Origin of the sequence: Sphingobacterium sp. SYP-B4668, from assembly GCF_027627455.1 — a bacterium.
Classification (GTDB): Bacteria; Bacteroidota; Bacteroidia; order Sphingobacteriales; family Sphingobacteriaceae; genus Sphingobacterium.
The window spans coordinates 173,015-288,357 of the sequence record NZ_CP115483.1; the positions used below are offsets into that span (position 1 = coordinate 173,015).

General features: G+C 42.0%; 102 protein-coding genes and 1 tRNA gene (2 of these 103 running past the window's edge). 76 read left to right on the top strand and 27 right to left on the bottom strand.

What is annotated here, in order from left to right:
• A protein-coding gene (locus tag OQ289_RS00770; protein ID WP_270088975.1) for a hypothetical protein crosses the window boundary here: on the bottom strand, nucleotides 1-20 show its 5' portion. Its footprint begins 613 nt before the window's first position; 20 of the gene's 633 nt are visible here — the first part of the coding sequence; it begins with the start codon at nucleotides 18-20; its stop codon lies off the left edge, out of view.
• Between the two features lie 340 nt (nucleotides 21-360).
• On the opposite strand from OQ289_RS00770, the gene OQ289_RS00775 reads away from it, so the two are divergent.
• The 6 genes from OQ289_RS00775 (at nucleotide 361) to OQ289_RS00800 (ending at nucleotide 4,717) form a co-directional block, all read left to right on the top strand.
• On the top strand, nucleotides 361-1,461 hold the full coding sequence (locus tag OQ289_RS00775; RefSeq protein WP_270088976.1) for a sensor histidine kinase: 1,101 nt from the start codon (nucleotides 361-363) through the stop codon (nucleotides 1,459-1,461).
• A 2-nt stretch (nucleotides 1,462-1,463) separates the two neighbouring features.
• On the top strand, nucleotides 1,464-2,123 hold the full coding sequence (locus OQ289_RS00780) for a response regulator transcription factor (RefSeq protein WP_033563705.1): 660 nt from the start codon (nucleotides 1,464-1,466) through the stop codon (nucleotides 2,121-2,123).
• A 126-nt stretch (nucleotides 2,124-2,249) separates the two neighbouring features.
• On the top strand, nucleotides 2,250-2,474 hold the full coding sequence (locus tag OQ289_RS00785; RefSeq protein WP_270088977.1) for a hypothetical protein: 225 nt from the start codon (nucleotides 2,250-2,252) through the stop codon (nucleotides 2,472-2,474).
• A gap of 187 nt (nucleotides 2,475-2,661) precedes the next feature.
• A complete protein-coding gene (locus OQ289_RS00790) occupies nucleotides 2,662-3,552 on the top strand; it encodes an SDR family oxidoreductase (RefSeq protein WP_270088978.1) in 891 nt (296 codons plus the stop codon).
• Between the two features lie 18 nt (nucleotides 3,553-3,570).
• Nucleotides 3,571-4,083, top strand: coding sequence for a CinA family protein (locus OQ289_RS00795; protein ID WP_270088979.1), 513 nt, complete (start codon nucleotides 3,571-3,573; stop codon nucleotides 4,081-4,083).
• Nucleotides 4,084-4,240: 157 nt separating this feature from the next.
• Nucleotides 4,241-4,717 (top strand): hypothetical protein, encoded by a 477-nt coding sequence (locus OQ289_RS00800; protein ID WP_270088980.1) that lies wholly within the window; start codon nucleotides 4,241-4,243, stop codon nucleotides 4,715-4,717.
• 24 nt (nucleotides 4,718-4,741) lie between these two features.
• On the opposite strand, the gene OQ289_RS00805 is transcribed toward OQ289_RS00800, so the two are convergent.
• Entirely contained in the window at nucleotides 4,742-5,281 is a 540-nt protein-coding gene (locus tag OQ289_RS00805) for a hypothetical protein (protein WP_033563701.1), read from the bottom strand.
• A 212-nt stretch (nucleotides 5,282-5,493) separates the two neighbouring features.
• Here OQ289_RS00805 and ung point away from each other — a divergent pair, with 212 nt between their 5' ends.
• A complete protein-coding gene (ung, locus tag OQ289_RS00810; RefSeq protein ID WP_270088981.1) occupies nucleotides 5,494-6,165 on the top strand; it encodes a uracil-DNA glycosylase in 672 nt (223 codons plus the stop codon).
• 3 nt (nucleotides 6,166-6,168) lie between these two features.
• Here ung and OQ289_RS00815 read toward each other — a convergent pair whose 3' ends face one another.
• Nucleotides 6,169-7,254, bottom strand: coding sequence for a DUF6695 family protein (locus OQ289_RS00815; RefSeq protein ID WP_270088982.1), 1,086 nt, complete (start codon nucleotides 7,252-7,254; stop codon nucleotides 6,169-6,171).
• 4 nt (nucleotides 7,255-7,258) lie between these two features.
• Nucleotides 7,259-7,729 (bottom strand): Lrp/AsnC family transcriptional regulator, encoded by a 471-nt coding sequence (locus OQ289_RS00820; RefSeq protein WP_033563698.1) that lies wholly within the window; start codon nucleotides 7,727-7,729, stop codon nucleotides 7,259-7,261.
• A gap of 331 nt (nucleotides 7,730-8,060) precedes the next feature.
• On the opposite strand from OQ289_RS00820, the gene sufB reads away from it, so the two are divergent.
• The 3 genes from sufB to sufD all read left to right on the top strand — a co-directional run bounded on the left by sufB (nucleotide 8,061) and on the right by sufD (nucleotide 11,720).
• The gene (sufB, locus tag OQ289_RS00825) at nucleotides 8,061-9,512 is read left to right on the top strand and encodes a Fe-S cluster assembly protein SufB (protein ID WP_033563697.1); all 1,452 of its coding nucleotides are present in this window, start codon (nucleotides 8,061-8,063) and stop codon (nucleotides 9,510-9,512) included.
• Nucleotides 9,513-9,608: 96 nt separating this feature from the next.
• Nucleotides 9,609-10,367, top strand: coding sequence for a Fe-S cluster assembly ATPase SufC (gene sufC / locus OQ289_RS00830; protein ID WP_033563696.1), 759 nt, complete (start codon nucleotides 9,609-9,611; stop codon nucleotides 10,365-10,367).
• A 48-nt stretch (nucleotides 10,368-10,415) separates the two neighbouring features.
• Nucleotides 10,416-11,720: a Fe-S cluster assembly protein SufD gene (sufD, locus tag OQ289_RS00835; RefSeq protein ID WP_270088983.1), complete on the top strand. Its 1,305-nt coding sequence runs from the start codon at nucleotides 10,416-10,418 to the stop codon at nucleotides 11,718-11,720.
• A gap of 28 nt (nucleotides 11,721-11,748) precedes the next feature.
• Here sufD and OQ289_RS00840 read toward each other — a convergent pair whose 3' ends face one another.
• The 3 genes from OQ289_RS00840 to OQ289_RS00850 form a co-directional block, all read right to left on the bottom strand.
• Nucleotides 11,749-12,201, bottom strand: coding sequence for a PH domain-containing protein (locus OQ289_RS00840; RefSeq protein WP_270088984.1), 453 nt, complete (start codon nucleotides 12,199-12,201; stop codon nucleotides 11,749-11,751).
• Nucleotides 12,202-12,376: 175 nt separating this feature from the next.
• Nucleotides 12,377-12,452: transfer RNA gene (locus OQ289_RS00845), tRNA-Gly, on the bottom strand.
• Nucleotides 12,453-12,508: 56 nt separating this feature from the next.
• Nucleotides 12,509-14,053 (bottom strand): NAD(P)/FAD-dependent oxidoreductase, encoded by a 1,545-nt coding sequence (locus OQ289_RS00850; RefSeq protein ID WP_270088985.1) that lies wholly within the window; start codon nucleotides 14,051-14,053, stop codon nucleotides 12,509-12,511.
• 343 nt (nucleotides 14,054-14,396) lie between these two features.
• Between OQ289_RS00850 and OQ289_RS00855 the strand changes: the two genes are divergently transcribed.
• From OQ289_RS00855 to OQ289_RS00875, 5 genes are all read left to right on the top strand, one after another.
• Complete coding sequence (locus tag OQ289_RS00855; protein WP_033563692.1) at nucleotides 14,397-14,975, top strand: LemA family protein; 579 nt, start codon at nucleotides 14,397-14,399, stop codon at nucleotides 14,973-14,975.
• Nucleotides 14,976-15,048: 73 nt separating this feature from the next.
• Nucleotides 15,049-15,486: a TPM domain-containing protein gene (locus tag OQ289_RS00860; RefSeq protein WP_270088986.1), complete on the top strand. Its 438-nt coding sequence runs from the start codon at nucleotides 15,049-15,051 to the stop codon at nucleotides 15,484-15,486.
• A gap of 21 nt (nucleotides 15,487-15,507) precedes the next feature.
• Entirely contained in the window at nucleotides 15,508-16,329 is an 822-nt protein-coding gene (locus OQ289_RS00865; RefSeq protein ID WP_270088987.1) for a TPM domain-containing protein, read from the top strand.
• Between the two features lie 78 nt (nucleotides 16,330-16,407).
• A complete protein-coding gene (locus OQ289_RS00870) occupies nucleotides 16,408-17,538 on the top strand; it encodes a TlpA disulfide reductase family protein (RefSeq protein WP_270088988.1) in 1,131 nt (376 codons plus the stop codon).
• 70 nt (nucleotides 17,539-17,608) lie between these two features.
• Nucleotides 17,609-18,052, top strand: a complete 444-nt coding sequence (locus OQ289_RS00875) for a hypothetical protein (RefSeq protein ID WP_270088989.1) — start codon at nucleotides 17,609-17,611, stop codon at nucleotides 18,050-18,052.
• A 66-nt stretch (nucleotides 18,053-18,118) separates the two neighbouring features.
• Here the strand turns inward: OQ289_RS00875 and pfkA are convergent, their stop codons facing one another.
• From pfkA to OQ289_RS00895, 4 genes are all read right to left on the bottom strand, one after another.
• Entirely contained in the window at nucleotides 18,119-19,093 is a 975-nt protein-coding gene (gene pfkA / locus OQ289_RS00880; protein ID WP_270088990.1) for a 6-phosphofructokinase, read from the bottom strand.
• Between the two features lie 128 nt (nucleotides 19,094-19,221).
• Nucleotides 19,222-20,898, bottom strand: coding sequence for a protein-disulfide reductase DsbD family protein (locus tag OQ289_RS00885; RefSeq protein ID WP_270090887.1), 1,677 nt, complete (start codon nucleotides 20,896-20,898; stop codon nucleotides 19,222-19,224).
• 369 nt (nucleotides 20,899-21,267) lie between these two features.
• On the bottom strand, nucleotides 21,268-21,717 hold the full coding sequence (locus tag OQ289_RS00890) for a protein-disulfide reductase DsbD domain-containing protein (RefSeq protein ID WP_270088991.1): 450 nt from the start codon (nucleotides 21,715-21,717) through the stop codon (nucleotides 21,268-21,270).
• A gap of 124 nt (nucleotides 21,718-21,841) precedes the next feature.
• On the bottom strand, nucleotides 21,842-22,618 hold the full coding sequence (locus OQ289_RS00895; protein WP_270088992.1) for a biotin--[acetyl-CoA-carboxylase] ligase: 777 nt from the start codon (nucleotides 22,616-22,618) through the stop codon (nucleotides 21,842-21,844).
• Between the two features lie 49 nt (nucleotides 22,619-22,667).
• On the opposite strand from OQ289_RS00895, the gene rsfS reads away from it, so the two are divergent.
• The 5 genes from rsfS to OQ289_RS00920 all read left to right on the top strand — a co-directional run bounded on the left by rsfS (nucleotide 22,668) and on the right by OQ289_RS00920 (nucleotide 26,969).
• Nucleotides 22,668-23,042 (top strand): ribosome silencing factor, encoded by a 375-nt coding sequence (gene rsfS / locus OQ289_RS00900; RefSeq protein ID WP_033563685.1) that lies wholly within the window; start codon nucleotides 22,668-22,670, stop codon nucleotides 23,040-23,042.
• A gap of 48 nt (nucleotides 23,043-23,090) precedes the next feature.
• Nucleotides 23,091-25,157 carry an ATP-dependent zinc metalloprotease FtsH gene (ftsH, locus tag OQ289_RS00905; RefSeq protein WP_270088993.1) on the top strand — a complete coding sequence of 689 codons (2,067 nt, stop codon included), beginning with the start codon at nucleotides 23,091-23,093 and terminating at the stop codon, nucleotides 25,155-25,157.
• A gap of 77 nt (nucleotides 25,158-25,234) precedes the next feature.
• Complete coding sequence (locus OQ289_RS00910; protein ID WP_270088994.1) at nucleotides 25,235-25,882, top strand: LutC/YkgG family protein; 648 nt, start codon at nucleotides 25,235-25,237, stop codon at nucleotides 25,880-25,882.
• A 2-nt stretch (nucleotides 25,883-25,884) separates the two neighbouring features.
• Nucleotides 25,885-26,511: a rhomboid family intramembrane serine protease gene (locus OQ289_RS00915; RefSeq protein WP_270088995.1), complete on the top strand. Its 627-nt coding sequence runs from the start codon at nucleotides 25,885-25,887 to the stop codon at nucleotides 26,509-26,511.
• A gap of 14 nt (nucleotides 26,512-26,525) precedes the next feature.
• Nucleotides 26,526-26,969: a hypothetical protein gene (locus tag OQ289_RS00920; RefSeq protein ID WP_270088996.1), complete on the top strand. Its 444-nt coding sequence runs from the start codon at nucleotides 26,526-26,528 to the stop codon at nucleotides 26,967-26,969.
• Here the strand turns inward: OQ289_RS00920 and OQ289_RS00925 are convergent.
• Nucleotides 26,966-28,507, bottom strand: a complete 1,542-nt coding sequence (locus OQ289_RS00925) for a YifB family Mg chelatase-like AAA ATPase (RefSeq protein ID WP_270088997.1) — start codon at nucleotides 28,505-28,507, stop codon at nucleotides 26,966-26,968. The two genes, OQ289_RS00920 and OQ289_RS00925, sit on opposite strands and share 4 nt — an antisense overlap.
• 227 nt (nucleotides 28,508-28,734) lie before the next feature.
• Here OQ289_RS00925 and OQ289_RS00930 point away from each other — a divergent pair, with 227 nt between their 5' ends.
• The 4 genes from OQ289_RS00930 to trmB all read left to right on the top strand — a co-directional run bounded on the left by OQ289_RS00930 (nucleotide 28,735) and on the right by trmB (nucleotide 30,817).
• Nucleotides 28,735-29,004, top strand: a complete 270-nt coding sequence (locus tag OQ289_RS00930; RefSeq protein WP_033563680.1) for a YtxH domain-containing protein — start codon at nucleotides 28,735-28,737, stop codon at nucleotides 29,002-29,004.
• A gap of 187 nt (nucleotides 29,005-29,191) precedes the next feature.
• On the top strand, nucleotides 29,192-29,605 hold the full coding sequence (locus OQ289_RS00935; RefSeq protein WP_033563969.1) for a phage holin family protein: 414 nt from the start codon (nucleotides 29,192-29,194) through the stop codon (nucleotides 29,603-29,605).
• Nucleotides 29,580-30,089: a hypothetical protein gene (locus OQ289_RS00940; protein ID WP_270088998.1), complete on the top strand. Its 510-nt coding sequence runs from the start codon at nucleotides 29,580-29,582 to the stop codon at nucleotides 30,087-30,089. The genes OQ289_RS00935 and OQ289_RS00940 overlap by 26 nt, the downstream gene beginning before the upstream one ends.
• A 74-nt stretch (nucleotides 30,090-30,163) precedes the next feature.
• Entirely contained in the window at nucleotides 30,164-30,817 is a 654-nt protein-coding gene (gene trmB / locus OQ289_RS00945) for a tRNA (guanosine(46)-N7)-methyltransferase TrmB (protein WP_270088999.1), read from the top strand.
• 36 nt (nucleotides 30,818-30,853) lie between these two features.
• On the opposite strand, the gene OQ289_RS00950 is transcribed toward trmB, so the two are convergent.
• A complete protein-coding gene (locus tag OQ289_RS00950) occupies nucleotides 30,854-32,968 on the bottom strand; it encodes a carboxy terminal-processing peptidase (protein ID WP_270089000.1) in 2,115 nt (704 codons plus the stop codon).
• 320 nt (nucleotides 32,969-33,288) lie between these two features.
• Here OQ289_RS00950 and OQ289_RS00955 point away from each other — a divergent pair, with 320 nt between their 5' ends.
• The gene (locus OQ289_RS00955; protein WP_270089001.1) at nucleotides 33,289-34,032 is read left to right on the top strand and encodes a dienelactone hydrolase family protein; all 744 of its coding nucleotides are present in this window, start codon (nucleotides 33,289-33,291) and stop codon (nucleotides 34,030-34,032) included.
• Nucleotides 34,033-34,037: 5 nt separating this feature from the next.
• Here OQ289_RS00955 and OQ289_RS00960 read toward each other — a convergent pair whose 3' ends face one another.
• Entirely contained in the window at nucleotides 34,038-35,147 is a 1,110-nt protein-coding gene (locus tag OQ289_RS00960) for a tetratricopeptide repeat protein (RefSeq protein WP_270089002.1), read from the bottom strand.
• 90 nt (nucleotides 35,148-35,237) lie between these two features.
• Here OQ289_RS00960 and OQ289_RS00965 point away from each other — a divergent pair, with 90 nt between their 5' ends.
• The 12 genes from OQ289_RS00965 (at nucleotide 35,238) to OQ289_RS01020 (ending at nucleotide 47,466) form a co-directional block, all read left to right on the top strand.
• Nucleotides 35,238-36,518: a replication-associated recombination protein A gene (locus tag OQ289_RS00965; RefSeq protein WP_270089003.1), complete on the top strand. Its 1,281-nt coding sequence runs from the start codon at nucleotides 35,238-35,240 to the stop codon at nucleotides 36,516-36,518.
• Nucleotides 36,519-36,609: 91 nt separating this feature from the next.
• A complete protein-coding gene (locus OQ289_RS00970) occupies nucleotides 36,610-37,263 on the top strand; it encodes a 3'-5' exonuclease (protein WP_270089004.1) in 654 nt (217 codons plus the stop codon).
• Between the two features lie 97 nt (nucleotides 37,264-37,360).
• Nucleotides 37,361-38,305 carry a GDP-L-fucose synthase family protein gene (locus OQ289_RS00975; RefSeq protein WP_270089005.1) on the top strand — a complete coding sequence of 315 codons (945 nt, stop codon included), beginning with the start codon at nucleotides 37,361-37,363 and terminating at the stop codon, nucleotides 38,303-38,305.
• Nucleotides 38,306-38,538: 233 nt separating this feature from the next.
• Nucleotides 38,539-39,678 carry a GDP-mannose 4,6-dehydratase gene (gene gmd, locus OQ289_RS00980; protein WP_033563672.1) on the top strand — a complete coding sequence of 380 codons (1,140 nt, stop codon included), beginning with the start codon at nucleotides 38,539-38,541 and terminating at the stop codon, nucleotides 39,676-39,678.
• Nucleotides 39,679-39,922: 244 nt separating this feature from the next.
• The gene (locus OQ289_RS00985) at nucleotides 39,923-40,417 is read left to right on the top strand and encodes a hypothetical protein (RefSeq protein ID WP_270089006.1); all 495 of its coding nucleotides are present in this window, start codon (nucleotides 39,923-39,925) and stop codon (nucleotides 40,415-40,417) included.
• A 223-nt stretch (nucleotides 40,418-40,640) separates the two neighbouring features.
• Nucleotides 40,641-41,093, top strand: coding sequence for an adenylyltransferase/cytidyltransferase family protein (locus tag OQ289_RS00990; protein ID WP_270089007.1), 453 nt, complete (start codon nucleotides 40,641-40,643; stop codon nucleotides 41,091-41,093).
• Nucleotides 41,094-41,175: 82 nt separating this feature from the next.
• Nucleotides 41,176-41,595 carry an adenylyltransferase/cytidyltransferase family protein gene (locus OQ289_RS00995; RefSeq protein WP_033563670.1) on the top strand — a complete coding sequence of 140 codons (420 nt, stop codon included), beginning with the start codon at nucleotides 41,176-41,178 and terminating at the stop codon, nucleotides 41,593-41,595.
• A 410-nt stretch (nucleotides 41,596-42,005) separates the two neighbouring features.
• Nucleotides 42,006-42,512, top strand: a complete 507-nt coding sequence (locus OQ289_RS01000) for a hypothetical protein (protein ID WP_270089008.1) — start codon at nucleotides 42,006-42,008, stop codon at nucleotides 42,510-42,512.
• A gap of 26 nt (nucleotides 42,513-42,538) precedes the next feature.
• Entirely contained in the window at nucleotides 42,539-43,537 is a 999-nt protein-coding gene (locus tag OQ289_RS01005) for a mannose-1-phosphate guanylyltransferase (RefSeq protein ID WP_270089009.1), read from the top strand.
• A gap of 119 nt (nucleotides 43,538-43,656) precedes the next feature.
• The gene (gene rfbB, locus OQ289_RS01010; protein ID WP_270089010.1) at nucleotides 43,657-44,709 is read left to right on the top strand and encodes a dTDP-glucose 4,6-dehydratase; all 1,053 of its coding nucleotides are present in this window, start codon (nucleotides 43,657-43,659) and stop codon (nucleotides 44,707-44,709) included.
• Nucleotides 44,710-44,755: 46 nt separating this feature from the next.
• Nucleotides 44,756-45,301, top strand: coding sequence for a dTDP-4-dehydrorhamnose 3,5-epimerase (gene rfbC / locus OQ289_RS01015; protein WP_270089011.1), 546 nt, complete (start codon nucleotides 44,756-44,758; stop codon nucleotides 45,299-45,301).
• A gap of 626 nt (nucleotides 45,302-45,927) precedes the next feature.
• Nucleotides 45,928-47,466, top strand: a complete 1,539-nt coding sequence (locus OQ289_RS01020) for a beta-N-acetylhexosaminidase (protein ID WP_270089012.1) — start codon at nucleotides 45,928-45,930, stop codon at nucleotides 47,464-47,466.
• A gap of 133 nt (nucleotides 47,467-47,599) precedes the next feature.
• Here OQ289_RS01020 and OQ289_RS01025 read toward each other — a convergent pair whose 3' ends face one another.
• Nucleotides 47,600-48,640, bottom strand: a complete 1,041-nt coding sequence (locus OQ289_RS01025; protein ID WP_270089013.1) for a LacI family DNA-binding transcriptional regulator — start codon at nucleotides 48,638-48,640, stop codon at nucleotides 47,600-47,602.
• A 259-nt stretch (nucleotides 48,641-48,899) separates the two neighbouring features.
• Between OQ289_RS01025 and OQ289_RS01030 the strand changes: the two genes are divergently transcribed.
• Genes OQ289_RS01030 through OQ289_RS01045 form a run of 4 tightly spaced genes read left to right on the top strand, consistent with a single transcriptional unit; the run spans nucleotide 48,900 to nucleotide 55,547 of the window.
• On the top strand, nucleotides 48,900-51,968 hold the full coding sequence (locus OQ289_RS01030) for a SusC/RagA family TonB-linked outer membrane protein (protein ID WP_270089014.1): 3,069 nt from the start codon (nucleotides 48,900-48,902) through the stop codon (nucleotides 51,966-51,968).
• A gap of 10 nt (nucleotides 51,969-51,978) precedes the next feature.
• Nucleotides 51,979-53,352, top strand: coding sequence for a RagB/SusD family nutrient uptake outer membrane protein (locus tag OQ289_RS01035; RefSeq protein ID WP_270089015.1), 1,374 nt, complete (start codon nucleotides 51,979-51,981; stop codon nucleotides 53,350-53,352).
• Nucleotides 53,353-53,356: 4 nt separating this feature from the next.
• Entirely contained in the window at nucleotides 53,357-54,799 is a 1,443-nt protein-coding gene (locus OQ289_RS01040) for a CBM96 family carbohydrate-binding protein (protein ID WP_270089016.1), read from the top strand.
• Nucleotides 54,789-55,547 (top strand): glycoside hydrolase family 16 protein, encoded by a 759-nt coding sequence (locus OQ289_RS01045; RefSeq protein WP_270089017.1) that lies wholly within the window; start codon nucleotides 54,789-54,791, stop codon nucleotides 55,545-55,547. The genes OQ289_RS01040 and OQ289_RS01045 overlap by 11 nt, the downstream gene beginning before the upstream one ends.
• 92 nt (nucleotides 55,548-55,639) lie before the next feature.
• On the opposite strand, the gene OQ289_RS01050 is transcribed toward OQ289_RS01045, so the two are convergent.
• Together OQ289_RS01050 and OQ289_RS01055 are read right to left on the bottom strand one after the other, a co-directional pair.
• The gene (locus OQ289_RS01050; RefSeq protein ID WP_270089018.1) at nucleotides 55,640-56,899 is read right to left on the bottom strand and encodes a hypothetical protein; all 1,260 of its coding nucleotides are present in this window, start codon (nucleotides 56,897-56,899) and stop codon (nucleotides 55,640-55,642) included.
• A 28-nt stretch (nucleotides 56,900-56,927) separates the two neighbouring features.
• Entirely contained in the window at nucleotides 56,928-59,324 is a 2,397-nt protein-coding gene (locus tag OQ289_RS01055) for a TonB-dependent receptor (protein WP_270089019.1), read from the bottom strand.
• A 135-nt stretch (nucleotides 59,325-59,459) separates the two neighbouring features.
• On the opposite strand from OQ289_RS01055, the gene OQ289_RS01060 reads away from it, so the two are divergent.
• The 7 genes from OQ289_RS01060 (at nucleotide 59,460) to OQ289_RS01090 (ending at nucleotide 66,318) form a co-directional block, all read left to right on the top strand.
• A complete protein-coding gene (locus OQ289_RS01060) occupies nucleotides 59,460-60,611 on the top strand; it encodes an alpha/beta hydrolase (RefSeq protein ID WP_270089020.1) in 1,152 nt (383 codons plus the stop codon).
• A gap of 3 nt (nucleotides 60,612-60,614) precedes the next feature.
• Nucleotides 60,615-61,661: a YncE family protein gene (locus OQ289_RS01065; RefSeq protein WP_270089021.1), complete on the top strand. Its 1,047-nt coding sequence runs from the start codon at nucleotides 60,615-60,617 to the stop codon at nucleotides 61,659-61,661.
• 174 nt (nucleotides 61,662-61,835) lie between these two features.
• Nucleotides 61,836-62,753, top strand: coding sequence for an ABC transporter permease (locus OQ289_RS01070; RefSeq protein WP_270089022.1), 918 nt, complete (start codon nucleotides 61,836-61,838; stop codon nucleotides 62,751-62,753).
• Nucleotides 62,753-63,706, top strand: a complete 954-nt coding sequence (locus OQ289_RS01075; RefSeq protein ID WP_270089023.1) for an iron chelate uptake ABC transporter family permease subunit — start codon at nucleotides 62,753-62,755, stop codon at nucleotides 63,704-63,706. Before OQ289_RS01070 ends, OQ289_RS01075 begins: the two co-directional genes overlap by 1 nt.
• Entirely contained in the window at nucleotides 63,679-64,461 is a 783-nt protein-coding gene (locus tag OQ289_RS01080; RefSeq protein ID WP_270089024.1) for an iron ABC transporter ATP-binding protein, read from the top strand. Before OQ289_RS01075 ends, OQ289_RS01080 begins: the two co-directional genes overlap by 28 nt.
• A 13-nt stretch (nucleotides 64,462-64,474) precedes the next feature.
• The gene (locus tag OQ289_RS01085) at nucleotides 64,475-65,419 is read left to right on the top strand and encodes a siderophore ABC transporter substrate-binding protein (protein WP_270089025.1); all 945 of its coding nucleotides are present in this window, start codon (nucleotides 64,475-64,477) and stop codon (nucleotides 65,417-65,419) included.
• A gap of 89 nt (nucleotides 65,420-65,508) precedes the next feature.
• Nucleotides 65,509-66,318 (top strand): siderophore-interacting protein, encoded by an 810-nt coding sequence (locus OQ289_RS01090; RefSeq protein WP_270089026.1) that lies wholly within the window; start codon nucleotides 65,509-65,511, stop codon nucleotides 66,316-66,318.
• Nucleotides 66,319-66,625: 307 nt separating this feature from the next.
• Here the strand turns inward: OQ289_RS01090 and OQ289_RS01095 are convergent, their stop codons facing one another.
• Both OQ289_RS01095 and OQ289_RS01100 read right to left on the bottom strand, forming a co-directional pair.
• Entirely contained in the window at nucleotides 66,626-67,819 is a 1,194-nt protein-coding gene (locus OQ289_RS01095) for a BamA/TamA family outer membrane protein (RefSeq protein ID WP_270089027.1), read from the bottom strand.
• A gap of 149 nt (nucleotides 67,820-67,968) precedes the next feature.
• Nucleotides 67,969-69,693 carry an FAD-dependent oxidoreductase gene (locus OQ289_RS01100; RefSeq protein ID WP_270089028.1) on the bottom strand — a complete coding sequence of 575 codons (1,725 nt, stop codon included), beginning with the start codon at nucleotides 69,691-69,693 and terminating at the stop codon, nucleotides 67,969-67,971.
• Between the two features lie 394 nt (nucleotides 69,694-70,087).
• On the opposite strand from OQ289_RS01100, the gene OQ289_RS01105 reads away from it, so the two are divergent.
• Nucleotides 70,088-71,977, top strand: a complete 1,890-nt coding sequence (locus tag OQ289_RS01105; RefSeq protein ID WP_270089029.1) for a PAS domain-containing sensor histidine kinase — start codon at nucleotides 70,088-70,090, stop codon at nucleotides 71,975-71,977.
• A 274-nt stretch (nucleotides 71,978-72,251) separates the two neighbouring features.
• Complete coding sequence (locus OQ289_RS01110) at nucleotides 72,252-72,995, top strand: DUF2490 domain-containing protein (protein WP_270089030.1); 744 nt, start codon at nucleotides 72,252-72,254, stop codon at nucleotides 72,993-72,995.
• Nucleotides 72,996-73,273: 278 nt separating this feature from the next.
• On the opposite strand, the gene OQ289_RS01115 is transcribed toward OQ289_RS01110, so the two are convergent.
• Nucleotides 73,274-74,494, bottom strand: coding sequence for a glycoside hydrolase family 88 protein (locus tag OQ289_RS01115; RefSeq protein WP_270089031.1), 1,221 nt, complete (start codon nucleotides 74,492-74,494; stop codon nucleotides 73,274-73,276).
• 274 nt (nucleotides 74,495-74,768) lie between these two features.
• On the opposite strand from OQ289_RS01115, the gene OQ289_RS01120 reads away from it, so the two are divergent.
• Nucleotides 74,769-75,338, top strand: coding sequence for a dihydrofolate reductase family protein (locus OQ289_RS01120; RefSeq protein ID WP_270089032.1), 570 nt, complete (start codon nucleotides 74,769-74,771; stop codon nucleotides 75,336-75,338).
• Nucleotides 75,339-75,499: 161 nt separating this feature from the next.
• On the opposite strand, the gene OQ289_RS01125 is transcribed toward OQ289_RS01120, so the two are convergent.
• Nucleotides 75,500-75,715, bottom strand: a complete 216-nt coding sequence (locus OQ289_RS01125; protein ID WP_270089033.1) for a DUF1456 family protein — start codon at nucleotides 75,713-75,715, stop codon at nucleotides 75,500-75,502.
• Between the two features lie 249 nt (nucleotides 75,716-75,964).
• Between OQ289_RS01125 and OQ289_RS01130 the strand changes: the two genes are divergently transcribed.
• The 25 genes from OQ289_RS01130 to OQ289_RS01250 all read left to right on the top strand — a co-directional run bounded on the left by OQ289_RS01130 (nucleotide 75,965) and on the right by OQ289_RS01250 (nucleotide 108,953).
• Nucleotides 75,965-76,351, top strand: a complete 387-nt coding sequence (locus OQ289_RS01130) for a RidA family protein (protein WP_270089034.1) — start codon at nucleotides 75,965-75,967, stop codon at nucleotides 76,349-76,351.
• Nucleotides 76,352-76,357: 6 nt separating this feature from the next.
• Complete coding sequence (locus OQ289_RS01135) at nucleotides 76,358-77,326, top strand: 3-hydroxyacyl-CoA dehydrogenase family protein (RefSeq protein ID WP_270089035.1); 969 nt, start codon at nucleotides 76,358-76,360, stop codon at nucleotides 77,324-77,326.
• Nucleotides 77,327-77,331: 5 nt separating this feature from the next.
• Nucleotides 77,332-78,645, top strand: a complete 1,314-nt coding sequence (locus tag OQ289_RS01140) for an aspartate aminotransferase family protein (RefSeq protein ID WP_270089036.1) — start codon at nucleotides 77,332-77,334, stop codon at nucleotides 78,643-78,645.
• Nucleotides 78,646-78,656: 11 nt separating this feature from the next.
• On the top strand, nucleotides 78,657-79,523 hold the full coding sequence (locus tag OQ289_RS01145; RefSeq protein WP_270089037.1) for a 3-hydroxyacyl-CoA dehydrogenase family protein: 867 nt from the start codon (nucleotides 78,657-78,659) through the stop codon (nucleotides 79,521-79,523).
• On the top strand, nucleotides 79,489-80,580 hold the full coding sequence (locus OQ289_RS01150; protein ID WP_270089038.1) for a dipeptidase: 1,092 nt from the start codon (nucleotides 79,489-79,491) through the stop codon (nucleotides 80,578-80,580). Before OQ289_RS01145 ends, OQ289_RS01150 begins: the two co-directional genes overlap by 35 nt.
• Nucleotides 80,581-80,583: 3 nt before the next feature.
• Nucleotides 80,584-81,948 (top strand): hypothetical protein, encoded by a 1,365-nt coding sequence (locus tag OQ289_RS01155; RefSeq protein WP_270089039.1) that lies wholly within the window; start codon nucleotides 80,584-80,586, stop codon nucleotides 81,946-81,948.
• The gene (locus tag OQ289_RS01160; RefSeq protein ID WP_270089040.1) at nucleotides 81,938-83,047 is read left to right on the top strand and encodes an alanine racemase; all 1,110 of its coding nucleotides are present in this window, start codon (nucleotides 81,938-81,940) and stop codon (nucleotides 83,045-83,047) included. Before OQ289_RS01155 ends, OQ289_RS01160 begins: the two co-directional genes overlap by 11 nt.
• 123 nt (nucleotides 83,048-83,170) lie before the next feature.
• Nucleotides 83,171-86,431 carry a SusC/RagA family TonB-linked outer membrane protein gene (locus OQ289_RS01165; protein ID WP_270089041.1) on the top strand — a complete coding sequence of 1,087 codons (3,261 nt, stop codon included), beginning with the start codon at nucleotides 83,171-83,173 and terminating at the stop codon, nucleotides 86,429-86,431.
• 26 nt (nucleotides 86,432-86,457) lie between these two features.
• Nucleotides 86,458-87,915 carry a RagB/SusD family nutrient uptake outer membrane protein gene (locus OQ289_RS01170; protein WP_270089042.1) on the top strand — a complete coding sequence of 486 codons (1,458 nt, stop codon included), beginning with the start codon at nucleotides 86,458-86,460 and terminating at the stop codon, nucleotides 87,913-87,915.
• Between the two features lie 29 nt (nucleotides 87,916-87,944).
• Complete coding sequence (locus OQ289_RS01175; RefSeq protein ID WP_270089043.1) at nucleotides 87,945-89,132, top strand: sialidase family protein; 1,188 nt, start codon at nucleotides 87,945-87,947, stop codon at nucleotides 89,130-89,132.
• Between the two features lie 269 nt (nucleotides 89,133-89,401).
• Nucleotides 89,402-92,527 (top strand): SusC/RagA family TonB-linked outer membrane protein, encoded by a 3,126-nt coding sequence (locus OQ289_RS01180; protein WP_270089044.1) that lies wholly within the window; start codon nucleotides 89,402-89,404, stop codon nucleotides 92,525-92,527.
• A gap of 10 nt (nucleotides 92,528-92,537) precedes the next feature.
• On the top strand, nucleotides 92,538-94,439 hold the full coding sequence (locus OQ289_RS01185; RefSeq protein ID WP_270089045.1) for a RagB/SusD family nutrient uptake outer membrane protein: 1,902 nt from the start codon (nucleotides 92,538-92,540) through the stop codon (nucleotides 94,437-94,439).
• Between the two features lie 115 nt (nucleotides 94,440-94,554).
• Nucleotides 94,555-95,745, top strand: a complete 1,191-nt coding sequence (locus OQ289_RS01190; protein WP_270089046.1) for a DUF5000 domain-containing lipoprotein — start codon at nucleotides 94,555-94,557, stop codon at nucleotides 95,743-95,745.
• Nucleotides 95,746-95,752: 7 nt separating this feature from the next.
• Nucleotides 95,753-97,144, top strand: a complete 1,392-nt coding sequence (locus tag OQ289_RS01195) for a DUF4998 domain-containing protein (protein WP_270089047.1) — start codon at nucleotides 95,753-95,755, stop codon at nucleotides 97,142-97,144.
• A gap of 19 nt (nucleotides 97,145-97,163) precedes the next feature.
• On the top strand, nucleotides 97,164-98,837 hold the full coding sequence (locus OQ289_RS01200) for an IPT/TIG domain-containing protein (protein ID WP_270089048.1): 1,674 nt from the start codon (nucleotides 97,164-97,166) through the stop codon (nucleotides 98,835-98,837).
• A 25-nt stretch (nucleotides 98,838-98,862) separates the two neighbouring features.
• Nucleotides 98,863-100,461, top strand: coding sequence for a sialidase family protein (locus OQ289_RS01205; RefSeq protein ID WP_270089049.1), 1,599 nt, complete (start codon nucleotides 98,863-98,865; stop codon nucleotides 100,459-100,461).
• A 70-nt stretch (nucleotides 100,462-100,531) separates the two neighbouring features.
• Nucleotides 100,532-101,209: a GDSL-type esterase/lipase family protein gene (locus OQ289_RS01210; RefSeq protein WP_270089050.1), complete on the top strand. Its 678-nt coding sequence runs from the start codon at nucleotides 100,532-100,534 to the stop codon at nucleotides 101,207-101,209.
• Between the two features lies 1 nt (nucleotide 101,210).
• On the top strand, nucleotides 101,211-102,218 hold the full coding sequence (locus OQ289_RS01215; RefSeq protein WP_270089051.1) for a glycoside hydrolase family 43 protein: 1,008 nt from the start codon (nucleotides 101,211-101,213) through the stop codon (nucleotides 102,216-102,218).
• Nucleotides 102,219-102,285: 67 nt separating this feature from the next.
• Nucleotides 102,286-103,152 (top strand): hypothetical protein, encoded by an 867-nt coding sequence (locus OQ289_RS01220; protein ID WP_270089052.1) that lies wholly within the window; start codon nucleotides 102,286-102,288, stop codon nucleotides 103,150-103,152.
• 254 nt (nucleotides 103,153-103,406) lie between these two features.
• On the top strand, nucleotides 103,407-104,645 hold the full coding sequence (locus tag OQ289_RS01225) for an MFS transporter (RefSeq protein ID WP_270089053.1): 1,239 nt from the start codon (nucleotides 103,407-103,409) through the stop codon (nucleotides 104,643-104,645).
• Nucleotides 104,642-105,448 (top strand): HpcH/HpaI aldolase family protein, encoded by an 807-nt coding sequence (locus tag OQ289_RS01230; protein ID WP_270089054.1) that lies wholly within the window; start codon nucleotides 104,642-104,644, stop codon nucleotides 105,446-105,448. The genes OQ289_RS01225 and OQ289_RS01230 overlap by 4 nt, the downstream gene beginning before the upstream one ends.
• Before the next feature lie 73 nt (nucleotides 105,449-105,521).
• Entirely contained in the window at nucleotides 105,522-106,475 is a 954-nt protein-coding gene (locus tag OQ289_RS01235; RefSeq protein ID WP_270089055.1) for an aldo/keto reductase, read from the top strand.
• Nucleotides 106,472-107,401 carry a Gfo/Idh/MocA family oxidoreductase gene (locus OQ289_RS01240; protein WP_270089056.1) on the top strand — a complete coding sequence of 310 codons (930 nt, stop codon included), beginning with the start codon at nucleotides 106,472-106,474 and terminating at the stop codon, nucleotides 107,399-107,401. Before OQ289_RS01235 ends, OQ289_RS01240 begins: the two co-directional genes overlap by 4 nt.
• Nucleotides 107,391-108,167, top strand: coding sequence for an SDR family oxidoreductase (locus OQ289_RS01245; protein WP_270089057.1), 777 nt, complete (start codon nucleotides 107,391-107,393; stop codon nucleotides 108,165-108,167). Before OQ289_RS01240 ends, OQ289_RS01245 begins: the two co-directional genes overlap by 11 nt.
• A 12-nt stretch (nucleotides 108,168-108,179) precedes the next feature.
• Nucleotides 108,180-108,953 carry a 3-hydroxybutyrate dehydrogenase gene (locus OQ289_RS01250; RefSeq protein WP_270089058.1) on the top strand — a complete coding sequence of 258 codons (774 nt, stop codon included), beginning with the start codon at nucleotides 108,180-108,182 and terminating at the stop codon, nucleotides 108,951-108,953.
• Between the two features lie 46 nt (nucleotides 108,954-108,999).
• Here the strand turns inward: OQ289_RS01250 and OQ289_RS01255 are convergent, their stop codons facing one another.
• From OQ289_RS01255 to OQ289_RS01280, 6 genes are all read right to left on the bottom strand, one after another.
• Nucleotides 109,000-109,866 carry an AraC family transcriptional regulator gene (locus OQ289_RS01255; RefSeq protein WP_033563633.1) on the bottom strand — a complete coding sequence of 289 codons (867 nt, stop codon included), beginning with the start codon at nucleotides 109,864-109,866 and terminating at the stop codon, nucleotides 109,000-109,002.
• A 201-nt stretch (nucleotides 109,867-110,067) separates the two neighbouring features.
• Nucleotides 110,068-110,658 carry an RNA polymerase sigma factor gene (locus tag OQ289_RS01260; protein WP_270089059.1) on the bottom strand — a complete coding sequence of 197 codons (591 nt, stop codon included), beginning with the start codon at nucleotides 110,656-110,658 and terminating at the stop codon, nucleotides 110,068-110,070.
• 106 nt (nucleotides 110,659-110,764) lie between these two features.
• Nucleotides 110,765-112,267, bottom strand: a complete 1,503-nt coding sequence (locus tag OQ289_RS01265; protein WP_270089060.1) for a sialate O-acetylesterase — start codon at nucleotides 112,265-112,267, stop codon at nucleotides 110,765-110,767.
• 5 nt (nucleotides 112,268-112,272) lie between these two features.
• On the bottom strand, nucleotides 112,273-113,772 hold the full coding sequence (locus OQ289_RS01270) for a hypothetical protein (protein WP_270089061.1): 1,500 nt from the start codon (nucleotides 113,770-113,772) through the stop codon (nucleotides 112,273-112,275).
• 27 nt (nucleotides 113,773-113,799) lie between these two features.
• Complete coding sequence (locus tag OQ289_RS01275) at nucleotides 113,800-114,753, bottom strand: hypothetical protein (protein WP_270089062.1); 954 nt, start codon at nucleotides 114,751-114,753, stop codon at nucleotides 113,800-113,802.
• Nucleotides 114,754-114,757: 4 nt separating this feature from the next.
• Nucleotides 114,758-115,343, bottom strand: the final stretch of a protein-coding gene (locus tag OQ289_RS01280; RefSeq protein WP_270089063.1) for a RagB/SusD family nutrient uptake outer membrane protein. It continues 911 nt past the right edge of the window; 586 of the gene's 1,497 nt are visible here — the last part of the coding sequence; the start codon falls outside the window, past its right edge; it ends in the stop codon at nucleotides 114,758-114,760.

Here is a 115,343-nt window from a genome sequence, read left to right on the forward strand (position 1 = left end):
GTGGGGATTTCGTGTTTCATAGCACTGATTTTTGTATTACACTATAATATAACAGCGCGTTTGGAGCTAAGTTTAGATAAAATGGCGAACGGGTATTTGTAGCAGCGAGCATGCGTGTTATTACGGAGGTAAGATGATAAATCACAATAAAAGCCCGTAATACACGTAATATATGGTACATCTATTATGTTAATACGAGGCTATCAAACGTAGACGGTCATTAAGGTTTTACCGGATATTGCAAAAATGAAAGGATTCTATTGGAAGAAGCGCAGAACATTTAATGCGATTAGTTGTTCTATATAGTCGAAAGGAGCTTATGACCCAATGTGAGCCTCAGATTTTTTTAGATACATGAATATGAACACGAAAAAGACTGATGGGGAAGCTGTCATCTCAGCGTCACCGTATATTCCATCGGCTAGGCCGGAACAATATTCTCTTTTTGAACAAGAGGCTGAACGAGATCAGCTATGTTTTGATATCTTCTTCAAAGAAGGACCATTTGGACTTATTTTGTTAGATCGGTATTTTCAGCTGTTTAAAGTCAATTCGAGATTGGAGCATATGTTGGGGCGGGATGCTTCGGAAATGATGGGCAGGCTCATATTTGAGTATCTTACCGAAGAGGACGCGCTAAGTTTTAAATCTATTTTGCAGAATAGTAAAACGTTAGTAAGTCCGCTTTTGGTCAGTCTCGGATTGATTAGGAAAGGTAATAATATTGTGATGACAGATGCCTATGTCCGTAAATACAAGACGAAACTTGGCGAAGATCAGTACTGCATCCTGCTATTCGAAAAAGAATTTTGCCCAAATAGACAGTTACTGGAGCTGAAGCAGGAGGTATATGATGCTATTATCATCACGCAAGAACAGGAAAGACAAGACATAGGAAATTTTTTGCATGATAGTGTGGCACAACTGCTCTATGCTGCACGGCTAAACCTCCAACATTTTGTACTAGAATATGACTATCGAGAGCGTATCGTACCTGTCAAGAAGATGTTGAATGAGGCTATCCACCAGATCCGAAATCTGTCTATGGATTTGGTTCCTTCTGTACTGAATGACTTCGGCCTCAAAGCAGCATTGAAGACAATGGCCGAGCGAATAGCGATTCCGGGATTTGAGGTGACGGCACTGGTCCAAGAAAAATGCGAAACACTACCCGATGGCCTCAAGTTGGCTATCTATAGGATTGTACAAGAACTGCTAAATAATTGTATGAAACACGCGATGGCGACCAAAGTCCGAGTGAAGATATCTTGGGCGCAAGATACAATAGTTGTTGAGGTAACCGACAATGGCAAAGGCTTCGCTAAGGAGCTCGAAGAATGTGTGCAGGAGGGCTCGGGTTTGCGCAATATAAAAAGTAGGATCCATCTGTATAATGGAGATATTAAAATCAAAGCCAATAAAATTGGTAGCACAGTGTTGGTCAATTTGCAAGTAACATAAATATGAAGAAAATCAAGATTATGCTCGCCGAAGACCATTTAGTGGTCCGGAATGGAATCAAGTTGCTGCTGGACTCTCAGGATAACTTTGAAGTAGTGGGTGAAGTGGGGAGTGGAAAGGAGATATTGGATTTGCTATCTGCAGGGGTAGAGACAGATATCCTCATCACCGACCTAGGTATGCACAATGTGGATGGTATCCAGCTGATTAAAGAAGTAAAAGCACGTAATCTGGCTATTAAAGTGATTGTGCTGACGATGTTGGATTGTGAACAACATGTGGCCAAGTCCTTTGAATGTGGTGCAAAAGCCTATTTGGTCAAAAACGTTGCGGCCGAAGAGCTTATATTCTGTGTCAATCATGTGGCAAAAGGGGGGCGATTCCTCTGTGAGGAATTGATGATTAAATTTATAGACAAGCTTATCGAAAAGAACGCTACGCAGATAAATAAGATAGACCCAGCAGAGCTAGACCTGTCTTCACGAGAGTTGGAAGTACTGGAACTGCTGGGCGAAGGGTTGACTAATCTGGAAATCTCCAAACGTTTATTTTTGAGCAAGCGAACAGTAGAAGGGCATCGTCAAAGCTTGATTGACAAGACTAAATCTAAAAATACCCCGGCGCTGATTAAATTTGCCCTTCAAAACGGCCTGATTCATTAGAAAAGCCGTCTACGTATAAATACTCGATAAGTATGTATAAATGCCCTTTGTGGGTTGTCTGCCAAACAGATAGCCTACAAAGGATGTTTTTATAGCAACAGTTTTGTCACACTAAAACAAAAGACTATGAAAACATTAAAGACAGTAATGATGCTTGGCATCGGTTGTGTAATCGCAGTGACAGCTTGTAATAGCGCATCTGATAATAATCAAAATAATGGAGATGGACAGCCTTCCGCCGTGCCACCAACCAATGGAGAAGAGTCACGGTACAACTTGAACGGGACCGATACTTCTGTAACCCCGATTGATTCAAATAGAACGGATACTTCTACTATACAGACACCATAGAAAGGAGGAGGCGATGTTATTTAGAAAGAAAAAAGTGCCAAAGTCTATTCTTGAAGAGCCGGATGATCAACCTGCCGGGTTTACGATTCCATGGGTAATCATTATAGCGATTGTTATACTAGGCATACTCTATCTGCTTTTTTTCAAAGATAGATAGTGCCTCTACATCTTAAGAATAAAAACAACTATGGCAGATTATATAAATCATAACAACAATCCTGCGGAGAAATATCCTGCGCCTCCCTTTGGACGGCAGGCGCAGTCTCCTCCCGGGTTGGAGCGTCTACTTGATCCTAAAGCCGATCACGGTGAGACCTCTTACAGAGGGAACGGCCTGTTGATAGGAAAGAAAGCGGTAATTACGGGGGCTGATTCTGGAATAGGAAAAGCTATTGCAATTGCTTATGCGAGGGAAGGGGCCGATATTTTGGTTTCTTACCTCAATGAGGAAGAGGATGCGCTCGATACAAAAAAGTGGGTAGAGCATGCCGGGCGTCAAGCTATATTGGTGCCTGGTGATATTCGATCCGAGAAGCATTGCCATCACCTTATTGCGAAAGCCACCGAAGAATGGGGCGGTATCGATATTCTAGTAAATAATGCAGCTTATCAGCGGACGTATAAAGATTTTGGGTCTATTCAGGCTGACGAATGGCGAGAGGTCTTCGATACGAATGTACACGCCATGTTTTATTTGTGTTATGAAGCACTGCCCTTTATGTTGGCGGGGAGTAGTATCATCAATACCACATCTGTCAATGCCTACCACCCCAATCCGATATTGCTACCTTATGCCGCGACCAAGGCTGCCATCCAAAATTTCACAGCGAATATGGCGCAGATGATGTTGGAGGCCGACAATGGAATCCGGGTCAATGCTGTAGCACCAGGACCTGTATGGACACCCTTGATTCCGTCAACGATTCCCGAGCACGAAAACTTCGGGAAAGATACCCCGATGGGACGGCCCGGGCAGCCAGTTGAGATAGCTCCGATATTTGTCTTCTTGGCATCTGAAGCCGCATCTTATATTTCGGGAGCAACTATTCCCGCTACGGGTGGAAAAATAGCGTTCTAACTTCTTAATACCTAAAATATGGAAATCAATTCAGAAAAACTTAACCTATGTGGTGAGTACTTTTCCAAGAACGAATTGAAATTAGTGTTGGCAGAGAGTATGACGGCCGGATTTGTCGCCTCTGTCATCAGTCTGGAGCAGCATGCAGGGGATTATTTTCTAGGTTCTGTAGTGTGCTACCACGACGAGATGAAAAAGCAGGCACTGCAAATTGATGCTGATTTGTTGGATAAGTATGGTGGCGTTTCTGCGGAAGTAACAGCTGCATTGGTGAAAGGCCTCCAACGGGTCTACAGGCCAGATATTGCGATCGCAATCACAGGATTTGCCTCCGCGTGTGGAGAGACTACGGACAAGAACCCTGTAGGGACCGTATTTATCAATATGCAGTTTGAGAATTTTGGATTTTCTAAAAAATGTCTATTTAAAGGTTTGCCAGAGGAGATCATAAAAGCAACGACCAACGAAATCATCGAAAATCTTTATGAAACGATACAGGTCTTCCAGACTGTTCAAAAATGTAAATTGTAATCTGCAAATCTGATAAATTTTGTATTTTGGCCTAGGATATCCACGCGTATAGTTGGTGGAATAAGCTGATTACGCGTTTAAGATGCAACAAATATACACCAATTAGTGGGTGGTATTGTGCAAGTGGCTATCCGAGCTAATGCATAAATGAATTAAGATGAACAGGTTGATAAAAAAAATATTTCAAGTGGTGGCACTTATCACCGTTATGGGAGCAACAACGAATATCTTGCATGCGCAGGAGGAGGATACGGTCCAGAATGTAATCGACGATATACAGATTGATATTAAGAGCGCGACAGTGGATGTTAAGAACAACAGGGCTACTATAGAGCTGTATCTGATTTCCTATCAGCGCAACGCGAGAGAATTTAAACTGAATACCTTTGCGACACAGGTGGTAGACGCTAAAAGGCAGATGTATATGTATACCTCGATGCAAATGGGTAAAGTACTGGTAAAATTGGTCGACCGTCAAAACTACCTGAATTATTTTATGGAAGATGGGGTACCTGTCCCGTTGAAAATAACGGTAGATAATTGGCCGAAAACCGCAAAACCCAGCAAGCTGAAATTGGTGTTTGAAGATAGTACCGAACAAGGTAAATTTATAGAAAAGGCTGTCAATTTATAATTTGACAGCCTTTTCTATGTATTATTATCGAGAGTATCGAACTTGTTGACGATCCATCATACCCATTTGATCTTTCATCATTTTGATTTGATCGGTCAACAATTTGTTTTTATCTGCTTTCTTGGCTTCTTGGAGGTATTTCTCCGCTTCCCTTTTATTTCTTTTGGCCATCGCTATTCCCGCTAAGCTAAGTTTGGCCAATGCTATATTATGATCCATATGGAGACCGAGGGAAAGGGCCTTCTTAAAGAATTTTTCGGATTGTAACGGGGCTCTTCTGGACTCGATGAGGCCAATGAGCATATTGTAATATCCATGTTGTGCTGGAATCAGTTGCTTCTCATAATTGGTAATCCTATTCAGCCACAGTTCTGCTTTTTCCATTTTCTCTTTGCGCATAAACCACTGAGCCAATAACATGTTCTCGTTAAAGAAGACGGTGACCCACGCTAGTATAGTGACTAATATACCCAAAACACCCCAACCCCACTGTCCAAACCAAAAGAGAACAACGGTGCCCACCAACAACAAGGAGCTAATAATGATTCGAATTAAATTTGACATTCGTCTAAAATATTTTGTTTTTAAAATACAAATTTAGATAAAATTGGCTGTATATACAATATAATTGCATCGTATGCAAATTGCTGTCTGGTCATAGGATAGTCAAAAGCAGAAACCGATGGAAGAATTATTTCGGAAGAAAATGTAAGCTACTGTTGGAGTTTTTGTGGTGGGAACCTCTGAATACGACACTTTTTGGCTAAGTTTGAATCATGGAAAAACGCTATGATGAAAGCTGGGACGAAGTGCTTCAGCCACTTTTTAAGCAACCGTATATGAAAGCATTGTCACGATTTGTACAGGCAGAAAGAGAGCAGGCATTGGTGTTTCCTCCTGAGGACTTAGTCTTCAATGCATTTAAACTCACGCCTTTGGATAGGGTTAAGGTCGTGATTTTAGGACAAGATCCCTATCACAATGATGGGCAGGCGCATGGATTGTCCTTTTCTGTCCCTGATGGAATTGCTATTCCGCCCTCCCTACGGAATATTTACACGGAGTTGCAGACCGATATATCGGGATTTCAATATCCGAGATCCGGAAATTTGACAAGCTGGGCAAAGCAAGGCGTGTTGCTGTTGAACGCGACATTAACGGTACGGGCGCATGAAGCGGCTTCTCATCAAAAGCAAGGTTGGGAAATGTTTACCGATCATATTATTCATGAGGTATCCAATCGGACCGATCATGTGGTGTTCATGCTATGGGGCAGTTATGCGCAGAAGAAAGCGATGCTAATCGATCATGCCAAACATTTGGTGCTCAAGTCTGTACATCCATCGCCTCTTTCGGTGTATAGGGGGTTTTTCGGGTCCAAACATTTCTCTAAGGCCAATACTTACCTGGCACAACATGGACGGGAACCCATTGACTGGAAAATTTAATGATTAAGCGAGAAGCTCTTGTACGCGAGACAACTGCAACTCGTCCTTGTGTAGGCGCTGTATATGTTTCACCGCTATTTTGCGGTTTTGCTGGACCACATGGGTAAATAAGAGATGGCTGTCATAGGTAACCTCAAAGGGGAGATGTGGGTTAAGGGTGGCATCTGCCTCTCCAATGACCGAATACTCCCACGTCCCGGAAGAGGTATACCTGGAAATGATGAGCTGCTGGCTTCTTTCCGATACCTGAAAGGCATACCATGCACCTTCACCTACACCCCCTAAATATTGTGCATGCTTGGGAAGTGTAATAGGTTTGGACTGATATTTCATGCCGCCTATAATTAAGTCGTTGGGCAGCTGCGCAGATTTTTGGGTGCTGATATTATCCTTTAGTTTGCTGACTAAGAAAGAAAATGATTGCCACCGATTCATTCTAAAACGCTTAAGCCCCGTCTCGGGTAGATAGGAGTATACTGTGCGGCAGTGATTTGCATTCACAATATTGCTGATAGGGCTACATTTAATTGTTTCCGGGAAATTGATGGAGTGTAGCCAATGGTATTTCGTTGATGAGTTAAAGAGCAGGCGTGGAATGAAGCGCGAACAGTTGTTATTGCCTTTTGCCACGGCCCCATAAGGAGTCGAGCCTTCATGGACAATCTGATCGGCATAAGTCTTGGCCATATCAAAACTGATGTCGGAGGCTATAGAGAAATAGAGCTCCCCAAAACCTTGCATGCCGTCCCGCATGTACTCGAACTGCTGTACAATCTCTTCTAAATTATCTATTTTGCCCTCGCTGTCGAAACGGGCTTTAAAGTCAATTTCCAAACGAGGGTCTGATTCTTTGGAGCGGGCTCTACCATGACCGCGAGGAGATATGTATCGTCCAAAATCATAGTATAGCAATTCTCCCGAAAGGCGACTAATCAAAACAACTCCGGTGTGCCCAACTTTGAAATTTAAATTTTTAACGAGCCCAATTTTTTTGAAAAACATCATCCATGCTTCGTCTCCCCGAATGGTCGAGTCTGGCCATGCCAGGATGAGGGCAAAGTCATCATAGGTGGGTAGAGTTTTTTCCATAGGCTTAGTATTCAAGGGGGATAATAGGCTCTTTCTTACTTGTAGACATAATCATCATGGTCTGGAAAGTTTTGACGAAAGGGATTTTGGATATTTTTTCCATAATCACAGCCTCGTACGCCTTGATGTCCTTAACATAGACCTTTAACATGAAATCACAGTTGCCCGTCACGTGGTGGCATTCAGTCACCTCGGGAATAGCCTTAACCGCTTCTACAAACTCTGGAATAGCATTGTGTGTGTGGAAATCCAATGAAATCTGAATGAAAGATTTGATACCTAATCCGAGCTTCTCTTCGTCCACAAAAGCATGGTAGCTTTTTATAAACCCAGAATTCTCTAACTTCCGGACGCGTTCTAAGGTTGGAGCAGGAGACAATCCAATGCTGGAAGCCAATTGAAGATTCGTTACACGACCATTTTCCTGTAAGAGCTTCAATATTTTTAAGTCTGTTTTATCGGGCTGAAAGGCCATATCTTGATGTCAGTTTTAAGATCAAATGTAAAGATAATAAAACTTTTCAAAATTATATTTGGTTATTCAGTATGATATTGTATAAATATTTGCGACCCAAGGATTTGTTGGCCTTTATTTGTCATTAGGACGCTCGTGCTTTTGGTGGCGCGTTGGGGTTGGTGAGGGGATTTCGGAGGGGTGAGAATGAAAAAGTGATCAAAGTCACTTTTTTTTGTCATAAATAAGCCATCTAACCGATTGAAAAGTATTTTTTTAGCGTCTAAAGTCGTACCTTTGTTGCTTGAAACTGAGTGATAATCCTCAGATGATTTTGATTTAGAGTAGAGATATGAGCACTAAAGACGACGAGATTTTAAAAGAGCTGGAGAACGAAGAGTATAAATACGGTTTTACGACTGATATTGAGATGGATATCGCTCCTGTAGGCTTGACCGAAGATACAGTTCGACTTATTTCCCAGAAGAAAAATGAGCCAGAATGGTTGTTGGAGTGGCGATTGAAAGCTTTCCGTCATTTTTTGACCATGAAAATGCCCTCTTGGCAGAACTTCAAGAATCCAGAAGTGGATTTTCAAGAAATATCATACTATGCGGCCCCTAAAGTGAAGCCTCAGTTGGAATCCCTTGATGAGGTGGATCCGGAGCTGCTGTTGACTTTTGAAAAATTAGGGATTCCGTTGGATGAACAAAAGATATTGGCTGGAGTCGTTGCCGTTGATGCGGTATTTGATTCGGTATCGGTAAAGACTACTTTTCGGGAGAAGCTGAAAGAGCAAGGGGTCATATTTTGCTCATTTGGGGAGGCTGTACAAGAGCATCCCGAACTTATACGTGAGTATCTAGGAAGTGTCGTACCTCAAACAGATAATATTTATGCGGCACTAAATTCTGCAGTATTTTCGGACGGGTCATTCGTTTATATTCCTAAGGGAGTGAGGTGTCCAATGGAACTTTCGACCTATTTCCGTATTAATGCGCAGAATACAGGCCAGTTTGAACGTACACTTATCATCGCAGATGAGGGGTCATACGTGTCTTATCTAGAGGGATGTACAGCGCCAACTCGTGATGAAAACCAATTACACGCGGCAGTCGTAGAACTGGTTGCGCAGAAGGATGCCGAAATCAAATATTCTACCGTGCAGAACTGGTACCCTGGGGATAAGGATGGAAAAGGTGGAATTTATAATTTCGTAACCAAACGGGGAATCTGTAAAGGAGATAACAGTAAGATATCTTGGACACAAGTAGAAACGGGATCTGCCATCACATGGAAATACCCAGGTGTAATTCTTAAAGGAGATAATTCTGTAGGAGAATTCTACTCGGTGGCTTTGACTCGTAATATGCAAGTGGCTGATACAGGTACCAAAATGATTCATTTAGGGAAAAATACCCGTTCAAAAATTGTATCTAAAGGTATCTCGGCAGGTAAAAGCCATAACAGTTACCGTGGGTTGGTCAAGATTGGTCCTAATGCGGATAATTCCCGTAATTTTACCCAATGTGACTCTCTCTTGATTGGCGACAAATGTGGAGCGCATACTTTCCCTTATATCGAAAACAAAAATAGAACCGCTATACTTGAACACGAAGCAACGACCTCAAAAATTGGGGAAGACCAAGTGTTCTACCTCAATCAACGTGGTATTGACTCTGAAAAAGCAGTAGGGTTGATTGTAAATGGATATGCAAAAGAGGTGTTGAACCAGTTGCCGATGGAATTTGCAGTGGAGGCTCAGAAGCTCCTAGCGATATCGCTTGAAGGTAGTGTAGGGTAAGAAGTAGTATTAAGATTTTTATATATCGTAAAAAAATAAAGGGAGCAAATGGTAAGAGAGTCTTCTTACAGTTTGATGTCCAAATGAAAAGAAAGTATGTTAAGTATTAAGAATTTACATGCGTCTGTTGAAGACAAACAAATATTGAAAGGATTGAATCTAGAGGTCAAAGCTGGAGAGATTCATGCAATCATGGGACCAAATGGTGCGGGAAAAAGCACATTGGGTAATGTATTGGCAGGACGCGACAGCTACGAAGTGACAGATGGTTCGGCACTTTTGGAGGGAATCGATCTATTGGATCTTTCTCCTGAAGATCGCGCAAGAGAAGGGTTATTTTTGGCTTTTCAATATCCAGTAGAAATCCCCGGGGTATCCAATATCAACTTTTTGAAAACGGCCGTCAATGATATCCGTGAGTATAAGGGGTTGCCTCCGATGGAAGCGAAAGAGTTTCTTCAGATGGTTAAAGACAAGCAGAAGTTGGTCGAATTCTCGGCAAGCCTTGCTAATCGTTCATTGAACGAAGGATTTTCTGGAGGTGAGAAAAAACGTAATGAAATTTTTCAACTAGCGATGTTGAATCCTAAGTTGGCAATTCTAGACGAGACGGATTCTGGGTTGGACATAGATGCGCTACGTGTAGTGGCCAACGGTGTCAACCAACTGCGCTCTAAGGACAACGCATTTGTCGTTATTACACACTACCAACGGTTATTAGACTATATCGTTCCTGACTTTGTGCATGTGCTATATAATGGACGTATCGTAAAGACAGGTCCTAAAGAGTTGGCGCTAGAGCTAGAAGAAAAAGGATACGATTGGTTAAAAGAATTAGATACACAAAACGCTTGAGGATCTTAAGGGATGGATGTAGTAGCAAGCGGACGGATAGATAACAACATGAGTACATTAGTAGCAGATTCATTATTTCAACAATTGGTGGAAGGTTTTCAGGAGCAAACAAATGCTCAAGAGACCGTTGCCTTGACCAAGTTGCGTCAAGAGGCCTTTGACAAGTTTCGTCAACAGGGTTTCCCAACCGTGAAAAATGAAGATTGGAAATATACAAATATTCACAGTCTGGTTAATAAGACATACGTGCTTAATCCAGATGTGGACATCGAAGAGTTGGACTTCAGTAAAGCTGATATCCCTGACTTCGACGCACACCGCATCGTGCTGGTAAATGGGCAGTATGTCTTGGCATTTTCTTCCTTGGAAGAAGAGGTGGGACTGACCGTGAAGCCAATTGACGAGGCGGACGAGGAAAGCAATTTCATCAAGCATTTTGCCCAACACGCTGATAAGACAAACAGCGCTATGGTGGCTTTGAATACTGCGCTTTTCACCTCGGGTCTTTTTATAGATGTTGCCAAAGGAAAAGTCTTGCAAAAGCCAATCCATATCGTTCATGTGGCTACTGGCGATGCTGATTTTTTTACACAGACGCGAAACTTAATCGTTCTTGAGCCAAATGCGGAGGCTGAGATTGTAGAATCATTTATCACAATCAATGGTGCTGCGAAGAACGTACATAACAAGGTGACGGAAATCGTTGTTTGCGAAAATGCGAAACTTCAACACTATTATTTACAAATAGCTGATGCGACTAGTCATTACGTGAATCACACGGAAGTTTATCAGGAAAAATATAGTCTGTACAATAATTACAACTGTAATTTCCCAGGACCTTCGTTTGTCAGGAATGACATCAATGTGCGAATGGATGCAGAGAATGTCGAAAGCCATCTTTATGGTATCAACTTGACTTCGGAGAATCAATTTGTAGACAACCATACGGTAGTGGACCATATGAAACCGCATTGTGAATCTTATGAGTGGTACAAAAATATCCCACAAGATACCTCGACAGCGGTATTTAACGGGAAAATTTTTGTGAGAGAAGATGCACAAAAAACAAATGCGTTTCAGCAAAATAATAATATGTTGATTGGCGATAAATCAACAGTATATACTAAGCCGCAGTTGGAGATTTTTGCTGATGATGTGAAATGTTCTCATGGCTGTACAATGGGACAATTTGATGAAGAAGCGCTTTTCTATTTGAGAGCGCGAGGTATCGGAGAGGAGTCTGCTAGGCTGTTGCTGGTACATGCTTTTGCCTTTGACGTAATTACTAGATTTTCCAATCCCGTCGTGCGGGCCTATATCGAAAATCTGGTGGATGCTGGTTTGAAAGATTAACACGTTATATAATCACAGAAAAAGCGCATTAGGATGTTTCTAATGCGCTTTTTCTATGGATTTGTATGGCTGGATTGATGAGTAGGAGTGCGTCTACAAATGAATCGTTGCTATCGGGGCTGATGTATATCTCCCCCTGTTTTTTGTTTTCGATAATCAGTCCGTTTCGTGCGGAAGCAGGACGGAAACCAACCCACATTGTTTCATTGACACGTATCCGTTTTATATGGGCAATTTTTATTTTGCCCCTAATCCAGCCAGCTCTATATTTGATATAACCATCTTGGATGGTGTATCCCACATCTAGGACCATCCAAAGGATGATTCCAATTACGATCAGCGTGGGTACGATGCTCAGGATAATCTGTAATGCTGATGCTCCTTCTTGTCTGTAGGTGACGAATAGAAATAACAACATAACCGAGCAGCATGCGAAGACGATGCATAGCGTTAAGGGATCTTTTCGACTTTTGAAATTCATATCACATGGGTTTATGAGTGTGCGGCGGTCGTCAAAGCTTATATCATCAATATAAGAAAATAAATCGAGTAATTGAAATCCTCAGTGGGGTATAGGCGCCAGCGGAAAAAAAAGGTAGGGGTGATTATCAGATGGTTGGGTATTAAAAAAGCCTCAGATATTTCTGAGGCTTTAGTGGAGCGAAAGACGAGATTCGAACTCGCGACCCCAACCTTGGCAAGGTTGTGCTCTACCAACTGAGCTACTTTCGCTTTTGGTATGGCAAAAATACACTTTATATGCTATCTGGCAAAATAAAATTTAAAAATTATGGTAACGGTATGGCGTTGACACAGTTAATGCCATCGACAGCTGCTGATACAATACCTCCAGCATATCCGGCACCTTCGCCACATGGATATAATCCTGTGATTTGGGGGTGTTGCAGACTCTCTTTGTCTCTTGGTATACGTACCGGTGAGGAAGTGCGCGATTCTACGCCTACTAGAATTGCTTCATTCGTATAATAGCCTTTCATTTTTTTACCAAATATCGGAAGTGCACCTCGAAGAGCCTCTCGTACAAAATTAGGGAGCACCTCGTCCAAATCTACACTGTTGGTGCCCGGTTTATAGGAACAGTCAGGCAGCGAACTGGAGACTCTTTTTTCAACAAAGTCTACCATGCGTTGTGCGGGAGCAACAAGTCTGCCTCCGCCCAAATCGAAAGCCAATTTTTCTACTTGTTTTTGAAAATCTAGTAGTGCAAAGGGGTCGGTAGCGGCATTCGGTACATCTTTTAGATTGATCTGGGTCACGGTGCCAGAGTTGGCGTGAGGATTGTTGCGTTTGGACGGGGACCAACCATTGACTACAATTTCTTCCAAATCGGTTGCGCAGGGAGCAATGATGCCGCCGGGGCACATACAAAAGGAAAATACTCCTCGGTTATTGACCTGCTCGACCAGACTGTAGTATGCGGGAGGTAGGTTCTCGTGGCGTGTGCTGCAATGGTATTGTGCTTGATCGATGAGTGCTTGAGGATGTTCGATACGTACACCCAAAGCGAAGGATTTGGCCTCTATTAGCCAATTCTTTTTTCTAAAAAGCTCAAATACATCTCGCGCAGAGTGACCTGTTGCGAGAATCACATGCGGAGCATTAATTTGCTCTCCACTGGCAAGCGTGACACCTGTTACGGCACCAAAGGCTTCGTGGATGTCAATCACACGTTGATCGAAAATAAACTCACCGCCGCACTCGAGTATGGTATTGCGCATCGCAGCAATGATATGTGGTAGTTTATTGGTGCCGATATGTGGACGAGCATCTACCAAAATGTCGTCTGTAGCGCCGTGGTTGACAAAAATCTGTAGTACTTTCTGTACATCTCCTCGTTTATCGGAACGGGTGTACAGCTTTCCATCCGAGTAGGTACCGGCTCCTCCCTCTCCAAAGCAATAGTTGGATTCTGGATTTACGTGTCCCTCGCGAGTAATTTTTGCAAGATCCCGCCTGCGCTCACGGACTTCTTTACCTCTTTCGATGACAATAGGCTTTAGCCCCCTTTCAATGCACCTATAGGCGGCAAATAAGCCTGCAGGGCCTGCACCTATAATAATGACGGGCTTGGCATTTTTGACCTGCTGATGATTGGGGTGATGAATATCGACGATAGGTTCCTCATTGATATAAAAGATGACCCTGACACGAAATACGACATGCCGACTGCGGGCATCGATTGAGCGTTTTCTGATTTTGAAACCTTTAATTTGTGAAAGGGGGATGCGGAGTTCTTTGACTCCTTTTTCAAGAATATATTCACGGTCCGTGATATGGTCCGGAGATAGGGCAAGTTCTATTTCTTTCTGCATGATGTGGCTGGGTTTTTATCCCAAAACAGTACAAAAATAAAAAAAATGCTTCGCATTAACGACCGCGGGGATGAAATTCAGAAACATACTCGCCTGTACATCGATCTGTCGAGCGGAAGAGTGTGCCATAAGCTGACGTTATGGCCTTTTTAATTGTCTTGAAAGTGCCTTCGTTTAGATTTTTCTCCTGTTGGGAGGCTTGCGAAGCCTCTTTGAATTATTTTCTTATGTATAGTTTTGTCTAAAGCTCACGTAATCAAATCTTGGTATTTGCTTTGTTACGATGAATTGGGTATTGAAACAATTTAGTATATTTAACAGTTAATTAGAAAACACATTACACATGAAAAGATTATTAATCGCATTAGTTGGCTTATTTACAGCGTTGTCCTTTAGTTCTTGTGGTTACAATACAATGGTTTCCAAAGATGAGAATGTAAAAGGAAAGTGGGCTCAGGTTGAGAATGCTTATCAACGCCGTGCGGATTTAATTCCGAATTTGGTAAATACGGTAAAAGGAGCTGCAAAACATGAAGAGGGAACATTGACAGCAGTCGTAGAAGCTCGCGCTAAAGCGACTTCGGTAACGGTCGACCCTTCTAATCTTTCGGAAGAGGCTATTGCTAACTATCAACAGACACAAGATGCACTATCTCAGTCTATCGGACGTCTATTGGTAAGTGTTGAAGCATATCCCGACTTAAAGGCTAATCAGAGCTTTTTAGAGTTACAAGCGCAATTGGAAGGTACTGAAAATAGAATCTCTGTAGAGCGTAGAGCTTACAATGAGGCTGTACAAGATTATAATACAACTGTGAGAAGCTTCCCTAATAATATCATGGCGGGTATGTTTGGATTTAAGCCAAAAGGTACATTTAAAGCTGCCGAAGGATCGGATAAAGCTCCAGAGGTATCTTTTTAATATAGAAATTAGTAACGGAGATGGACAATTTTGATGAAATGCAAAATTGTTCATCTTTTTTTAATCCAATAGTATGCAAATATTAAGCGCTGAAGAGCAAGAGCAAGTCGCACATGCGATTAGTGTTGCGGAGAATATGACGTCTGGCGAGATTCGTATTGTCATAGAAAACACTTGTCCGGCACAGGATCCACTAGACAGGGCAGTTTCTTATTTTAAGAAACTAGAGATGCATGCTACCGCGCAACGTAATGGTGTATTGGTGTATTTGGCTGCTCATGACCATCTTTTTGCGATCATAGGTGATGCTGGTATTAATGAACGAGTAGGGCCTGATTTTTGGGAATCTACTAAGGAGACCATGGCATCTTATTTCAGGACGGGAGAGCTGGCAAAAGGATTGATTGCCGGCGTCCATCAAGCTGGAAATCAACTTAAGCATTTTTATCCCAATACTTCCGACGATGTCAATGAATTGCCGAATGAAATTCATTTTGGCAATAGTAAATGATGTACATATCCAGAGACTAACATGCATATATTAAGAAAAGCACACTTTAGATCGCTTTTGATATGGTCTATTTTTAGCATATTCCTGCTAAAGGCGAACGCGCAGGATTTCCCTGCTGCTCCGCAGAGACTTGTCAGTGATTATACCAATACATTGAGCAGTACCCAGGTGCAGGCTTTGGAAAGCAAATTGTTGAAGTTTGAAGACTCCACATCCACCCAGATTGCAGTGGTGGTGATGAATACGACGGGGGATTATGATATCGCCGATTATGCTGTTCGTCTCGCCCAAAAATGGGGTGTGGGTGACAAGAAGTATAATAATGGTATTCTATTGTTAGTGGCATTGGGCGACCGTGCCGTCACGATACAGACGGGATATGGCCTGGAAGGAGCTGTGCCTGACGCAATAGCCTACCGCATCATTGAAAATGAAATTAAGCCGGCTTTTAAGCAAGGAGACTATTATACTGGGATAGATCGTGCTACGAATGCATTGATTGCCTACTCCAAAGGAGAGTATAAGAATGAAGGAAATGATCGGCAAGCACCAGCTGGTGGAGGTAATATCTTAAAAATTATCATCCTTGTAATTGTTGTCATTGTAGTTTTTGCAGCCAGTAAAGGCGGCGGTGGCGGCAATAAGGGCGGGGGACGTGTAATTGGTGGTAAGGGTGCAAATGATCTCTTCTGGTGGACATTGTTGAGTGGATTAATGGGGGGCGGTCGATCTTCGGGTGGTGGATTTGGTGGTGGTAGCGGCGGAGGTTTCGGCGGTGGCGGCGGATTTGGTGGCTTCGGAGGAGGAGGATTTGGTGGTGGTGGTGCCAGTGGTCGCTGGTAACAAGATTTTTATGGAACGGGTGTATAAAATAGAGGAATAAAAGCGTTGTAAAGGCGACGATATAATTAGAAAGCAATAATGAAGCAAACATTTTTATTGGGACTTGGACTTCTCCCCGCAATATTATTTGCACAAGAAGACTTTACGGTACATGGAAAATTGACAGGAGCGGGTGAGAAAGCGAAAGCTTACATTCAATATCGAGACAACGGTCAGGCTTTTATGGACTCTACTGCAGTAGTGAAGGGTGAGTTTAAGTTTCACGGAACGGTTTCTGAGCCTGTCCAGGCATTTGTCATTTATTCACCTGAAGGCGTGGATGTGCAATCTATTCCGCAGCCAGATGTGACGGCAGTGTATCTTTCAAAGGGTGTCGTGAAGATTGACGGTGCCGCGACTATCAAAGAAGCGACTGTAAGCGGTAATCAGATCAATACCGACCTGATGAAATATAAGCGTGCTATCAAGCCTTTTGAGGATCAGTTCTCGGGACTCAATGCAGAATACATGGCTGCAACAGATGCGCAAAAGAACGATCAGGCTTTCGTAGGGCAACTGCAGGAGAAAGCACAAGGAATCTTTGAAAAGCAGAAGGTCGTAAATGATGAATACATCAAGGGGAATCCCAATAGTTACATAGCACTGAATTTGTTGGAAGAGAAGGTGGATCCGGAGAATGTGAACACAGATGTGGAGCCGCAATTCAATGCGCTCTCTGCTTCTTTGAAAGCCTCCAAAAAAGGAAAAGCTTTAGCACAGAAAATCAACGATCTAAAGAAATTGGCGGTGGGGTCGGTTGCCCCAGATTTTACGCTGCCTGATACAGCGGGTAACAACTTGGCACTCTCTTCCTTGAGAGGGAAATATGTGTTGGTCGATTTTTGGGCAAGTTGGTGTGGTCCTTGTCGTCATGAGAATCCTAATGTGGTTGCTGCATTTGACAAGTTCAAAGATAAAAATTTTACCGTATTGGGTGTGTCGCTTGACCAGCCGGGAAAAAAAGAGAAGTGGATGCACGCGATCCAAACAGATAGTCTGCAAGGCTGGCCACATGTATCAGATCTGAAAGGATGGGAGTCGGTAGTGGTGGGATTATATTCAATTCGTGGTATACCCCAAAACTTTCTATTAGATCCTGAGGGAAAAATCGTGGCCTCTAATCTAAGGGGCGAGGCCTTGCATGCGAAGCTTGCTGAAATTTTAAAATAGATTAAATAATCCATTTTTGGTATACAAGAGGCCTTTCAACGGAAGGCCTCTTGTGCATTATAGTTATCCGATGAAGACGATATATATTAGTTTGGTAAGCTTGTTTTTTCTGATTTCTTGTCAACAATCTCCTAAAGAGGGCGTGGCAGTTATTAATCTTGCTGCTCTTACGACTGTGCCCCTGGATCATCCAATAGATGAATTGGCGAAAGGGGATACTTTTATTGATGTGGACTTGCCTGATGGTGCGCGAATAGATCGGTTATCTCAGCAGGATCTAGGTTTGTTGAAAGCTGCGGCGTATCGTTTTTATAAACATGTAGCGTTGAAAGATAATCGATATGTAGTGGATATTAAGGATGGTAAGGGTATAAAGGTCGCGGATGATGTGGTCTCGGCCTATATTAAAGCTTTAATGGAAACGAATGTATTTGCAGACTCTCTGCAAAGCGAAGGGCAGGAGATAAGATTGCCAGCGATATCAGATGAATATCTGCTTAATTTGCTGAAATAGAAATATAGGCTCAAAAAAAAGGGGAAACATATACATGCTTCCCCTTTTTTAATAGTTCCTGTTATATTATAGCGATAAGATTTCGACGATTCTGGTGAGATTGTCATCAATTTTATCAATGTGTTTAATGGCTTTGCTGAAGGGAGTATATTCTATGTGTCCATGAACCAAACCTACCATCTCTCCTCTGCGGCCTGCAATTAGTCCTTCTACAGCTCCAACGCCCACGCGACTAGCTAAGACCCTATCCATGCAAGAGGGAGCGCCTCCGCGTTGAATATGGCCTAGGATGGATAGGCGGACATCGTAAGATGGGAAACTTTCTTTTATCTTACCAGCAACGACCATACCACCTTCTTTATCACCTTCTGCTACGATAATGATTCGTGAAGCTTTATTTTTACGGGTCTTGTCTAAGCGGGTCATGATAGCATCATAGTCCACCTTGATTTCTGGAATGAGGACAGCCTCTGCTCCAGTACTGATGCCTGAACGAAGAGCAATAAGACCTGAATCTCGTCCCATTACTTCAATCACAAACAGACGGTCGTGGGATTCAGCGGTATCACGTATTTTGTCTACAGCATCCACCACGGTGTTGATGGCAGTGTCATATCCGATAGTGAAGTCTGTACCGACCAAATCATTATCGATTGTGCCTGGTAGGCCCATAATAGGCATGTCAAACTCCTCTATAAATTTTGAAGCTCCCGTAAACGTACCGTCACCTCCAATGACGACCAATGCGTCAATTTCGTGTTTCTTTAGATTTTCATAGGCCTTTTTCCGTCCCTCTGAGGTACGAAATTCATCACTTCTGGCAGTTTTTAAGATGGTACCTCCCCTTTGAATTATATTCGCCACGGATTTTGCATCCATGCTGATGATATCTCCACTCACCATCCCATCATACCCTCTACGGATACCAAAAACATTTAAATTATAGTAGATACCTGTGCGGACAACTGCTCGAATGGCAGCGTTCATACCGGGAGCATCACCTCCTGATGTTAGTACGGCAATATTTTTAACGTTACTCATATATATCCAAACATAGCTATAATTGCTTTTTTTTACAAGTAATAGTTTTCTTTTATGTGTAGCAGATGGCGATGGACATAAAAGAGAACCTAAATGAGCAATCTAGCAATATAGAAAGCTAATAAAATTTACTTTTTGGCTTTGAACGCATCAATGCCACTTCTAAGGAAAGCGATATAACTGTCTATGTCATAGTTCGCCCCGCTTGGTGGAACGAGCACATTTCCCTGAGTATCCACGATGACATAGTAAGGCTGCGCATTGTTATTAAAAGTTGCAGCCTGAAAATCACTGTTTTTGTTTCCAATAGTTTTGATTTTTTTTCCACTGAACGTTGATACATATTGCTCTTCTGGCGCAAGAACAGTTTTGTCATCGACAAATAATTCTGCCATCACAAACTCTTCTTTGAGTATCTTGGCAACTCTAGGGTCTGTCCATACGTTTGCTTCCATTTGTCTGCAGTTTACACAATTCCAACCTGTAAAATCAATCAAGACTGGTTTATTGATTTCTTTAGCAGTCTCCAGCGCCTGGTCGTAGTCGTAGTAAGGGTCAAATCCTTTTGGGGTGCCTCTTTCGTGAAATATCTCCGCGTACTTTTTGACTTTTCCATCACCGGTGGCAGGACCGTGGACCCCCATTCCGGTGGTCAAGTCAAAATCTTGGGTGGCCGAAGGGGGCAGGAAAGCGGATATGGATTTCAATGGTGCGCCCCATAGACCTGGAACCATATAAACCACGAAAGCAAATACCGTGATGGCGAGCAACGTACGAGGTACTGAAAGGTATTTCAAATCGCTGTCATGCGAAAATTTGATCTTTCCGATCAAGTACAGTCCCATTAGACCAAAGATGACGATCCATAGTGATAGGAATACCTCTCTATCCAACCAGTTCCAGTGATAAGCGAGGTCTACATTGGATAAAAATTTTAAGGCCAATGCTAACTCTAGAAAGCCTAAAACGACTTTTACACTATTCAGCCAACCTCCCGATTTGGGCATTGACTTTAAAAGTGAAGGAAACATTGCAAACAAAGCAAATGGTATAGCCAATGCTACTGAAAACCCGAGCATACCTACTGCCGGGCCGAGTCTGTCCCCTTTGGACGCTGCATCTACTAGTAAAGTGCCGATTATTGGCCCCGTACAAGAAAAGGAAACGACAGCAAGACTGAAGGCCATGAAGAAGAGACCTACCAGTCCGCCTTTGTCAGACTTGGCGTCAATCTTATTTACAAAGGAGCTTGGTAATGTAATTTCGAATGCACCGAAGAAGGAGGCGGCAAAGACAACCAATAGAAGAAAAAAGAAGAAATTAAAATATCCATTGGTTGACAACGCATTGAGTGCATCCGAGCCAAAGATGATGGTGACAATCATGCCTAGCGCGACGTAGATGACAATGATGAAAAACCCGTATAGTAAAGCTTGTCCAATTGCTTTGGTCCTACTGCCTGCTTTTTTTGTGAAAAAACTAACGGTTAGCGGGACCATAGGGAAGATACAAGGCATCAAGAATGCTGCAAATCCACCGATTAATCCGGCAATAAAGATTCCCCATAGGGATTGATCCGCATTGTTGTCACCACTGGCGGATACTCCTGTGGCCTGCACGGTAGCGGCCGAATCAACTGATGGCGATGTTTCGGGAGCAATCACTTCCTCTTGCCCATCTGAAAATTCCAAATCGGAGGGCATTTCCAATAAGATAGAAGAGTCAGTGGTCGTACTATCTTGGGTGATGGCGGCAAAGGAAGCTGTTGCAAAGATGAACAGCGAGCCTAATAATAGTATCTTCATAGCCCACTGGCGAATCATGCATAGGGATGCTCCCCCACTGATGATGCCGACGGAGTCCTTAAGAATTTGTAATGTCCATTGGTTAGGTGCACTTTCAGAAAAAACAGGAAGCTTTTGCATATCGATTGTTATTATAAGATTATTTTGATAAGCCCTTGACGGAAAAGGTAAACTGATTGCTGCATTCCGAAAAAGGTTTTTTGTCTTTGTCATTAGACATTATTCGAAAAACCAACATAAAGTATTAACGCCTGCAGCAGAAAATGGGATATGCGGATTTGGATGGCGATCGAATATATGAAGTACTTTCAGCAAAAAAGGCAGTAAATAAATTACTGCCATATTCTTTTTAACGTAAATTACAGTGGGTTACTTAACCTGTACAGTGAACTCATATTCGTCAGGAGGAAGACAACGGGTGTCATCGCAGACCATAAATTCAACAGATCCTTTTACAGCTGTCTGTCCTTTTTTCAATTTTATTTTTTGAGCAAAAACAACTTCTTTTTCGAAATATTTGACATTCATCTTGAATGCGTCTTCGTATTTTGACTTTGGAGTTGGTTCTACCGTTTTACCTGCTAATGTGAAGTCTTTTGATGCTGCAAAGTTGAACTTTGTAGGCTCTGGACCACCTTCGCCAATATTCTGGGAATAGATATGCCAACCGTTTTCTATTGTTGCTTTAACGTAGATTACAGCTTCGGTGTTACTTGTTTTTTTGGTTGCCACAGACCACTTCACTGGGTTAAGGATCTGCGCATTTACGCTAACGATGGTAAATAGTACGGCAACGATTAATAAGCTAATTTTTTTCATTTTATTTTGTTGAGTTGTTTGTGCATCTATATTACTCCTTTAATTAAAGAAGGTTTAATCCACTAGGACAAAAATAATGCAAAAGTTTCTCTTTAAACTAATTCAAAAGTAAAATTATCGTTGCCTATAGCTTGTGTGAAATTTCCTTCATTTGAAATGTGCGAATGGCTTTGCCAAAGTCTATGTGAAGTAATCCGTCCTTTCTTACCTCGACGATTTTTCCCTGTACCTCTACGTCGTCAATCAAAAAAGGCCGTAGCTCCCCCTGCCACATGAGAGTGTTATTGTAGGCTTTTAACAACTCGCTATGTGCTCCTTTTCTCAATAGTTCGTATTGCACCTGAAGGTGCTGGAAGAGCGAGGGGAGTAACTGATCAATAGAAAGGTCATCTTTTTGGCCAAGCATTCCCTTCATCGAGCAGACTCGTTGAGTTAATTCGGCTCCAAAGTTAGTTTGGTTGATATTGACACCGATGCCTATTATACTGCTGCTGATGCCATTTTTTTTCACTTGATTTTCGATTAGAATTCCACAAATCTTTTGCTGATCAACCATGATATCATTCGGCCATTTCACTTTTACCGATTGTCTCAAGATAGATTGTAGCCAGTTTGTCAGGCCTAAGCTGAAACAGATGTTCAATAAAAATTGATCTTCAATGGCTAGGAATGTAGGGTAAAAGACTATGCTTATCGTCAGATTTTTCCCCGGTTGGGATTGCCATGTATTGCCGCGTTGCCCTTTTCCACTGTATTGATCTATTGTCATAATGGCAGAACCTTCGTCAAGTGGCTTGAAATTTGACAGTTGTTCCTTCAGATAATCGTTTGTTGAGGATACTCGGTCTAATTTTATTAAATTTTGACCCACATAAAGTCCCGGAAATATGTTATTTTGCACAGAAATATAGTGTTTAAGAGAATTTAATATTCAAAACTATAATATTTTAATGATTAAAGATAAGAAAACAGGGTTGTCTTCCAAGTTGTCGGAGATTGTAGTTCATGGGATGCAAGAGAAAAAGGGCAACGAAATAGTACGGTTGGATTTAAGAAATATTAACAGTTCGGTCTCTGATTATTTCGTAATTTGCCATGCTGATTCTACCGCCCAGGTCAATGCAATTGCGAAGAGTGTAGAAGACGAAGTTTATAAAGCCTTTGGACAAGACCCTTGGCACAAAGAAGGTCAGGGAAACGGAGAATGGATTCTGCTGGATTTTGTCGATGTCGTGGTCCATATTTTCAAAACAGATAAGCGAGAGCATTATGGTATCGAGGATTTGTGGGGTGACGCAGCCATCCAGACATATCAAAGTGCCTAGTCTAAATTAAAGCAGAAAAAAATTAATTTCACAAATTAAGAGAATATAATGAATAAAATACCCAGTAAAAAAATAACACCCATGCCACCAAAATTCAATATGATGTGGCTGTGGATCGCTATGATTTTGGGATTTTTGGGGTTGCAGTTTTTTTTCAATGGAGAGACGGCAAAGCAAACAACCTATAGCGAGTTCGAATCTAAAATGCTCAACACAGGTGATGTAGAGAAACTAGTCGCCTACAAGAAAAATGACCTTGTACAAGTCGAGGTTTATATCAAGAAAGATAAGTTAAAAGAAGATAAATATAAGGAAGTGGCACCAAGTCCAAGTGCCCTGAATTTGACGCCATCAACAGGACCTCAATATGTATTTACCGATGGTTCTTATGAGGCGTTGGAAAAGAAATTGGATGAATCACAGATTAATGTAGATCCTGCCCAACGTATCCGAGTAGTCCCAGAAGACAGGTCCAATCCTTGGACAGGATGGTTTGTGTCTTTCATGCTCCCATTATTGATTATCGTATTGATTTGGATATTCTTGATGAAGCGTATGAACGGAGGCGCTGGAGGTGCCGGTGGTGCAATTTTTAATATCGGTAAATCTAAGGCGCAGCTATTCGACAAAGAATCTCAGATTAACATTACGTTTAATGACGTGGCGGGTCTAGAAGAAGCTAAGCAAGAGGTTATGGAGATCGTTGATTTTCTTAAAAACCCTAAGAAGTATACCAATTTAGGTGGTAAGATTCCGAAAGGGGCTCTTTTGGTCGGCCCTCCGGGTACAGGTAAAACCTTGTTGGCCAAAGCGGTAGCAGGAGAGGCACAGGTTCCATTTTTCTCGCTGTCGGGCTCCGACTTTGTGGAAATGTTTGTTGGGGTGGGGGCGTCGCGAGTACGTGATTTGTTTAAACAAGCGAAGGAAAAGGCTCCATGTATCATTTTTATTGATGAAATAGATGCGATAGGTCGTGCACGTGGCAAAAACTCCATTATGGGAGGCAACGATGAGCGTGAGAATACCCTAAATCAGTTGTTGGTAGAGATGGATGGTTTTGGCACGAATGTAGGCGTAATCATCCTTGCGGCGACCAATCGTTTGGATGTTTTGGATACAGCATTGCTTCGTCCGGGACGTTTTGATCGTCAAATATCGATTGACAAGCCAGATTTGATTGGACGAGAACATATTTTTAAAGTACACCTTAAGCCCTTGAAGCTCTCGGAGACCGTAGATGCGAAAAAGCTGTCTGCACAGACTCCAGGATTTGCAGGAGCAGAAATTGCAAACGTCTGTAATGAGGCCGCTCTTATCGCTGCTCGTAAAAACAAGACGGAGATTGACATGCAGGACTTTCAAGATGCTATCGATCGTGTAATCGGAGGTCTTGAGAAGAAGAACAAAATTATCTCCCCTGAGGAGAAAAAGATTGTCGCTTACCATGAAGCTGGGCATGCTATTGCAGGTTGGTTTTTAGAACATGCAGATCCATTGGTAAAGGTTTCTATTGTTCCACGTGGAGTAGCTGCGTTGGGATATGCGCAGTACTTACCGAAGGAACAATTCCTATATACGACCGAACAGTTATTGGACAGCATGTGTATGACAATGGGTGGACGCGTAGCGGAAGATATCACATTTGGACGTATCTCCACAGGTGCTCAAAATGATTTGGAACGTATTACCAAATTAGCATATGCCATGACTGCGGTGTATGGGATGAATCATAAAGTTGGTAACGTGTCCTTTAGAGACAGTTCGGGCGAATCCCAGTTTCAAAAGCCATATTCTGATCAGACTGCAGAGTTGATCGATGACGAAGTAAGGACATTGGTATCAGCGGTATATGATCGTACCAAGGAGCTGTTATTGGAAAAGCAAGATGGCTTAGTGGCCATTGCAGAGAAATTATTAGAAAAGGAAATCCTGTTCCAATCGGATTTAGAAGAGATATTAGGTAAACGTCCATTTGCAAATAGGACCGCTTATGACGAATTTGTCAATGGCAAATCATCTGGCGTTCCGCAGACTGACCTTCCTGTACCTCCGATCCCTGAAGAGTCTGCTGAAGGACGTATTGAAGGGCAGAACAATGAAAATCCCAGTTCTTAATCTATAGAACGTTGGACAATGCACTGTAGTAAACCCTACAGTGCATTGTTTCTATAAAAACATACCCCATTCTGCGTATGAATATCAAAAATACCACCGCCAAGGAAAAGATGCTTAAAAAGATTCGTCAAGCACTTTTACAGAAAAAGGATAATCCTCATCCCACATATGAGGACTCTCCGTTGTATAAAGATGAGGAAGAATCTCTTGACGTCACGTTTGCGCGTGAATTTACAGCTATCTCTGGTCGGTTTGTATATTGTGACGGTGAAATAAACCTCATCGAAAATCTGATTGCATTTGCCGAACAGCATAATGTGACTAAAATCTACGGGTGGGAAACCTCTATTCAACAGCTTCTAGGCCAATACGGATTTCCGCTCATCACTAATGATGTGGACTTTGAGAATGCACAGGTTGGTATTACTGCTTGTGAGGCTCTGATAGCACGTAATGGCAGTGTGATGATATCCAATGCTAATGCTGGGGGACGACGATTGAGTATCTACCCTCCGATTCATATCGTGATTGCTAAAGCGTCCCAATTGGTGATGGATATCAAGCACGCACTAAATGGTATGAAGCAAAAGTATGGGGAACAATTGCCTACGATGATTACCACTATTACGGGACCAAGCCGAACTGCGGACATTGAGAAGATGTTGGTATTGGGAGCTCATGGACCTAAAGAATTATATGTATTTATGTTAGAAGACAGATTTTAGGCATGGACAATATTGCTTATTTTATCCAATCGCCTGTATCATCGCTTATTTTTATTCTCACGATAGGTCTTAGTATCTATACGTTTTCCAATCAGGCGCTGTATAGCAAGCTGATGTTGCATCCATATAGCATCTACCGCAAAAAACGGGGCTATACGATCTTGACAAGCGGCATGATCCATAAAGACTGGGGGCACCTCTTGTTTAACATGATTACCTTCTATTACTTTGGGTTTGGCTTGGAAAGTATATTTGTTGCTAGCAGTGCATGGGGGCACACACAGTTTGCGGTGCTGTATCTTCTAAGCCTTGTCCTTAGCGATATTCCTACCATTCTACAGCAAAAGAACAATCCTGGATACTTTAGCCTTGGAGCATCTGGTGCGATTAGTGCGGTGCTTTTTGGTTTTATCCTGTTCAATCCTCAAGTGGAGTTGGGTATTTTCATGATTATTCCGATGAAAGCGTATCTCTTTGCCATATTATTTGTGGGATATAGTATTTGGGCGTCTAAAAAAGCGAATGATGGTATTAATCATAGTGCGCATTTATTCGGAGCGTTAGCGGGGTTGGTTATCACTATTTTATATTATCCTGGAGTTATTCAGCATTTCATAGGCCAGTTTTAGTTTAAAAAGCGGACATGTATCGTCATCATTTGTTTTCTTACAGTTTTCTATGTCTGATTTTACTTTTGGTACTGTGCAGTTGCAATCGTACGGGTACGTCTTCTGGAACTGAATCTTCTACGAAAAAGGCAATAACCATTTCGCCAGTCCCATCTTCGAATGGATGCTCTGCAGAGGCTGCCGTGAGGGCGCTGACCCAGTTGGAAGAGATTCAAGTGCAAGAGGGGGTGTTGAATTCTCTTTTTGGCGAAAATACCCACATATCGTATCTGATAGATAGTACTTCCTATAATGAAAAGGAAGTGTATGCCATTACGGCGGGATATAACAATGAAGAGCGCTTTGAGACGTACTACCATTTTTATATTGACAAATCCAGCTGTCAAGACATCTTGGTCATGGACGTAGTCACAGGGGATTATATTTCTCCTGAGGAATGGCGAAATAGACGTAATTAGTAGGTAGACCAGTTTTCTCTATCGAGACTTCTAAATTGTATGGCTTCCGCCAAATGTTCATTCCCGATATGCTGACAGCCTTCCATATCTGCTATGGTACGCGATACCTTGAGAATGCGGTCGTAGGCCCGAGCAGATAAACCCAATCGCTCCATAGCTGCTTTTAAAAGTAAGTTTCCGTTGTCGTCTATTTGACAAACTTCACGTACCATTTTTGTACTCATTTGCGCATTATTGTGAATGTTCGCTACTCGGTCGAATCGTTCGCGCTGAATTTGCCTAGCTGCAATTACTCTCTTTCGGATATCACTGCTTTTTTCTGCGGGTCGCCTGGAAGCCAATTCATTGAATTCTACAGGTGTCACTTCTACGTGTAGATCTATGCGGTCCAATAGCGGTCCAGATACCTTGCTAAGGTAACGCTGTACGACGTGTGGGCCGCATATACATTCTTTTTCAGGATGGTTGTAATAGCCACACGGGCAAGGATTCATGGCTGCGATTAGCATAAAGCTTGCGGGATAATCTACCGAGAGCTTGGCTCTTGATATCGTAATAGTCCGGGATTCTAAAGGTTGACGCATCACTTCCAATACCGATCGCTTGAACTCGGGTAGCTCATCCAAGAAGAGTACGCCGTTATGTGCAAGCGAAATCTCCCCCGGTTGTGGATTTGTGCCTCCACCCACCAAAGCAACGTCCGATATCGTATGATGCGGAGCTCGATAGGGTCTGATGGTCATCAGCGATGAGAGGGAGGAGAGCTGTCCGGATACCGAGTGTATCTTGGTCGTCTCTAAGGATTCATCCACAGTAAGAGGCGGTAATATAGAAGACAGTCTTTTTGCCAACATTGTCTTTCCTGCGCCAGGCGGCCCAATTAGGATGACATTGTGACCTCCCGCGGCAGCAATTTCTAATGCTCTTTTGATATTTTCTTGACCCTTTACATCTGCAAAATCGACGTCATAACTGTTGATCTGATGGTCGAATTCGTCTTGAAGATTCACTTTCGTTGGTGAGATATGTTTTCTTTGTTCAAAGAAGTCGATGATATCGTGTAATGTCCGAATACCAATTACTTCCAAACTATCGACAATGGCGGCTTCACGCGCATTGACCTCGGGTAGTAAAATGCCGCTAAATCCATCTTTTGCCGCCTGTAGGGCTATCGGAAGCGAACCCTTTACCGCTTGTATATTTCCATCTAAAGAGAGTTCGCCTAAAATGACATATGCATGCATGTTGTCGCTGGAAAGCTGTCCCGATGCTGCGAGAATTGCTGTCGCAATGGCAAGGTCATATGACGAACCTTCCTTTCGAATATCAGCAGGTGCCAGATTGACTACAATTTTTTGTCGTGGCATCTTATAGCCGCTGGAATTGATGGCACTTTCGATACGTTGAAGGCTTTCCTTTACAGCGTTGTCAGGTAGTCCTACAATATAATATTTGGTACCTGTTGAAATGTTTACTTCTACGGTAATAGTGGTCGCCTCAATTCCGTAAACGGCACTGCTAAAGGTCTTTACGAGCATAATTTAAGAAGTTTGGTTGATTTAAAATTACTAAAATAAAGGGGAACAAAAAAATCAAGAGCGGAAAGCAAAAATAAACTTGTTGTCTTTCGATAAAATTTGTAGATTGAAGAGCAGGGAAATAGTGGCACGAAGTCGTGAAATATGAGTCTTTGGCAAACGTTTTGCTATTTCATTTGTTTAATAAGTAATATCAGAATCATTAATTGCAATTTAAATTAGAGAATATGAAAGATAACGGTAAGATCGTCGCAGCTCTATTGGCAGGATTAGCCGCAGGAGCAGTTCTTGGTGTTTTGTTTGCTCCTGAAAAAGGATCGGAGACAAGGGACAAACTCAATGAGTCTCTTTCTGATCTTGGAGATGCAATCAAAGAAAGGGCTGAAGAGCAGTTTGATCAATTGAATGACTTTAAAGAGAAGGTGGTTGCGGCAGTAAAATCGAAAGTTGGGAAAACTGGTCGCTCTATCGAAGGCGAGTTGGAAGAGCATGCATAACAGCGGTAAAAGAGCATTTAGCTTTTGCAGAATGAATTGGAAAGAATGTCTAAAAGCGTAATCACCAATTGATGGTCCTCACAGGAACTATAGCTCTCCCAAGTTCTTACAGTGGCTGTGGTAAATGTGATAGAATAGGTTGGATGGAAGCTTTTTGGACATCTTTCTTGAAAAAAATAATATGCATATGGATGAAGAACAAAAATTTTCGCTTTCTGGTACTGTTCAGAAAGGTAAAGAATATATAGACGCGCAAATAGAGTTACTTAAGCTTAAAGCGATTGCTCGTGGTTCTCGTATGATTGGGAGCTTGGTATTGGACGTCAGCAAGCTTATCTTGACGCTGTTCGTTGTGTTTTTTTTAAGTATGGCCTTTGCCTTTTTTTTGGGGGAGATGATGAATAGTTATGCTTTAGGCTTTTTGACCACTGGGGGTATTTTTATTCTCCTCATCGTAATCGTGTGTGTGACAGAAACTAAGCTTGAAGCCAAATTTATGGATCTCTCTATTAGAAAGCTCTTGGGTAAGTGGAATGAGGAAGACGATGATACGCAACCTGAAAATGAAAAGAAACATGAGGAAAGCTTCGAAAATAAATAACATTACGGAATTAAGGGCTGAAATAGCCCGACTAAATGCTTTGAAGTTCGAGCAGGAGGTTTATCTAAAAGATCAATATACTTTGCTCAATAGAAAAATTGAAGCACCTATTCGTTTTATCAGGACATTTACCTCTCGCATCCCTGGAGTGAATATGTTCACACAGCTATTTTCAGCACCGAAAGCCAAATTGGGAGTGGAAGACGATGGGCAGAATGGTTGGCTCAATAAAGCTATGCGAGTAGGCGTCCCTTTTATATTGAATAGATTATTTTTGAAAAAAGCGGGTTGGCTAAAAAAAGCACTAGTCCTGGTTGCCTCAGAGACGGCTTTGGGGCAGGTAAATAAGGATAAGATATCCGAATTGGTAGGAAAAGCAGCAGATTTTATTCGCCCTAAGCAGAAAAAAAGTAAAAAAATCAAACCTATAATCGAAGAAGAGCAAGACCACTTCGGGATCCCTCCTGGTAGTGAGACTTATTAGTTGCTTCACTTTCTTTGGCTTTAACATTTGACTTCTATTATTTTAACGTTATTTTTGCCCATATTTTTTTAAAAATGGGAAAAGATAAATTAAGGAAGTTTGCCGAAGTTGGCACATTTAAAAATGTTCTTCAGTTGGATGAAGGCAAGGTGCTGAAAGGCAAATGGGCTTCCAGCCATTTCGGTAATGACCACCCTATTGTTTTAGAACTCGCATGTGGAAAAGGGGAGTATTCTGTAAATCTTGCGAGATTGTTTCCCGACAAAAATTTTATAGGAGTTGACTATAAAGGAAATCGTATTTGGAGAGGGGCTAAGACTGCCTTAGAAGATGGGATAGATAATGTTGCATTCTTACGTATTCAAATCGAAACGATATTGGAATATTTTGAGGAAGGTGAGGTTGATGAGATATGGATTACTTTTCCCGATCCTCAGCCACAGGATAGTCGAGAGAAAAAGCGGTTGACTAATCCTCGTTTCCTGGAGCGCTATCAAACGATACTGAAACCTGATGGTCTCATGAATCTGAAGACTGACAATGATGGCTTTTATGGTTATACTCTTGAACAAATTTCCCTTCTTGGGCTACCAAAGGTAGCGGAAACCACTAATCTCTATCACTCGGACCTTGTTGACGAAGTCTTGTCTATAAAAACCTACTATGAGCGAAAGTACCTCGCCCATGATAAGAATATAAATTATGTCCGATGGACATTTAAGAAATAAAAAAAGGCCCTCTTTTTAAAGAGGGCCTTTTTTTGATTATTGTTTGCTTCGAATGAAATCTACCATGATATTGGCACTTTCGTCTTTGACATAGTCAAAGTCTACCTTTGGTTGAGGTTGTCCCTCTTTCCATTCCGGCTTGCCATGTAGTTTCAGTTCGGCATTGATGCGTTTTCTATTCTTAATCTTGTTCTCTTCTCTTTCCTTCTTTAGTTTAGCCTCATTAAGGGTCACTGTAGGAATTGAATCTAATTTGTTGAAGATTTCAATGTCTTCCAACAAGAATTTGTATTCCGCTGATTTTTCAGCTCTTTCCTTGTGTATAGCCTCTAGCTTTTTGTTTACTTCTTTTAGATCGGCCACCTTGGAGAAGGTGCTTGACTTGATTTGATCCCAAGGAAGTGCCGCCGGCTCAGAGCTTTCTCCGAATTTCTCGGCAGAAAATTGAGTTGGGAAGGCGATATCAGGACTTACACCTTTGTGCTGTGTACTACTTCCTGTGATTCTGTAGAATTTGCCCATGGTGATATTTATCTGGCCAAATTCTGGTGCTCCATTCGGAGTATCTGGGTCTTTTTCTCCTTCGGCTTTTAAGAGTAATTTGCTGGTTGCGCTAATGAAACGAGACATTTCTACTGCAGACTGCACAGTTCCTTTTCCGTAACTCTGAGAACCCAAAATAATCCCTCTACCATAGTCTTGAATGGCTCCAGCAAAGATTTCTGAAGCGGAGGCTGAGAACCTGTTGATGATTACACCAAACGGACCGCTCCATGCCATTCCAGCGTCGTCGTCGTTGTCGACCTCTATGCGATTGCGAGTGTCGCGGACTTGTACTACTGGCCCTTTGTCTATGAATAGACCTGTCAGTTCAATAGCCTCCTGTAATGAGCCCCCACCATTATTTCTAAGGTCTAGGATTACAGCATCTACTTTTTCCTGTTTCAAGGAGTCAAGTATCAATTTGACATCACGCGTTGTACTCTTGTAGTTCGGGTCGCGTTTGCGGTACGCGTCGAAATCTATGTAAAATTTAGGGAGATTGATAATTCCTATTTTATAAGATTTGCCGTCATCACCGGTGACCATTTTGATTTCTTTTTTAGCAGATTCTTCCTCTAGTACTATCTTTTCTCTTTTTAGGGATACGATTTTTGGTTGTGTACTCATCTCCTGACCGGCAGGGATTATTTTGAGTCGTACTACCGTACCTTTGGGACCTTTGATTTTTGCAACAGCGGCATCCAATCTCCAGCCTATGATATCTTCAAATTCGCCTTTGTCACCTTGGGCTACTGCAATGATTTTGTCATTCATGTGTAGGCTCTTGTCCTTGAATGCAGGACCTCCAGGCAATACCTCGGAAATGGTAACGGCTTCATTGTCAATCATAAGTCTGGCGCCGATGCCTTCGAAGGTGTTGGACATTCCTTCGTTGAAAGCTTGGGCAAATGAAGGGTTGTAATAGGTCGTATGCGGATCTACAGCGTCAGTCAGCGCTGACATAATAAGTTGAAATGCATCGTTTGAGTTGGTTTTTTTGGCTTGAGAGAGAAGGTTATTGTAACGCTTACGTAGGGTTTCCTTTTGTTTGGTACTGTCATCCTCTTTGCCGGTACTGCTCAGTCTGAGGTTTAGGAGGTCGTACTTTACACGTTTGGCCCACTGCTCTTCAGCCTCTTTGTCCGTTTTGAACCACTCCAGCTTCTCTCTATAACCAACATAAGATTCATCTTGACTGAAATCCTGAGGTACATCGATTTGTGTAAGTGCATATGTCATTCTTTGCAAATATCTCTTCGTGTAGATGTTGAAGATGTGAAATGCTGCCGAAAGATCTCCTTGTTTAAAATCTTGGCTGAGTTCGTTTTTGTACTGTTGAAACTCGTCTATGTCCGACTGTAGCAGATAATTTCGGCCTTGGTCTATGGATTTGATCAAGTTGTTAAAGACGAGATTCGAAAGCGAATCGTTCATGGGGACCTTCTTGTAACTCACGTTTTCCAATAGATTTGCCACTTCTTTCGCTATAATCTCGTGCTGCATGGTTGGTTTTAAACCTCCCTCTCCCTCCTCTAAATTGACCCTAGGCTTGGCGCCGCAGGCAACGATAGAAATGATAGAAAGAGCAAATACTAGATTTTTGAACATAAATTTATAGTTGTTAAAATTCATTTGTGCTAAACAAAACAGATTGTTCGACTCTTAAACGATAAAAATAGATAAAAATGTATGATATACACACTATGTAAAATAAATATACTAACTATTTTACATCAGCTGTCAGCTTTACTTACAAATCTGTGGCATATCCTTATTCCGCTTTCAAACAAAAGCTGTGTTTCGGATGTTTTCATTACGCGGATAATTCTTGCATCTTCGAGATAACAGTATGATAGGAGGCTGTAAGTGAGCGGACTTTCTTTAAACGGCTGCGGAATGTAATGGGCGCATGAAATAATTATATACAGATGAAAAAAATGTTTTTAATCGTTTTGACGATCGGGGTGGCGGGTGTCACTTCAGCACAATCGACTCCCGTGACCTATCATGATGGTGGCCAGCAGTTGGATGGTCTTTTAGCTCGTTCTGGCAACTCTGGCCAGGAAGGGGTGTTGATCTTACCAGCTTGGATGGGGATTGATGAAGAATCGAAAACTGCTGCTGAAGAATTGGCCAAATCGGGTTATATCGCATTCGTGGCGGATATATATGGAACGGGAAAAACCCCGAAAAGTGCATCCGAGGCTGGGAAAATCGCCGGTGAGTTTAAACAGGATTATCAGCTTTACCAAAGGAGGATTCGAGTAGCACTTGATCAATTGGTTAAGCAGGGGGCAAATCCTCAAAAAATAGCCGTTATAGGATATTGTTTTGGAGGCACAGGGGCCTTAGAAGCTGCTCGGGGAGGTTTGCCTATCGTTGGTGCTGTATCTATCCACGGGGGACTAAGTAAGGGGATGCGACCCAATGGTCCAATAGCTACCAAAGTTTTGGTTTTGCATGGAGCAGCAGATGCTAGTGTTTCGCAAAGCGATATCGAAGCCCTTCATCAAGAACTGGATGAGAGCAAGGTTGACTGGCAAATGATTTACTACGCCGACAGCAAGCATACTTTTACCAATCCTGCATCCAAGGACTACAACGAAATTGCTGCAAGGCGTTCATGGAAACATCTATTGCTCTTTTTGAGGGAGGTACTAAATGGTGAGTAGGCTCGTTATTTAAACAATTCTGCCCGCAATGCCCAGTATTTCTCAAGAGATTCCTTTGCCGAATTATAGTCTTTGAGTTTCATGTAGAGCTCACCAATTTTGTTTTCCACGGCCAGTTGCAAGAGTTTGTTATCCTCTTTTTCTGCGAGTATGCGTGCATTTAGAAATTCGTTTTTGGAAACTTTGAGATTGCCGTCATCGAATTTAGATTCCGCTAGCATGTATTCCAGTTCGGCAAGTTCACCGGGAAGACTCTTTTTCTCGGCTAGTTCTCGCGCTTGCAATAAGAACCATTGTGCTTGGGTGTGCTTTTTTTGCATCTGGTAAATCATTGCCAGTTGCTCCCAAGCCAATATTTTGCCCTCGTATGAACGAGTTTTATTGTACAGGGGGATTGCTCTTCGTATAATGGTCTGCTCAGCAGCTTTAAAATCTCTATCAAAGGCTTGAATTGTTGCAATTTTGACAAGGGAGTTGGCTTGCTCTAGGTAAGTTTTATTATTAACCGCTTTTTTATAATACTGTTCTTGAAAGTTGGCCGCCTCTTCATATTTTCGGTTGAACAGGTATAAATTGGCCAAGTTGAATTGTATGATGGCCATGTCATTTTGATTGTCGGCACGCTGTACGACAGCCAGCGCTTCGTGTAGCTGGTCTAAAGCCTTGGTGTAAGCCCCGTTTTTGATAGAGTTCAACGCATACTCATTCAATAATCCATACAAAGTCTGTAGGTTTTCCGCATTTTTGTGCTGTTGGATGATAGTTTCCCACTGCTCAGGATTGGACGGTATTGGTGTCAATAAGGGGTATAGATTGGCTGCATTTGACGTTGGCTTGAAATCGGTCACGAACCGCTGAAAGGTTAGGGCTATAGCAATCGTATCGGAAAAGTTTCTTTTCGATTGGTATTGATCATGGAGAATCTCTTCCATGGTACGAGGTGGGGGCAAGAAATAGACTTGCGGACCTATTCCTGCAAAGTCAGGGTTGTATTTCGTTATGTATCCCGAGGGATCGACTTGGCCTTCTTTTTGTGCAAAGACTTCCTTCTTGAATGCCGTCAGTCCTATTGTCAAGGCTATCATTGGGATTACCTTCAGTATGTTTATGCTCATAAATTCTCTAATTCCAGACTTAACTAAATTAAGTAAAGTTATCCTTATCCGTTGAAAGTCCATGAAAAATCTGTTAAGTTTGTTTTAGTCATGGCAACACGAATTCCATTAGCAGAACGAATGCGCCCTCAAAATATTGTAGAATATGTAGGGCAGGAACATATTGTAGGTGAGGGGGCGGTATTACGGAATGCCCTTGAACAAGGTAATATCCCATCGATGATTCTTTGGGGGCCTCCAGGTGTGGGAAAAACTACCCTTGCCCTTTTAATGGCTAAATCACTCGGTCGACCCTTTTTCAGCCTGAGTGCCATACAGTCTGGTGTCAAAGATATTCGTGAGGTGATTGAAAAGGCCAGTCAATTGATGAAGTTCAACCAAGAGCAACCTATTCTTTTTATCGATGAGATCCATAGATTTTCGAAGTCGCAACAAGATTCATTATTGGGTGCAGTAGAACGTGGCCTAGTGACATTGATAGGTGCGACAACTGAAAATCCCTCGTTTGAGGTGATTTCGGCCTTGTTGTCTCGGTGTCAAGTATATGTGCTGAAGCACCTGACTGAAGAAGAGCTAATCGGTATCATCAACATGGCGCTGCGTGAAGATGATTTTCTAAAGCAAGATAAGATTGATGTAAAAGAATATGAGGCACTTTTGCGGCTTTCTGGCGGTGATGCCCGTAAACTACTTAATGTCCTAGAACTCGTCGTCAATGCCTCTCTGACTCTGTCTAAGCCGATTACGAATGAATTTGTGCTTAAACAGGTCCAGCAGAATATGGCTATATATGACAAAACGGGTGAGCAGCATTATGATATTATTTCGGCATTTATTAAATCTATCCGAGGCAGCGATCCCAACGCTGCGATTTATTGGTTAGCACGCATGATTGAGGGGGGAGAAGATCCTTCTTTTATTGCCCGGAGACTACTAATCCTAGCTTCTGAAGATGTGGGGAACGCGAATCCAAATGCTTTGCTGCTCGCTAACAATTGTTTTCAGGCGGTGAATGTCATCGGTTGGCCCGAGTCTCGTATCATCCTTGCGCAGACCGTTACTTATTTGGCAAGCTCGGCCAAAAGCAATGCTTCTTATGAAGCAATCAATAAAGCTCAGGCGCTTGTGAAGCAGACAGGAGATCTCTCTGTGCCATTGCATCTGCGCAATGCTCCAACAAAGTTGATGAAGGAGCTTAATTATGGAACCGAATACAAATATTCCCATGCCTACCCGGGTAATTTCGTAGAGCAAGAGTTTATGCCTGAAGCTGTCAAAGGGGTGCTATTGTATGATCCAGGTAAAAATTCGGCTGAAGACAAGTTGAGACAGTCTCTTAAAGAGAAGTGGAAAAATAAATACGGGTACTAGGTCTCTCGCTCTTTTAACGCGATTTCTTATCTATATGGTCTACCAATGTGATAGAGGATAAGGGTATAAGAACACACATCATCACAGGTATATGTTGGATATCAAGGCAAGTTTATCTAGCTTTGCAGCATACATGGGTTTACATTCTTTTACAGCAATAGATTTTGAGTTGGCTACAGCAGCCTATAACAGCGTATGTTCTGTGGGAATTGTCTGTGTCGAAAATGGCGTTATTACAGATGAATTCTACAGTTTGGTCAAGCCTCCTCGCAATGAGTATATGTGGCAGACTACACGTGTACATGGTATCAAGGCCAAGAATACTGCAGATGCGCCTAGCTTTGAAGAAATTTATCCTAAGATTAAGGAGCTCTTGAAGGGGCAGAAAATGGTCGCACATAACGAGAAGTTTGACCGGGAGGTTCTGTCCAAGACGATGAGATCCTACAATCTTGATTATCGAGAATTGCACCTGCCGGTGATGTGGGAGTGTACCAGCAAGATCTACAAAGAGAAGGGTTTTAAAAAGACTAAGCTTAATCTGTGTTGCGAAATCATGGGAATAGCCCTAAATCATCACGAAGCGTTATCTGATGCTAAAGCTGCAGCTTTTTTGTACTTAAAACAAGAGGAAGTTACGCCCAATTTGATTGAACTTCACTTTCCGTCAGTCGTTGTGGAAGCTGTTCAAAATGTTCCTGCTCAAGATGGGAGTGGACCTGGCGCTGATACAACCGATATATAGCGTATGTACATTATGTATTCGGATGGTCATATGTAACGCCAATCTGCAATACGAAGACTTGGTGTAATATACAATTTAATAAAATAACGTCTTTACCATGGACAAAAAGATATATATCGCTGGCCACCGTGGGATGGTAGGTTCGGCTATCGAACGCGTTTTGCGCGCCAAAGGTTATACCAATATTATAGGCCGGAGCAGCAAAGAGCTCGATCTACGTAATCAACAGCAAGTAGATGCATTTTTTGAAGAAGAGCGACCAGATATCGTCATTGATGCCGCCGCGCGAGTAGGTGGAATCTTGGCGAATAATACTTATCCCTATCAGTTCTTGATGGAGAATTTGCAAATCCAAAATAATTTAATCGATGCATCTTTGCAGACAGGGGTGGATAAGTTCATTTTTTTGGGAAGCTCTTGTATCTATCCGAAGTTTGCTCCTCAGCCCTTAAAGGAAAGCTCGTTATTGACCGACACCTTAGAACCTACGAATGAGGCTTATGCCATTGCCAAGATTGCAGGGGTCAAAGCAGTGGAAGCGGTTCGTAAACAGTATGGCAAGGACTATGTAAGTCTGATGCCTACTAATCTGTATGGTATTCATGATAATTTTGACTTAACCAGCTCCCATGTATTGCCGGCTATGATTCGAAAGTTTCACGAGGCGAAGTTGGCTGGAGATGTGCCGGTCAATTTGTGGGGGTCGGGTACACCGCTACGCGAGTTTTTATTTGTAGATGATCTTGCCGAAGCAGCTATTTTTGCGTTGGAAAACGTTCTGCCAGATGATCTTTATAATGTGGGTACAGGTCAGGACTTGACGATAAAGGACTTGGCGTCTTGTATTCAAGAAATTGTGGGGCACAAAGGTGAGATTCGTTGGGATTCTAGTAAGCCAGATGGTACGCCACGAAAACTGATGGATGTATCTAAAATGCATGCTTTGGGCTGGCAACACCAAGTTGAACTTCGCGACGGGATCCAGCGGACGTACAATTGGTTTTTAGATAATCAGGATAATTTTAAGGAAGTAAAATTGTAGTTTTGTACGATATAGTGATGTCGCTGTCGCGTGTCTAAATCAGGGAGTGAGGGTGTTGATTTAGGTAGTCTTGTAATACACAAATATGGTAGCGTGGAGTCGACTCGGACAGACTGGGGGACGCTGGTCACAGAAAATAATAATTAGATGAAACCGAGTGGTAAATAATATTAAAATGTGAGAAATATTAATTTACCGGAGCTCTCATCAACAATTAAAAAGAAAATAATTAGATGAAAACAGCATTAATCACAGGCATTACCGGGCAAGATGGTGCATATTTGGCTGAATTGCTTTTGGAAAAAGGCTATATGGTCCATGGTATCAAACGTCGATCATCGCTTTTTAATACGGATCGTATCGATCATTTATATCAAGATCCACACCAGCCGCATCAGCGATTGAAGCTTCATTATGGAGATTTGACCGACTCCATGAATTTGACGCGGATTATCAAAGAGACCCAACCTGATGAGATTTACAACCTCGCTGCCATGAGCCACGTGAAGGTAAGTTTTGATACACCAGAATATACTGCCAATGCGGACGGTATCGGTACGTTACGGATTTTAGAAGCTGTGCGTTTGTTGGGTTTGGAAAAAAAGACCAAGATTTATCAGGCGTCTACTTCGGAATTATATGGTTTGGTGCAAGCGGTTCCGCAGTCTGAGAATACGCCATTCTATCCAAGGTCGCCGTATGCTGTCGCTAAGATGTATGCTTATTGGATAACGGTCAATTATCGGGAAGCTTATGGTATGTTTGCGTGTAACGGTATCTTGTTCAATCATGAATCCCCACTGCGCGGCGAGACTTTTGTGACGCGTAAGATTACGCGCGCAGTGGCGAAGATTGCTTTGGGACTACAGGAAAAGTTGTATATGGGTAATCTGGATGCCCGTCGAGATTGGGGACATGCTAAAGATTATGTCGAGGCTATGTACTTGATTCTCCAACAAGAGCAGCCTGAGGATTTTGTTATCGCGACAGGAGTGACAACCCCCGTTCGTGATTTTATACGGATGGCATTTGCTGAAATCGGATTTCATATCCGATTCGAAGGTACTGGAGTGGATGAAGTGGGAATATTAGACCATATCGACGCGACCATTGCTGGTCCTTTACTCCAAGGGTATACACCGACTGTACAACTCGGTGACGTATTAATCCACGTAGACCCAACCTACTTTCGTCCTACAGAAGTTGATTTGCTTATTGGAGATCCTACTAAAGCCAATACCAAGCTTGGGTGGAAGCCTAAGTATGATTTGGTGGGACTCGTTCAGGAGATGGTCGCTTCTGATGTAGCGTTGTTCAAGAAAGACTGTGAATTATTGAAAGCAGGCCACAAAGTCGTGAATCAATCCGAATAGTGACTTCCATTATTTCTAAATAGGATTAAAAGCCAGTGGTTTGCCGCTGGCTTTTGCATTTGTCCCCCCCGATGTCCCCCTAAAGGGTAGGTACTTTGTCTAATGCCAATCTGTATATTTGCTCTTCATCTACCTATGGTGGGTCGCTTGGCCTCCGCTTTCTCTTTTTAAGGTGTTTTCAAATCCAATGTGAGCGGAGGCAGGTGTCCATCATTTAGATTGTTTTATGTAAATAAATGAAGTTGTGATTTTATTAGTTGTTCTTATTGTTTTGATGCTCATTGCAAGCTGTACCTATTATTTGTATTGCCGTTCTTTCAGACACAATTTTCATAAATACTTAGAAGTGCATCTGGAGTATAGGCTGTTGGACAAAGGACAGCTTAGCGCTGGGCAGCGTCGGTCTGATACCCGTTGCTTTGGGTCGCTTATCTTCTATGTTTCAACGAAAGAGGGTAATAGCTTTGATCAGGTATATATCACCAAATTAGAGATGGAACACAGACATGTTAGGCTGAACAGTTTTTCGACCATAGAATTGTTATTTCCTGATGGGCATACGGATAGCTATCCGCATTCTATTGGTTTTAGTATGAGCAAGCGAGCAATGTTGAAGACCAGTTTAGAGCACTCCCGTGTCAATTTTACGGGATATTATTATGGCTTGGATGAAGAGCGGGTCTATTTTGATGCTTCTGCGACGATCCCTGAAGAGGGCGCTTGGGGTTTTGTGATATAAGCTTCCAACAGTCATAAATCTTCGTAACTTTAACCCAAGCGTATCTGCTAGGTTATAGCAGTTGTGAATTTACTTAAGTTGCCTGAAATATGGAAACATTTGAGGGAGATGCCTTTTCTTTGCCGCTTGTCGCGGGAAGAATACGCTAATTGTGGGTATTGCTGTACGCTAGGCATATTTTTTGCTTATGTACATAACGAATCAGATAAAAATACAACGATAAATGAAAGATATACAGGGAAGAGATATACGAATTGGAATTACGTTCAGTGCATTCGATCTGCTGCATGCTGGTCATATTAAGATGCTCGAAGATGCCCGTCGTCAATGTGATTATTTGATCTGTGGCTTGCAGACCGACCCCACTATTGATCGGCCTGAAAAGAATAAACCTACACAGACTGTCGTGGAGCGTTATATCCAACTCAAGGGTTGTAGGTATGTTGACCAAATTGTGCCTTATGCTACAGAGCAAGATTTGGAAGATATCCTTCGTGCTTTTAAAATAGATGTTCGTATTGTTGGTGATGAATACCGTGAACGGGATTTTACGGGACGTCAATACTGTGAAGAGACGGGTATAGAGTTGTATTTCAATAATCGGGATCATCGCTTTTCGAGTTCAGGGCTTCGACGTATTGTTGCTGCCAAGGAGTCTGAGTCGGTTAATAAATAAAAAAATCAATCTGTGTTGTAGGCAGCTGTCATATGAGGTGATAGCATGCTGATATCGACACGTTATACAATTATAGACATACATGAAAATAGGTATTACATTTGGCGTTTTTGACCTGCTCCATGCAGGACATATCATGATGCTCGAGGAAGCGCGCCGCAACTGTGACTATCTGATTGTTGGACTCAATACAGATCCATCTGAGGTCTTTCCTGATAAGGCACATCCTACACAAACCATCGTAGAGCGCTATATTCAGTTAGAGGGCTGTCGTTATGTGGATGAGATTATTCCGTATACTTCTGAGCAAGACTTGGCTGATATTATTCAAGGTATGCCGATAGATGTACGCATCATTGGAGAGGAATATCGTGATCAAGACTTTACTGGCAGGCAGTATTGCGTAGATCGTGGAATAGAAATTCATTATAATAAACGCTCGCACCGTTTCTCTAGTAGTGGATTACGTAGGGTTGTCGCTCAGAAAGAGGCTAACAGATAGTATGGCGATTGTTTGTACAGCAATCGTATTTTGTACAAAAATCTATTTAAAGGCGTATAGAAAAATGGGCCTGGATATATTTTAATGAAACTGTCATGATTTATTCAAACCACAAAGAGGAATGAATAACTGAGCAAAGCGAGTTCATGAATGCCGCTTAAAACATACACGTGATGAATAAATCCGAGAGCTTCATCACCTTTAAAAAGTAAATCGAGTGGAGACGAGCTCATTGATACAAATGAGAAAAAACACTCCTCAAGAATTATATACGGATGAAAATAAGCGAATTAATATATGTTTAACAATAAAATGTTATTTTTGAGGTACACATAAACTATTAAACCGAATCAGATGCTTCACGCCATCTGAGACGTTTATCTACCTTGAAAAAATAATTTATTGTCATCATGTGGAATTTTCAATTAATTTCGCTAGTGCTATTTATAGCACTTTTAGCTACATTTGCGGTCTATTTAGTGTTCTGGCGTCAGCGCCGTCAACAGTTTGATGGGTTGTTTAATTTAGAGGTCGACTATCTATTGTCAGATACGGATGAAGGCCCTATATTCGATCAGACATTGAGTAGAAACAGCGTTTTCGGAAGCCTTGTGTTTAAGGTCAGTAAGATTGGTGAACACAGGTATGATCAGGTCTTCATTACGGCGGTGAGGTGTGGACATCCTCATCTGCATCTTTCGGGGTTCAATAACTTGGCTTTGACGATAGCAAATGGAGATCATTATAGCAATACCGGATCGGTGGGTTTTAATATCAATAAGCGCCTACTTAAGGAGTCGGGACTTGTGGATTATTCCGTTTGGATACAAGGGTATTACATGGATGGTCATTTCAACAAAATACCATTTTCTAAGCGAATCAAGCCCCAGGAGCAGCATAAGATGTTAAAAATATAAGAAATATTATAAGGTAGCAACACAATATGAGCAATATCATACACGTCATCCTTTCGGGGGGAGTTGGCAGTCGCCTATGGCCACTGTCTAGAAAAAGCTTCCCTAAACAATACTTAAGCCTTTTCAAAGAGGGTTCTTTGTTTGAGATGACGGTCAATCGTAATCAAAGTCTCGTCAATCAAGTGATTGTCGTTGGAAACAAAGATAATCATCAATTGAGTAAGGAGGTGATGGATAATAATGGGATAGCCTATGTCGATATTGTCGAGTCAACCCCTCGTAATACTGCTGCAGCTATAGCATTTGCCGCGTTTGCCGCGCATTCGGATGATATTTTGATTGTCACTCCTTCCGATCATGTTATTGTTGGAGACGAAGCCTATGAAGAAGCAATTAAAAATGGACTTGAAAAGGCGACAAAAGGCTATATTGTGACCTTCGGTATCCAACCGACCCGTCCGGAGACAGGTTATGGATATATAGAGTATCAGAACGACCAGGTGCTTTCTTTCCGTGAAAAACCCAATCAGGATACGGCAGAAGATTTTATCGAGCGGGGAAATTTTTTATGGAACTCAGGTATGTTCTGCTTCCGTGCGGATACCCTTTTACAGGAACTTCAGCAGTTTGAACCTAAAGTATACGCTACAGCATTGGCCGCATGGAAGCATCGTCAGGGCAATGAATTGGACGAAGCTCTTTCCAAGGAAATCCCCTCCATCAGTATTGACTATGCTGTGATGGAGCGATCGAAGAAGATTCGAGTGGTGGCTACGGATTTCACGTGGTCCGATTTGGGGTCGTTCGAGTCCATGTATGACTACTTGAAACATACAGGCCACCCCGTTGATGAAAATGGGAATATGGTAATCGGTACCGATACATACACCGCCTTTGTTGGATTGCGAGATACCATTCTGGTCTACACCAAAGATGCATTCTTAGTGTTGCAAAAGGACAAGTCACAGGATGTCAAAAAAATCTACAATACCTTGGAGCGCCATCAATCAAAGTTGATTGATTAGTTCTCGATAAGAAACTAAAGAGATTATAGCTGCATATATGCTCTTCGCGAATTGAATATGTAAGCTGCAATATAATACAGAATTGTTTTTCGACTGTGTAATCAAAAAAAAATAAAGCAATGAACAAAACCATTATCATTACCGGAGGAGCTGGCTTTATCGGTTCCCATGTAGTGCGGGAGTTTGTCCATAAATACCCCCAATACCATATTGTCAATCTCGATGCTCTGACGTATGCTGGTAATCTTGAAAATCTGAAAGATATTCAAGACTTCCCAAATTATACGTTCGTGAAAGCTGATATCACCGACGCAGGCCACATCTTGGATGTATTCAGACACTATCGACCAAATGGCATAATACATTTGGCTGCAGAGTCACATGTGGATCGGTCTATTGCGGATCCTTCAGCATTCGTGATGACCAATGTAATCGGTACGGTGAATCTCTTGAATGCTGCTAGGGATATTTGGAAAGATGATTATAGGGGCAAGCGTTTTCACCATGTTTCTACGGACGAAGTATACGGTGCGCTAGGTGATACGGGACTGTTTACAGAAGAGACCAACTATGACCCTCATTCTCCATATTCTGCTTCCAAAGCATCATCCGATCATTTTGTCCGTGCTTATCATGATACATATGGGCTACCGATTGTGATTACCAACTGTTCAAACAATTATGGTCCTAATCACTTTCCCGAAAAATTGATTCCTCTCTGTATTCACAATATCTTAAACAACAAGCCCCTCCCGATCTATGGTGATGGAAAATATACGCGTGATTGGCTTTTTGTGATTGACCATGCTAAGGCTATTGATCTGGTGTACCATCAGGGCAAAGATGGAGGTAGTTATAATGTCGGAGGGTTCAACGAATGGCAAAATATTGATTTAGTCAAAGAGCTTTGCAAACAGATGGATCAAAAGCTTAATCGTCCCGAGGGGACTGCCAACAAGTTGATTACTTTTGTCAAAGACCGCCCAGGACACGATTTGCGCTATGCCATAGATGCTACTAAGATTAATCAAGAATTAGGCTATCAGCCCTCTGTCACTTTTGAACAAGGGCTATCCCTGACAATCGATTGGTTTCTTAGTAATCAAGTGTGGTTGGATAACGTTACCTCTGGTGAGTACCAGAAGTATTATCAGGAGCAGTATAGTAAATAGTATTAATACGATTATCTTAATAACCATCCAAACTATAGAAGAATAGATGCAAATTACACCAACAAAATTGCAAGGCTGTTTTATCCTAGAGCCAACCAAATATGGCGACAGTCGAGGCTATTTTTTTGAAAGCTTTAACGAGCGTAGCTTTAATGAACTCACGGGAACGAATACTCATTTCGTGCAGGACAATCAATCCTTTTCGACCAAAGGTGTATTGCGAGGGTTGCACGCGCAAGTTGACGAGTATGCCCAGGCCAAGTTGGTGCGTGTACTTAGTGGCGAGGTATTGGATATCGCGGTGGATGCGCGCGCAGGGTCGGCTACTTTCGGTCAATATGTCGCATTAACACTTTCTGCCCAGAATAATTTGCAACTTTTCATCCCAAGGGGTTTTTTGCATGGGTTTGTCGTGCTTTCTGACACAGCTGAGTTTTTCTATAAGTGTGATAATTTTTACAATAAAGAGTCCGAATGTGGTGTTAAGTATGACGATCCAACACTAGCCATAGATTGGGCCCTGCCAGCCAATCAATTGATTATTTCGGAGAAAGATCAAATCCTTCCCTCGTTTGCAGAGGTCTTTAAATAGGGGTATTTATTCTCTATTGTTGTTTAGTTTCCAACATGAAGTAGGTCGATATGAGTCGTTCCTATTATCAACGGGGTGGTAAGTTTGTCGTGCCAAAAATGAAGGTATTATTTTATGTATCCTTTTTTATGTATCCTCTACTTTGTGCAGTTTATGTCTTCCCTCTCTATTTTTCCACGTCTTCCCATAAATCTTATTAGAATAGCCACATTTTATCTGTTATGAACGATTGACAATCTCCTCCTTGCTGTTGATTACTCATACTTCCCGTTTTCTTCTTTTATTCCTGTGGAGCTTGCAAGTGAGTGCTGATTTGGGGCACATGCCCCCATCCGATATCGTGCTATGGGCTGTTGGTTGCTCTGTTTTTTAGGATTATAAATAGATTTTTATCCAGGTTAGATACTTATTAACAGCTGCAATGAAATCCCAGAGTTATCCCTTGTCGTAAATAAATATGGATTAAAATTTGGTGATAGAAACATTGTTTTATATCATTGTGTACGGTAACGGTATTCTTTCTGCTAAAAGATGTACCCATTGATGTGGTCAATAGGTAAGACCATAGCTAGGTAAAACTAATATAAATCACACTCAACGGTATAAAATAGACAAACAAACATATTATGAAAAAATACATCCTCATTGCTGCCCTATTTGTGGTTAGCCAACTGCTTTCTTTTGCAGGGCAGACCCAACAAGATTTTGCCGTACGCGGCTTCCATTTGGACTTACGGGTGCAGGTCATGAAGATGCCTGCGCTGAAGAAATTTGCTAAGCAATTACAAATTGGAGGTATCAATACGCTAATTATGGAATGGGAAGCTACATATCCGTTTGAGAATCATCCCCTCATTCCTAATCAATTTGCCTATACACGCGAGGAAGTACGTGAATTTGTAGATTATTGCGAAGATATGGGGATTGATGTGATTCCCTTGCAACAAAGTTTTGGACATGTGGAGTATATCCTTCGGCACTACCGCTACAAGGATATGCGGGAGGATCAAAAAGACTATTCACAGATTAATCCACTGAAGGAGGAACAGGCCAAGGCACTTTTTAAAGATCTATACAAAGATATGATCAGTACGCATAAGTCTGAGTATATCCATATTGGAGGGGATGAAACCTATCTGTTGGGGCATTCGAAAGAATCGCAAGCGAAAGTCGCAGCGGTAGGAAAGGGCCGGTTGTATGGCGATTATATCAAGTTGCTTTGCCAGTTGGTGGTAGAGCTTGGCAAGAAGCCTGTCCTATGGGCGGATATTGCCATGAAGTATCCGGATGCACTTCAGGGAATTCCGAAGGAAACTATTTTTATAGATTGGAACTATGGCTGGGATGTGGATATGTTCGGTAAGCACAGTAATCTATTAAACTCAGGATTTGAGATTTGGGGGGCGCCATCATTACGTAGTCACCCCGATAACTATTTTCTGACGCAATGGGAGAAGCACTTTAAAAATATACATGATTTTATCCCATTGGCAAGGAAGTTTGGCTATAAAGGGATTGTCATGACTTCGTGGTCTACTTCAGGTCTCTATGGAAGTACTTGGGAAAGCCCCAAGGATTTGGTTGAATTGTATCCGATACGTCGGGTCTATCCGTTGTCTGGTTTCAATATGCTTATTGAAGCATATTTTTCTGCCCTGCGGACTAAAGAGCCCATCAATATTAGACAATTTGTTCATCAATATGGGGAGCAGCAGTATGGATTTGAAGAGCGAGAAGTTGATAAGTTTTGGAATGCTCTTCGGTCAAATCCTTATGAAATTAACCAAGGGGTGGGTAGTGTGCAATCCGTTTCTATCGCACAGATGAAAGATAGTGCAGACTGGGTGTTGCGCGAACTCAAGTCGTTATCCCCAAAAAAGAACAAAAGAGAATTTGCCCATTATGTACTTATGGCGCAGATAAGGCAGCGTTATTTGAGATATATGGATGTAGAGATGGCTTTGAATAGGCCTGACTTTGATGTTAGTAGTCTGCCGAGGTTGAAGATGGAACTTAAGGGCTTGCTGGATGAACGATTGGATAAGGTGTTTAAAGATCTCAATTCCGACTTTCTTTATACTGAGGAAATACACCAAGAGAATGAACTGCGTAATAGTAAGATTAGGCTGTTGCAAGCCCGATTGAATAGATTGGGTAAGAAATAGAGTTGATTTGGGGCTAAGGCTTGAACGTGATCGATCCCTCGTGCTTTGCACGGGGGATCGATCGTTTGTAGTGGAAGCAGGTGGTGTTCAATAGTAATATGGAAGAGGTAAAGGCTTAGGTGTTTGAGTTTTACTATTTGTTTCTGAAAGATGAGCCGCGGATGATAAGCTCTGTTTTTATCACTACTTCTTGGTAGTCTAGAGCTTGCATATCCTTGTCCTCAATCTGTTGTATGAGTATTTTTGCAGCTACTCGCCCCATCTCGTATGCACTATCCTCTATGGTGGATATTTGGGGTTCGAGGATGCTAGAGATGGGGTAATTGCTGAATCCGACAATAGCCACCTGATCGGGTATCGTATAGCCTTTGTTTCGGAATGCTTTCAATGCGGCAACAGCGGTATAGTCATTAGCGCAGACAATACCGTCTGGAATGATGTGCTCTTTTAGCAGTGCTTCTGCCTGGACTTTACCTTCTTCATATGTGAGGTTTTTAGCTTCTTTTATTAACTCTTCATGAATTGGGAGCTGGTGCTGTGCTAATGCTTCCTTAAACCCAGCAATCCTGGAGTTAAAGATGTCTACATTTTTGTTGCCCGATATATGGGCTAACGTTTTGCAGCCCTGTTGAATAAGGTGTTCTGTAGCGTTGAAAGAGGCTTCAAAATCATTGATAATCACTTTACTCGCTTTTAGACTGTCTGTGCTACGGTCATATAGCACTAGCGGTATATTTGATTTCACAATCTTCTTGAGATGTTCAAAACGATGTGTTTCTAATGCAGGACAGATAATTATGCCTGCAGCCAAAGAGGTCTCCAGCATCTGGACAATCTCTTTTTCTTTTTTGTACGAATCCTGCGATTGGAATATGGTGATTTGATATCCTTGCTTGTAGGCAAAATCTTCGATTCCGCTAATCACTTTTGAATGGAAATCAATATCTATCCGAGGGCAGATTACTCCTATTGACTTTGTTTTCTTGCTCCTGAAGCTGGATGCAATAGGGTCCAATGCAAAGCCCATTTCTTTCACCTTGTCATTGACCAGTTTTTTTGTGCTTTCGCTGATTGCAGGGTGGTTTGACAAGACACGAGAGATTGTGGCAGTTGAAAGGTTTAACTCCCGTGCGATATCTTTTATCGTGATACGTGATGCTTCTGATTTCTTCATGTCTACTCTAATGCTTGATGTGGCAAGTTAACTCAAATTTTGCGTATTTAGAATATCAATTTTTACATATTTTTATGCAAACAATTGCATAGCATATATATTGATATAGTGAGTTTTGAGCTATGTTTTTTCATGAAAATAATATTTTTAATGTAAATGTTTGCATGAAAAAAAATTTATATATACCTTGCTCATGTAAAACTACAGATGATATAAACTTAAAGTCTGCATTATGATATTTAGTACTAACCACCGAAAAATGAAAGAAAATATCCGTGTCTTTTCTCTGTTTATTTGGATTTTGTGCGTGTTTTCGGTTTTGCCTAGCCCAATGTTTGCGCAGCAAAACCAGATTTCAGGAAAAGTAATCGACGCCGATACCAAAGAGCCTCTAAGGGGAGTAAGTGTGGTCGTCACTGGGCAGAATGCCGGCGCGAGCACCGATGATTTGGGCAGTTTTGTATTGAGCAACGTCCGTGAGGGACAATCTATTGTGTTTTCATTTGTAGGATATACAAGTCAAACAATAAAGCTCGATGCCCGAAATGTTTATACCGTCTCGCTGAAAAGTCTATCGACCGAACTCGAAGAGACAGTTGTCGTGGGGTATGGTCGACAAAAGAAGCGTAATTTAACCGGTTCTATCGTTTCGGTAGGTGCCAGTGAAATCGAAAAAACTACCCTACAAGACCCGGTGTCTATTTTACAGGGACGTGCTGCTGGTGTGCAGGTGTCGTCCAATTCAGGTGCTCCTGGTGGCGAGATGACCATTCGTGTACGTGGTAATTCTTCTTTGAATTCAGGCAATAACCCACTTTTCGTTGTAGATGGTATTCCAATCGAATCTAACTCTATCTCTTCTCTAAATGGGACTGAAGGTTCTGGACTTAATCCTCTTGCTGATATCAATCCAAGTGATATAGCATCGATGGAAATTTTAAAAGATGCCGCGTCTACGGCTATCTATGGTTCTAGAGCTGCTAACGGAGTCGTGATGATCACGACCAAACGTGGTGCTGAGGGTAAGCCTGAGGTATTGCTTAATGCAACGACGGGTGTGAGCTCTTTAACCCGTAAGCTCAGTGTTTTGAATGCCAGGCAGTATCGCGAGGCGGTATTGGATTCGTACGATGCCATGACTGTTCCTGAGGATCCTTATTATACGCTTATTGACTCTCTCAATCCTATGAATAATGGAGATGTTGATTGGCAGGATGAACTGATGCGTTCCGCAAGACAATATAAAATTGATTTGTCGGTACGCGGAGGTAATCAAGGGACCAAATATGCTTGGAGCTCTTCTTATCTAGATCAAGACGGGGTAATCCTCAATTCTAATTACAAGCGATTTACGTCTAGACTAAATGTTGACTTCAATATTTCTGACCGTGTTCGAATCGGACAAAGTATTTCATACACCAATGCTGTTAATAATCGAACCAATGCTGCAGGTTCGGGTAATCTAAGTATCATTCGTAGTTTACTGGTGCGTCCTCCTAATATGTCGATGTATTTGCCCGATGGCTCACTGAATGGATATATGATTGGGCAGCGTAATCCCGTTGGTATGGCATTGTATGCCACGAATTTAAATAAGAGTAACCGCATTATTGGTAGCCAGTATCTAGAGATTGATATTTATAAAGATCTTAAATTCCGAAGCAATGTCAACTTAGATTATATTGCAATGAAGGAAGATGAATTCATGCCTTCGATATTGGATTATAGAGAGGGGTACAATACTGGTGGGGTCCGGTCTTCTGGCAATTTGACATGGGGTAATGAAAGTTACTTTACTTACACCAAGAGTATTGCCAATAATCACAACTTCGGAGGTGTATTGGGAATGAGTTTTCAAAAATGGCGGTATGATCGTACGGGACTAGATGGCATGTATTTCCCGAGTGATGATATCCGTACACTAAATGCCGCTTCGGTCATCTCCAATCAAGGTGTCAATGTCGCGTCGGAGCACGCTATGCTTTCTTATTTTGGTCGAGCGACCTACGATTATCGTGGTAAATATCTTTTGGAGTTTAATTTACGCGCTGATGGCTCATCCCGATTTGGACGTGACAAGCGTTTTGGATTTTTTCCCTCAGCTTCTGCAGGATGGCGTTTTGTGGAAGAGGAGGCAATAAAGGAACTTGGCTGGCTTAGTGATGGTAAGCTGCGATTTAGTTTAGGTAGTACCGGAAATGAAGCTATTGGTGACTATACGTCGCGCGGAGAATTCACGTTAGGTACTAACTACCTTGATTTCTCTGGTGCGTCACCAACGGTAATGCCTAATGCGAGCCTCACCTGGGAAACGACACATCAGTATAATTTAGGTCTGGAGCTGGGTTTTGCAAACAACAGAATATTGTTTTCTACCGATGCTTATCTAAAGAAAACGAAGGATTTGTTGTACAATGTGCCGATTCCAAGTACTACAGGATTTGAATACATCACCCAAAATATAGGGTCTATTGAAAATCGAGGTTTAGAATTTAGTTTGCAAACGCGTAACCTCCAAGGTGCATTTAGTTGGAATACAAATTTCAACATCAGTCTAAATAGGAACAAGGTTACCTCTTTACCCAAAAATCTTCTCACAAATGGTTATATCCAAAATGGAAATTTCCACATCTTGCAAGAAGGGTTGCCAATAGGTGTGTTTTATGGCTGGCGTTTTCAGGGGGTATATGCGCGTGATGAAGATAACATCAATGGCGTGACCAATGGCTCCAATGGTGGGACTTTCGTCGGTGGTGACCCTATTTGGAAAGATATCAACAACGATAATATCATCAATCAAGATGATCGAGAGATTATCGGCTATGCAGAGCCTAAGTATTTTGGAGGTCTCTCTAATGATTTTAGCTATAAGAATTTCCATCTCAATGTATTTTTCCAATATTCGGTAGGCAACGAGATTTATAGCGAATTGAACCATCAACGCAATTCTATTGTTCGGTACAATAACCTATCTACTGATGCGCTGAGCAGATGGCGCGAACAGGGAGATGTCACCAACTTTCCGCGGCTAATACGTGACGATCCAAAGCAATCGGATAGTCGTGTACAAAGCCGATGGGTAGAGGATGGTTCGTACATCAAATTGAAGAATGTTAATTTAAGATATTCTTTAGATCCCAATTTAGTAAAACGCATAGGACTACGCAAGTTGGATGCTTTTGTTACGGCAACTAATCTTATCACTTGGACCAAATACACAGGGTTTGATCCAGATGTAAATTCCTACTCAGGTCTACGTGTAGGTCTGGATGAAGGTTCTTATCCACAGAGTCGCACCTTTATGTTTGGTTTAATCTTTGGACTTTAATTAATTAGCCATGAAAAGATCTTTTAAATATATCGCTACAGGTTTGATGTTGTTGGCTGTTTCCGCCTGTTCAGATTCACTTTTGGATAAAGAGCCTATCAGTAATTTTTCAGGACAAGGGTTCTACAAGAAACCTAGTGACGCACAAGCGGGTGTCAATGGAATCTACAACAGTATGCAATCGCTATTTCGCCTTAACTTTGCCTACTGGGGAGAGGGGCGGGCAGACAATGTGACGACGCGTCATTCGGGGGATCCTTTTGCCTTACAGCAAAATACTCTTACCCCTATCATTAACTCGGCTCGCTGGGATAATTTCTATACCTTGGTATCTCGCGCTAACTATGCTATTAAATACACTCCACAGGTATTTGGAGATGGTGATAGTGACTTGAAGAGACAGTTGCTGGGGCAGGCACATGCTTTACGTGCCGTAGCCTATTTCTATCTAGTGCGTATATGGGGGCAAGTTCCCCTGATTACAGAGCCCTATGAAAGTGTGGAACAGGAGTTGTTCGTTCAGCAAAATACCGAAGCAGAGGTATTGGCCAAAGTTGAAGAGGATTTGATTTTTGCTACAGAAAACTGTGCTAGCAACTATTCTGGCGCGCGCAATCGGGTACTCATGACCAAGGGAGCTGCTTATGCCTTTTTGACGCAGCTTTACATGTGGCAAAAGAAATATGACAAAGCGATTGATGCGGCAGAGAAAGTAATAGGTGATTCGCAGTATAGCTTGGTATCCATGAGCGACTGGAACGATATTTTCGTCAAAGGAACAAGTACAGAAAGTATTTTCGAGGTAGGCTACAACGAGACCCAGACCAATGCCCTGCGTATATTGTATGCTATTGGGTCGGACAGTGACTATGTCCCTAGTTCCCGTTTTATCGCGTCTATTGAGCCGGGAGACCTTCGTAAGGCTCGCATTTATGACGTTACCGAAGTGCAGCCACGCAAGATATGGAAGTTCTTTGGTCAGGGTTTTAACGATGAAAGTCCCGATCCATCTTCTAATAACATTGTGTTGACTAGACTGGCCGATATCGTTTTGCTAAAAGCTGAGGCGCATGCGCAATTAAATCAACCAACCGAGGCACTGGACTTGCTTAATCGTATACGTCGTCGTGCTGGGCTTTCGGTAATGGATGAGGCAGCTGCCAACAATCTATACGGAAATCTGGTTACTGCAGTATTGCATGAGCGCTCGATAGAGTTAAGCTTTGAGGGGCATCGTTGGTTTGATTTGGTTCGTACTGGAACGGCTATCTCCACGATGAAACCTGTAAACGGTCTTACCGATCAACGTAATCTCGTATGGCCTATACATGAAAGCGCTGTCCTGCGGAACCCGAATTTGAAACAAAACGAATTTTATAAGTAATCTTATGAGAAAGATAAAACATATAATGACGAATCTCCTAATGGGGACTAGTATGTTGGTTTTGCTCTTTAGTTGTGAAATCCAAGAAAGCTTCGACTACGAACATGCTCCTGATAACAGTAAACTCAATATGTCTGCGTGGGCCTACATCAAAGGAAATGAATCTCTTTCCTTGCTTGCCGATGCCATTGAGCGGGTAGAGTTCAAATCCTTTTATGAAGGGACTAGTTCGGCCACTTTTATTGCGCCCAATAATCAAGCCTTTGAAAGTTATTTAAAAGAGAATGGCTATACGTCTATAGAAGCTATCCCACTTCCTATTCTGAAGAATATCTTGCGGTATCATATTGTAAAGGAGGTCGTGAATTTCAACAACCCAGAGTTGGCGCCCAGTAACAAGCCTATTGCGTATACTACTGAAAATGGACAGACAATGTACTTGTCCCATACTAGTACATACGTAGGTCTGGTCAATGAGGGTACGAATAGACAATGGCAAATCCGGACGTCCAACCTAGTGCCTGATAATGGTGTAATCCACGTGGTGAACTTTGTTGTCTTCTATTCGGCTCCAACAGGAGATGCGAATGCCGTAAATCCAAATCTATTGCAGGATACGATATATCCTAAGCATGATAGCTATATCAATGGCGGGGCCGAGTCTACCAAAAACTTTGGTACCAACCCGCTCTTGAAAATCAAAAATGTGAGCAATAACGGGGACTATGACCGTAAAGCTCTCCTGATGTTTGATTTTGCTGACTTTACTAAGGAGGGTGTTGTGACCGACCTCCAGTTACAATTGGCAGTATCGTTTACAGCTGCAAAAGGTGTCGACCTCAATCTCTTTGAAACGCCAAGTACGTCTTGGTCGGAAGCCTCTTTGAATTTTACTAACACGATATTCCCCACTAGTCCTCGTATTGCATCTATAAAAACCAGTAAAGTGAGTACATTTAAATTTGATCTTACGGACTACTACAAGGATAAGCAGCCTGCAGGTCTTAAATCATTCCTGTTAGATGGACAACCTGGCTCAGATGAGACTGATGAGATTGCATCCAAGGAGCATGCTACATTGGCTCCGCCGATGTTGATTGCCACCTTGGCAACAGGTGATTCGGAATTGGTCTTGGAAAAGCAAAAGGATTTTGAAGTCAGTAATGGGGGAATGTACGTACTTTCCAATGAGAATATACAAGTAGGCGGCGCTTCGGCTGGGGATATTATTTATACCATTGAAGAATTGCCCACATTCGGATGGCTTGTTAAGGGCGCCGAGGTGATGAAAAAAGGAAGTCGCTTTAGCCAGTTGGATTTAGATCTCAAGAACATGGTTTTTATTCATGATGGTAACACGCTTGGTACGAAAGCCTTGGTGCTGACTGGAAGAGACAAGGCAGGTGCCGTATTGGAAGATATAAAAATAAACGTCGTTGCAAAATAATATGAAAAGCTGTGGTTTTAACATTTTAATAATAGCCATTGTTTTATTCTTCGTCAATTGTGGACGTTCATCGGGTGAGATAGATGGACCTATAGCACCCACTGATAGGGTAATCAGTTTTTCGGGAATGGATTGGATTGTCCGCACGACGAATAATAAGACCGCCGGTCCAGGACCTAATCTATTTTCCGATTCAGACAAGAATGTCTGGCTAGATACGGAAGGTAGGCTGCACCTCAAAATACGACAGGAGGGAGGTCAATGGTATTGCGCGGGGATTACCGCCAAAAAATCGATGGGCTATGGTAAGTATGTGTTTTACATAGGCTCTGATATCAATCAACTGGATCGGAATGTTGTCGCGGGACTCTTTACTTACCTTAATGACGAAGAAGAAATCGATATCGAGTTTTCGAAATGGTCGGTGGCTGAGAATCAAAATGCACAGTTTGCATCGCAACCTTCCGAAATAGTAGGCAATAAAAAGAGATTTGATATAGCCCCTGGCTTAGGACAGACCGTTCATTCTTTTGATTGGCAGGAGCAACATATCGCCTTTCAGAGTAGTTATAGAGCCAGTGTTGGAGCGGACGTTGTGCTCCAACACTGGCTCTATAAGGGTAAGCATGTTCCGAAGGCAAAGAACGAAAAACTGAAGCTGAATTTGTGGCTGTTCAAGGGGCAGATGCCCTCTGATTTCAAAGATCAGACTATCATAATCGACAGTGTTCGTTTTGTGAAGCAATAACTCAGTATTTTCTGCATCCCTGAGCCAAGTTTACGTTGCTGGGGTTGGGTTGGGACGACAGAAAATACTGCTGCTGACCTCCGTGAGATTATTTATTGGGCCGTCACTTTATATAGCCCCGATACTGAGCCTCCAGCAGTAACATTGAATACCGACGACGCGGAGGTCCCTTTAAGTTCATAATAGCCATTTTGACTACCTTCTTTTGTATTTACCCTTAGCAAAATCTTGCCATCGAGCTCGATGGCACAAAATGCAGCTCCTGGGTTGGTGACGGAGGGAATACCTGAAATTTTTGTGCGTTGCTTACTTGTGATGTCAATTTGGTAGAAATCCCATACATTTTCAAAATTGATATTACCATCTTTGCCTCCTGTTAAAGGTTGGTTTGGAATTACGGTGATAATTTTACCATCTTTTGCAAATACTGAAACAAATTTTCCTCCATTTTGGATTTCATCCATGTTTAAGCTCCAAGTTTTATCTACATCTGTTTCCGTGGCTTTTATCCTCACAATTTTTGATTTGCCACCCGTAGCACTTCTGCCTTGGGTCACGACGTAGAGATCTCCATTGGTGTCAAAATCATACATATTGTTGTCATTGATGTAAGCGATGGACCCCGTGTCCTCAATCCTAATAGTCTTTTCGTATTTTCCGCTAGCGATATCGATTACAGCGATATAGACATCTGGAAAATAATCATCAAAGAATCCTTTTTGAGCAGCGTTAGTCTTAGCGTAGGTAATATTGGCAAATAACTTTCCGTTTTTAACAGCCAAGAATTTTTGACCAATAGACCGGTATAGAATCTCGGGAATGTTCTTGCCGCGTTCCTCTACTGCTGCAGTCAAATCGAGATCTCCTGTTCTGGCCATTGTTTTGGGGTTGAAGGTCTGTATTTTTAGAGGCGCTGCTCCATCCCAATAGTAGCCGCTGTTGGCGTCTACTATTACGAAGTTTCCTGATCCGTTCGTATTGTTGTCAGTAGCGATGAATTTGCTGGCTTTTATCTTACCATTGATATCGACTTCCAGCTCTTCGATGCCAAGAGCATTTGTCTGGGTGCTGAACATCTTAAATAGTTGATTTCCTTGGGGCCTCCAACCTCCAAATCCCAATCCTTGTAAGCTATTGCTTCCATTATTGATAACATTGCCACTAGGAAGTTCATTAAAGGCTGTTACAAAACCTGGCTTTTGGAGGTTATTGTCACTCATGGTTATCAGTACATACTTGTCTTGCCCTTTAGGTTCTTCAGGCGCTGGTGATGGAGAGTCTTTACCGCAGCTCGTAAATAAAGCTGTTGCTAGAAGATAAACGAATACTGATTTTAATTTGCGTATATGCATAATAGATGTATTTATAATGTTTACGATTTTATAATTGATAAGTCAGTTTTATATGAAAGCTTCTTCCAGGGCGTTGCACGCGATAGTAATCGTACACATCCTTATTTAGGATATTGCGGATTTCAGCACCTAGATGTATCTGTCTGTTGTAAAAGCCATATGTAAATCCAGCATTCAACAAATGTTGATTTGGGATGATGAGATCTGAATTTAGTTTTGCACTTCCAGAGAGGCCCAAGAATCCTCCGGGTTCCAAATCTTTAGGGATTGTCTCTAGATAGAATTCCCGCATAAAATTGTAGTGAACAAATATGTCAAGTAAATCTGACTGCATAAATAGATGCTCGTATTTAGCTGAAGCTCCGGCATTGGTGAAGAAGTAAGGCGTATTCCGCAACCGGGCATCATTTTTCCATGTATGTTGCGCGTCAGTAATCCCATTCAAACGTAAATTTTGCCAGGTTGCATTACCGGTTAATTTGTAATTTTTGGAGATGCGATAAGCTAAGTCGAGGTCTACGCCATAGCCCTTGGTATCCTCTTGGTTTTGATACTGAGTATTGGGTGCTTGTATGGGAATCAGTAATATTACCCCCTTCGTATTTCTATAGAATGTATTGATTTCAGCAGAGAGGTTTTGGGATATAGCGCTCTGGAGTCCTACATTGAGATTGATGCTCTTTTCAGGATTTAATTCAAAATTAGGAACAACAAATACATTGTTTCCAAAAAGTTCCTCGCGTTCAGGCAATCTGTAGGTATATTCTGCAGACGCCCTGATGAGTGAGTTGGATGAGAGTTTGTACTTTATAGCTTCCGTGATTCCCCAGTAGCTACCCGAAATATTTCGCTGGTCCTTCTCGGTGATATCAACGGAGAGCCATGTGTTTTGATATCCTGATGCTCGGTACTTATAGTATTTACCAATTAACTGATTCTGAAGTCTTTCGTCTAAAAATGAATTTTCCAAGGATAGCCCTAATACATCCTTTCTGTAGTGAGACGTTAGAGATAGCAGATCGATATCCGTATTTTGTAAACGGGGACCTAATGGGTCCTTTCCTGAACGGTTCACCGCCGTGAACACATGATTTAATTCTATTTTGGACGTTGGACTTAATAGGTAGCTCAGATTAGTCCGTATAAGCCATTGTTTCTCGTCGACCTTGGATTCGGATGGAAGGCGACTCTCTCCGGGTGTTGATCGTGGAGTGAAATTGCCAAACCAGTCATATTTTCCGTGAAGTGTGTCTATACGTTGAGATTGTAATATATTGAATGAAGTATATTGATCTATACGTAATTTATTGTCCAGTGCGCTCCATTTATAGCGCAGGGATGGTAGGATGGTGTTTTGTTTACTATGCAACGCACCATAGGCATCTGTCATCAGTGCGGGGTGTTGTTGTTCCTTGAGCAGGTCAAAGCCGACCACACTTAATCGGAGTTCATCCGTCCAACGTCTGTTTTTAACACTGGCGTATACTTCTGCAAGGTAATGTTTGTAAGCATTGTGAAACATGGGCAGCCTGTATGGATCGAGGTTACTCGTCTCTGGATTTTTCTCATAGACCAAAGCTTTATAATCGTTCTTGGCATAGTTGTGATATAGCTCCGCCCCGTATCCCCACTTCTGGTCTTTTGTCACCATTGAGGCTAGTAAACCTATTCGATATGTGCCGAACGATCCCATTTCATAATACCCTTTTAGTCGATTCGTTACTTTGGAGTTGGAGACCAGGTTGATGGCACCCCCGAGCGCATCGGCACCCAAAGACACAGGCAGTACGCCCTTGTAAACTTCGATGTGATCCAACATCTCAACCGGAAGTGAAGATAAATTGTAACCATCACCCATGTAATCAATTGGAATACCATCTTTAAAGTATTTGATGGCTTTGCCTTGAAATCCATTGATTGAAATCTCTGGTCGATTACCCATACCACCGTTTTGTCTGATTCTGATTCCTGTACTGCGGTTCATTAAGTCTGTCAGGGAGGTGGCTTGTGCCGATACTGCTCTAGTATCAATAAATATTGATCGGATAGGAGCCTGTTTGACTCTTTGATTTTCAGTACGTCCCTCGACTGTCACCGTCTCTATTAGTTTACTGCTCTCCTTCATTGAAATAATCAGCTCGAGATTTTCTTCACTATATTTTGTGATGACGTCGCCGAATAGCTCATACCCAAGTGCTTGGATATGAATCTGATGTTGACCCGCAAGAATAGGAGTGAGTGTGACTGAGCCTGCTTGATTCGTACTACCGGCAATATCTGCAATAGTTACCGTTGCAGACGTTATAGGTATTCTAGTTGTTTGATCTAAGACTTGAACAGTGACAGAACCACCCTGTTGTGCCCATGCCGAGTATGATGAAATTAATAGTATGTAAGATAGGATAAGACCTTTTTTTATATCCATGTAAAGTTTTTATTCGATTAACGTAATCACAAAGATATAGTTATTTAGAATTAATTTAAATAAAACTTGCTATTTGTTTAGAATGTGTCTAAATTAGTGCCGTTCGAAGTTAATGTTCTCAAGCAAGAAATTTTTATGCCCAAGATGTTGTACCAGGTTAAAGTGAATATTCTTAATAACAGCGATAGCTTTATTGGAGAACCTTTGTACTTGGCTGGTACATTCAATAACTGGGCCTCCGATCACCTAAGAGTTGGGGTTATACCAACAGAAGGGGAGCAGGTGTCGATTGTTCTTCCTGGGGTAGAGGTCGGTGAGTTAGAACTTAAGGTCACTCGTGGCAGTTGGGATACCTTATCTTCTTCTAAAGACGGGGTGTTGGGTTTGCCACATGTTGCACAAATTGAAGGTGATGCCGAGATTACGCTGAATATTGATGGCTGGCGCGATCTTTTCCCCAAATCTACAGTAAGTAAGCAAGTTCGCATTCTTGATGATTATTTCTATTTCCCAGGATTGAATGTTTACAAAAGAGTATGGATATACCTCCCCAAAAATTATTTAACTACCACTGTGCATTATCCAGTTATCTATATGCATGATGGTCAGCATCTTTTTGACGAAGCGACATCGGTTGGGAGGGCTGGGCCAATAGAATGGATGGTCGACAAAACCATCGATAAAGCGCCATATGCATCTATCGTCGTGGCTATAGATCATGCACAAGACTATCATGTTCGGCAACAGGAGTTTATGGTCCACTCGGGACAAGATACTTCGAATCCCCAAGGGTGGTTATATCTGGATGATATTGTCAACAGTCTTAAGCCCTACGTGGATAGAAACTATAGAACATTGAAACATTCGGTCAATACTGCTATTGTTGGGAGTTCCCTTGGCGGACTTATTTCCATTTATGGGGGATTGAAATATCCAACAATCTTTGGTACCGTCGGCGCCTTCTCCCCATCTATATGGATGGATGAGGATAATTTGTATCGCTATTCAGATGAATTGCTAAAGGAATGTGAGGCGTGTCGAAATCAACAAAAGTTCTATTTCTATATAGGTGAAAAGGAGAGAAGATTTGGAAAAATGGACGCCCACAGTAATATGAAGTTAGATCTAGATCGATACTATTCTTGGATGCAACACCATTTTGAAGGAGACCTCGCTATCAATATACATCCTGAAGGGAAGCATAACGCTATCTATTGGCAGCATGCATTTAAAAAATTTTACGCCTATTGGCAAGCAAAATCAAATTCTTCACGCATAAAACAATAAAATATGAATGTAAGTAAATTCAAACATGGTAGCTCACATCCATCCAAAGCCTTGCTATTGGCTTCTGGTTTGTTGATGGTTTCAATATCCTCCTCGGCCCAAGAGGTTGAAAAATCTTCCCGTGCCGGCACGGGTGTCTATGAAGCTGTAATAAGCTCCAAAGACGGACATATCTATGTAACTGGTGCTGGCTCTAGATTGAATCCAGGAGGGGCTATCTACAAAATTAACCCGAGTGACCTCTCTATCGTGGATAGTATCAGCCTGAAGGAAAATCCACCTTTCGGTATTGGCATTAATAATAAGACACAGGTCGTGTATACCACCAATACGAGAACTAATTCCGTAAGTGCGGTAGATCTAAAGACAGGCAAGTTGGTCGCTACTATTACCAACGGCGCCGAAAATTCGCATACTAGAGAAGTATTGGTTGATGAGGACAATAATCTCGTGTACATCTCCGATGTAGGCGATCCTAGTAATATTTGGGTGGTAGACGGCCAGACAAATAAGTTTCTGCATGCCATCGGAAATTTAGGTAAGACGGCTACAGGCATGACATTCGTCAACGGTAAGGACAAAATTTATCTAACAGTAATTGGCGACAATTCGGTGTATGTGGTCGACACAAAAAGCAAAAAGGTCGAAAAGACATTTCCTTCTGGGGGAGATCAACCCGTAAATATTACCAGTGATGGACAACGATTGTTTGTCGCTAACCAAAAGTCGGGTACAGTTACAGTGTTAGATTCTAACGGAAAATTGATTAAGAGTATTCCGACAGGAGCAGGGGCTATAGGTATCGCTTATGATGCTGTCAAGAATAGATTATATTCCGCCAATCGTCAAACTGGAACAACAACCATCATCGACGCCAAGACCTACGAAGTGATAGGTGATGCGCATACGGGTTCACATCCTAATCATGTAAAAGTCGATCCCAACTCCGGCACCGCCTTTGTCATTAATAAAGCCAAAGGAGGAAGGCCTGTTGAAGGACAGCCTGTAGTCGTGGACACCAATGGAGATACGATTACCAAATTAAATTAATATCCTTATGGATACCTTGCTACCTCGTAGGCCAAAGTAGGCTACGGGATGGCTTTTATTATAGTTTGTTTTGGATTCTTGGGTGGCTAGAGGCCACTCAAGAATTGTTGTTAAATAGTATGGGAGAATTTGAGCTTGTCTGGGAATAAATATCTACTGTGGTCAATAGCTCTATTGATTATTTCGTTATTGTGTTGGGTATCACTCTTCACCGGAGTAAAAGATATCTACTTTGCAGAACTTTTTACCGATCGTGATCAACTCTTGTTTTTGGTTGTTAGTCGACTTCCACGTACATTGGCTCTGGTTCTTATTGGTGCAGGTCTTAGTATCGCAGGATTTGTTCTTCAGCAACTTTCTCAAAATAGGTTTGTCTCTCCAACCACCTCTGGGGCTTTAGAGGCTGCGAAGATGGGAATCCTCACGGCATTGATATTTTTCCCGCAGTCTACTTTGTTAATTAGGATGCTATTTGCGCTGTTGTTCACTTTTCTTACATCCTTCCTGTTTATTTTCTTTGTTAGCAAGATAAAATTAAGAAGTACGGTTTTTATTCCGTTGGTCGGTCTGATGTTGGGCAGTATCCTGAGCGCTATCTCAACTTTTTTTGCCTACAAACAGGGTATCGTACAGAATACGCAAGAATGGTTGTTAGGGGATTTCTCTGGAGTAATACAGGGACAATACGAGGCTATCTATGTTATTCTGCCAGCGGTGATATTGATTTATTTTTACGCCGAGAAAATTACTATTGCAGGTATGGGTGAGAGTTTTGCCAAGAGCCTAGGACTGTCTTATTCTTCCATTGTGTATATAGGTTTATTCACAGTGTCTGTTGTTGTCAGTTCGTCGGTCGTCACCGTTGGTGCAATACCTTTTGTTGGACTGATTATTCCTAATCTCATCAGTATGGTGTTCGGAGATAATTTACGCAAGATCCTACCCATTATTGCCTATGCCGGAGCGGTGTTTCTCCTGATATGTGATTTGATTGGTAGAGTATTGGTATATCCTTACGAAATCCCGATTGGTATGACCGTTGGGATTATCGGAAGTATCGTGTTTTTAATTTTGATTTTAAAGAAGCAATAGTGAGATCGGGAATTAAGTTTTTGATAATTGTAGTGTCGCTATTTATTATGGTGGCCATATTTATGTTTTATGATATAGACTTCTCCAACAACTATTCTATCGAAAAGCGCACGATTCGATTGGGAAGTATGTTGGTAGTCGGTGTAAGCGTGGCCTTTTCCTCTATTATCTTTCAAACAATTACCAGCAACAGGATATTGACACCTTCTATCATGGGCTATGAAGCCATTTTTATCCTTTTTCAGACAGTGATCGTTTTTTTTTACGGTGACAGTGCTTTTAAAGTTATAACTCAGCAAGAGAATTTTTTTTACGCCATATTAATGATGTTAGGATTTTCTTTAGTCATGTATTTACTATTGTTTGGGAGGAACAAGAAGAGTATGTACTACCTTTTACTCACGGGTATGGTGTTGGGAACCTTGTTCCTCACTTTGAGTCAGTTCCTGCACATTATGATTGATCCAAATGAGTTTTCGATTGTCCAAAATTTTATGTTCGTGTCCTTTGCCAAGATGAATACTAAACTGCTGAGTATCGCTAGTATTACCATGCTCATAGCGATAGTCTATACCAGTTTAAATTTGAAATATCTGGATGTAATGGCCTTGGGCAAAGATCATGCCGTCAATCTCGGGGTGGATTATGATAAATTGGTCCGTCGATTTTTGTTGATTATCTCCCTTTTGGTGTCTGTATCCACCGCATTGGTTGGTCCAATTACCTTTTTGGGAATCTTGGTAACAAATTTAACTTATGAATTGTTTAGAACTCGACAGCATAGATATATGTTGATTATATGTAGTGTTATAGCCTGCCTCAGTTTGGTATTGGGGCAATTTTTGGTTGAACATGTGCTCCGTTTTTCCACTTCAGTCAGTATAATTATAAATTTTGTCGGAGGGGTATATTTTATTTATTTATTATGGATAACACGGAAAAGAATAAGCTGAGATTTGAGGCTATTGTGAAGCGATATGGTAATAAAGACGTGTTAAAGCGTCTTTCTGGAGGTATACCGAATAGACAGATAACTTCGCTTATCGGGCCCAATGGAGCTGGGAAAAGTACCTTGCTGTCTATTATGAGTAGGTTGATAAAGCAAGATGGAGGGGCGGTCAGTTTCTATGATAAAGACCTTGGGACGTATAAAGGAGCTGATTTGGCTAAAAAACTATCTATTTTGAAGCAGTCCAACCACCTCGATCTCAAACTCACAGTCAGAGACTTGGTGTCTTTTGGTCGATTTCCCTACGGTCAAGGGCGGTTAGGCCAGTTGGATTGGCAACGAGTAGAGGAGGCTCTAGCATTTTCCGATTTGTTGGAACTACAGCATGCGTATATAGACGAGCTTAGTGGAGGACAGCGACAGCGGGCTTTTATTGCCATGATTATTGCACAGGATACAGACTTCATACTGTTGGACGAACCGCTCAATAATCTAGACATGAAGCATGCTGTGCACGTCATGAAAACCTTGAGGCGGTTGGTTGATGAGTTGGGTAAGACTATTGTTATTGTCATCCATGAAATCAATTTTGCCGCTCAATATTCCGACCATATTATTGCCCTAAAAGATGGTCAGATATGCTATGATGATGCGGTTGATAAGGTGATAGATGCAGCCGTTCTTCAAGAAATCTTTGATATCGAATTCGATATCGTTGAAAGAAATAATAGAAAAATCTGTAATTATTTTAATCTGTAATATGATAAAAAACATGCAATGCAAAATGCGCTATGGACTTTTGGTAAATACCGTATTGCTTCTGTTGGGTATATCCTGTCAGTCTGGAAAAAGAGAAAGCGAAGTAGGGACATCCGCGGACTCTATTACCATAGAGCATAAACATGGTCAGACAAAGTTGCTTCTTAACCCGCAGAAGACAGTGGTTTTGGACATTGGTGCATTAGAAACCATGAAAGAAATAGGAGTAAAACCGACAGGTATTCCGAAAAAATTCTTACCGAACTATCTTTCCGATTTCAGGTCTGATGCAGATATCGCCGACGTAGGGTCTGTCATTGAGCCCGATTTTGAAGCCATTTCAGGCCTACGACCTGATTTAATTCTTATCTCCACGCGACAGGAACGATTCTATGATGAATTGAGCGAAATCGCTCCTACCGTTTTTATCGGTACTGATAGTAAAAATTATCTTCCGTCCTTTGAAAAAAATGTAGAGTTGATAGCGAGGATTTTTTCAAAGCAAGAACTTGCCCAAGCCAAAGTGGAAACCCTGCATGCAAAGATTAACGCTGCTCAAGCTAAATTTATCCAAGACCCTCACAAAGCATTGTTTTTAATTTATAACAACGGCAAATTTAGTGCTTTTGGCAAAGGCTCAAGATTTGGTTTTGTGCATGATGTATTGGGTATCAAACCAATATTAGACTTACAGGATGAGTCTGTTCATGGGCAGCGTGTATCTAATGAATTGATTGCAGAAGCTAATCCTGATTATCTATTCATTGTCGATCGGAATGCTGCAGTAATGGGGAAGGTGGCGAATCGAGGAGAAGTTGAAAACCAGTTAATCCAGCAAACAAAAGCGTATAAAAATGGAAAGATTTTCTATCTCGATCCCAACGTATGGTTTATCTCTGGAGGAGGACTTACATCCGTAGACTTGATGGTGGCTGATATTGTTGACCTGATTAAATAACGAGATTTAGCCCTTGTCAATTATAGGTGGAGCAAAAGAGTTAAACACCAAGAATACAGTTTATAAATATAGTAGTAAAATTTTTAGAGATGGAAAAACCAATCATATCAAAGCACATATTTAAAGTAACCAATAAAGAATATATTACGCCCCACTATATCCGAATCAAGTTGAGGGCTGACGAACCTACAGATTTCGAAAAATGTAATTTAGGGGCAAATAATAAGATTTTTATTCCTCCACATGATCAGAAAAAGGTCCAATTTGCTACTTTCAATCAAGAACGGGGAGAATGGGTAATGCCAGATGAAAATTTGAAACCTATTGTCAGAACATACACACATAGGGCCTTAGACCCTGCCACTAACGAAATAACAATAGATTTCGTCAACCATGGAGACAACGGTCCAGCCTCTAGTTGGGCGCGTAATGCTAAACAGTCTGATCAGCTGGGTGTTGCAATGAAAATAAAGAACAGTAATCTTTGTCCGCACGTAGACTGGTATTTCTTGATTGGAGATGCCACTGCTATTCCGGTAATCTGCTGTATTCTCGAAAGCCTTCCTGCTGATGCTAAAGGGCACTGTATCCTTGAAATTCCGAGCGAAGCAGATATACACCCTGAGGTCCGGCATCCGGGGTTCCAAATCCAATGGCTTATTAATCCTCATCCCGAAAGCGGTAGCAATCTTTATAATCAAGCAATAGAGGTAGATTTGTCGGCTAAAGAGTCTAAGTTTGCCTATATCGCTTGTGAGTATAGTTCTGTAAAGGCATTACGGTCCTATTTTAAAGAAAAATTGGGCTGGAGCAATTCCGACTACTATGCGTTTTCTTATTGGAAGGCTGGTGTCGCCGAGGATAAATCAGCTCAGGAGCGTAGAGACGAAAAAGTATAAATCGGTATCTCTACTTCCTAATCTGGATTATTGACGTCGCTTTCGCTAGCCAAATTTTAACAGAAGCCGGTTGAAACCTGCATTATGCATAAACGGTTAGCGCTAGCGGCTGTTGAATACTGAGGATATTGTCAAAGATGTTGTTGTCTTAAGATTTGGCTTATACCTGGGCTTTGCTATTTGGAGCGGATTACGAACATGTTATTAAATATGTATAAACCCTGTCGCCCAGTGTATAGATATATGATTTGATTATGTGTAACGAAGCTAGTACTGTCAACACACGTCTCTCCTCTTTACGATATCCTTAAAAAACTTCCCCCAATGATAGATTGATTCCTCTGTGGTATTTACTAAACCCATAATCAATTGCGATGTTTGTGCTCGAATTTTTGTTGAATTTAATCCGTGCACCTGCACCAGCGCCTATATTCCAGTTCCAAAATAAACTGCTTCGGGGTCCGCTTACTGTTGTGAAATTTGTAAACGCGACAAACCCTAAAAGACCGTCTCTTGTAATATCACGTCGATACTCCGTTTCTAAATAGTACAGCGATTTTCCTCGAAATCGACTCGTCGGGAATCCTCGACCGGAACTATTGTAGGTATCCCATCCTAGGTTAGGTAAATCTAGGTAAGGTGCTTTAGAGTTGAATACTGTCCAGAAAAAATTACGGATAGCCAACATATGCTGTTTGTTGGGATTGTCGGTGAAGCGATGATATCTTCTAGCTTCGAAAAACAACGATTGCCATGACTCATCACTTCCCATAAAGCGGGGATTCATCCTAAGCTGCAAATTGGCATAATTACCATCCCAAGGATTTATGGAATTGGCCCGTGTATCGTATATCATGTTTAAGCTCAATCCCGATGACATGACATTTCCTCTTCGTTTCGTTCCGTAGGGGTATCCGGTATATTCCTCAAGAGCCGTCTCATCTTGACTATGGATATCCATTCGATAGTCTAGGTTATACCCTCCTCCTAAGAAAAAACCTCCTTTAACTCTCTTTAGCACATGTTGATACAACCTGAAGTAGGTATAATCTAATCGAAGCTGTTCATTATGGTCATGCTGCCAGCCTATACCCCAGGTTTCATGCGGAAACCTGAGGAGGCGTATATCTCCATCAATGACCCATTTGTTTTCATCTAACCATATATATGATCGAATGGGAAGCCCAAATCTTTTTGAAAAATTAGTGTAGGGTGTGAACGTGACTCGCGACATATAAGTGTCTTTTCGGTCTCCCAAATAGAAGCCAGCAGTTGTGGACGTAATCAGAGCATGTCCCCCGCCGGGTACATTTGTTGAGAAGGGGAGGAAGGAAAAATAAACTTTTTGGCCCGTACTATCTACATCTTGAATCGGTTTTATCTTGAATAGCTCTTTGCCGAGGTCTATTAAATCCGTTTGTCGACTGGTGTCTGCCAAGTGTTTAGTTATCTCTATTTCATTTGCAGGTCGCTGTGCTATTCCATCTATACAAGTACACATAAACAAGCTAATTAATAGTTGTATTTTCCATTTCTTGTTTATGCGTACATTGTTTTGCTGATGCCTGCAGATATGCATTTGGCAAAAATACAGATACTTTACATTTGATTTAGAAATTGTTTTATTATTCTGTAATCTTTTTCGAGGGCTTAATCTTCATCTGGCCAATCCGTTTCTAATCCTTGAGAGATGATGAAAGATTGAAACTCCTTCAAAAGCTCTTTCTGTTCCCTTACCTTTCTTGGAGTCACATTTTTACTTTTTGCGTAAGCTATAAGCATACCAACTGCTTCACCAATACACCATTCAACGGGGTGTAGCCTAAAGCAACCATTGGTAATATGCGTTGTTCCAATATTTTTGTTTGCGGGTAAGATGTTATCCATTCGTATAGGCAGCAAAGCTCCTAACGGAATTTGGAACCTTAAAGAGGGGAAGTCTACATAGTTTACTCCACCACATGTAGGGTGGAGGTCGATATGATAGCTGCCGGTTCCGACACTATCATAGAAATATGCGGCTTTTGTTTTATTTTCTCCTGCAGTCGCTACTAACGCTCTATTCTCCTGCCCGATATGCTCTTCTGTGACCGTGAATACAGCTTTTATCCTCCTAGATTCGCGGACATAGGGATATTTGGCCATGCCATCTGCTGTGCCCATAATGTCTTTTCTCAATCTGATACTGGGCCAACCCCTTCTTCCATCAGGATGTGGTGCTTCTGTTTGTAGCCAATACAATAGCGATAGGCTCAGCTGTTTTGCGTGTTCGACATATTTAGCGAAATCTTTTTGATTAGCGCCTACTATATTTCCGAGCATATAGTCGTTTTGAGGCCAGTTTACTATAGTAATATCTCCATCATAGAAACCTTCTGAAAAAAGAGCCCTATTGACAATCTTTCTATAATTCCAAAGGTTTAATGTTTCGCCTGTAGGAACTCCATTGGGATCAAACCCTAAATTTTTTGGTTTCAATGTTCTAGGATCTGAGTATTGCAGACTCAAAATCCTTCCAGACCAAGCTGGCTTTAAGTCCGGAGTATGATTTGCCCAGAAGTCGTAGTCTTTCGGCTTAGGGATGGTGTGGTCTTCGCCAGGGACATGGTCTATCGCGAAGCACATTGTAAAGGCTTGATTGTTATTAACGTCTCCCACTTTGGGGGCATGTAGCTCCTGATGGGTAGACTTAGCTTCTGTACCAGTAATAAATTCTGTTCCCGTTAATGGTAATAGGTCTCCTAGTTCTGTTGCATCTACGAAATAATGGGCCGTTATATTTTTATACTTTCCGTTCTTATTGCTTTTTACAGCGACTACTCTCACTTGGTTTGTTTTTGTGTCGGCCTGTATAGGTACGTGGTTCAATAGGACGACCAATTTTCCATTGGAGATATAGGGCGCAATCATTTCCTCTATTACGGACAAGGCGACCTTAGGTTCATGACAGAGTCTGGATACCATACCACTTCCAGGGTTTAGGAGGGGGTCGTTCTTGGCCTCTGCTGTCAACGGGTAGTTCCTTCGGTAATAATCTCGGATCCCATTTCTGAAATCTCGATATAGTTGGGAAGCTCCATATTTCTCAATCCATTGGTGCTCATCTGGTGGTACACCTTGAGATGTTAGCTGTCCGCCCAGCCAGTCAGTTTCCTCTGTCAACACTACTGTAAGCCCATTGCGCAGAGCCGCCAGAGCACTGGCTACGCCACCGAGCCCTCCTCCAATTATTGCCACATCAGCATTTAGCCTTTCGAGGATTTTGTCTTTGTCAATCTGTACTTTTGATTGGGTTTTACCCGTTGTGCTCAAGGGTGCTATCAGCACCGCACTCCCAGTGAATGTCAGGAGTTCAATAAAATTCCTACGTTTCATAAGTATATAAAAGCGATTCCTCACATAGCTAGAACATGCAGGACTCATTCTAAATTTGTTTTGTAATTTTTTGGTTTATTAGTGCTAATATAGTAATTTTTTTTATTAAATAAGCTTTAGCAAATCAACTGAATTGTATTGATTTTACTCTTTCGCGATAGCTATCTATGGTATAATGTAGTGGAAATTAGGTCCGATTGAAGTCTAGAAAAATTATATGTGTATAGGGGTAATCGTAGCTAGTTAATGACTGAATGAGGTGAAAGGCACAGCGAAATGGACAACTTTTACTTTTATCGTATGAGTACGATGTGACAAACATATAAAACAGTCATATATTTAGTATCTTTATAAATCCGTTTCAAAAACGATGCAAGCCTCTTTTGCTACCTCTATGAAAAAAAATGAAAGCTTTGGCGAACAACTCTCTCGCGTACAGCAGGAGAATACCGCGCTCAAAACTAGGGTCGAGGAACTGACCGATTTTATCGAAAATGCATCGATACCTCTTCACTGGGTCGATGAAGATGGTATCATCACCTGGGCCAATCAAGCCGAGCTTGATATGCTTGGTTATGAAATAGAGGAATATATCGGTCTGCCTATCAGTAATTTTCATGTGGATTCCGATGTTATCGCTAATATCCTTAAGCTATTGCGCAATAATGAAACCTTGCGTAATTATCCTGCTAGACTTAGGTCTAAAGATGGAGCCATCATACATGTATCCATCAGTTCAAATGCCTTGATGGCCGATGGTAAATTTATACATTCGAGGTGCTTCACTACGGACGTTACAGCAATAGTCGAGGAAGGAAAAAGAAGAGATCATCTCGTGCATTTATTGGAACGGAGTGAGGAACGCCTACGACTAGCAATAAAAGCGACAAAATTAGGTACATGGGACTGGAATATTCAGACAGCGACAATCTATTTATCCAAGGAATGTAGACATATACTGCGGCTTCGTCTGGATGAGCTTTTCACTATTGACAATGCGCTCCTACGGGTGCACCCTGATGATCGACGACATGTGCAACAAATCGTTGAAAAGTTAAAGACGGTGAGCTCTAAAGGAAGTTTGGATTTGATTTGTCGACTCCGAAGCCCTACTGGTGCTCGCTTTAATTGGATACAAATGCAAGGCACTGTATATTATAGCCGTGCGGGAAGACCACAACGAGCGATTGGGTCAATATTGGATGTTACAGATGTCAAGCTAGCAGAGGCCAAGAGCGCACAACTGGCCGCTATTGTAAAATCGACCCATGATGCAATTATTGGTAAGACTTTAGACGGTTATATCATTAGTTGGAATGATGCTGCCGAGCGAATATTTGGATATTCTGCTGAAGAAATGGTCGGGAAGTCGATTTTGAGAATTATACCAGACGATCGGTATGAAGAGGAGGATTTTATCATCACGAGGTTAAAGAATGGAGAAAGTGTCGAACATTTTGAAACTAAGCGGCGTACAAAAGATGGCCACCTGCTGGATCTTTCCCTGACGATATCTCCCATTAGAGATGATGAAGGGAACATTATCGGTATCTCTAAAATTGCTCGAGATATCTCAGAAAAGAAACAAGAGGAACAGCGAAAGAATGACTTCGTTACGATGGTAAGTCACGAGCTACGGACGCCATTGACTTCCATCTTATTGTATGCACAGTTAATCATTAAAAATTCGAAAAACATTAGCGATGGTATTGGGATACAGATGGCCCCCAAAATTGTGGTCCATGCAAAAAAAATGATGTCTATGATTAGCGACTTTCTAAATCTAGCTAAGATTGAGGAGGGAGAGATTAGCATCAGCAAAGCACCGTTCGAGATTTTTCCTTTGGTCGAAGAAATTACTGAGGATGCCCGTCAATTGAGCGCAAAACATGAGATTAAGCTTGTCTGCGATCCATCTGTGAACGTCTATGCAGATCGAGACAAAATAGGACAAGTGATTACCAATTTAGTCAGTAATGCTATTAAATATTCTCCCGCCGGAGGGGTAGTAGAGATTGGTTGTGAAAATGTGCAGGGGAAGATAAAAATTTATGTGCGGGATGAGGGTATGGGCATTAGCGCCAAGGATCAAAAAAAATTGTTCAGGCGTTTCTCTAGGGTAGATAGTAACGAGATAAAAAATATTTCAGGATTTGGAATTGGCCTTTTTCTTGTGTCGGAGATTCTCCGCCATCATAATAGTCTTATTGAGGTCCAAAGCGAGCTGGGAGCGGGTGCTATTTTTTATTTTGATTTGGATGCATATCAGCCTCGTGAGACATAGGCAAGTTTCCATTTACGTATATCTAACCATTTTTAGCTCGAGTCTTTAAGTCTATTACATTTCTAGGATACTCGACCGGTATCTTGGGCTATTTCAAGAGTGGCACAGCGTACTGGTTGAGTGATGTGAAGGCGTTCTAAATGATTTTTTTTCTGCTTCAAGATGTTTAAATTCAGTATCTTGGACAATATTTAGCCTGCTTTTCTACCTAAACAAGTATTTATAGAGGCTTGAATGATTAAAAATAACTGTTCCACTTTTAACTTTTAAAAACATGTTTTTTAGGTCACCGCCCTTTGTTTTATTTAGTATTCTTCTCTTTTTATGTAACACAGCTGTAGATGCTCAGACACAAAATACTTTTACAGGGTGGGGCGCCACATTCTTTACCTATAAGTTGGATAGCAAATTTAGTGTTCATTTTGATGGACAAGTAAGAAGTTCCGATAAATGGAAAGACATGCAATCTTTTATAATACGTCCCGGAATCAATTATCATTTGAAAAATAATATGATTGCTACTATTGGCTATGCTTATATAGGCAATCAGAGAACGCTGGTAGATATTAGTGGTTGGATCCCTGAGCATAGGATGTGGGAACAATTTATAATTAATCAACAGTTTGCTCTTTTAAATCGACCTGTTACTTTACAACATCGTTTTAGACTAGAGCAGCGTTTCATCGGCCAACCAGCTATTGATCAGGATGCGCTTGTTAACGATGGTTATGACTTTGCGCAGCGACTACGATATTTTGCAAGATCTATATTTCCTCTATCAGAGACCCGCACATTTACCGATGGGGCCTTTATAGCCTTGCAGAATGAGATTTTTGTGAACGTCCAGAATGCGCCGAGTGGCCGTTTCTTCGACCAAAATAGGGCGTACGTCGCATTAGGATGGCGCGTTAAACCTGTATTTGATATGGAAGTAGGATACATGAATCAGTACGTTCTCGGTAAAAATAACAATACGCTGAATAATATAGTACAATTGGCAGCTTATGTCAGATTGTAAAGCTGTTATTTTTTAAGTTTTTTAGCGAGTTGAAATATATATATGGCATATATTAAAATAAACGTGAGTTCGGTTTACACCTAGAGGAATGAACCCGCCGCTCCTCAGTCCTATTTAAAAATTAAAGTTTTATGCCAATTAGCATAAGTTCTATATCAATACGACCTAGTAAAAGTGCCCTTCTTTACTAGGTCGTATTTTTAAGGATTAATCTCATTTTCCAGCCACAGGAAGCAGGTGATAGCTTTTGTACTAGGTTCTATCTTTGCTTTCGGTCTTTATAGCAATTTCTCATACCGTAGTAGCGCCTCTACATAATAATAATCTGCATAGGAAAGTGGAACATCGATCTCGGAATTAAGAGGCAATGCACCTACACTGTGTTTCAGAAGGAAACCACCGTTATCACCTAGTTTTGCAAAATATTCACTAGAGGAAAGCGTCTTCAAAATAGAAGCCGCTTTTGAAAGGTAATTGTGGGAGTCTTTACCTCTCGAAAACTGAGATAACTCAATCAATGCCGAAGCATATAAAGCGGCAGCAGAGGCATCTCGTAAGTCTTTTTTAGAATAAGCTTTACTTTCTTTCGGTAACTTATCTTTGTCAAAATCCCAGTATGGAATAAGGTCTTTTGGTAAATTGGGATGATTCAAGATATATTTTGCAATTCTTTCTGCTTGCTTTAAATATACTTTCTCTCCAGTCTCTCTGTACATCATTGTATATCCATACAATGCCCACGCTTGGCCTCTAGCCCAAGCAGATTCGTCAAATGCGCCCTGATGGGTTTGTTTGGCGATGGCCACCCCTGTGTTCGGATCATAATCAATGACATGGTAAGAGCTGTAATCTTTTCTAAAGTGATTCTTTAGTGTTTTATTCGCATGCTTGATTGCTATTTCTCTATACTTTTTCTCACCCGTAATCTTTGTTAATTGGGTTAAGAATTCCAAATTCATCATATTGTCAATGATGACCGGATATTTCCATTTACCATGATCCCAAGAACGAATAGTTTCCGTATTTGGACTATAACGGCTTGAGAGTGACTCTGCCCCATTGATTAATATGGGATTATAGTAACTGCTGTCACCCGTCAATCTTAAGGCATTTCCAAAGCTGCAAAATAGCATAAAACCAAGGTCGTGTGTGCTCTTATTGAATTGTTCCTTTTCTAAGAATTTCAATTTGTCTGTTGCTAGCTTTAAAAGCTCTTTATCGTTGTTATTCCCTTCCGAAAGTAAAAGTAATGTACCGGGATAGAAGCCGGAGCACCACCAAGAACTATTCGAAAAGACCGATTTCCCATTAACAAATGTTTGCGGAAATTTATCATCAGGGGTCAACGAAGCCAATACTTTTATCTGATCTGCTGATTTTCTTAGTTGGTTCGAAATAAACGCTCGGTCCAAACCACTATAACTATTGTCCTGAGCGAAAGTATTCTGACAGGTCAAAATAGCTAAAATGATAAAGAATTTTTTTGTGATGTAGTTCATAATTAAGATTGCTTAACTAAAGAGTCCTAAACGAGGTTCTTGTCCTGTTGCGTCATTAAAGATAGGATATAGGATTAAAATGAAAAAGGTTTACATTCGAAATCGTTTTCGAACGTAAACCTTCAAAAAGAAGAAAGCATCTTCCTTTTTGTTTGAAGATTGCTCACAGACAGCTGTTTGAAAAATCCCCCCCCCTTATATTGTCGCAAACGCACCTCACTTTGGGTTCTCATTTTCTTTTAATTTGGTTATTCATTAACCAAATTAAAAGAAAATGAGAAAGATTAGAATTTTCGAACATATTTCACTTGATGGCGTAATCGAACACGATGGCGATTACACATATGGTGCATGGACTGCCGCGTATAGAAGCTCCGCTGGTGCGGCACTCCTCTTCCAGGCATATGGACCAAATTTTGATTTATTACTTGGGCGTCGTACTTATGATATATTCAGTAGCTTTTGGCCGAAAGCGGGAGATTCTCCAATGGCAAATGCGATTAATGCAGCAACAAAATATATTGTAACTCATAGGCCAGATAGTTTGGAATGGGGGCCTGTCAATAGCCTAGGTGACGATGTGGTAGCAGCAGTTCACAATCTCAAGTCAGCAGAGGGACCAGATCTGATTGTTGTAGGGAGCTCTACATTGACCTCTGTTTTGCTAGATTCTGGACTTGCAGATGAGGTCGTATTGATTACCTACCCTGTTTTGCTTGGGCAGGGCAAACGCTTGTTGGCAGACACTATCGGTGCTCGTGAGCTTGCCTTTGTAGACTCTAAAGCAACACCTACAGGTGTGTTCATCAATACCTATACGCATATTGGTGTATTGAAAAAGTAATTCTGTCTGCTTACACTGTACTATATGGGATGAAGATCAAGTAGTACCACTACCACCCTATTACAGAGTGGTCAAAGATTCTACCTAGGGGCAATTTTTTGTCAGTCATGCCTGCTTAGATACCGAATATAGGAAAGGAAAAATAGGCTCTTACCCTAAATTTAGGACTGACGAGGAGGGCGGGGACCACGATTGTATATAATCAATCCGTTAAGGAAATTTCGGAGTAACTGGTCGCCACAAGGTTTGAAGTTGGGATGGTCTTCGTTGCGGAATATCGCACCCAATTCAGTTTTTGTCACTCTGAAATCCACGAGGGCTAATACTTTTATAATATCGTCGTCAGTGAATTTTAAAGCCACACGGAGCTTTTTCATAATGTCATTGTTGCTCATGCTGCAAAAATAGCAAAAACTATGCTAAAAAACGCAAATTTAAGAAGAGAGACAGTTGCATTGCTCTCTTGTCCTCTTCGTGAAATAAGCAACTATTAAATTATGCAGATAAGTATGGAGGCCCTCTCAAGAAGCTTGCACAAACCTGAAAAATAGTATCAACAATGTAAACAAATACATAGGCTTAAGGCACTTCGGAATATTAGTTTTGATTAACTAATTGAAGAGTTTATGAAAAAGGAAAAAATCGTGCATCCAGATCGCAATCCAAATTTTATTACTGGGGCCTATTCAGACGCTGTCCGTCTCGATGGACTGCTGTTCGTCAGTGGACAAGCGGCCGTAGATTTTAAAAAATCAGTCTTTGTTTTAGGTACCATTGAAGAAGAAACGCGCCGGACCTTGGATAATATTAAGGCAATTATTGAAGTGGCGGGCGGCACTATGGCCGACGTTGTGAAAAGTACTGTCCATCTCGCTAATATTGAAGATTTTGATGCCTTTAACACCGTTTATAGTTCTTATTTTACGGACATACGCCCGGCTCGCACCACTGTTCAGTCTGTTTTGGCAGAAGGAATAAAGGTCGAAATAGACTGCATCGCTAAACTTAAATAGGATATAATGGGTCAACTAGTAATGAAGCAAATTGCAGTAGTTGGATTAGGGTTAATGGGATGCAGCATCATCGTATCCTTTCTGCGGGCCGGATATGATGTAGTCGGGGTGGCCCCAATTCCTGATGAAGCGGCAACAGGAAAACTGCGCATCCGAGAGCAGCTCCATTTATGCCAAGAGATGGGATTATTGCACCAGGATATCGAATACTACGAAAGCAGATTGCTGATTTCGGACGATTACGCAGATTTAAAGTACAGTCAATTGGTTGTGGAGTGTGTCATCGAAGTCTTCGATATAAAAAAGCATGTATATAATCGGATAGAGGAAGTTGTTGAGAAAACAGCCATCATTGCTACCAATACCTCAGCCATACCGATTAGTCAATTGCAAAAATTTTTGCAACACCCTGAACGTTTTATGGGCATACATTGGGCAGAACCCGCTTTTGCTACCCGTTTTCTAGAAATTACTTGTGGGGAGTCGACAGACTTGGCTCTTGCGGAAGGGATATCGCAAGAGGCTGAAAAATGGGAAAAAGAACCCACTTTACTGTATAAAGATATCCGTGGGTTTATAACCAATCGCTTAATGTATGCGGTATATAGGCAGGGGTTTGAACTTATTAATGAAGAGTATGTTTCCATGTCAGGCTTGGATAAGTGCTTCCAATATGATATCGGTTCTTGGATTACATTAATGGGAATCTTTAGACGTATGGACTATATCGGATTAGATCATTATAGAAAAAGCTATGCTCATATCTTTCCGAAACTGTCCAATAGCCCAAGCGTCCCCCAGCAGATGAAGCATATTGCCGCTATCCAAGGACGTGGCATCCATAATTTAAAGGGGCTTTATCCACATACTGACGAATCTGCCAAAAAACTTGAACACCGCTTGGTATCATTCAACAAGGAAATCTATAGTCTAGCGGAGCGATATAGAAACAAATTGAAAAACATAAATCTATGAGGGTAATGGAGCGCAATAAATATTCAAGATCAAAAGAATTATTAGAGAGGGCAAGCAAGGTATTGGCTTCGGGTGTCTCCTCCGAATTCCGAAAATACAATCATCCACACGCCCTATTCTATTCACACGCCGCAGGGAGTCGGATATACGACGTAGACGGTAATGAATACATCGATTTTACTTTGAGCCAAGGACCGTTGATATTAGGGCATTCTCACCCACAAGTATTGGCACAGGTAGAATCATACACCCGGATTGGGCAATTGTATGCTGGACAGCATCTTCAAGAAATAGAGCTTGCAGAGAAGCTGAACAAGATTATTCCTTCTGCAGAGTTGATGCGGTTCTGTCTGGACGGATCCGAAGCGGTCCAAACTGCCCTAAGGGTGGCTCGTTCAAAAACTAAGAAAAATAGATTTTTGCGATTTGAAGGTCATTACCATGGGTGGTTGGATAATGTGGCCTATGGTCTAAGCTCACCCATTGGGGAGACGTTGGGGGAACGGGATCGACCACATGTTTATCCATGGAGTGACGGATTGTCCCATAATAGTAAAGATGAGTTCATCATTATTCCATGGAATGATGCAGATCTTCTAAAACAGACCATTGCTCAGCATCATCACGAATTGGCCGCCATTATTACCGAGCCTGTTATGTGCAATAATGGCTGTGTCATGCCTCAGGAAGGATTTCTTCAACAGATGCGTGAGTTGGCGACTCAGTATGGTATAGCCTTGATTTTTGATGAAGTGATTACCGGATTTAGAATGGGGATATCAGGTGCACAGGGCTATTTCGACATCACTCCCGATCTTTCCATCTTTGCTAAAGCAATGGGGTCTGGTTATCCCATTAGCGCCATAGTGGGGCGAAGGTCGTGGATGAATGAGATTGTGGAAGGTCGTGTGATACATGCGGGCACCATGAATGCAAGTAACCCAACTGTAGCAGCCGCATTGGCCACCATCAATATATTGCATCAGGATACCTCCATTTATCCTCGGATCTATCGGTTAGGAAATTTGCTTAAAGACGGTCTGCAAGAACTTGCCACATTATATGGGCAAAATATGCTTGTCCAAGGGCCTGGCCCCATGGTCCATACCTGCTTTACAGATCTCCCAGCCATTTCTGAATTTAGGGATATGGCTTTTACCGACAAAGGTAAATTGAACCGGTTTATCAGTTTGCTCCATGACGAGGGTATCCGGGTTATCGGGCGTGGACTGTGGTATATCAGTGCCAGCACCACGGAAGACGATGTGGAGCAGGCCTTAATCGCAGTAGACGATATTTTTAGACGTAACGTGATTTAGATTCCTATTGTATGAACAAGAATATAGCTATTAACAATACCGTATTGATTGTCGGTGATACTCCTATCGCAGCTAGTCTATTCGCGTATCTAAAGAAAAATAATCATACTGCTGAACTCCTTGTTGATTTGCACATATCGCCTATCCAGTTGACGTTCGATATCATTATTGTACTCTTGGAGGATGACTTAGATAAGAAAGTAAAGTGGTTGGAAGCCGTCACCCAATACAGTTGTGAGACAACACTTTGGACGGTCAATATCGATGGAATAAACCTTTATGAGCTGCAGCGTCATATCGATTTACCCATCCTGGGTTTGAATTTTTCTTTTCCAGTAGAGGCTTCTCCATTTATGGAAATTGTGGTCACCGAGAAGAATCCGCCCATAGCAATCGATACCCTTAAGAAAATCGGGATGGACTATTGGCATAAAGATCCTTACGTCGTCTCTAACGGCATTAGTGCTCGTGCGTATATGATGGCTGCAATGACCAGAGAGGCCTTTTTCTTGGTGGACAACGGTTACGCCAGTATTGAGAGCGTCGATCGGGCTTGCCGGAATGATGCAGGCTATTACCTGCCTTTTACTGGTAATTTTCTATACATGGATTTAATGGGCACTATGGCATATGCCCTAGTCATGAAAGAGCTTAATCCTGAGTTGGCCGTTTATCCCGAGTTGCCCACCTGGTTTGAGGAATTGGTAAAAGAAGGAAAAGGGGGAATGCAGCAAAATGAAGGCTTTTATACCTATTCTGAGGGTGACTACGAAAAGTGGAGTACCCTTGTGCAGGAATTTACCATTGATATCAAAGTGCTAATTGAGAAATATAATCAGACTTATGAAGAAGTTGGAAAAGAACAGATTTATCGTTGATGCGCACCTTGATCTAGCGATGAATGCCATAGAGTGGAATCGGGATTTGAGCGAGACTATTGATAACATCCGAAATCGCGAGATGCACATGGGGGATAGGCCCGATAGGGGTAATGGCACCGTATGCCTGCCTGAGCTTCGAAAGGGGAATATTGGTCTGGTTGTTGCCACACAGTTATCTCGCGTCTCTCCATTAGGAAGTCCACTAAAAGGGTGGCACTCACCTCAGCAGGCCTGGGCCATGACCCAGGCCCAACGTATTTGGTATCAGGAGATGGAAAAGATTGGAGAGATGAAGCAAATTACAAATCTTCAGGAGCTTGAAAATCATCTTGTCTATTGGAACAATATTGAATCTGATGACAAGAAAGCTGTTGGGTATATCCTTAGTCTGGAGGGCGCAGATTCTTTCGTCAATGTCGATTACCTTCATGAAGCCTATGATTACGGCTTGAGAGCTGTTGGATTGTCTCATTTTGGACCAGGTAGATATGCACCAGGTACTAAGATGACTGGGCCATTAGCGCCAGAGGCCCGTATTTTACTAAAAGAAATGGGTAAGCTAGGAATGATATTGGACGTCACGCATTTGACTGATGAGGGATTTGAGGAGGCAATGGATAGTTATGAGGGGCCTGTATGGGCCAGTCATCACAATGTACGTCAACTTGTTCCCAACCAACGACAGTTGACTGATCGGCAACTAGGTAAGCTTATCGCTCGAGGGGCAGTCATTGGCGGTATGCTCGATTGTTGGGCAATGGACATCCGTTTTATCGATGCCGTTTCCGATCCCTGGCAGTTGGACATCAAGCTAGAAAAGTTGGTAGACCACTGGGACCATATCTGTCAATTGGCCGGGAATTCAAATTTTATTGGAATAGGCTCTGATTTAGATGGTATATTTGGAACGGAGCAATCGCCTTGGGACCTAAATACAATAGCTGATCTTCAAAAATTTGAATGGATTCTCCAGCAAAGAGGATATAAAGAAGATGATATTGATAATATCTTCCATGCGAATTGGTTAAATTTTTTACGAAGAAATTGGAAATAGACTATGAATTTATATGCAAATACTTCTCAAATTGAAATCACTCCCGAGTTAGGGACAGTAATCAATGGTGAATTCACCTGTCGATATGCCAATAAAATTGCAGACCCCCTCTATGCTAAAGCATTTTTGTTTAAACAAGGTCAGGTGATACTGCTCATTATGGTCGTGGACGTCTGCTTGATGAAGCGTGAATATCTAGATCCGATTAAGAAAAAAATTGCGGCTGTAACCAGTATTCCCGTGGAGCAGCAGATGATTTCCAGTACGCATACACACTCGGCTGGCTCGGTTGCAGATTTGCTTTTGGCACACGTGGATATCGCTTACAGAGATTACCTCGAAAAACAATTGATTGCTTTAGCATCACAAGTGATGACGCATGTCGTTCCTGCAAAGATAGCCTTTGGTAAGGTGACTAAGCCTCAACACCTCACTTGTCGCAGATATAAAATGAATACAGCTTATACATCTATCAATCCTGTAAATGGGGCCATTGATGAGGTCAAGACAAACCCCTTCGGCCTTGAGGACTTTATCCTATCGCGAACTACAGTCCCTGATCCAGATGTCTGCTACATTGCTTTGCAAACACTTGAAGGTGAATGGTTGGGTATATTGGCCAACTATGGTCTCCATTACGTAGGGGATTGTGAAAGAGGGACAATCTCTGCAGATTACTTTGGTGTCTTCGCCAAGCAATTGGTTAGTAAGCTCCACCCTACCAATGATATGGTCGTTGCGATGTCAAACGGTACCAGTGGCGAAATCAATATTTGGGATTTTATCGATGGTAATCGTTATCCCGCTGGTTATCATGAAAAAAGCAAGCTGATAGGCGAAGATATTGCTGAGTCCATTCGTGAGAGCGTGCTTGGTCTGGAATGGGATGAGCACCCACAGTTGATGTCCCATTACGAAGATGTTGCCGTTTCCCTACGAAGGATTCCAAATGATATACTAGAGCAATCAAGAAAGATAGTCTGCTCGACCGACTATGAATCCCTTAGCTATACAGATACAGATTTAATGGAGAAGGTATACGCTCGAGAACAACTATTATTACAGCACTATCCAGAGGTAAGCTTATTTCCGTTGCAATGTTTCAAGATTGGATATACTATTATAGGAGCGTTGGGTGGAGAGTTCTTTAGTGAGACGGGGCTGAAACTTAAACAGCTTTATCCACAATATTTTACTATTTGTCTAGCGAATGATTATGTGGGGTATGTCCCTCCGGAGGCAGAGCTCGCCAAGGGCGGGTACGAAACATGGCGTTGCCGATCAAGCTATTTGGACCAAAGTGCCGAGCAGGTTATTCGCCTTCGGCTCAGTCAGATAATAGAAGATTTCAGTCCTCATGAAGAATAAATTATTTGATCGATATCGCCTTATCGATTCAGAATCGGTAACAACACCTAATATTCTGGCTTATCCCGACTCGATGGAGACCAATATCTGTCGTGCACTGCAGCAGGTCTCCAACCCTACCTGTCTACGTCCCCATATTAAAACTGTTAAATGCGCTCCCATTGTACAGCTGTATCTAAATGCGGGCGTGACTAAATTCAAATGTGCCACTCTAAAAGAAGCCGAATTACTTGCTGCTGTGGGGGTTCCAGACCTACTGATTGCCTATCCGTTACTAGGTCCCAATGTTGCTGGCTTTATGGATTTGATCCTACGTTTTCCCGAGACAAGGTTCCAAGTCACGGTAGATAGTCTTCAAGGGATGACGGTACTCAATCACGCTGCCGCCAAGAAAAATCTCTCGATCCCTGTTTTCATAGACATTAATCTAGGGATGAATCGTACAGGGATCAACATTGAAGACCTCGAAGACTTTGGTTTAGATGTAAGTGCTTTCGCAAACATTACCTTGGTCGGTATTCACGGTTATGATGGTCATATACGCGAGAGAGATTTGGGACAGCGAGAGCGGATTGTGCAACATACATTTGGCAAGGTTTTAAAAAACATCAAACACTTGGAGGAACGGACGGGGATCAAGTTAACAATGGTATTTGGAGGCTCCAATACTTTTCCAATATACGCCCGATATCCCTTTGTTGAATGCAGCCCGGGCACCTTTATCCTTTGGGATTACGGTTATCACATGACATTGCCTGAACAGCATTTTGATTTTGGGGCCCTGATTATCGCCCGTATCATCTCTAGACCTGCGCCGAATATCATTTGTATTGATTTGGGATATAAAGCCATCGCTTCCGAAAATGAATTGGTCTACAGATTGCATGTACTTGACTACCCCGATTGGAAGCCCATTTCTCAAAGTGAAGAACACCTATTGTTTGAAATTCCTGAACAAGACAGTGCCCATATTTTCGTAGGGCAGCTACTCTATATCGTTCCATATCATATCTGTCCAACGGTAGCGATGTATCCTGCCTTTCAAGTTGTGAAAGCAGGGGTTCTCTCCGGCCAGTGGAGCATCCAACCTCGTTATTGATATTCATTAACCTTGAAATATTGTATCGCTTTTGCACATAAAAGTAGTAGATGTGACCCTGCATTTATGATAAATTTGATTCTATAAAAAGGTAAATTTTTCCACTAAAAAATTATAGCCATTATGATAAATATTATTTTGAAAAAATACCTCTCACCTTGGTGTAGTGGCATGGCCGGTCCTTGTTCAAACGTGAAGAACAAAAGGATGCTAGCGATAGTTGTTCAATTCATACTTTTCATGTCCATGACCTATGCACAGCAGCAAGTGACGGGCACCGTGCGGGATAATGATAATAATCCAATAACCGGTGTTACGGTTTCTATAAAGGGAAAGAATGTGATGGTGTCTACAGATCAAGATGGAACTTTTACCATCAATGTGCCCGACCCAATGAATGACATATTGCTTTTTAAAAGTATGGGCATCACTCCTTTAGAAGTAGCCGTCGCCAACCAAAGAGAATTGCGTGTACAGTTAGAAGCCAACGAGCAACACTTAGATGAAGTATTGGTCATTGGATATGGTTCTCAATCCAGAGAGTCACTTACCACTGCTGTCTCGAAGTTGGATAGTAAAGTGTTGGAAAATGTATCCTATGCCAATGCCGCATCCGCGCTCCAAGGGACCGTTTCGGGGGTTAGGGTGCAAAGCACTTCAGGGCAGCCAGGTGCCGCACCTCGCGTTATCGTGCGTGGAGGGACATCCATCAACAACCCCAACGGTGCGTCTCCTTTATACATTATTGACGGAATAATTCGGACCAATATGAATGATATTAACTCGGATGATATAGCGTCGATGCAGGTTCTTAAGGACGCGGCGGCCACGGCTATCTATGGAGCGCGAGGATCCAATGGTGTTGTTATTATTACCACGAAGAACGGGAGTGCAAATAAAATGACGATTGATTATTCGTATAACTTATCTTCATCTAAAGTAAATAAACTGTATGATATGGCCTCAGCTCGTGATTATATTTATTATGGTCGGATTGGGGCGTTAGTCGCCGATCGCAAGGTGCCGGGATCCAGCAATCTGCTAAGTCAGCCCTCCGGTTTCGGTGTGGGTAATGATTTGACAAATAATACGGGATTCACGACACAATATTTAAGCGATTTAAATAGGCACAAACTAAACGAGGGATGGCAATCCATGCCAGACCCCATTGATCCCTCAAAGACAATCATATATCAAGAAACTGATTGGCAGGATGTTCTTTTTCAACCTAGTATCTCTCATGATCACCACCTAGCTATATCTGGTGGGAGTGAGAAAGCTACCGTTAATGCGAGTGTCGGCTATATGAAGAATAATGGTATTGCTATCACCACCTTTTATGATCGTCTCTCCGCTAATCTGAATACAGGTTTAAAGGTGGACGACAAGTTGAATGTGAACGGAAAGATGATGTATACCTATTCCACCAATAATAGTGTCTATAGCGATACGGAGTTGTTCTTCAGGGCTGCGGGTCTTGCGCCCACAGCTAAGTATCAATTTGAGGATGGCCAATTAGCTCCAGGAGCTGGTCGAAATACTGGGAACCCAGCTTATTATCTAAACAAAAGAGATAATAAAAATGCCAATGAGAACCTTACGTTGGCACTATCGGCAGATTGGACGCCCTTACCCGGATTGACCATTTCTCCTCAAGCTTCGCTTTACAAAATATCTGGAGATAGCTATGCTTTCATTCATTCCTATATTAACGGAGTTGGTAACTTCAATACTACACGTCCTGCATCCTCGGCCTACAACAAGACTTTACAGACCCAAGCCGATCTTATTGCCAATTATACCAAAAGCATCGCTGATCACAATTTTCAGTTAATGGGTGGTTTTTCCTATTTTAAAAGATATGTGTTTGGATTAAGTGCGTCGGGTCAAGGTGCTGCCACAGATCTCATTCCCACGCTGAATGCATCTTCTACACCGGTGGCGGTAGGCGGCAATGAGAGCAATTTTGCTATGGTCGGGTATTTCTCTAGGGCGAACTATGATTATGCCCAAAAATATCTTTTGTCAATCACTGCCCGATATGACGGAGCATCTAATTTGGGACAAAACTACAAATGGGGTTTTTTCCCTGGCGTGTCTCTAGGTTGGAATATGCATAAGGAGGACTTTTTTACAGCAGTCAAACCTATCGTCTCACAGTTTAAATTGAGAGCCAGTTACGGCGTCAATGGTAATATCAGCGGGCTGTCTGATTTTCATGCGCAGGGGGCTTATGCCGTAGGTAATCGATATCTAGGCGAGTCTGCTGTTGAGAATACAGTCTTGGCCAACCCCAATTTGAAATGGGAACAATCCAAAACCTTTGATATTGGCGTTGATCTGGGTTTCCTAGACAATAGGTTTAGCATCCTATTTGACTTTTATAACCGCACGACCAATGATTTGATTACCAATTTAACTTTGCCTCCCTCGACCGGATTCTCTAGCATCTCTACAAATTTAGGTAGTCTCCAGAATAAAGGCATTGAATTGGAACTGAATACCGAGCTGACTTCTCGGAGCTCACCAGTACGATGGGATTTGGGCTTCAACCTGTCAACCGTCAAATCTAAAATTATAAAATTACCTGAAAACGGAGTAAAGCATAACAGAGTGGGTGGAGTATATGTTTGGGATGCGAGTATGAATGGTTATAATTGGTTAGGTGGTCTACAAGAAGGTGGTCGTATAGGTGATTACTATGCTTGGCAACAAGTTGGTATTTATGCTACTGATGAAGAAGCCAAGAAAGCCCCTACGGATTTGACTATGCCTTTTGCAGATAAGACCAAATATGGGGGAGATGTTAATTATCAAGATTTGGATCGTAATGACACCTTGGATACACGTGACCTCATGTATCAGGGTAATCCATACCCAACCTTAACAGGCGGCATGTCGACTTCTGTATCCTATAAAGGACTGTCGCTATATGTCCGGATGGATTACACCAAAGGGCACACCATTTATAACTATGCTAAGATATTTTTAAGTGGTATGTGGGCTCCACATTTAAATATCCCACAGGAGATGATTGACAAAGGTTGGAAAGAACCGGGAGATATTGCGGAACGCCCCCAATATATTCCAGGTACGGCCAATTATAGTTATTGGAGGGGGAGTGCTTATCACCTGACATCCACTAATTCCGAATTCTATGAAAAAGGCGACTTTTTGACCCTTAGAGAGATTACGGTAAGTTATAAATTCCCGACGAGCTGGGCCAACAAAGTTAAACTTCAAAATCTAAGGATGAATGTCACGGGTAGTAATTTATTCTACTTTACAAATTATACAGGTATGAATCCCGAAGACGGAGGGACCGATCAGGGCAGATATCCTATTCCCCGAAATTTTTCATTGGGTATAAAGGCGTCATTTTAATCAGCTCACCGTAATTTATAGATATCATGAAAAATATTATTATTAAAATATGTGTTTTACTTGGACTTTCTTACAATGTCAGTTCTTGTAATAAGTCATTGGAGCTGGATCCTACTAGTGTCATTACCAATGCTTCATTTTGGAAAAGCGAAGATGATGCAAAAGGTGGTCTTACGGCACTGTATGTCAAACAAAGAGCTTTGGCCAATCTTAATCTTTTTGTTTGGGGTGAAGCTCGTAGTGAGGTTATGGAATGGAGCAAAGTAAGCGGTACACTGGATTATGATAGGTATTATCTGAATACGTTGAATAGAACCTCTGCGGGGCCTAGTTGGCAATCTGTGTATTCAGCAATCAACGATGCCAACCTCATTCTGAAATATGTGCCCAATATCAGTTTTAGTAATGAACAGGATAAAAAGAACATTCTTGCCCAGGCTTATGTCTCACGTGCATTTTTATATTTTGTGTTGCTTAGGACATGGGGAGATGTTCCGATCCGTACGGAGCCTGTAGAAGGTGCATCGCCTGAGGTCATACAAAGGAAAAGAGCGCCGCAGACAGAAGTTGTTGCATTGATTAAGAAAGATATAGAAGATGCCTCTAGTCTATTCGCTAACAATTCATTCTTGAAAAGTAGGAATTATTGGTCTCGGGCTGGGGCCCAAGCGTTAAAGGCCGATGTATATCTTTGGTCCGGCAAACGGTTGAATGGCGGACAAGCCGATTTGGCGGAGGCCATCAAAGCGTGTGAAGAAGTCGAAAAAGCAGACATCAGTCTTTTACCTAATTTTGCGGATTTGTATAAATATACCAACAAGAATAATAAAGAAGTAATTATGGCCATTGGTAATCGGGAGCTTGAAATAGGGAATAATTATTTCTTCAATATGTATTCTGCCAAGTCTCCTACCGATGTAGACCCGCAGACAGGTGAAATAATTGGACAAACTGCGGGAGGCATGGTTTGGACGGTCACTGAATTGGTGAAGAATCAATTTAAGACCCAAGACAAGCGCAGAGATGCTTCATTTATGGAGATACCGTCCACCACTTTCTATCCAACATTGATTCTTAAAGGGCGGGGTACATTGATTTCGGGGGTGCGGTATTATACCAGTGATTTTGTCATCTATCGTTTGGCAGATGTATTGTTGATGAAAGCGGAAGCCAAAAATGCACTTAACCAAGATCCCTCCGCAGAAATGAATTTGATTCGTCAGCGAGCCTTTGGACAGGATTACGAAGTTAACAAGTTTGTATCCACCACCAAAGAGCAGAACGACGCACTAATCTTACAGGAGCGATTGTTGGAATTAGTTTTTGAAGGTAAGCGTTGGTGGGATTTGGTACGTTTTAACAAGGCGTTTGACAAGGTGCCTACACTGTTGGGCAAGGAGAGTCAAAAACATTTGGAGTATTTTCCGTTATCAGAACAAGTACTTAGTTTAGAGCCTTTGGTTGAGCAAACCGAAGGGTATTAATTTTAAATGTCAAATTAAATAAGATAAAAATGAAGTTTAATAAAATCAGTATGGCAGTACTTATGTTTGTATTCTGCATTGTCAATACATTACCTGCCCAGCAAACCAAGCCCGTCAATACCTCGGGTTTGAAAAAGATAAAAGACTTGGTTATCTATTCAGATACTCTTTTTTATGCAGCTTTTCCTTCAGTAGTGAAGGCCAAGAATGGCAAGTACATTCTGGCATTCCGCCGCGCTCCCGAACGTCGAATATTTGGAGAAAAACATACCATGCATGTCGATCCCAATAGTTACTTAGTACAGCTCCAATCAGACAATGGCTGGGACTGGTCCAGTAATCCCCAATTGATATACGCTCATCCTTTTGGTGGCTCCCAAGATCCTTGTCTGCTGACTTTACGGGATGGTACCATCATTTGTGCCAGTTATGGATGGTCCTTTTTGAGAGAAGACGGTCTAAAAAATTTGAGTAAGCAACATTTTCAATCTGGAGACGGAACATTTTTGGGAGGATACATAGTGAAATCTAAGGATAATGGGCAGACATGGCAAGGACCGATCTACCCTCCATCTATCCAGCAGGAGGTCAATCACGATATGTATAGCAATAAAGTGCCGGTATACAATCGAGGAGCCATGGTCGAAGGGAGGAGTGGCCGGATATATTGGGTCGTTGCTGCCACCGATAATGCTCAGACGAAGAAAACCTCAAATTACCTCATGACTTCAGATGATAAAGGGGCCACCTGGTCATACCAATCTGTCGTGGCGGAAGATCCTAAGGTATTCTTCAACGAGACCTCGATTTATGAGACGCCCAAAGGCGATTTGGTCGCATTTTTAAGGACTGCAATGTTTGACGACCAGGCGTGTATCGCGCGATCGACAGATGGTGGGAAAACTTTCAAGTGGCAAAGTATGGGCTTTAAGGGGCACCCGTTGCAGGCTTTACGACTTCCGGACGATCGGGTATTGGTTACTTACGGGTATCGACATCAACCCTTTGGTATACGGGCACGTATCTTGAATGCGGAGTGTACGGACTTTGATACTGCTCCAGAATTTGTTATCAGAGAAGACGGTGGTAGTGGTGATATTGGATATCCATGGGCAGTGATGTTGGATAAGAATAGAATTCTGGTCACCTATTATTATAATAAAAATAATGGGACTAGACATATAGCGGGTTCTATTTTGGAAATTGTTAAAAAGTAGTCAAAAGACGAGGACCTACCTACTTTTAATGGGGATATAAGTTCTCTCGAAATCGAAATTTAAAAAAATCTAGTTGTACATTTTGTGCAGCTGGATTTTTTTGTTTCAAGATGGCATATCCAAATCATTCTCTGAAATATTGTATCTAATTTCAAACGAAAAGTACTAGTCAATTTGCTGCAACAGACCTATTTTTGATAATCAACTTAACTGAATTATGTATAGTGGAGAGCACACTCTTGCCATCCATTAGTATTAAACCACAAATTATGAAACGAATTATTCAATCATTGTTATTAGCTGGACTTCGTTTTTTATTTCTTTCGATTTTTTATTTTCCGTGTGATGGCTTTGCACAAGATTTGCAGGTAAGCGGATCGGTAAGGGACAGCACGGGCATAGCAATCTCAGGAGCCACTATTACGCTTTTGGGTAGCTCGAAGGGAGTATTAACGGACGAAAAGGGAAACTATTCTATTGAAGTACCCGGAGGAGCTTCTTTATTATTCACGTTTATTGGAATGGAAACACTTAATATTCCTGTAAACAATCGACAGCAGATTGACGTTGTCTTGATGCCTCGAAAGGATGTATTGGACGAAGTAACTGTTGTCGCATTTGGGCAGCAGAAAAAAGAAAGTGTTGTGGGTGCTATTACTACGGTAAAGCCGAGTGATCTCAAGGTGCCATCAAGCAACCTCACATCGGCACTGGCTGGTCGTGTAGCAGGTTTGATTGCATTCCAACAAAGTGGGGAGCCAGGTGCAGATAATGCTGATTTTTTCATTAGAGGGGTGACTAGTTTTGGCTATTCCAATCGTCCATTGATATTGGTTGACGGCGTAGAAATGCCTGCCACAGAGTTAGCTAGGCTACAAGTTGACGACTTGGAGAGCTTTTCTATTATGAAAGATGCATCTGCCACAGCCCTGTATGGTGCCCGTGGGGCCAATGGCGTCATCCTAATTACGACGAAATCTGGGCGTGAGGGTAAGGCAAATATTTCTTTTCGCTATGAGTCCTCTCTTTCTCAAGCAACACGAGACGTGGACCTGGCCGATCCTGTCACCTATATGGAATTGGCCAATGAAGCCTCCTTGACTCGAGGGAATCTGCTTACTCCCTATTCTTGGGAAAAGATTGAACGAACGCGAGAAGGCAGAGATCCCATATTATATCCTGCAACTGACTGGAGGAACCTTCTGTTGAAAGATCAGGCGTTGAATAATCGAGTCAATCTAAATGTAAGCGGAGGAGGAAAGGTAGCCCGTTACTACGTGGCTGCAACTTATAACAAAGATAATGGGATGCTCAAAGTAGACCCAAGGAATAATTTTAATAATAATATTGATTTAAAAACCTATGGATTGCGCTCCAATGTCAATATCAACTTGACCAAGAGTACCGAAGCCATCGTCCGATTGAATTCAACTTGGACCGATTACAACGGTCCCTTAGGTAATGGTGCCGATTTTTATCGACAGATTATTAAGACTAATCCTGTTTTGTTTCCAGCATACTACGAGCCGGATGCGGCCAATCAAACGACCGAACACATCTTGTTTGGAAATTATGATTTGGGACAATATTTGAATCCATATGCCAACATGATGAAGGGATATCGAGATTATACCAACGCCATGTTCTTGGCTCAGTTTGAATTGAAACAAGACTTAGATTTCGTACTTCCTGGTTTAAAAGTGAGCGGAATGTTCAACACCACTCGCTACAATTTTTATCAAGTATCCCGTGCATACAGCCCTTTTTACTACACTGTATCCAATTATGACAAAAATACGGGCGAGTATACGTTATCCAACTTGAATCCCACCACCGCCTATGAGTATCTAAATTATAGTGAAGATGCCAAGCAAATTACGTCAGAGAACTATACACAAGGTATCGTGAGCTATAACACCGAATTGCAGGAAAAACATGCTATTAGCGGAATGCTGGTTTTTACGCTTCAGAACAAAATATCTGCAAATGCGGGTAGCCTTCAAAATTCATTGGCGAGACGTAATACTGGAGTTGCGGGAAGATTTACCTATGCCCTTCAGAGCCGATATTTTTTAGAAGCCAATTTTGGATATAATGGTTCAGAACGCTTTGCAAAGAAGAATCGATTCGGTTTTTTCCCCTCTATTGGTGGTGCGTGGTATATTTCCAAAGAGAAGTTTTGGGAGGGAGATATCAGAAATATCGTTCACAATTTAAAGCTGAGGGCGACTTATGGTTTAGTGGGTAATGATGCAATAGGTAGTATCGACGATCGCTTCTTTTATCTGTCGCAAGTCAATCCAAATAATGCTAATCGCGGCTATCTATTTGGTTCGGAGTTTGGAAACAAGATTAATGGAGTATCCGAATCGAGATATGAAAATCCTTTTATAACCTGGGAAACGTCCAAGAAACTGAATTTGAGCGTAGAAGCGGGTTTGTTCAATATTGCCAATTTGGTGGTTGACCTCTATCAGGAGCAACGATACAATATTTTAATGACCAGGGCGCATACTCCTAATACAATGGGCCTACTCACCTTGCCCCAAGCCAATGTGGGTGCTGCTACTAGCAAGGGAATAGATGCCTCTCTTGAGGTCAGTAAAAACCTGAACAACGGTTGGTATATTTCTGCACGTGGAAACTTCACATATGCCAAGAGCAAATATACCCAGTATGAAGAGCCAGACTATAGTAATATTCCGTGGCTTTCGCGTATAAATCGCCCTATTGGTCAACAATATGGCTTTATCGCCGAACGCCTGTTTGTAGATGACGAAGAGGCCTACAATTCACCTACGCAATTCGGGAAGGTAATGGGAGGAGATATAAAATTCAAGGATATCAATGGTGACGGTATAATTTCGGATTTGGACAAAGTTGCTATCGGCTTTCCTACTACTCCAGGAATGACTTATGGATTTGGATTTTCTGTGGCGTTCAAAGGCATGGATATTTCGACATTCCTACAGGGGTCGGCCAAATCATCTTTTTGGATCGATCCTGCAGCTACCGCACCGTTTATCTCCGGAGCAACTGGTGAAAACAATCAGTTGTTGACGGCTTATGCCAACGACCATTGGTCCGAGGATAATCGTAACCTCAAAGCACTATGGCCTCGACTGAACGAAATTGCCAGCGAAAACAATAATAAACTAAGCACTTGGTTTATGCGCAACGGAGCCTTCTTACGTATCAAGCAAGTTGAACTGGGCTATACAATAAAACAAGAAGTTAGCAAGCGAGTTGGCCTGGAAAAAGTTCGGTTGTATATCAATGGGTCCAATTTACATAATTTTTCAAAATTTAAGATTTGGGATTCCGAAATGGGCGGTAATGGTTTGGGATATCCCTTACAGCAAGTCTACAATTTTGGGTTACAATGTTCACTTTAAAATATTTACTATGAGAAACTATATCATATGGATTTGTTCATGTTTGCTGTTTGTCCCGATTATAGGCTGTCAAAATTATTTGGACGTTGTGCCTGACAATATTGCTACATTGGAGCATGCATACAAGGATAGGGTTAGTGCGCAACGTGCACTGGCTACTTGCTACAATCAATTACCACGTACAGGAACCCGATTTGAACCGGGGTTTACAATGGGCGACGATATCTGGATACATCAATTTTTAGATAGAGGAGATCAATGGCGCCAGTTTTATCGTGAGCTTGCTGTTAATGGTAACAATGTTAATAGACCAATATACAGTTATTGGCACAATATAGAAGGCGGAAATGGGTTGTGGTTGGCAATCCGTGATTGCAATACATTTATCGCCAATGCGCATAAAGCAAGGGATTTAGATAGTCAAGAACGTAATCAGTGGATTGCAGAAGCCAAGGTTTTAAAGGCATGGTACCATTTTTATCTCATGCGCATGTATGGGCCTATCCCCATTGCTAAAGAAAATCTTCCTGTTTCTGCAGATAAAGAGCAAGTAATGTTGTTTCGGGAGCCTATAGATGATGTCGTCAATTATATTGTTCAATTGCTGGACGAAGCCAAAGACGATTTGCCGCTCAATGTAAATAACGTCATTGCTGATGCTGGGCGTATTACTAGACCGATTGCGGCAGCTATAAAAGCTCGCGTATTGGTCACTGCCGCCAGCCCGCTATTTAACGGCAATATGGACTACAATACGATGATAGATAAGAGGGGAATCGCTTTGTTTAGCGGTGTCGAGAGTCCTCAAAAATGGGTGTTGGCAGCGGAGGCCGCCAAAGAAGCTATAGACATTTCACATCAGGCGGGGATAAAACTTTACCGACATCAAACGACTTTTAACATCAATGATTCTACATTAAGGGTCGTTCAGACGGGACAGATTGTAGCCGATAAATTCAATGAAGAGCGTATATGGAGCCTTTCGGACTTTAGTAGTCGTACGTTGGAATTGGCCACCTTGCCTAGGTTACACAGCGATCATCAAAATGTCGTCTACCAATGGTACGTTCCTACCCTCAAAATGGCAGAATTGTTTTACTCCAATCATGGCGTGCCAATAGAAGAGGATATCGACTACAATTATGTGGACCGTAGGCAGCTATCGCCCGTACCACAGGATCATAAGTACTATATGCAGCCGGGGTACATGACCATAGGTTTACATCTCAATAGGGAAGCTCGGTTTTACGGGAGTCTGGGTGTCGATGGTGGTTGGTGGTTTGGCTTGGGGCGTTACAATCAGAATGATCAGTACCCGACCAATTTTATGAAAGGTTCGATGACAGGTGGTATGATTGGAAATCAGAGATATACCACTACCGGCTATTACATTAAGAAATTGTCCAACTACTTATCGGCCTATACCGGCAAAGATGCTTATGTGGAGAAGCGCTTTGATTTTCCATTGTTTCGATTGGCAGATCTATATCTTCTTTACGCCGAAGCCTTGAATGAATCGTTAGCAACACCAACGGAAGACGTTTATAAGTATTTAGATATGATTAGGGAGCGTGCTGGATTAACTGGAATCAAGGATTCATGGAGTCAATATTCCAAATTTCCAGAAAAGCCTAATACAAAGTTAGGTATGCGTGAAATAATTCGTAGAGAACGAAATATAGAATTAGCGTTTGAAGGTCATCGCTTTTGGGATTTGAGACGATGGAAGCTCGCTGTTGAGTATTTCAATCAGCCTGTGCAAGGTTGGAATATCCAAGGAGACTCCCCTCAAGAGTTTTATCAGGTAGTCACCCATAGTCGAAGTCAATATACACAAAAGGATATCTTTTGGCCAATTATGCAAGATGAAATTCTGCGTAATAGAAACCTATTACAAAATCCAGGATGGTAATGTTTCATAGCAATAACAAAAATAATAGGATGAAACTATCGCGATTTTTCAAACCACAAAGTGAGTTGGATAGAGCTGATCGTTTCGTACCCCTAACTAAACAAATCATATTCCAATGAAAATTATGTTCAAACGAATTCAACTCTATAGCATCATCAGTTTTGTGCTATTGGGCTGTGGCGAAGATTATATAGGTCAGTATCCCTTGGACGAAGTCGCTCCGGGGAAGGTGACAAATGTATCTGTAGAGAATAAGGCCGGTGGTAGTGTTATCACATATTCCATTCCGTCGGATGCTGATTTCTCCTATGTTAAGGTAGTGTACACCATCAAAGGAGAAAAGAAAGAACAAAAAGCTTCGGCTTTTAAACAGAAGGTTGCTTTAGAAGGGTTTGGGAAATCCGAATCACAGCAAATCACATTGTTTGCATATGATAAGAGCGAAAATGCCTCTGACCCCGTATTTGTCGATATACAACCACTGGATGCTCCGGTATACAGTATGGTGGAGTCGGTTGTTGTCAAAGATGATTTTGGAGGAATAAGGTTGGATTGGCAAAATCAAGATAAATCCGCCATTGTTTTAACCGTTTTGACAACTACCGATCAGTTCGGCGTTGAAGAGTGGATTGAGGCCGATAGATTTTACTCGAGTAGTACTGTCGGTGGAGCAAATATACGAGGTTACAATGATGAAGAGCGTTTCTTTGGGCTGTATTTCAGAGACCGATGGGACAATTCATCAGATACTCTGTATGTAAAAGCGCACCCGCTCTATGAAGAGCAGTTGGATAAATCCAAGTTTAGACGTTGGAACCCCTCAGGTATTCCCTACAATGCCTATACTGATGCTGCTTGGCGTATCGAAAATTTATGGAACGGCCTCATTTCGGGGACCAACTACGGCTTTGCGAGTTTTACACATGACAATACATTCGACACCGGACAACTTGCCAGATTGAGTCGTATCAAGATTAATAATAGGTATGAGAATGATGCCCTCATCTATAATTTTGCCCATCCTAAGAAGTTTCAAATTTGGGGTTCCGCCCATCCCAATGTTAATGCCGATTTTTCAAACTGGATTTTACTAGGTGAGTTCGAATCCACCAAGCCCTCGGGCCTCCCTCTTGGGCAATACAGCGATGATGATAAAAATTATGCTTGGGCTAAAGGAGAAGAGTGGAATTTCCCTCTGGATATTCCTGCTGTTCGATATATCCGATGGTTTGTGCTGGATTCGTGGGGAGGGTCGGAATATACTCAAGTAGGCGAATTGACTCTGTGGGGTAAAGTTGAAAAATAATATACATATGAAAGCACTATTGAAATATCAAATTTGGATGTGGATCATGCTGAGCGTAGGGATTTGCTCCTGTGATCGGATGAATGATCTTCATGATGAGTATCTACAAAGAGGTGAAAAGACCTATTTGTCCAAAATAGATTCTATTGAAATACTCCCTGGTAACCAGCGAGCTAAGATACGTTTTACCAATATGGATCCCAAAGCAAAATCAATTGCTGTCTTTTGGCGTTCCCGGACAGACTCGCTTATCTTCTCTTTACCCGAACAACATGTGGGTAAGGAATTAGAAATCGACCTCTTGGATCTACCGGAAGACTACCTCACCTTTGAGGTAGTCAGCCGATCGGCTGACGGGATGAGTAAATCACTGATTAAAGAGCTGTCCACTAGAATCTATGGAGCCCAATATCAGACTAGTCTCAACAGCCGAGTAGTCAAATCAGCCACCTATAACAAATCAACTTTCCTGCTGAATGTCAATTGGGGAGGAGCATTGGACAACGCCGTAAATGTAGAAATAAGTTATCAAGGTATAGACGATAAAGAGAGAAGGGAGGTGCTGCCAATTGAAGACCTATCCATGTTGTATTTGAATCTGTTCAAAGATGGGCTCCAGTATCGTACAGCTTATGTTCCCGTCGAAAACTCGCTAGACACTTTTTATAGCAATCCAGTGGATTTAGCGTACTCCAATGAAAAAATTATCAGCGGACTAAACTTTAATGGGCTTAATCAATATCTGCGAATCACCAATCACAATGACTTCAATATATTAGAAGGGGAGTCGTTGTCTATTTCATTCTGGGCTAAGACCTCAGTCGGTACAGCTGTTCAGCGGCTTATTAACAAGCGATATTCAGCAGGAGATACAGACAATGGCCATACCGGTTACGGAATTGCCTTACTGGGTGGGGCCCCCAATTCATTTAAAGCATATCCCAATTGGAATTATAAAGCAGGTGCTTCAGGGGGTGGGGCTACTGATATCATCCCGACAGCTACCTATAAACCAGACGAATGGTTTCATGTGACGGTCGTTTTTGAGGTTGGTAATTTTACGTTGTATCTCAATGGTGTACAGATTGGAAAAAACAGTTTTAACATTGCCAAATCTACAGTTAGTTCGTCGGATGTTTACGTCGGGACCTGGTTGTCAGCACCGACTGCAGCTCTACAAGGATTTTTCAAAGGAGAGATGGCAGACCTCCGTTTTTGGAAAAAAGCGTTGACCGTGAATGATATTGCTATAGATATGAAGACCGACGTACAGGCCAATACATTGGGATTAGTGGCAGCCTATGATTTGTCAAAAGTACAGACCATAGGCAGCAACTTGGTGATTCCAGATATCAAAGGAAAGCATCCCGCTGTTGTATATGGACATATTAAACCCTAATATCTCAAGAAGTTAAATTATGAAAAAATTAATATTAACCGTTTGGATGACATTGTCCTTGATCAATGTCATATCCTGCACTAAAGTTGATGAATCTGATTCAAAAGGAATCAATAATAGCCTTTCTATCCATCGCATATTGCCCAATGTTGCTGCGGTGGCATCTTTTATTACCATTGAAGGGCAGGGATTTGGAACGGATAAAAATAGTGCAAAAGTTATGTTCGGAGACCAATCCTTAGAAATCCTAGAGTGGAGTACTAATGTGTTGAAGGTCCAAGTTCCTGTGATCGAACAGGGCAGTAAGATATTGGTGTCGGTCTTGGTCAATGGGGCAAAGTCCAATGAACAGTATTTTAGAGTCAGAAATTTGAATGAGGTGATAATCGAGCCGAAGGATACGATTGAGTGGATAGAACATAAGAGTCCCAATATCGCTGCAGTCGAGCATGGCTTGGTATCCTATGATGAGCAAGTGATTAAGTATATCCGTAGTGGAAGTCAACTGCTCGAAATAGATATGGGAAAGCCTGTTTTGGTCTCCGTCGCTGACAAGGAATATGATTGGGGATTCTATAATTTTCCAAATATCCAGCGTTCGTTAAGCGGACAGTTGGCCGTCAATTGGGCAATGAATCATGATGCCGCATCGAGTTATGGGATGCCATCCCAAGGCATTCGCGATGCAGTATCCAACGATGGGGGGCAGACTTGGACTATGTTAAGCAAAGGACCAACCTCAGGAGGCAACCTGTTGAGCAATGGTGATCGGATAGCAATAGGCACTCCTAAGGCTGTCCCGCTTGAGGAGCTCAACCTACCCAATCCAACAGCAGTTCTGCAAGAAGCATATGGTCGTACATTCCGTATTTATGAATACGACAAGCTGCCCGCACAGCTTCAAGGAACATACCAATCCCGAATGAAGAAAGGACAAACCAACTATGTTGGAGAGCGCGGTACGCTCGTACACTCAAAGCTCGCTAGATACGCTGATGGTAATCTCTTCCCTGTAGTGTGGTGGGGAGATATCCAAGAGACTACGGATGGCGTTTACACAGGTACTTATCCTGCATTTGAGGTGAACGCCGCAGGAAAAGTCGATCCTTCGGGAGTATTCTTCTATAAATCCACCGATTTTGGAAAGACATGGGTCAAGCAAGGCACTATTCCTTATCAACCAGACCTAGCTTTGGATCCCAATGGAGACAAACGCTATGCGCTCGGGTGGACTGAGCCCGCATTTGCGATACTCAAAAATGGAGCCTTTCTGTCTGTTTTGCGTACACAGGACGGATTTGGGAAAAGTCCCATGTATGTAACGACGTCATCCAATAAAGGAGCCGTGTGGTCTAAACCAAAGGTTTTTACAGGAGCAGGTGTATTGCCCAAATTACTGGAGTTGGATAATGGCGTTGTTGCATTGTCTTCAGGAAGACCAGGTGTGCAAATCCGTTTTATGTTGAACAATGATGCCCACGATTGGACACAGCCAATCGAATTGCTGCCATGGATTGAAAATGAGGCGCAACTCACCGATATCCAAAAAGGATCTTCTTGTGGCTATACCTCTATGGTGAAGGTGGATGATAATAGTTTCCTGATTGTGTATGCTGACTTCAAGTATAAGACCCCAGAGGGCTTGACCCGCAAAGCTATTAAAGTCCGTAAGGTTACAGTCAAAAAAATATAATGGAGAAAAGCCAAATTATATACAAATGAAAAATGCAATAATGAAGAATATGTTGGTGTCCATAGTGGTTTCAGCAGTTCTGCTTTCTTGTCAAGAGAGTTTATTTAATAATAATGTTGACCTCAAAACTATGGCAACCCTTTATGATGGGGCTCCTCGTATTAAGACGTTCAGTATTCAAACGCTCAATGATTCAACAACACGCCTAAGAATTGAAGTGGAGGGGTTGAATACCAATTTAGGGTCTTTTTATGTGCGACAGAATCCACCGGTCACCGGAGGTATTTTACCACACTTCTATTTAAATCCCAATGGCTATCGATATCTTTACGGCGACTCCCTGCCTACAAAAGATTTGAATCTTGAAGACAACGGTGTCCGTGACGAGGATAGCACGACCAATATTTTTAGTTATACGTTCGACCCTCGAACCTTTGTAGATACGGCTACCTATTATTTTCAGACAGGCTGGCACAATAGGCCGCAGACTGGACCCTATGTGCATGACTCTCGTTTTTTCTCGCTCGTGGGTGGCAAAGTGGATACCTTGGTCTCTGCCAATATCGACGATGTCCAACATCGAATTGTCTACAAAATCGATGGCATTTATGCTGCATTTCCGAGTTTATCGGTCTTCAATGACAGTCTTCTGGCGACCTCTTTTTCCACGCGGGTCAACCGTAGCCATATCGATCCTGAAGGAGGATCGAAGACGTTGGTTTCCTATGATAATGGTATTTCTTGGGTGGCCCCCACTACGACCATTTTTGATGATACTTGGAAGACTACTGGCACCAATTTAGTTGTGCCTGATGTACAGGGATGGATCTATGTTTCCGATACATTACGGGATTCCCTTATCGCTGAGAAACGAATTATCAACGATGTCAAGCCAGGTACCATTGCCTACATTGGGGGCACGGTCATCAAGCGCTCTAGTAACACGGGCACGAGTTGGACCAGTACCGCTCTACCTTTACCTACGGATTGTTCGGGGCTTTACAATCACCATACCAAAGCGAGTTATATTGTCACCTCCTCAGGGACGAGACTTCGCATGGTGTATGGTCGGAGAAAAGTCAATTTCAACAACAATGCAAAAGACGAAACCTATTTGATGCGTTCAACGGACAATGGAACTACTTGGGCTACATTTCCTATGCTCTCCACCGGTGTCTCCGGATTAGAGGTACAAGGGTTCAACGAGTCTTCGATTGTGCAGGCCGCCAATGGTAAAATTATAGCTTTAATGCGTTCCGTTCCAGAAGGGTACCTGTGGAAATCAGAGTCTAGTGATGACGGGCTTACTTGGTCAAACCCCGTCAAGACTACTATGTGGGGATTTCCTCCCCATGTGATTAAACTTCGAGATGGACGGTTGCTGAGTGCATATGGTTATAGACGCGCTCCAATGGGTGTGCGTGCCGCTACAAGTTCGGACAATGGAAGCACTTGGGACACCGTCAATGAGATGGTCATTCGAAATGATGGTCTTGGTAATATCGGAGATTTGGGGTATCCCCTGATTCGAGAGTTATCGGATGGATCTATATTCTGTATCTATTATTTAACGACAGATGGAAACAATACACATATTGCGACTACCCATTTTAGAATACCCTGATTTGTGTATATAGGCGAACGATTAATCATAATTGTTGACTAAATTCGTACACCGATACTTAACCTTTTTTATGCACATGAATCTCTTTGTAAAATCGATTTTTTTTATTCTCTTACCTGTTCATTTGTTTGCACAAGAGCCGGATAGTTTGCGCAGACCTGATATCTATTTGTCCCAGGTTGATATGCACAAAATCATGCCTATGGACAGCAGTAGTATTGTCTTCTTGGGTAATAGCATCACTTTTTGGGGCAATTGGTCTGAAAGATTCTTGCGAAATGGTCACGTAAAGAATAGAGGAATTCCCGGGGATAACACCTTTGGTGTTTTGGATAGATTGGAGGATATTCTCCCCCACAAGCCTAGGCTCATCTTTTTGATGATTGGGATCAATGATTTGGCACAGGGCTTTTCGGATCCCGTGATTCTATCCAATTTATCTAAAATTGTAAAGCAAGTACGTATGGAAAGTCCCGGTACCAAGTTAGTACTACAAAGTATATTACCTGTCAATCCTTCTTTTGGAAAACTTCCCAACCATGAAAAGTACGCCGAGCACATTCCACTGATAAATCTAGAGATAAGTTCGATTGCCAAAGACATGAATTGCGATTACTTTGACTTGTATCGATATTTTTCGGATGAGCGAGGTCACTTGAAAAAGCAGCTCACTTGGGATGGGGTACATTTAACAGAAGAAGGATATCAGATTTGGCAAGATATTCTAATCAAAAAGCACTATTTTTAAGATGATGAACTTTTATAACCTTTTACTCTTATTGGTATTTTCAACTTATCAATCGCACGCACTCTATGGACAATCTACCGATCTTACCCTTACACTGGAGGATATTCAAATCCGGGATCCCTATATTTTGACGGATTCCATTACTGGAAAATATTTGATGTACAAATCGAAAGACGTACTGTTGCCATCTGGTACGAAGGTCGGAGGAGTAGAGGTTTATGAAAGCAATGACCTGAAATATTGGCAAGGACCCAAGCAAGTCTTTCAAGTTCCCTCGGACTATTGGATACACGGTACGGTATGGGCTCCCGAAGTTCATGCTTACAAGGGAAATTATTATCTGTTCCTGACGCTGAATTCAGACCTCCAATGGAGAGAAAAGGAAGACGCTTGGCCAGCATATACTTATCGGTCCACTCAAATCTTCAAATCGTCTTCGCCCTTGGGGCCCTTTGAACCTATTATTGACCACTCCTTGTTGCCCAAGGAGTGGATGACCTTAGATGGTACGCTTGGGATAGAGCATGGAGTCCCCTATATGATCTATTGCCATGAGTGGGTACAGGTCATAGACGGTCGTATGGAACTCATTCGCTTATCCGATGACCTTTCTCATACTATCGGCAATCCGCAGACACTCTTCAACGCTTCAGAAGCCAAATGGTCTACTGGTAGTTTACAGAAAAATGGAAAACGCACATATGTGACGGATGGATGCTTTTTGTACACCACCAAAACGGGAAAACTCCTCATGCTCTGGTCTAGTTTTAAAAATGGAAGCTATGCTATTGGTATCGCACGGTCGGTTTCAGGAAGTATCAAAGGCCCGTGGATTCAGCAAGAGGAACCTTTATTTGAAAAAAATGCAGGACACGGCATGATATTTAAAGATTTGAAGGGTAATCTTCGTATGGTCTTTCATGGTCCTAATAGCCCATCAGGTAGTGAAAGAGCACTGCTTTTCTCGTTAGTAGATAGGGGAGACACCTTACAATTGAAGGAAGATTAGTATGCGAATAGATTTAAAAAAGTGGTTTTTAATACCCTGTATTTTTGGTTATCTAATTGGAGTCGACATGGAGTATGTACATGCAAAGAAGCAAAGCAACCCTTATCTTAAAACATTGAATTTAGTATTGGAACAACAAGAAAAGTGGGTCAAAGTACATGCCGCTGAGTTTTTACTTTGGAGCGGAGCGGATACCACCTTGGTTGCACAGACTTACCGATTGGAGGAAAAACAACATGCAGGTCTGAGCCCCTATCGTATCGGCATTTGGAGAGTGCTCTATCAAGCTTCGACCACTCCGTCGGATAAGAAAATGTATTTAGACAAGATTATGACCGCTTTCCGAGAAGGTCCCGATCATTTACATGCATTGGAAACTTTGGCAAAATTAAAAATCCCCATTACCAATTCAATAACCGCACATGGAGCCGAAGTGTTAAAAGACCAAGAGGTTACACCTATGTATCTTTATGGGTTATGGAATATGTATTACGATGAGGGTATTTCAAAGGATGTAATCGTGGACAAACTGCTGACCGTCTTAATAGATCCAACGTTATCGAGTAATCTGAGAATTGTAGCTTGTTATATCTTGCGCTACCTGCCGTTGACAACAGCCATCAAGGACACGTTGATCGTGTTACCTTATCAAGAATGGGGGGAGGACGTGCAATTACAGTTTCTATGTACCTTACTGACTTTAGGAGTCGATGAGCAGCAGGTACGCGATAAGGTGGTCAGAGATTTGTTGTTTTTTGATACAAAGCCTGACGCTTTGCCTACCATAATGTTGGGACTGAGCAACATCAAAGAGGATTGGATTTGGAACAAGATGGAGACATTTTACAAACAGCTCTCGGATATCCAATCGCCTCATTATAATCCCGATTTTTTGGCTACAGGCGCATATGCGATGTTGAAATTTATCAATTGAAGCCTTAGTCCCACCATCTAATAATATCCAGATGTACCGTGCATGTTTAGAAACTCATTCTTTTTATACTAGTAAATCTTAGATATGATTAGTCGTTCTGCTTTTAGTGGAGACACTAACAGATCAAAAAAATAGTTAGAGATGAAAAATATGCGCACAAAGCAGCATATTTTAATAGGTCTTGCTGAAACCTAAATCTTAAATTTGGGCAGATTGTAATACCATAACGATAAACCTATTATAGCAGTAGACAGATGAAGATGAATAAGAAATCGTATTATCCCTGGTTGTTGGTGGCAATGCTTTGTGTTGTAGGGTGTCTGAATTATTTGGATCGTATGATGATTACGACTATGCGTTCAAGTATCATCGAAGAGATTCCGATGTCTGACGCACAGTTTGGCTTATTGACGTCTGTTTTCTTATGGGTATATGGACTAGCTAGTCCTATAGCCGGATATTTGGCCGACAAGTTCAATAGGAGTAAGGTCATCATTGGCAGCCTCTTTATTTGGTCTCTGGTCACCTGGCTTACATCTTTGGCCCATAATTTTGAGGGTTTACTATTTGCGCGTGCCCTCATGGGCTTGAGCGAAGCATGCTATATACCCGCCGCCTTAGCGTTGATTGTCGACTATCATCCTGGAAATTCCAAGTCCACTGCCACAGGCTTGCATATTGGAGGCGTGTATGTTGGACAGAGTTTGGGATTCATAGGCGGTTGGATTGCGGAGACTCACGGTTGGCATTATGCTTTTCATATTTTTGGAGCTATTGGCGTTATTTATGCGCTGTTTTTGATGTTTTTTTTAAAAGACAAACCTACGTCCTTGAACCATGTCGATACGGACTATTCCCAAGCACAGGAGGATATCGGATTTCTACAGGCTTTCAAAAAGCTGTTTGGAAATAGGTCTTTTAATCTGGTCTTGATGATTTGGGGGCTAGCAGGAGCAGTCAGTTGGATGATAAACGGTTGGTTGCCTACCTATTATAAAGAAAAATTTAATTTGTCCCAGACAGAAGCAGGTGTATATTCTACTGTGTATTTCTTTACTGCCATGCTCCTCGGTGTAGTGTTGGGCGGTGCTATGGCTGATTGGTGGGCCAAATCCAATCGAAATGCCCGCATTCTATTACCAGCAATAGGATTTTTAATTGCTGTCCCAGGCGTATTTTTGGCCAGTTACACCGATTTTTTGATGATTACGGTCATTGGTTTTGTTATCTACGCCTTTACCCGTCCTTTTATTGATGCCAATATGATGCCCATTTTGGCCATGACTATTGATCAACGATATTTGGCCACAGGATATGGAATTTTGAATTTTTGTAGCTGCATCATCGGAGGCATAGGAATATATGTTGCAGGAGTCCTCCGTGATGCTGACGTCAATTTGAGTTCAGTGTTCCGGGTCGCAGCCCTTACGATGGTAATCTGTGCACTGTTGCTTTTTTATTTAACCCCTAAGCCTAAAAGAATCAAAATATGATGCGCAAAAGTAAAGTACTTGCAAAGCTGCGGAATGGTCTACACCCCAGCTGTTTTAAAGTGAATTTAAAAGACCCTCAAGTAGCCGAGTTGGCTGCACTTTGTGGTTTCGATTGCATATGGGTGGACCAAGAACACATCGGTCAAGATTGGTCGACTTTAGCAGGTCATGTATGGGCCACTAAGAGTCAAGACGTCGATTTGATGGTGCGTGTAGCAAGAGGGAGTTATAGTGACTACATAAGGGCGTTGGAGCTAGATGCAACGGGTATTTTGGTTCCACATATCATGAGTTTGCAAGATGCCAAAGATGTAGTCCACATGACCCGTTTTCACCCTATTGGAAGAAGGCCTATCGACGGAGGGAATGCCGATGGTGCTTACACAATGACTGACTTTGAGCATTATTTAGAGACTGCAAATAGAGAAAGGTTTGTGGTTTTGCAGATCGAAGATCCCGAGCCCTTGGTTGAATTGGATGCGATTGCCCAACTAGAGGGCTATGATATGTTGTTCTTTGGTCCCGGAGATTTCAGTCAGGGTATCGGTGCCCCGGGACAGTGGGACCATCCTCTGCTTCTAGAGACGAGAGCGCGTGTCGCTCAAGTAGCCAATGCACATGGCAAATTTGCTGCTACCGTAGGCGCTAAGGAAAATCTGGAAGAGCTTTTTGATATGGGCTATCATTTTGTGAGTGTGGGAGCAGATGTCATTGGAATCAAGAACTATTGCAAGGACATTTTAGAGGCATTTGGAGCTAAAGATCATCTAGGAGGTGCATCTTATTTGGAGCAACAAAAGTAGACGAAAAAGAGAATACATCCCGCTATTCCAAAACATCGATGACGGGCATGTAAATGAAAAATAATTTATAAGGATGAAACATCGTTTATTAGGACGTACAGGACTTCGTGTATCCGAGGTAGCCTTCGGAGGTGTAGAGATTGGTATGCCGTATGGCATTGGTACCGCGGGTAAGACAGAGATGCCTGAAGAGTCTGCTGCCATTGATTTGTTGCACGAGGCTGTTAAGCAGGAAGTTAATTTCTTTGATACCGCGAGATTATATGGGGATAGCGAACGATTAATGGGAGTAGCATTTGAGGAGATACGTTCTGAGATTGTATTAGCCACCAAATGTATCCATTTTAGAAATTCTCTTGGAAATATTCCGTGTTACGATGAACTCAAGACTATTGTCCATCAGTCATTGGAACAAAGCCTGACCAGCTTACGCACAGATTATATCGACGTCTTTATGGTACACTACGCCGACTTGGATATCCTCAACAACCATGATGTTGCCCGCATATTTTTAGACTTGAAAAATCAGGGACGTGTACGTAACATTGGTGTGTCGGTTTACCGTGCAGAGGAGTCACTTCTGGCCGTTGAATCAGGCATATGGGACGTTGTCCAACTCCCCTTCAACTTAATGGACCAATCGCATGCGATTTGTTTCGATCAAGCAAAAGAAAAAGGAATAGCCATCATCGTCCGTTCGGTACTGATGCGTGGTTTATTGACCGATCGAATATTTCCAATGGATTCAGCGCTTCAATCGGTCGCCAATCATATCGCTATGCTAAGGGATATTGCAGGTCATCATTTTGACAGCTTTGCAGCTTACGCAACTAAGTTTGCCCTTCGGTATGAACAGGTTTCAAGTGTCCTAGTAGGAATAGATAAAGAAGAGTTTTTATTAGCGGCTATAGCAAATGTCAGCGGACAAGGGCTCAACGACCAAATTTTTGCAGACTCCAAGAAACTGGCCTATCCATCACCGGAGTGCCTGAATTTGGCTGAATGGGACAAAAAAGGATGGTTATGACAAGAATCGGTATTATTGGTATGAGTGAGGGGAATGCCCATCCCTATTCTTGGTCGTCGATTATCAACGGAGCTTTTGATGGTGAGATTATCGTGCATGCAGGGTATCCGGCGGTGGCATCTTATCTTCAAGCGAATAAAGATACATTGGGTATTGATGATGCGAAGGTCACGCACGTGTGGTGTCAGGAGAGTTCGATGGCTGAGCGGATAGCCAAGTCTTCGAAAATAGACAATGTCGTTCTTCAACTGGCAGATATGGTAGGGCAAGTGGATGCTGTTATCTTGGCTAGGGATGACCCTGAAAATCATGTTGAGATGGCAAAGCCATTTATACAAGCGGGGATTCCGATATTTATAGACAAGCCATTGGCCTATTCCCAAGAAGACCTTGATTGGTTTAAGAATCAGGTCAAGCAGGGCCACTTTATTATGTCATGTTCGTCCATGCGCTATGCAAATGAATGTCGTGCATTGAAGCAAGAGCTGGCAACTTTGGGCGTAATAGAATTAGTTACCGCAGTGGGGAAAAAAGATTGGAAGAAGTATGGAATCCATCTTTTGGAAGCAATCTTCAATGTGTTAGATGATCCCCTTCCTCAACATGTACAGCATGTTGGGGGGCCAGATAAAGAGATTGTGTTGGTCAGGTTGGAAAGTGGTACTGATATTACTCTACATCTTTACAACCATATCGCTGGCACCTTCCAAGTTTCATTTTTTGGGCAACAAGGTTGGAAGTTGATTGATATCAAAAATTCATACGCAATGTTTCGGGACAATATCATTGAATTTGTACGTTCGGTCAAGGAAGGGAAGTCCCGATTGGATTTTAATAAAACTTATCGCCTCATGCAAGTCATTATAAATGCAAAGGATAGTTACCTGCAGGGCGGCATACCTATTTTCTATAAAGATGAATGTTAAGGAATTATTTAGCTTAAAAGACAAAGTTGTGTTGGTTACAGGTGGATCTGGCAACTATGGAGGCTGCATTGTCGAAGCCCTCGCCGAGGCTGGCGCCACTGTGATTACTACCTCCCGTGATTTGAGGAGGGCTCAGACCACCGCCCAAACATTCCAAGAGCGAGGCCTAGATGTGGATGCCATGTGTGTAGATCAAGATAATATAGCGTCTATGCTTGCCTTAAAGGAGGAGATTGTCAATCGGTATGGTCATTTGCATGGTTTCGTTAACAATGCTGTTTCGAGGCCAGTCAAAGGTTATCGTGATACGATTGAACAATTCGATCGGTCTATGCTCTCCAATGCCACAGGGATGTTTTTTTTATTACGAGAATTGACGGACCTGATTGTATTATCAGGTGGTGGTTCAGTAGTCAACATTGCATCCATGATGGGCATGAAAGGTCCCGATTTGAGCAACTATGAAGGTACAGATATGGGCGATTTACCACCCGATTATTTCTTCCACAATGCGGGCTTGATCAATCTATCGAGATACATGGTCAAAGTATTTGCAGGTAAAAACGTACGTTTTAACTGCATTAGCCCCGGGGGGCTGTATAACAATCAGCCCGCGCAATTCGTAACCAATTACTGTCGCAAGGTACCCTTGGGGCGAATGGCCAATAAAGATGATATCAAGGGCTTGGTGGTGTTGCTGTTGTCCAAAGCAGGTGAATATATCAATGGAGAGAATATTCTTTTGGACGGAGGTCTTAATGCTTAAAAGAAAGTGGAGATGAAAGATAGGGTAGCTATTGTCACTGGAGCTGCAAGCGGCATTGGACTGGAAGTCGCTAAGCGGTTAGCTTCTGTTGGAGCAGAGGTCTATCTCCTAGATCGCGATGCACGACAGGTAAGCCTGCATGCCCAAATGCTCGTCGAGCAAGGATTCAGTGCTATAGGTATAGAATGTGATATCACCGATGAGTCTAGTCTCGAGCGGGTATTTCAAGAAATTGTGGTCGATACCGGACGAATTGATATTTTAATCAATAATGCAGGTAGGCAATTTGTCGCTGCAATTGACCAATTCCCTTCGCATGAGTTTGAGTCTATGATTAAGTTGATGTTGGTGGCTCCGTTTTTTGCTATTAAGCACGTGTTTCCGGTTATGAAGCAAAGAGGATATGGTCGGATTGTCAATATGGCTTCTGTTAATGGAGTGATTGGTTTCGCAGGAAAAGCAGCTTACAATAGTGCAAAGCATGGTGTTATAGGTCTTACAAAAGTAGCTGCATTGGAAGGTGCTGCCTACGGAATTACTGTCAATGCAGTATGCCCAGGTTATGTAGACACGCCGTTACTGCGAAATCAGTTGGCTGATCTTGGACGTGCGCACAAGGTAGCAGTGGATCGCGTGTTAGAAGATATCCTACTACCCCTTATTCCACAACGTAGACTGTTGGATGTTAGCGAGGTTGCCGATTATACCCTCTATCTATTGGGCGAACAAGCGAAAGGTATTACCGGACAATCAGTCATCATCGATGGTGGCTATACTGTTCAGTAGTTGACCCTGCATGATTTGCTACGTTATCCATCCAAGTAGTATTCTTTTAATTAACGACCACTACCCGTTTGAATTCTGAAGGCGACATGCCCTTTATTTTCTTAAACTGTCTGTTGAAATTGGCAATACTATTGAATCCGCAGATGTAAGCTGCTTCCAGAATGGATTTGTCCTTATCCGATATGAGCTTGCAAAAATGCCCAATACGGATTTGGGTCACATATTCTACAAATGTCATCCTATATTGTTCTTTAAAGAAATTGCAAAATGTCGTTGTCGCCATATTGGCTTCATCGGCCACTTCCCTTAATGTAATCTGTTTGTGAAAATTCCGTAGGATATAGTCATTAATCTTACTGTGCCTGCTGGTTTCTTTAATATTATGGGAAGCAAAATTAGGACTCGCTAAGAGCGTGAAATCTTTGAGGGAACAGACGATATCAAATATTTCAAAAATAGAAGCGAGTCGTTTTAGACCACTCTCATCTATCATTTTACTCATTATTTCAGCGATTTTATACTTTTCTTTACTGTGGATATAAATGCCGCGCGAGGAGAGAGTCAAGATTTCAATCAATGCCGAAAACTCAGGAATGTTTAAAATATCTTGACCGATAAAATTGGATGAGAAATGGATTACCGTCGCATCTGCAGCTTCTTGGACCGGATTTTTTAAGAACGTATTGTCATTCACCCATACATGTGGCAGGTCTGGTCCCATGAGTACCAGATCATTCTCCCCAAAATGTCCAATATGATCCCCTACCATTCGCTTTCCTGTACTTTTGTGGACGAGAACCAGCTCGTATTCTGGATGATAGTGCCAAGGGCATGGAAAGTGACTGCCTTTTTCATTAAATACGATAAAAGATTTATCAAATTCCTTGGGGAGCCTATATTCGATTGCTTTCATTACAGTTGTAGTGGTTAGGTATCCTAAATTTATATAAAAAAAGTATAGGACCCGTAATATAGGCTATATTTTTGAAAAATAGTATCAGTTTTGTGTACGATGTGGAAAGGTGTATCGAATAGGACCGCGGTCCTACACATTGGTTCTGCTTCCTAGCAGTTAGACGCTCTTTCAAATGTCAACTGAATAACTCGCCTTTTGTTACATCCTGATTGACACGGATAGACAACAGAATAAGATGTAGATAAGTACATTCTTTCTTTTAAAAGTTTCCTTGAGAGTGGATATTGCCTTTGATCGCGCAAAATAGACATTGCTTGCAGTTGTATTGAGTCTAGCGCAAATTTCGTCTACATTAAGGTCTTCTAAATATGTCATTTTGAATACTGCCGCTTGTTGCTCGGGAAGCTTGTCCAATTCGGACACGATCAGTTGAGTCAATTCCACCCGAATTATCCTAGTCATGATGTCGTCATCCGCCATCGCAGTTTCCTCCTCGATCGCAACAGCATCCAAATATCTCTTATACTGTGAGGAATCGATGTAGTCATAGCAAGCATTACGTGTGGCGATAAACAGAAAAGCCTTTATATTACACTCCTTTACTACCTTGTCTCGACGCAACCAGAGCTTGAAAAAAGTATCAGATACAATTTCTTCAGCCATCTCCTTATTGTGAATGATTGAGCGCGCAAAGAAGCGCAGCTCTTTACCATATCTAGCCATCAGATATTTTAGGGCAGACTCACGGCCATTTTTAAAATCTTGAAAATATCCAATATCGGTTTTCATCGAAAGCTTAATCTAGGTTAAAAAGGAGCTAACTACTAAATATAACAAAAATTTGATTGGAAGAAATACTTCCAATCAAATTGTGACTGTGTGATTTTTTTGTTCCTTACTTCTCCTCCTGAAGGTCTGCCCATGTATACGTCTTAAAGATGCTGACGGGCAGTCCACTACTACTGACCAGATTGCTGACCTTAGTATAACTCCATCCAAGCCGTGCCGCCGTAGGACTTGGTACATTAGACGAGCTAAGTATAACCTTATTGCCCAAAATCTCTCCATGTGCAGGATAAAACTGTCTGTCTTCGCCTGCTATTTCAAATTGCGTAGGCGGTGCTCCATCTCTTGTCTTTAACCCTGCTTCTGCAAATTTAAAATCAATTATCATCTTACTTCCATCATGGGTTAATCGGTCAAAAACCGGAGATCGATCACCTTCGGGTCTGTTATATTTATCCGCTAATGCTAGATAGGCGAATCGTAACCCGACATCTCTTTTATTCTTGGGATGTATATCCTCTAAATCGGCTATATCATCATTGCTGATCAAGCCACTATGTGCTATTTTTGTACTGGCCTGAAGTTGTGCGAATCGCATATTGGGATTGGCATAATTGGTCTTGAAATCATACATGCGTTTGTAAGGGCATATTTGGGCTATGTAAAAAGAAAAGTCCTTTGCTGATTTGTTCCATAAGGTCCGCCAACTTTGGACCAACGTCTCTAACAACTCTGGATAGTATGCTGGATTGTCCATATTGGCCTCTCCTTGATACCATATGGCTCCAGTGACAGGTATATCGTGTAACGGATAGATCATCGCATTGTACGCCGAGCCTATCTTAAATGGTGAAAAGGGATCGGCTCGTGGCTGTTTATCTTGGAGTAATGCGGCGTCACGTATAGAAGACTGGGCCAGTATAGCATTACGTTCGGCCCAAACCTCTCCCGTGGTGTCGCCCCAGCTGGCGTTGATAATCCCAATGGGCACCTGGAGGGTCTGTCGGAGATGTTTGGCAAAATAGTAACCTACAGCACTGAACCATTCTAAAGAGCCGGCAGCACATTTTTGCCACGTGGCATTCAATTTGTTGGTCGGGATGTCCGACTGTACCTGTTGTACATTCAATAAGCGTATCCCATTCGATGCATCCGCCTTGAGCATCTCATCCAATCCACCGAGCGCATCTTTCATTGGATACCACATATTTGATTGGCCGGAGCATAGCCACACTTCACCGATCAAAATGTCGTTGAATGTCAAACTACTTTTTCCAGATACCTTAATCGATTGTACTGTAAAACTGCCTGCCGGTGTACGAATGGTCTTAGACCATTTGCCTGACTGATCCACCTTAACTTCTTCGGGAGTTAAATCTTCCCAACTCGTCGCAATGGTTACGTATTGGTCTGGGGTTCCAATCCCGGATATGGTAAAATTGCTGTTTTGCTGCAATACCATGTTGCTTTGGAGATTATTTTTGACCTCCAGTTTGGATGATGCTGTTTTGTCGGGCTCAGTTGGCGTAGGCATATCCCCACCTCTCGAATCCGAACATCCCAGTACAAACAACCAGCAGTATATTCCAAAGAAAATTTTCCTATTCATCATATTTCCTATTGCATTGTGGTAATCAATATAAGAGAGCGACCTGGTAGCTGGATGGTAAAGCCATCATCTTTTTGTAAGGTAATATTCTCTACGCTATTAGGTACTGCAAAGCCCTTACTGTCTTTCGCTCCGTCAAAATTTGCACCATCACGTGCTATGTATTTATATACTTTGGCGCCTTGAAGTTTTAATTGTTCTTCAGATTTGAGTTGAAGGGTGTATTCCGAAGCATGGGAATTCACTAGAGCAACCGTTGTCTGTCCATTCTTCCTGGCACTTACTGCCTGAAGTCCTTTCTTAGCGGGGATATCTATCGGATATATGGTGCTTCCATTGGGGAAATAACGGCATAATAATGACATCGGATAAAACCATGGTCGGATAGCTTCATCAGCAGCACCCCCAAATCTTTCTTCACCCAATATATTCCAAAAGCCCCAGCGCTTCAGTTTATCTTGATCCGTATCGCTGTACATCGCATCATCCATATTCCACAATATCACACCATTATAACCAGCCAACATATTCTGTACGACGGCATCTGCTACATCGACACCATAAAAAGCATCATAAATCATCATATTCGAATCATCTCCAGCAAATGGGTCTGCATTGATTCGTGCGGTATTCGTAGCTCCGTGGGCCGAGTTGGGATTGTATTTGAAACCTAGCTCGCCCATAATCATCGCTTTGCCCGCAGGGACAATGCTACGATAGTGTTCGATTACCTGACGATAAGAACCTCCCTTGACCTGGTCATCTGTTGGATACGAATGGATATCATAGGCGTGTATCCTATCTCCAAAATATGCGGCAGGTCTAGTAATCCAATCACTTAGGCTCACGTCATTCCAAATAGCAACATCCGGAGCAATGACTTCGATGCGCTTATCAAGCCCCTTGGTCTGCATAAGGGTCAATATTTCGTCATAGGTCCGTTGCCACAGACTATAATCGCCTCCAATAGAAGACCAGTCTCCAGCAGGCTCATTACACATGTTGTAGTATTTGAGACATGTATAACCACGGATGTCGAGTAGATATTTCAGAAAATCCGTTGAGCGCTCTAGCCAAGCGACATCTACATCACCATTTGATAGTGCTTTCTCTCCCCATTCGCCATACATGACCTGTATTCCGTTCGCTTGACAGAAATCTAGGATCTTAAACAAGATACCTTCGCTAATCTCGGGTGAGTAGATTCCATTTTGATAATAATTCCATCCTTGGGAAGCCATTATCCGCACTAAACCTGGTCGTAAAAATTGAACACGCTCTTGAAGCACTTGCCAGTCTGCTGTACTGAAAGTAGATGCCCCAGTCCAGCGCGAGATATTGTCATATCCACCCCATTGAGGACCGATACCGACAAAAGGTATGCTCGTGACCGGGGTAGAGCGAATAAGGAGATCATTGTTGATATTCTTTGGTTTCATCAACGTATCCTGACAACCAAATGTCGCGCTGATAAACATCACAAAGCAAATAACGGTATGTATTTTCATTGTATTTACGTTTTTGAGATTCATAGTCTATTCTGAAATTTTCTTAATCTGGACCCAGTATTTTTTTGCATTTTCCACAAATCGCTCCCTATCCTTATAAATATCTATCCAAATGAATGTGGGCTGAAGTTCAAACTCAAAGGCCTTGTCTTTTATGATGATGGAATTGTTGTAATCGTCAAGTGCAAGGGTGCTACTTGCTATGAACTTGGCCGTAGACACCAAAGATGTTGAAGAGAAGGTGATGGTACCTTGCTTAGAGTTACGTTTCCACGTGCCTTCTCCAATCGGTATTTTGCGGTATTTACTGTTGACATCTATCGGCACAGCTGCGCCATCCGGATCATCTACAAAGATGAAATTGGCATACTTATTATCAGGGCCAGCATCATGTACTACTTTGCCGTAAGCATCTCCTTCTTCAGTAATTCCTTCTAGACTAAAAGTCAAAGTATTGTCGTATTCCGCAAGAGGTCCTGATCCGTCTGGCTTCCAGTTCCAACTGCGCTCGGCCATACTTGGATGGGCAGCTGCACCACCATATTCTGGCCATGCGCCGCCATACACGGATAAGGTCGAGATTTGCCAAGTACCGACCAATTCGTCAGAGAATGGGATATAGGATATCTTCCATATCCTATCTTGACCCGATTTTGAAGTGACCTTGATTTGTGCCGTCTGCTTATCATCAAAAGTCAATATCTGGTCCTTCAAGATATCTGAAGACGCACCGTAGGACAGCTCAAGCTCCTTTATCTTTATATTTTCGGCGTCACCAGCAGTCTGATTGTACATAAAGGTAATCTCGCCGTTCTGATTTTCATCTCTTTGTATCGTTGCGCTTCCCACTTGATTTTCAAATGTAATCTGCAGGATAGCCCGTTCGTTGTTCCAAGCCTCGTTGCGTATCTCTTTCATTAAATCCTTCTTGCAAGAAGCCAACGTGGATAGCATCAAAACTATGATCAATTTTGCTTTCATAAATCTAATTTCTTGGTATGTTGGGATTGAGGTCAACTTCTTTTTGTGGGATAGGATAATAGGCGGCTTGCTCTTCCGACATTCCAGAGGCTGCAGCACGAGGGTCTGTGCGGATAAGTAAAGCCTTGCGTCTTAAATCCTGCAATCTCTTGCCTTCGAATGCTAGCTCAAAGCCCCGTTCCTTGAATACAGCGTTACGAAAATCCGTCGTACTCAAGTTGACTGGTAGATCGTCCAATCCTGCTCGTCTACGAAGTGCATTGACCCAGTGATAACCTTCGGGGCTAGGCCCAGTTGCTTCGGCATATACAAGGGCAACTTCGGAAAACCGAATGAGGAATGGACGTGTACTGGATTTGACCCCCACAAAATCTGGATCTATATATTTTCGGGTCAAAAAGTAATCGTTCAATTCAGAAGTACTCCCATCAGCCTTGGTATAAAATCGCTTTGTCATCAATTGAGTCTTGCGTTTATCCATGGGGTCAAAGCTATTGGCGTACAATTCTGTGGTAACAAATACACCCCACCCCATATTCGTCGCTTGAGTATATCCTCCATCCGGATCGGCGAACCATAGGCTTGTTCCA

What these genes read in the sequence shown, in the direction of transcription:
- OQ289_RS00775 (WP_270088976.1), top strand. Translation starts at nt 361, where the DNA reads ATGAACACGAAAAAGACTGATGGGGAAGCTGTCATCTCAGCGTCACCG.
- OQ289_RS00780 (WP_033563705.1), top strand. Translation starts at nt 1,464, where the DNA reads ATGAAGAAAATCAAGATTATGCTCGCCGAAGACCATTTAGTGGTCCGG.
- OQ289_RS00785 (WP_270088977.1), top strand. Translation starts at nt 2,250, where the DNA reads ATGAAAACATTAAAGACAGTAATGATGCTTGGCATCGGTTGTGTAATC.
- OQ289_RS00790 (WP_270088978.1), top strand. Translation starts at nt 2,662, where the DNA reads ATGGCAGATTATATAAATCATAACAACAATCCTGCGGAGAAATATCCT.
- OQ289_RS00795 (WP_270088979.1), top strand. Translation starts at nt 3,571, where the DNA reads ATGGAAATCAATTCAGAAAAACTTAACCTATGTGGTGAGTACTTTTCC.
- OQ289_RS00800 (WP_270088980.1), top strand. Translation starts at nt 4,241, where the DNA reads ATGAACAGGTTGATAAAAAAAATATTTCAAGTGGTGGCACTTATCACC.
- OQ289_RS00805 (WP_033563701.1), bottom strand. Translation starts at nt 5,281, where the DNA reads ATGTCAAATTTAATTCGAATCATTATTAGCTCCTTGTTGTTGGTGGGC.
- ung (WP_270088981.1), top strand. Translation starts at nt 5,494, where the DNA reads ATGGAAAAACGCTATGATGAAAGCTGGGACGAAGTGCTTCAGCCACTT.
- OQ289_RS00815 (WP_270088982.1), bottom strand. Translation starts at nt 7,254, where the DNA reads ATGGAAAAAACTCTACCCACCTATGATGACTTTGCCCTCATCCTGGCA.
- OQ289_RS00820 (WP_033563698.1), bottom strand. Translation starts at nt 7,729, where the DNA reads ATGGCCTTTCAGCCCGATAAAACAGACTTAAAAATATTGAAGCTCTTA.
- sufB (WP_033563697.1), top strand. Translation starts at nt 8,061, where the DNA reads ATGAGCACTAAAGACGACGAGATTTTAAAAGAGCTGGAGAACGAAGAG.
- sufC (WP_033563696.1), top strand. Translation starts at nt 9,609, where the DNA reads ATGTTAAGTATTAAGAATTTACATGCGTCTGTTGAAGACAAACAAATA.
- sufD (WP_270088983.1), top strand. Translation starts at nt 10,416, where the DNA reads ATGAGTACATTAGTAGCAGATTCATTATTTCAACAATTGGTGGAAGGT.
- OQ289_RS00840 (WP_270088984.1), bottom strand. Translation starts at nt 12,201, where the DNA reads ATGAATTTCAAAAGTCGAAAAGATCCCTTAACGCTATGCATCGTCTTC.
- OQ289_RS00850 (WP_270088985.1), bottom strand. Translation starts at nt 14,053, where the DNA reads ATGCAGAAAGAAATAGAACTTGCCCTATCTCCGGACCATATCACGGAC.
- OQ289_RS00855 (WP_033563692.1), top strand. Translation starts at nt 14,397, where the DNA reads ATGAAAAGATTATTAATCGCATTAGTTGGCTTATTTACAGCGTTGTCC.
- OQ289_RS00860 (WP_270088986.1), top strand. Translation starts at nt 15,049, where the DNA reads ATGCAAATATTAAGCGCTGAAGAGCAAGAGCAAGTCGCACATGCGATT.
- OQ289_RS00865 (WP_270088987.1), top strand. Translation starts at nt 15,508, where the DNA reads ATGCATATATTAAGAAAAGCACACTTTAGATCGCTTTTGATATGGTCT.
- OQ289_RS00870 (WP_270088988.1), top strand. Translation starts at nt 16,408, where the DNA reads ATGAAGCAAACATTTTTATTGGGACTTGGACTTCTCCCCGCAATATTA.
- OQ289_RS00875 (WP_270088989.1), top strand. Translation starts at nt 17,609, where the DNA reads ATGAAGACGATATATATTAGTTTGGTAAGCTTGTTTTTTCTGATTTCT.
- pfkA (WP_270088990.1), bottom strand. Translation starts at nt 19,093, where the DNA reads ATGAGTAACGTTAAAAATATTGCCGTACTAACATCAGGAGGTGATGCT.
- OQ289_RS00885 (WP_270090887.1), bottom strand. Translation starts at nt 20,898, where the DNA reads ATGAAGATACTATTATTAGGCTCGCTGTTCATCTTTGCAACAGCTTCC.
- OQ289_RS00890 (WP_270088991.1), bottom strand. Translation starts at nt 21,717, where the DNA reads ATGAAAAAAATTAGCTTATTAATCGTTGCCGTACTATTTACCATCGTT.
- rsfS (WP_033563685.1), top strand. Translation starts at nt 22,668, where the DNA reads ATGATTAAAGATAAGAAAACAGGGTTGTCTTCCAAGTTGTCGGAGATT.
- ftsH (WP_270088993.1), top strand. Translation starts at nt 23,091, where the DNA reads ATGAATAAAATACCCAGTAAAAAAATAACACCCATGCCACCAAAATTC.
- OQ289_RS00910 (WP_270088994.1), top strand. Translation starts at nt 25,235, where the DNA reads ATGAATATCAAAAATACCACCGCCAAGGAAAAGATGCTTAAAAAGATT.
- OQ289_RS00915 (WP_270088995.1), top strand. Translation starts at nt 25,885, where the DNA reads ATGGACAATATTGCTTATTTTATCCAATCGCCTGTATCATCGCTTATT.
- OQ289_RS00920 (WP_270088996.1), top strand. Translation starts at nt 26,526, where the DNA reads ATGTATCGTCATCATTTGTTTTCTTACAGTTTTCTATGTCTGATTTTA.
- OQ289_RS00925 (WP_270088997.1), bottom strand. Translation starts at nt 28,507, where the DNA reads ATGCTCGTAAAGACCTTTAGCAGTGCCGTTTACGGAATTGAGGCGACC.
- OQ289_RS00930 (WP_033563680.1), top strand. Translation starts at nt 28,735, where the DNA reads ATGAAAGATAACGGTAAGATCGTCGCAGCTCTATTGGCAGGATTAGCC.
- OQ289_RS00935 (WP_033563969.1), top strand. Translation starts at nt 29,192, where the DNA reads ATGGATGAAGAACAAAAATTTTCGCTTTCTGGTACTGTTCAGAAAGGT.
- OQ289_RS00940 (WP_270088998.1), top strand. Translation starts at nt 29,580, where the DNA reads ATGAGGAAAGCTTCGAAAATAAATAACATTACGGAATTAAGGGCTGAA.
- trmB (WP_270088999.1), top strand. Translation starts at nt 30,164, where the DNA reads ATGGGAAAAGATAAATTAAGGAAGTTTGCCGAAGTTGGCACATTTAAA.
- OQ289_RS00950 (WP_270089000.1), bottom strand. Translation starts at nt 32,968, where the DNA reads ATGTTCAAAAATCTAGTATTTGCTCTTTCTATCATTTCTATCGTTGCC.
- OQ289_RS00955 (WP_270089001.1), top strand. Translation starts at nt 33,289, where the DNA reads ATGAAAAAAATGTTTTTAATCGTTTTGACGATCGGGGTGGCGGGTGTC.
- OQ289_RS00960 (WP_270089002.1), bottom strand. Translation starts at nt 35,147, where the DNA reads ATGAGCATAAACATACTGAAGGTAATCCCAATGATAGCCTTGACAATA.
- OQ289_RS00965 (WP_270089003.1), top strand. Translation starts at nt 35,238, where the DNA reads ATGGCAACACGAATTCCATTAGCAGAACGAATGCGCCCTCAAAATATT.
- OQ289_RS00970 (WP_270089004.1), top strand. Translation starts at nt 36,610, where the DNA reads ATGTTGGATATCAAGGCAAGTTTATCTAGCTTTGCAGCATACATGGGT.
- OQ289_RS00975 (WP_270089005.1), top strand. Translation starts at nt 37,361, where the DNA reads ATGGACAAAAAGATATATATCGCTGGCCACCGTGGGATGGTAGGTTCG.
- gmd (WP_033563672.1), top strand. Translation starts at nt 38,539, where the DNA reads ATGAAAACAGCATTAATCACAGGCATTACCGGGCAAGATGGTGCATAT.
- OQ289_RS00990 (WP_270089007.1), top strand. Translation starts at nt 40,641, where the DNA reads ATGAAAGATATACAGGGAAGAGATATACGAATTGGAATTACGTTCAGT.
- OQ289_RS00995 (WP_033563670.1), top strand. Translation starts at nt 41,176, where the DNA reads ATGAAAATAGGTATTACATTTGGCGTTTTTGACCTGCTCCATGCAGGA.
- OQ289_RS01000 (WP_270089008.1), top strand. Translation starts at nt 42,006, where the DNA reads ATGTGGAATTTTCAATTAATTTCGCTAGTGCTATTTATAGCACTTTTA.
- OQ289_RS01005 (WP_270089009.1), top strand. Translation starts at nt 42,539, where the DNA reads ATGAGCAATATCATACACGTCATCCTTTCGGGGGGAGTTGGCAGTCGC.
- rfbB (WP_270089010.1), top strand. Translation starts at nt 43,657, where the DNA reads ATGAACAAAACCATTATCATTACCGGAGGAGCTGGCTTTATCGGTTCC.
- rfbC (WP_270089011.1), top strand. Translation starts at nt 44,756, where the DNA reads ATGCAAATTACACCAACAAAATTGCAAGGCTGTTTTATCCTAGAGCCA.
- OQ289_RS01020 (WP_270089012.1), top strand. Translation starts at nt 45,928, where the DNA reads ATGAAAAAATACATCCTCATTGCTGCCCTATTTGTGGTTAGCCAACTG.
- OQ289_RS01025 (WP_270089013.1), bottom strand. Translation starts at nt 48,640, where the DNA reads ATGAAGAAATCAGAAGCATCACGTATCACGATAAAAGATATCGCACGG.
- OQ289_RS01030 (WP_270089014.1), top strand. Translation starts at nt 48,900, where the DNA reads ATGAAAGAAAATATCCGTGTCTTTTCTCTGTTTATTTGGATTTTGTGC.
- OQ289_RS01035 (WP_270089015.1), top strand. Translation starts at nt 51,979, where the DNA reads ATGAAAAGATCTTTTAAATATATCGCTACAGGTTTGATGTTGTTGGCT.
- OQ289_RS01040 (WP_270089016.1), top strand. Translation starts at nt 53,357, where the DNA reads ATGAGAAAGATAAAACATATAATGACGAATCTCCTAATGGGGACTAGT.
- OQ289_RS01050 (WP_270089018.1), bottom strand. Translation starts at nt 56,899, where the DNA reads ATGCATATACGCAAATTAAAATCAGTATTCGTTTATCTTCTAGCAACA.
- OQ289_RS01055 (WP_270089019.1), bottom strand. Translation starts at nt 59,324, where the DNA reads ATGGATATAAAAAAAGGTCTTATCCTATCTTACATACTATTAATTTCA.
- OQ289_RS01060 (WP_270089020.1), top strand. Translation starts at nt 59,460, where the DNA reads ATGCCCAAGATGTTGTACCAGGTTAAAGTGAATATTCTTAATAACAGC.
- OQ289_RS01065 (WP_270089021.1), top strand. Translation starts at nt 60,615, where the DNA reads ATGAATGTAAGTAAATTCAAACATGGTAGCTCACATCCATCCAAAGCC.
- OQ289_RS01080 (WP_270089024.1), top strand. Translation starts at nt 63,679, where the DNA reads ATGGATAACACGGAAAAGAATAAGCTGAGATTTGAGGCTATTGTGAAG.
- OQ289_RS01085 (WP_270089025.1), top strand. Translation starts at nt 64,475, where the DNA reads ATGCAATGCAAAATGCGCTATGGACTTTTGGTAAATACCGTATTGCTT.
- OQ289_RS01090 (WP_270089026.1), top strand. Translation starts at nt 65,509, where the DNA reads ATGGAAAAACCAATCATATCAAAGCACATATTTAAAGTAACCAATAAA.
- OQ289_RS01095 (WP_270089027.1), bottom strand. Translation starts at nt 67,819, where the DNA reads ATGTGTACTTGTATAGATGGAATAGCACAGCGACCTGCAAATGAAATA.
- OQ289_RS01100 (WP_270089028.1), bottom strand. Translation starts at nt 69,693, where the DNA reads ATGAAACGTAGGAATTTTATTGAACTCCTGACATTCACTGGGAGTGCG.
- OQ289_RS01105 (WP_270089029.1), top strand. Translation starts at nt 70,088, where the DNA reads ATGAAAAAAAATGAAAGCTTTGGCGAACAACTCTCTCGCGTACAGCAG.
- OQ289_RS01110 (WP_270089030.1), top strand. Translation starts at nt 72,252, where the DNA reads ATGTTTTTTAGGTCACCGCCCTTTGTTTTATTTAGTATTCTTCTCTTT.
- OQ289_RS01115 (WP_270089031.1), bottom strand. Translation starts at nt 74,494, where the DNA reads ATGAACTACATCACAAAAAAATTCTTTATCATTTTAGCTATTTTGACC.
- OQ289_RS01120 (WP_270089032.1), top strand. Translation starts at nt 74,769, where the DNA reads ATGAGAAAGATTAGAATTTTCGAACATATTTCACTTGATGGCGTAATC.
- OQ289_RS01125 (WP_270089033.1), bottom strand. Translation starts at nt 75,715, where the DNA reads ATGAAAAAGCTCCGTGTGGCTTTAAAATTCACTGACGACGATATTATA.
- OQ289_RS01130 (WP_270089034.1), top strand. Translation starts at nt 75,965, where the DNA reads ATGAAAAAGGAAAAAATCGTGCATCCAGATCGCAATCCAAATTTTATT.
- OQ289_RS01135 (WP_270089035.1), top strand. Translation starts at nt 76,358, where the DNA reads ATGGGTCAACTAGTAATGAAGCAAATTGCAGTAGTTGGATTAGGGTTA.
- OQ289_RS01140 (WP_270089036.1), top strand. Translation starts at nt 77,332, where the DNA reads ATGGAGCGCAATAAATATTCAAGATCAAAAGAATTATTAGAGAGGGCA.
- OQ289_RS01145 (WP_270089037.1), top strand. Translation starts at nt 78,657, where the DNA reads ATGAACAAGAATATAGCTATTAACAATACCGTATTGATTGTCGGTGAT.
- OQ289_RS01150 (WP_270089038.1), top strand. Translation starts at nt 79,489, where the DNA reads ATGAAGAAGTTGGAAAAGAACAGATTTATCGTTGATGCGCACCTTGAT.
- OQ289_RS01155 (WP_270089039.1), top strand. Translation starts at nt 80,584, where the DNA reads ATGAATTTATATGCAAATACTTCTCAAATTGAAATCACTCCCGAGTTA.
- OQ289_RS01160 (WP_270089040.1), top strand. Translation starts at nt 81,938, where the DNA reads ATGAAGAATAAATTATTTGATCGATATCGCCTTATCGATTCAGAATCG.
- OQ289_RS01165 (WP_270089041.1), top strand. Translation starts at nt 83,171, where the DNA reads ATGATAAATATTATTTTGAAAAAATACCTCTCACCTTGGTGTAGTGGC.
- OQ289_RS01170 (WP_270089042.1), top strand. Translation starts at nt 86,458, where the DNA reads ATGAAAAATATTATTATTAAAATATGTGTTTTACTTGGACTTTCTTAC.
- OQ289_RS01175 (WP_270089043.1), top strand. Translation starts at nt 87,945, where the DNA reads ATGAAGTTTAATAAAATCAGTATGGCAGTACTTATGTTTGTATTCTGC.
- OQ289_RS01180 (WP_270089044.1), top strand. Translation starts at nt 89,402, where the DNA reads ATGAAACGAATTATTCAATCATTGTTATTAGCTGGACTTCGTTTTTTA.
- OQ289_RS01185 (WP_270089045.1), top strand. Translation starts at nt 92,538, where the DNA reads ATGAGAAACTATATCATATGGATTTGTTCATGTTTGCTGTTTGTCCCG.
- OQ289_RS01190 (WP_270089046.1), top strand. Translation starts at nt 94,555, where the DNA reads ATGAAAATTATGTTCAAACGAATTCAACTCTATAGCATCATCAGTTTT.
- OQ289_RS01195 (WP_270089047.1), top strand. Translation starts at nt 95,753, where the DNA reads ATGAAAGCACTATTGAAATATCAAATTTGGATGTGGATCATGCTGAGC.
- OQ289_RS01200 (WP_270089048.1), top strand. Translation starts at nt 97,164, where the DNA reads ATGAAAAAATTAATATTAACCGTTTGGATGACATTGTCCTTGATCAAT.
- OQ289_RS01205 (WP_270089049.1), top strand. Translation starts at nt 98,863, where the DNA reads ATGAAAAATGCAATAATGAAGAATATGTTGGTGTCCATAGTGGTTTCA.
- OQ289_RS01210 (WP_270089050.1), top strand. Translation starts at nt 100,532, where the DNA reads ATGCACATGAATCTCTTTGTAAAATCGATTTTTTTTATTCTCTTACCT.
- OQ289_RS01215 (WP_270089051.1), top strand. Translation starts at nt 101,211, where the DNA reads ATGATGAACTTTTATAACCTTTTACTCTTATTGGTATTTTCAACTTAT.
- OQ289_RS01220 (WP_270089052.1), top strand. Translation starts at nt 102,286, where the DNA reads ATGGAGTATGTACATGCAAAGAAGCAAAGCAACCCTTATCTTAAAACA.
- OQ289_RS01225 (WP_270089053.1), top strand. Translation starts at nt 103,407, where the DNA reads ATGAAGATGAATAAGAAATCGTATTATCCCTGGTTGTTGGTGGCAATG.
- OQ289_RS01230 (WP_270089054.1), top strand. Translation starts at nt 104,642, where the DNA reads ATGATGCGCAAAAGTAAAGTACTTGCAAAGCTGCGGAATGGTCTACAC.
- OQ289_RS01235 (WP_270089055.1), top strand. Translation starts at nt 105,522, where the DNA reads ATGAAACATCGTTTATTAGGACGTACAGGACTTCGTGTATCCGAGGTA.
- OQ289_RS01240 (WP_270089056.1), top strand. Translation starts at nt 106,472, where the DNA reads ATGACAAGAATCGGTATTATTGGTATGAGTGAGGGGAATGCCCATCCC.
- OQ289_RS01245 (WP_270089057.1), top strand. Translation starts at nt 107,391, where the DNA reads ATGAATGTTAAGGAATTATTTAGCTTAAAAGACAAAGTTGTGTTGGTT.
- OQ289_RS01250 (WP_270089058.1), top strand. Translation starts at nt 108,180, where the DNA reads ATGAAAGATAGGGTAGCTATTGTCACTGGAGCTGCAAGCGGCATTGGA.
- OQ289_RS01255 (WP_033563633.1), bottom strand. Translation starts at nt 109,866, where the DNA reads ATGAAAGCAATCGAATATAGGCTCCCCAAGGAATTTGATAAATCTTTT.
- OQ289_RS01260 (WP_270089059.1), bottom strand. Translation starts at nt 110,658, where the DNA reads ATGAAAACCGATATTGGATATTTTCAAGATTTTAAAAATGGCCGTGAG.
- OQ289_RS01265 (WP_270089060.1), bottom strand. Translation starts at nt 112,267, where the DNA reads ATGATGAATAGGAAAATTTTCTTTGGAATATACTGCTGGTTGTTTGTA.
- OQ289_RS01270 (WP_270089061.1), bottom strand. Translation starts at nt 113,772, where the DNA reads ATGAAAATACATACCGTTATTTGCTTTGTGATGTTTATCAGCGCGACA.
- OQ289_RS01275 (WP_270089062.1), bottom strand. Translation starts at nt 114,753, where the DNA reads ATGAAAGCAAAATTGATCATAGTTTTGATGCTATCCACGTTGGCTTCT.